Origin of the sequence: Blautia sp. Sow4_E7 (genome assembly GCF_052116245.1) — a bacterium.
GTDB lineage: Bacteria > Bacillota > Clostridia > Lachnospirales > Lachnospiraceae > Blautia_A.
On record NZ_JBQKLL010000011.1, the window covers coordinates 1 to 102930 of the forward strand.

Annotated in this window: 81 protein-coding genes, 6 tRNA genes and 1 other RNA gene; 72 read left to right on the forward strand and 16 right to left on the reverse strand. The window is 45.3% G+C overall.

The features are described 5' to 3' along the window. The first annotated feature begins 186 nt into the window (after positions 1–186). The 4 genes from ACTQ50_RS08390 to ACTQ50_RS08405 all read left to right on the forward strand — a co-directional run bounded on the left by ACTQ50_RS08390 (position 187) and on the right by ACTQ50_RS08405 (position 4575). Complete coding sequence (locus ACTQ50_RS08390) at positions 187–1506, forward strand: phage/plasmid primase, P4 family (protein ID WP_441483824.1); 1320 nt, start codon at positions 187–189, stop codon at positions 1504–1506. Between the two features lie 94 nt (positions 1507–1600). Then, positions 1601–2830, forward strand: a complete 1230-nt coding sequence (locus tag ACTQ50_RS08395) for a tyrosine-type recombinase/integrase (RefSeq protein WP_441483825.1) — start codon at positions 1601–1603, stop codon at positions 2828–2830. 494 nt (positions 2831–3324) lie between these two features. Continuing rightward, positions 3325–4164: a tRNA(His) guanylyltransferase Thg1 family protein gene (locus ACTQ50_RS08400; RefSeq protein WP_441483826.1), complete on the forward strand. Its 840-nt coding sequence runs from the start codon at positions 3325–3327 to the stop codon at positions 4162–4164. Positions 4165–4182: 18 nt separating this feature from the next. Next, complete coding sequence (locus ACTQ50_RS08405) at positions 4183–4575, forward strand: hypothetical protein (RefSeq protein WP_441483827.1); 393 nt, start codon at positions 4183–4185, stop codon at positions 4573–4575. 41 nt (positions 4576–4616) lie between these two features. Here ACTQ50_RS08405 and ACTQ50_RS08410 read toward each other — a convergent pair whose 3' ends face one another. The 3 genes from ACTQ50_RS08410 to ACTQ50_RS08420 are packed head-to-tail and all read right to left on the reverse strand — an operon-like array spanning position 4617 to position 7817. Continuing rightward, positions 4617–5765 (reverse strand): ABC transporter permease, encoded by a 1149-nt coding sequence (locus tag ACTQ50_RS08410; protein ID WP_441483828.1) that lies wholly within the window; start codon positions 5763–5765, stop codon positions 4617–4619. Then, entirely contained in the window at positions 5752–6876 is a 1125-nt protein-coding gene (locus tag ACTQ50_RS08415) for an ABC transporter permease (protein ID WP_441483829.1), read from the reverse strand. The genes ACTQ50_RS08410 and ACTQ50_RS08415 overlap by 14 nt, the downstream gene beginning before the upstream one ends. A gap of 11 nt (positions 6877–6887) precedes the next feature. Next, positions 6888–7817 (reverse strand): ATP-binding cassette domain-containing protein, encoded by a 930-nt coding sequence (locus ACTQ50_RS08420; protein ID WP_441483892.1) that lies wholly within the window; start codon positions 7815–7817, stop codon positions 6888–6890. A 259-nt stretch (positions 7818–8076) separates the two neighbouring features. On the opposite strand from ACTQ50_RS08420, the gene ACTQ50_RS08425 reads away from it, so the two are divergent. From ACTQ50_RS08425 to ACTQ50_RS08440, 4 genes are all read left to right on the forward strand, one after another. After that, positions 8077–9147, forward strand: coding sequence for a sensor histidine kinase (locus ACTQ50_RS08425; RefSeq protein WP_441483830.1), 1071 nt, complete (start codon positions 8077–8079; stop codon positions 9145–9147). A 97-nt stretch (positions 9148–9244) separates the two neighbouring features. Further along, on the forward strand, positions 9245–9865 hold the full coding sequence (locus tag ACTQ50_RS08430; RefSeq protein WP_441483831.1) for a response regulator: 621 nt from the start codon (positions 9245–9247) through the stop codon (positions 9863–9865). 131 nt (positions 9866–9996) lie between these two features. Beyond that, positions 9997–10785, forward strand: coding sequence for a LytR/AlgR family response regulator transcription factor (locus ACTQ50_RS08435; RefSeq protein ID WP_441483832.1), 789 nt, complete (start codon positions 9997–9999; stop codon positions 10783–10785). Positions 10786–10918: 133 nt separating this feature from the next. Further along, on the forward strand, positions 10919–11788 hold the full coding sequence (locus ACTQ50_RS08440; RefSeq protein WP_441483833.1) for a DegV family protein: 870 nt from the start codon (positions 10919–10921) through the stop codon (positions 11786–11788). Positions 11789–11849: 61 nt separating this feature from the next. On the opposite strand, the gene ACTQ50_RS08445 is transcribed toward ACTQ50_RS08440, so the two are convergent. Further along, complete coding sequence (locus ACTQ50_RS08445) at positions 11850–12740, reverse strand: delta-lactam-biosynthetic de-N-acetylase (protein ID WP_441483834.1); 891 nt, start codon at positions 12738–12740, stop codon at positions 11850–11852. 585 nt (positions 12741–13325) lie between these two features. Between ACTQ50_RS08445 and ACTQ50_RS08450 the strand changes: the two genes are divergently transcribed. The 22 genes from ACTQ50_RS08450 to ACTQ50_RS08555 all read left to right on the forward strand — a co-directional run bounded on the left by ACTQ50_RS08450 (position 13326) and on the right by ACTQ50_RS08555 (position 38604). Continuing rightward, positions 13326–14399, forward strand: coding sequence for a M24 family metallopeptidase (locus tag ACTQ50_RS08450; protein WP_441483835.1), 1074 nt, complete (start codon positions 13326–13328; stop codon positions 14397–14399). 110 nt (positions 14400–14509) lie between these two features. Next, positions 14510–14926, forward strand: a complete 417-nt coding sequence (locus ACTQ50_RS08455; RefSeq protein WP_441483836.1) for an amino acid-binding protein — start codon at positions 14510–14512, stop codon at positions 14924–14926. Between the two features lie 170 nt (positions 14927–15096). Next, positions 15097–16428 (forward strand): phosphopyruvate hydratase, encoded by a 1332-nt coding sequence (gene eno, locus ACTQ50_RS08460; protein ID WP_441483837.1) that lies wholly within the window; start codon positions 15097–15099, stop codon positions 16426–16428. Between the two features lie 226 nt (positions 16429–16654). Beyond that, positions 16655–16891 (forward strand): preprotein translocase subunit SecG, encoded by a 237-nt coding sequence (gene secG / locus ACTQ50_RS08465; RefSeq protein WP_118578738.1) that lies wholly within the window; start codon positions 16655–16657, stop codon positions 16889–16891. Positions 16892–17032: 141 nt separating this feature from the next. Continuing rightward, the gene (gene rnr, locus ACTQ50_RS08470; RefSeq protein ID WP_441483893.1) at positions 17033–19390 is read left to right on the forward strand and encodes a ribonuclease R; all 2358 of its coding nucleotides are present in this window, start codon (positions 17033–17035) and stop codon (positions 19388–19390) included. A 127-nt stretch (positions 19391–19517) separates the two neighbouring features. Next, complete coding sequence (gene smpB / locus ACTQ50_RS08475) at positions 19518–19988, forward strand: SsrA-binding protein SmpB (protein WP_021926591.1); 471 nt, start codon at positions 19518–19520, stop codon at positions 19986–19988. A 27-nt stretch (positions 19989–20015) separates the two neighbouring features. Further along, complete coding sequence (locus ACTQ50_RS08480) at positions 20016–20510, forward strand: acyl-CoA thioesterase (RefSeq protein WP_441483838.1); 495 nt, start codon at positions 20016–20018, stop codon at positions 20508–20510. A 220-nt stretch (positions 20511–20730) separates the two neighbouring features. After that, entirely contained in the window at positions 20731–23172 is a 2442-nt protein-coding gene (locus ACTQ50_RS08485) for a GH36-type glycosyl hydrolase domain-containing protein (RefSeq protein WP_441483839.1), read from the forward strand. 13 nt (positions 23173–23185) lie between these two features. Continuing rightward, a complete protein-coding gene (locus tag ACTQ50_RS08490; protein WP_441483840.1) occupies positions 23186–24616 on the forward strand; it encodes a phosphoglucomutase/phosphomannomutase family protein in 1431 nt (476 codons plus the stop codon). Continuing rightward, on the forward strand, positions 24616–26376 hold the full coding sequence (locus tag ACTQ50_RS08495; protein ID WP_441483841.1) for a sensor histidine kinase: 1761 nt from the start codon (positions 24616–24618) through the stop codon (positions 26374–26376). Before ACTQ50_RS08490 ends, ACTQ50_RS08495 begins: the two co-directional genes overlap by 1 nt. Positions 26377–26521: 145 nt before the next feature. Beyond that, positions 26522–27805 (forward strand): ABC transporter substrate-binding protein, encoded by a 1284-nt coding sequence (locus tag ACTQ50_RS08500; protein ID WP_441483842.1) that lies wholly within the window; start codon positions 26522–26524, stop codon positions 27803–27805. 164 nt (positions 27806–27969) lie between these two features. Beyond that, positions 27970–28773 (forward strand): carbohydrate ABC transporter permease, encoded by an 804-nt coding sequence (locus ACTQ50_RS08505; RefSeq protein ID WP_441483894.1) that lies wholly within the window; start codon positions 27970–27972, stop codon positions 28771–28773. A gap of 19 nt (positions 28774–28792) precedes the next feature. Next, a complete protein-coding gene (locus ACTQ50_RS08510; RefSeq protein ID WP_441483843.1) occupies positions 28793–29653 on the forward strand; it encodes a carbohydrate ABC transporter permease in 861 nt (286 codons plus the stop codon). A gap of 194 nt (positions 29654–29847) precedes the next feature. Beyond that, positions 29848–30588: a response regulator transcription factor gene (locus ACTQ50_RS08515; RefSeq protein ID WP_441483844.1), complete on the forward strand. Its 741-nt coding sequence runs from the start codon at positions 29848–29850 to the stop codon at positions 30586–30588. A 150-nt stretch (positions 30589–30738) separates the two neighbouring features. Continuing rightward, entirely contained in the window at positions 30739–31704 is a 966-nt protein-coding gene (locus ACTQ50_RS08520) for a hypothetical protein (RefSeq protein WP_441483845.1), read from the forward strand. 81 nt (positions 31705–31785) lie between these two features. Beyond that, positions 31786–32481: a UMP kinase gene (gene pyrH / locus ACTQ50_RS08525; protein ID WP_441483895.1), complete on the forward strand. Its 696-nt coding sequence runs from the start codon at positions 31786–31788 to the stop codon at positions 32479–32481. 55 nt (positions 32482–32536) lie between these two features. Continuing rightward, positions 32537–33091, forward strand: a complete 555-nt coding sequence (gene frr, locus ACTQ50_RS08530; RefSeq protein WP_226822760.1) for a ribosome recycling factor — start codon at positions 32537–32539, stop codon at positions 33089–33091. A gap of 93 nt (positions 33092–33184) precedes the next feature. Further along, on the forward strand, positions 33185–33892 hold the full coding sequence (locus ACTQ50_RS08535; RefSeq protein WP_441483846.1) for an isoprenyl transferase: 708 nt from the start codon (positions 33185–33187) through the stop codon (positions 33890–33892). Position 33893: 1 nt separating this feature from the next. Continuing rightward, positions 33894–34688 (forward strand): phosphatidate cytidylyltransferase, encoded by a 795-nt coding sequence (locus ACTQ50_RS08540; RefSeq protein ID WP_441483847.1) that lies wholly within the window; start codon positions 33894–33896, stop codon positions 34686–34688. A gap of 87 nt (positions 34689–34775) precedes the next feature. Further along, entirely contained in the window at positions 34776–35918 is a 1143-nt protein-coding gene (gene dxr / locus ACTQ50_RS08545) for a 1-deoxy-D-xylulose-5-phosphate reductoisomerase (protein ID WP_441483848.1), read from the forward strand. Position 35919: 1 nt separating this feature from the next. After that, complete coding sequence (gene rseP, locus ACTQ50_RS08550; protein ID WP_441483849.1) at positions 35920–37206, forward strand: RIP metalloprotease RseP; 1287 nt, start codon at positions 35920–35922, stop codon at positions 37204–37206. A gap of 315 nt (positions 37207–37521) precedes the next feature. Further along, positions 37522–38604, forward strand: coding sequence for an NAD(P)H-dependent flavin oxidoreductase (locus ACTQ50_RS08555; RefSeq protein WP_441483850.1), 1083 nt, complete (start codon positions 37522–37524; stop codon positions 38602–38604). A gap of 208 nt (positions 38605–38812) precedes the next feature. Here the strand turns inward: ACTQ50_RS08555 and ACTQ50_RS08560 are convergent, their stop codons facing one another. Then, on the reverse strand, positions 38813–40087 hold the full coding sequence (locus tag ACTQ50_RS08560; protein ID WP_441483851.1) for a peptidoglycan-binding protein: 1275 nt from the start codon (positions 40085–40087) through the stop codon (positions 38813–38815). Positions 40088–40285: 198 nt separating this feature from the next. On the opposite strand from ACTQ50_RS08560, the gene ACTQ50_RS08565 reads away from it, so the two are divergent. After that, positions 40286–41416: a ComEC/Rec2 family competence protein gene (locus ACTQ50_RS08565; RefSeq protein WP_441483852.1), complete on the forward strand. Its 1131-nt coding sequence runs from the start codon at positions 40286–40288 to the stop codon at positions 41414–41416. Between the two features lie 189 nt (positions 41417–41605). Continuing rightward, positions 41606–43537, forward strand: coding sequence for a hypothetical protein (locus tag ACTQ50_RS08570; RefSeq protein WP_441483853.1), 1932 nt, complete (start codon positions 41606–41608; stop codon positions 43535–43537). A gap of 283 nt (positions 43538–43820) precedes the next feature. Here ACTQ50_RS08570 and ACTQ50_RS08575 read toward each other — a convergent pair. The 3 genes from ACTQ50_RS08575 to ACTQ50_RS08585 all read right to left on the reverse strand — a co-directional run bounded on the left by ACTQ50_RS08575 (position 43821) and on the right by ACTQ50_RS08585 (position 44212). After that, a tRNA-Leu gene (locus ACTQ50_RS08575) sits at positions 43821–43905 on the reverse strand. A gap of 70 nt (positions 43906–43975) precedes the next feature. Continuing rightward, positions 43976–44060: transfer RNA gene (locus ACTQ50_RS08580), tRNA-Leu, on the reverse strand. Between the two features lie 67 nt (positions 44061–44127). Then, positions 44128–44212, reverse strand: a tRNA-Leu gene (locus tag ACTQ50_RS08585). 213 nt (positions 44213–44425) lie between these two features. Here ACTQ50_RS08585 and ACTQ50_RS08590 point away from each other — a divergent pair. The 10 genes from ACTQ50_RS08590 to rnpB all read left to right on the forward strand — a co-directional run bounded on the left by ACTQ50_RS08590 (position 44426) and on the right by rnpB (position 53461). Beyond that, positions 44426–45436: a deoxyguanosinetriphosphate triphosphohydrolase gene (locus tag ACTQ50_RS08590; RefSeq protein WP_441483854.1), complete on the forward strand. Its 1011-nt coding sequence runs from the start codon at positions 44426–44428 to the stop codon at positions 45434–45436. 256 nt (positions 45437–45692) lie between these two features. Beyond that, entirely contained in the window at positions 45693–47486 is a 1794-nt protein-coding gene (gene dnaG, locus ACTQ50_RS08595; protein ID WP_441483855.1) for a DNA primase, read from the forward strand. Between the two features lie 38 nt (positions 47487–47524). Next, the gene (gene rpoD, locus ACTQ50_RS08600) at positions 47525–48652 is read left to right on the forward strand and encodes an RNA polymerase sigma factor RpoD (RefSeq protein WP_118578714.1); all 1128 of its coding nucleotides are present in this window, start codon (positions 47525–47527) and stop codon (positions 48650–48652) included. Positions 48653–48662: 10 nt separating this feature from the next. Beyond that, on the forward strand, positions 48663–49472 hold the full coding sequence (locus ACTQ50_RS08605) for a tRNA (adenine(22)-N(1))-methyltransferase (protein ID WP_441483856.1): 810 nt from the start codon (positions 48663–48665) through the stop codon (positions 49470–49472). Beyond that, entirely contained in the window at positions 49462–50244 is a 783-nt protein-coding gene (locus ACTQ50_RS08610) for a Nif3-like dinuclear metal center hexameric protein (protein WP_441483857.1), read from the forward strand. The genes ACTQ50_RS08605 and ACTQ50_RS08610 overlap by 11 nt, the downstream gene beginning before the upstream one ends. Before the next feature lie 137 nt (positions 50245–50381). Continuing rightward, positions 50382–52046, forward strand: a complete 1665-nt coding sequence (locus tag ACTQ50_RS08615; RefSeq protein ID WP_441483858.1) for a nucleoside kinase — start codon at positions 50382–50384, stop codon at positions 52044–52046. 38 nt (positions 52047–52084) lie between these two features. Continuing rightward, complete coding sequence (locus ACTQ50_RS08620) at positions 52085–52249, forward strand: type IV pilin protein (protein WP_441483859.1); 165 nt, start codon at positions 52085–52087, stop codon at positions 52247–52249. Between the two features lie 11 nt (positions 52250–52260). Beyond that, the gene (locus ACTQ50_RS08625) at positions 52261–52773 is read left to right on the forward strand and encodes a hypothetical protein (RefSeq protein WP_441483860.1); all 513 of its coding nucleotides are present in this window, start codon (positions 52261–52263) and stop codon (positions 52771–52773) included. 69 nt (positions 52774–52842) lie between these two features. Beyond that, positions 52843–52992 carry a hypothetical protein gene (locus tag ACTQ50_RS08630; protein WP_441483861.1) on the forward strand — a complete coding sequence of 50 codons (150 nt, stop codon included), beginning with the start codon at positions 52843–52845 and terminating at the stop codon, positions 52990–52992. Between the two features lie 117 nt (positions 52993–53109). Further along, positions 53110–53461: RNase P RNA component class A (rnpB, locus tag ACTQ50_RS08635), an RNA gene on the forward strand. A 194-nt stretch (positions 53462–53655) separates the two neighbouring features. Here the strand turns inward: rnpB and ACTQ50_RS08640 are convergent. From ACTQ50_RS08640 to ACTQ50_RS08650, 3 genes are all read right to left on the reverse strand, one after another. Then, a complete protein-coding gene (locus tag ACTQ50_RS08640; protein ID WP_118578704.1) occupies positions 53656–54093 on the reverse strand; it encodes an aspartate carbamoyltransferase regulatory subunit in 438 nt (145 codons plus the stop codon). Beyond that, positions 54087–55010 carry an aspartate carbamoyltransferase gene (gene pyrB / locus ACTQ50_RS08645; RefSeq protein ID WP_441483862.1) on the reverse strand — a complete coding sequence of 308 codons (924 nt, stop codon included), beginning with the start codon at positions 55008–55010 and terminating at the stop codon, positions 54087–54089. The genes ACTQ50_RS08640 and pyrB overlap by 7 nt, the downstream gene beginning before the upstream one ends. A 133-nt stretch (positions 55011–55143) precedes the next feature. Then, a complete protein-coding gene (locus ACTQ50_RS08650; RefSeq protein ID WP_441483863.1) occupies positions 55144–55533 on the reverse strand; it encodes a putative ABC transporter permease in 390 nt (129 codons plus the stop codon). A gap of 201 nt (positions 55534–55734) precedes the next feature. Between ACTQ50_RS08650 and ACTQ50_RS08655 the strand changes: the two genes are divergently transcribed. The 9 genes from ACTQ50_RS08655 to ACTQ50_RS08695 all read left to right on the forward strand — a co-directional run bounded on the left by ACTQ50_RS08655 (position 55735) and on the right by ACTQ50_RS08695 (position 69829). After that, complete coding sequence (locus tag ACTQ50_RS08655; protein ID WP_441483864.1) at positions 55735–57039, forward strand: bifunctional folylpolyglutamate synthase/dihydrofolate synthase; 1305 nt, start codon at positions 55735–55737, stop codon at positions 57037–57039. 1 nt (position 57040) lies between these two features. After that, entirely contained in the window at positions 57041–58171 is a 1131-nt protein-coding gene (pheA, locus tag ACTQ50_RS08660) for a prephenate dehydratase (protein WP_441483865.1), read from the forward strand. A 223-nt stretch (positions 58172–58394) separates the two neighbouring features. Continuing rightward, positions 58395–59702 (forward strand): ATP-binding protein, encoded by a 1308-nt coding sequence (locus ACTQ50_RS08665; RefSeq protein WP_441483866.1) that lies wholly within the window; start codon positions 58395–58397, stop codon positions 59700–59702. Positions 59703–59793: 91 nt separating this feature from the next. Then, the gene (locus tag ACTQ50_RS08670) at positions 59794–61329 is read left to right on the forward strand and encodes a Ppx/GppA phosphatase family protein (protein ID WP_441483867.1); all 1536 of its coding nucleotides are present in this window, start codon (positions 59794–59796) and stop codon (positions 61327–61329) included. An 11-nt stretch (positions 61330–61340) separates the two neighbouring features. Beyond that, on the forward strand, positions 61341–63500 hold the full coding sequence (locus tag ACTQ50_RS08675; RefSeq protein ID WP_441483868.1) for an RNA degradosome polyphosphate kinase: 2160 nt from the start codon (positions 61341–61343) through the stop codon (positions 63498–63500). A gap of 206 nt (positions 63501–63706) precedes the next feature. Then, positions 63707–64096 (forward strand): type IV pilin protein, encoded by a 390-nt coding sequence (locus tag ACTQ50_RS08680; RefSeq protein ID WP_441483869.1) that lies wholly within the window; start codon positions 63707–63709, stop codon positions 64094–64096. Positions 64097–64147: 51 nt separating this feature from the next. Beyond that, positions 64148–64480, forward strand: coding sequence for a hypothetical protein (locus tag ACTQ50_RS08685; protein ID WP_441483870.1), 333 nt, complete (start codon positions 64148–64150; stop codon positions 64478–64480). A gap of 116 nt (positions 64481–64596) precedes the next feature. Further along, positions 64597–64989 (forward strand): hypothetical protein, encoded by a 393-nt coding sequence (locus tag ACTQ50_RS08690; protein ID WP_441483871.1) that lies wholly within the window; start codon positions 64597–64599, stop codon positions 64987–64989. Between the two features lie 280 nt (positions 64990–65269). Further along, a complete protein-coding gene (locus ACTQ50_RS08695; RefSeq protein ID WP_441483872.1) occupies positions 65270–69829 on the forward strand; it encodes an Ig-like domain-containing protein in 4560 nt (1519 codons plus the stop codon). Between the two features lie 291 nt (positions 69830–70120). Here ACTQ50_RS08695 and ACTQ50_RS08700 read toward each other — a convergent pair. The 3 genes from ACTQ50_RS08700 to ACTQ50_RS08710 form a co-directional block, all read right to left on the reverse strand. Next, positions 70121–70192 (reverse strand) — tRNA-Glu (locus tag ACTQ50_RS08700). Between the two features lie 48 nt (positions 70193–70240). Beyond that, a tRNA-Glu gene (locus tag ACTQ50_RS08705) sits at positions 70241–70312 on the reverse strand. Between the two features lie 49 nt (positions 70313–70361). Next, positions 70362–70433: transfer RNA gene (locus tag ACTQ50_RS08710), tRNA-Glu, on the reverse strand. A 397-nt stretch (positions 70434–70830) separates the two neighbouring features. On the opposite strand from ACTQ50_RS08710, the gene ACTQ50_RS08715 reads away from it, so the two are divergent. The 14 genes from ACTQ50_RS08715 (at position 70831) to ACTQ50_RS08780 (ending at position 88019) form a co-directional block, all read left to right on the forward strand. Then, positions 70831–72756, forward strand: a complete 1926-nt coding sequence (locus ACTQ50_RS08715; protein ID WP_441483873.1) for a DNA gyrase/topoisomerase IV subunit B — start codon at positions 70831–70833, stop codon at positions 72754–72756. Positions 72757–72847: 91 nt separating this feature from the next. Continuing rightward, entirely contained in the window at positions 72848–75094 is a 2247-nt protein-coding gene (locus ACTQ50_RS08720; RefSeq protein WP_441483874.1) for a DNA gyrase/topoisomerase IV subunit A, read from the forward strand. 260 nt (positions 75095–75354) lie between these two features. Beyond that, positions 75355–75819: a ribosome maturation factor RimP gene (rimP, locus tag ACTQ50_RS08725; protein WP_441483875.1), complete on the forward strand. Its 465-nt coding sequence runs from the start codon at positions 75355–75357 to the stop codon at positions 75817–75819. A 65-nt stretch (positions 75820–75884) separates the two neighbouring features. Then, positions 75885–77084, forward strand: a complete 1200-nt coding sequence (gene nusA, locus ACTQ50_RS08730; protein WP_441483876.1) for a transcription termination factor NusA — start codon at positions 75885–75887, stop codon at positions 77082–77084. Then, positions 77068–77346 (forward strand): RNase P modulator RnpM, encoded by a 279-nt coding sequence (gene rnpM, locus ACTQ50_RS08735; protein ID WP_295310361.1) that lies wholly within the window; start codon positions 77068–77070, stop codon positions 77344–77346. The genes nusA and rnpM overlap by 17 nt, the downstream gene beginning before the upstream one ends. Further along, positions 77333–77653 (forward strand): L7Ae/L30e/S12e/Gadd45 family ribosomal protein, encoded by a 321-nt coding sequence (locus ACTQ50_RS08740; RefSeq protein WP_441483877.1) that lies wholly within the window; start codon positions 77333–77335, stop codon positions 77651–77653. The genes rnpM and ACTQ50_RS08740 overlap by 14 nt, the downstream gene beginning before the upstream one ends. A 204-nt stretch (positions 77654–77857) precedes the next feature. Further along, positions 77858–80755 (forward strand): translation initiation factor IF-2, encoded by a 2898-nt coding sequence (gene infB / locus ACTQ50_RS08745; protein WP_441483878.1) that lies wholly within the window; start codon positions 77858–77860, stop codon positions 80753–80755. Between the two features lie 207 nt (positions 80756–80962). Further along, positions 80963–81379 (forward strand): 30S ribosome-binding factor RbfA, encoded by a 417-nt coding sequence (gene rbfA, locus ACTQ50_RS08750; RefSeq protein ID WP_441483879.1) that lies wholly within the window; start codon positions 80963–80965, stop codon positions 81377–81379. A 76-nt stretch (positions 81380–81455) separates the two neighbouring features. Further along, the gene (locus tag ACTQ50_RS08755; RefSeq protein ID WP_441483896.1) at positions 81456–82418 is read left to right on the forward strand and encodes a DHH family phosphoesterase; all 963 of its coding nucleotides are present in this window, start codon (positions 81456–81458) and stop codon (positions 82416–82418) included. After that, on the forward strand, positions 82418–83308 hold the full coding sequence (gene truB / locus ACTQ50_RS08760) for a tRNA pseudouridine(55) synthase TruB (RefSeq protein WP_441483880.1): 891 nt from the start codon (positions 82418–82420) through the stop codon (positions 83306–83308). Before ACTQ50_RS08755 ends, truB begins: the two co-directional genes overlap by 1 nt. A gap of 55 nt (positions 83309–83363) precedes the next feature. After that, positions 83364–84302 carry a bifunctional riboflavin kinase/FAD synthetase gene (locus ACTQ50_RS08765; RefSeq protein WP_441483881.1) on the forward strand — a complete coding sequence of 313 codons (939 nt, stop codon included), beginning with the start codon at positions 83364–83366 and terminating at the stop codon, positions 84300–84302. A 285-nt stretch (positions 84303–84587) separates the two neighbouring features. Further along, on the forward strand, positions 84588–84854 hold the full coding sequence (gene rpsO / locus ACTQ50_RS08770; protein WP_117853474.1) for a 30S ribosomal protein S15: 267 nt from the start codon (positions 84588–84590) through the stop codon (positions 84852–84854). Between the two features lie 369 nt (positions 84855–85223). After that, positions 85224–87320: a polyribonucleotide nucleotidyltransferase gene (locus ACTQ50_RS08775; RefSeq protein ID WP_441483882.1), complete on the forward strand. Its 2097-nt coding sequence runs from the start codon at positions 85224–85226 to the stop codon at positions 87318–87320. Positions 87321–87506: 186 nt separating this feature from the next. Beyond that, positions 87507–88019, forward strand: a complete 513-nt coding sequence (locus tag ACTQ50_RS08780; RefSeq protein WP_441483883.1) for a deoxyuridine 5'-triphosphate nucleotidohydrolase — start codon at positions 87507–87509, stop codon at positions 88017–88019. Positions 88020–88227: 208 nt separating this feature from the next. Here the strand turns inward: ACTQ50_RS08780 and ACTQ50_RS08785 are convergent, their stop codons facing one another. Beyond that, the gene (locus ACTQ50_RS08785; RefSeq protein ID WP_441483884.1) at positions 88228–88623 is read right to left on the reverse strand and encodes a DUF1292 domain-containing protein; all 396 of its coding nucleotides are present in this window, start codon (positions 88621–88623) and stop codon (positions 88228–88230) included. A gap of 220 nt (positions 88624–88843) precedes the next feature. On the opposite strand from ACTQ50_RS08785, the gene ACTQ50_RS08790 reads away from it, so the two are divergent. From ACTQ50_RS08790 to ACTQ50_RS08815, 6 genes are all read left to right on the forward strand, one after another. Further along, positions 88844–89599 (forward strand): exodeoxyribonuclease III, encoded by a 756-nt coding sequence (locus tag ACTQ50_RS08790; RefSeq protein WP_441483885.1) that lies wholly within the window; start codon positions 88844–88846, stop codon positions 89597–89599. A gap of 72 nt (positions 89600–89671) precedes the next feature. Further along, a complete protein-coding gene (locus ACTQ50_RS08795) occupies positions 89672–91771 on the forward strand; it encodes a Type II secretory pathway, pullulanase PulA and related glycosidase (protein ID WP_441483886.1) in 2100 nt (699 codons plus the stop codon). Beyond that, entirely contained in the window at positions 91749–92309 is a 561-nt protein-coding gene (locus ACTQ50_RS08800; protein WP_441483887.1) for a DUF5662 family protein, read from the forward strand. Before ACTQ50_RS08795 ends, ACTQ50_RS08800 begins: the two co-directional genes overlap by 23 nt. Positions 92310–92472: 163 nt before the next feature. Beyond that, positions 92473–94008: a sodium/proline symporter PutP gene (gene putP / locus ACTQ50_RS08805; protein WP_441483888.1), complete on the forward strand. Its 1536-nt coding sequence runs from the start codon at positions 92473–92475 to the stop codon at positions 94006–94008. A 237-nt stretch (positions 94009–94245) separates the two neighbouring features. Further along, positions 94246–95361 carry a UDP-galactopyranose mutase gene (gene glf / locus ACTQ50_RS08810; RefSeq protein ID WP_226821982.1) on the forward strand — a complete coding sequence of 372 codons (1116 nt, stop codon included), beginning with the start codon at positions 94246–94248 and terminating at the stop codon, positions 95359–95361. 11 nt (positions 95362–95372) lie between these two features. Continuing rightward, a complete protein-coding gene (locus tag ACTQ50_RS08815; RefSeq protein ID WP_441483889.1) occupies positions 95373–95966 on the forward strand; it encodes a DUF6553 family protein in 594 nt (197 codons plus the stop codon). 90 nt (positions 95967–96056) lie between these two features. On the opposite strand, the gene ACTQ50_RS08820 is transcribed toward ACTQ50_RS08815, so the two are convergent. Continuing rightward, entirely contained in the window at positions 96057–97568 is a 1512-nt protein-coding gene (locus ACTQ50_RS08820; RefSeq protein WP_441483890.1) for a hypothetical protein, read from the reverse strand. A 538-nt stretch (positions 97569–98106) separates the two neighbouring features. On the opposite strand from ACTQ50_RS08820, the gene ACTQ50_RS08825 reads away from it, so the two are divergent. Next, positions 98107–102930, forward strand: a 4824-nt coding sequence (locus tag ACTQ50_RS08825) for a SpaA isopeptide-forming pilin-related protein (protein WP_441483891.1), incomplete at its 3' end; no start/stop codon positions are given.

Genomic DNA, 102930 nt, shown 5'->3' on the forward strand with positions numbered 1-102930 from the left:
GGTGGGCTTCCTCCGATGATCAAGCGCCAGAGATACTACGAATCTCTGGGACTGGCTGCATAGGCAGTGATATCTTTGAGATAAATGTGTCAACCAATATTGACAATATCAGAACGTGCAAAACTTCCACTTGCTTTTTATCAGAAATATGGAAAAAACACAGGTGTATGGGAAATCGAAAATACTATGGAGGGAAATTTCAGTCTCTTAGTAGAAAGCTATAAACCAACGGTAACGTTACGTGAAAAAAAGGAAATTTACAACTATGTTAGAAACCGTGTTCAAGTAGTTGAAAAATGTATGATTCCTCATTATGTTGCGGTGGGAAATGGCATTGTAGATGTATTGAATAAAAAACTTCTTCCTTTTTCACCAGACCTTGTGTTCACAAGTAAGATTCAGACAAATTTGAACCTTGCCGCTACGAATCCTTTTATCACGATTCCTGAGGATGGCTCTGTATGGGATTTTGACAGCTGGATTGCTTCATTAGGTTCAGCAGATTTTGTACATAGCATTAAAGAAGTCATTCAGGCGGCTTGTCTGCCACTTGCTCCAAGAAATAAGATGGTACTTTTTTACAATACAAGCGGAAACGGTGGCAAGGGAACTATCTGTCAGCTTATCCGCAATCTGCTTGGTGCAGATGTGACAGCCAGTATTAAGCTGAACGATTTTTCCAATCCATTTGGACTTGCAAATCTTCCAAAATCCGTAGCGGTTATCGTTGATGAAAATGACGTAGGATTGTTTATTAAGAATTTATCAGTTGTAAAAGCGGTTATCACAGGTGATGTGGTTACAATCAATCAGAAATATGAAAAGGCTTATGATTACAGCTTTCATGGTCTTGTACTGGAATGTATCAACGAATATATGCGTGTTCAGGACAAAAGCGGTTCTTTCAAAAGACGTTTATTTATTATTCCTTTCCCTTGCTGTTTTAATGGTATTGAAAAGAAATACATCAAAGAACGCTTAATTTACCGCAAAGATGTTTTGGAATATGTCCTGAAAACTGTACTGATCACTATGGACTATCGAGATACGTTCACAGAGACAGCAGAAAGTAAAGCCGCCCTGTACGAATATGAATCTTATACAAACACTGTTGTAGCATTTTTGGATGAATTTCTTCCAACGGCACGTTGGAATCTGCTCCCAGCCACTGAACTTCTGTATGAAGCATATAAAGTCTGGTATCGCAATGTAAGCCCAAGTGGAAACCTCATTGGTCGTAATGATTTTATTGACAGCCTTAAAAATTATGTACTTATGGAAACAAAAGAAAATCCTCAGTTTCCGTGGGAATGGACGGATAGTACACGCAGTAAGAATTATATTGATTTAAAAGTTTCCGAACCTATCGCAATAGAATTTGGGATTGACCCTTTTCTTAGAGCTGGGGGATGTGGAAATTATTACAGTCATCTTATCAAAGAGAAATACAGTGGTTTGAAACGGCGTAATTTCGTAGTTCCGAATGACAATGACAAAGAAGATTGAAGTCTCTCAGATAAAGGAGAGGGAAAACCCTCTCCTGACGGGAGCAATTAAGGGGTACCTTGAAAATTAAATAATGCAGGAGAATTTTGCCATTATGAGAAACTATAATAATGGCAGTCTCTCCAAAGAAGAAATCTTGCAGGAAGCATTACAGGCAGGTATCATTGATTTTGATATGTTGTGTCAGAGTGTAGAAAATATGAAGCGAAAAGAAATTCTTTCCAATCATCCATATAAAATCTGGCAAAACAAAGACGGTTTATGGCTGACCTATCTTCCAGATGAAAAGAAAGGACGTGTGTTCCGAAAGAGAAAGACACAGGAAGAAATCGAAGATGTTGTAGTAGAGTTTTACGAAAAGCAGAAAGAGGAAGTTTATATCAGGGATGTTTTCAATGAATGGTCTGAAAGCAAATTGAAGTATGGAGAAATCAAGAAACAGTCTTACGACAGATATTGTACGGATTTTGAAAGATTCTTTCCACAAAATTTATCTATTTGTCGTAAAAAGATGAAGAACATTTCCGAAGCCGATTTGACAGATTTTATAAAGTCAACAATCCATGAAAAGAAGCTTACCCGAAAGTCTTATTCAGGATTAAGGACTTTGCTGAACGGTATTTTTAAATATGGCAAGTTAAAAGGTTATACAGATATCAGTATCACTCAATTCTTTGGAGACCTTGAACTGCCAAAAAACATTTATACCGAAAAAATCAAGTCAAAAGAAGAACAGATTTTCATGGAAAATGAAATCGACCTTGTTACAAATTATCTCAAAAATCATGTAGATATCTGGAACATGGGGCTGTTGCTTCAATTTCAGACAGGTATGCGTATTGGAGAAATCTCTGCCTTGAAGCCAGAGGATATCCACGCAGACCATATCAGTGTACAGAGAACACAGATAAAGTATAAAGATAATGATGGAAAAGTCATATTTGCAATTCAGGAAGTTGCGAAAACAAAGGCTGGAAATCGAGATGTATATTTTTCGGATTCTGTAAAATGGACTTTAAAACAGATTGAAAATCTGAATCCTCACGGAGAGTTCCTTTTTATGAATAAAGGAAAACGAATCCTTGAAAATACATTTAATAAGCGTCTTAATTCTGTCTGTGAAGAATTACATATCACTCCCAAGTCAACACATAAAATCCGCAGGACTTATGGAACAACATTAATAGACAATTCCGTTAATGAAAGCACCATCGCTGAGCAAATGGGACACTCCGATATATCGGTCACGAAAAACTATTATTATTACAGCAATAAGAGCAAATCAACAAAACTCGAACAGCTGAATAAAGCGATTAGTTTTTAGGATTTGATACCCTAGGGTATCAAAAGGTATCAAAGGTATCAAGTTTCTAAAAGCCGGAAAGCCTTGTAAATCAAGGCTTTTCCCCATTTTAAGGGGATAAAAATACAGAGTTCGATTCTCTCATCCCCTGCTTTACGAAAGCTGAAATGTCTTATAAATTAAGATATTTCAGCTTTTTTGTTTTAATTAAAAGTACACGGTAAATAGCTAGTACCGTGCTTTTTACCTAAAACTATGAGATAATCTCCTTATAAAACTAAAAGTTTTTTAAAGGAGCAATCTTAAGAAGAATGCCAAATGGACAAATCTTTATTGCGAAAACAGCAAGTAAAATAGTAAAAAGAGCGTTCCCTTTGAAGGAAAAAGGGAACGCGCTAGTTCAAAATTTTTAACCTGTGTGTTAAATGACAGTTTGAAATCCACTTGTTATAATAAAATGGAATTAGAGAATTCCACAATGCAATGGTGATGCAAAGCAATTCAGGCAAAGCGAAATGAGGCTAAGTAAGACAAAGCTAAGCGAGGTTAATCTAAGTAAAGTAAAGCGACGCCAGGTAAAGAATGGCAATGCAGCTTATTGTAATGTGAAGAAAAAATTAAGGAGGAAGGCTAATGGGAGAGCCTTTCATACCCTGACCAGAGGATTTCACAAGCCCTTCGATAAGGTGTTGAATCTGTCTATGATAGATACAATGAGATTCCTGTGTGAGAATATTCAGGGCTGTGTACTGGGCTATACGCAATCTGATGAGATCACGCTGGTTCTTGTCGATTACAAGAAACTTACATCAGATCCATGGTTTGGATATGAAGTACAGAAGCTATGCAGCATCGGAGCAAGTATGGCTACTGTTGGTTTTAACAATGCCTTTTCCAGACGTGTGGAAGATTATGGACTGTACAACCGTGGAAGTGTATTCTATCACAGATATCTGAACGTTCTGGAAGCAGGAGCGATGTTTGACTGTCGTGCATTTAACGTTCCACGGGAAGAGGTGACCAATAATATTTACTGGCGGCAGTTGGATGCAAGCCGAAATTCCATTCAGATGCTGGGACAGGCCCACTTCACCCATAAGGAACTGCAGAATAAAAACTGCAGTGAGATCCAGGACATGTTGATGACACAGAAAGGAATTAATTGGAACGATCTTCCGGTATATCAGAAACGAGGCACCTGCTGCGTGAAATGTAAAGGGCTTGTGGAACTGGAAACAGATGACCCAATGGATGATGTGGAAAGAAACAGCTGGAAAGTAGATCTGAACATTCCCATTTTCAGAGGGGATGACAGGAACTATATAGAAAGTCTGCTGGAACCAGAAGAGAAATGAATGTAGGAGGAGATAACTATGGGACTGACAATTAAGAGAGTAACAGATGAGTTTTCATCACACATGACAGCAATTCAGAACCTGTACAATGAGGCAAAAAGAGATAACAGCATAAAGCGTGCAAGCTGTGAGGCTGAATTGGAGAGAACAAAGATAAAACTGAGAGAAACGGAGAAAAAACTGCAGGAAACCGAGAAGAAATATGATGATTTGCTGCAGGAAATAAGAAGTGTGTTTTCCCTTGTGAAAGAGAAAGAGAATTTAAGTAAAGATGTGGATACGACAGATGAATCCTCTGTTGATAGTGAGGATCAAGACGATTTCCCGGCTTTTGATGATGAAGATGACGAAGACGAGGATGATGATTTCCCGGCTGACGATGATGACATTGACGAGGCAGAATGGGGGTAGGAAACCTGAAATTACATAACAAAATGACGAAAAGAGGGGCATCACCCCTCTTTTCTATACCTGGAAACCACCAGGATCAGACACACAAACACGATGGCGAACAGCACCTGAATCCCCATACTGACCCGGATTTTTCCAAGCAGGTTAGGGGTAAGGGTATGGTGCCGGCTCAGGATCTCATTTACCTGTTCATACCAGTAAACGGGCAGAAACTGTGAGACCTTTAGAACCGATTTATCCATAACATCCATAGGGACGAAAACGCCGCAGAGGAAGCACATGGAAAGAGATACAATATTGGCGACACCGCTTAAGATATTACTGTTAGGAATAAACATTCCGATCAGATAGGAGAGCGACAAGGCTACGATCAGCATAAGCAGTGTATTTATGATGTAATAGCCACGAAGCGTGGAGGCCCAAAATGTGTTTCCATACATCACTGCTACGCCAAGGATTCCAAGAAGCCACAGGAAAGCACCAATTACTCCCATTGCCAGCAATCCCTCCAGGGACTGGCGTCTCACGGAAATGGCAGAAGCCTCCATCCTTTTCTGAATATCTCCCTTCTTAAAAGCCATAAGAATATACCCCATGGTATAGCAAAGAGCCCCAAGAAAAAGATAAGGAATATAACGGAAATAATAGGTGTAAGGTACCAGATCACTGCTGGCTGAGTCAGAGGAAAGTTTGGTAACCTGCTCATGCGCCTCATTTTTTATCCCTTGAATAGCCTCCTCCTGGGAAAAGCCAGCAGCCAGATAAGTACGGAGCGTACTGATATAACTGCTGATCTGCTGATCCACATAATAGGAACTGTAGGAGCCAGGAACCTTGGTAACCTTCAAAGGCGTATCACCTAAAATGCATGTCTCATAAAAATCAGCTGGAATCTGCACAATATATTCAACATTGCGGTAAAAAAGATTTTCCTGAAGGACTTCCGGATCATTTTCCATAGGAATCACATTATGGATGCTGTCCAGGTAATTAATGAATCCCTGTGCCAGAACACCCTGATCTTCATCTACCACTCCAATATCAATGCTGGCGTTTGCATAAAGGCTGTTTTCACTTTTCCCGGCAGCCATCTGCATGACCAGAGCTACGGAAAAGAAAATGCCAAGATATATAATGATCAGCCCCACATTCTGTCTTAAAATTTTCATATAGCATTTAAATACTGTCATAACTTTCCCTCCGAATCAGTAAAAAGGAAGCTGTCACCAGAACCACACTCATCACGGCAAGGGTGATCAGATTGCGGTAGTAGCGCCCCATATCGTCATATACGTTGATACAGTAAAAAGCGTCCGAAATAAGGGCCGCCGGGTTGATCCGGTTGATAAAAGGAGCATTTTTTTCTACAATGTCTTTCATGGTATTGTTCATAAGCCCGGAAAGAAAACTGCAGACCATGGAGAATCCAAGAATAATACCAATCTTTACTCCCTCCTTCATTTTTCCAATGCTTCCCACAAAAATTCCAATGGAAACGCCGATCAGGGATCCGAAAAAGGAAATCAGCAGCATTGGCCCGATTTTTCCCTGAAAATCCAGCTTCAAAATATAGCGCAGATAGATCAGAAGTACGATCACGTCCAAATATCCAAGCAAAAAAGATGCAATCTGTTCGGAGAGGATCAGCTTCAGTTTATGGGTTGGCGTAATGCAGCGCCTTGCGGCCAAGGATGTGATATTTGCCTGAAGGGTGATGGCAGAGCCAAATCCGATAAAGCAGCCGTAGAGACAGGTCATTGCGATCAACGCATAGAAAAACTGTACATTTCCGTTGATGGTATGACCGCCAAGGGAAACCTGGGTAATGGTTTCCTGCTGGTTTAACATCTGCCGGATTCCTTTCCACAGACCAGATGGATGGGTGCGGACAATCTGCCGGATGGTGCTTTTCCCTGTTTCGTAGCTGGACAAAACGGATTGGAGAATACTCTGTGGAATTCCATTTGCAGCTACTGTAAGAGAAGGAGATTTCCCTACATAATAAATACCGGAAATTTCCTCATTTTCCAGCTTGGCAAGAGCTGCGGATCCAGATAATTCCTGGGTGGTGATCAGATGATTCCTATTATTTTCCACCTGATCCAGAAACATGAGGAATAAAGCATCCGGTTCCTCTTCTTTTACAATCCCAACCTGTACCGTTTCAAAATCGGCGTCATCAATATTTCCGAAGGCAAAATAGAACATGGTTCCAAGAAGGATTGGAAAAATAAGGGGCCAGAAGGTTGTGGCAAAATTTTTTACCTTCACCAGAAGGTTGTATTTGATCAAATGCAGCATATTGGACCTCCTTAATCTCGCAGCTGTTTTCCGGTGATTTCCAGAAAGACGTCGTTTAAGGTAGGAAGCTCAGAGGAAACCTGACCAAAAGGAATGTCCTGGCTCTGGAGATAATTCAGAAGCCGGATCAGATTATGGCGGGCACCAGTGCAGCGGACCGTGAGGACCTGTTCTTCGTAATGAAGGTCAAATACGTGGGGAAGTGTCCGGATGTCTGCAAGGCTTTCAGGGGAAAGGGGAACTGCCTCGACGGTAATAGTTTCACCGGTTTTGATCATTTTTTTCAGCTCCTCCTTGGTTCCGGATGCGATTACATGACCGTGGTCCATAATGGCGATCCTGGTACAGATCTGTTCCACCTCTTCCATATAATGGGAAGTGTAAATAATGGTGGAGCCCTGTTCGTTCAGTTTTTGGATTCCTTCCAGAATCTTATTGCGGCTCTGGGGATCAACGGCTACTGTGGGCTCGTCCATAATGATCAGCCGTGGCTTATGGGCGATTCCGCAGGCAATGTTCAGTCTACGGAGAAGACCGCCGGAAAGCTTCTTCGGCCGCATTTTCCGATAGTCGTTAAGATCAGCGAAAGTGATCGCTTCCTCCACCAGCTCTTTTCGTTTCTTTCTATCCGGGACATAAAGCCCGCAGAAGTAGTCAATGTTTTCATAAACTGTCAGTTCATCAAAAACAGCAACGTTTTGCAGTACAATTCCAATCTGCTGTTTCACCTGGTAATTGTCCGGCCGCATTTCTTCTCCGAAAATACGAATGACGCCTTTGTCGTATTGCAAAAGGGAAAGCATACAATTGATAGCGGTAGTTTTTCCAGAACCGTTTGGTCCCAGAAGCCCAAAAACTTCCCCTTCCGAAATATTCAGATTCAGGTGATCCAGCGCCACCAGGCTGCCATATCTTTTTACCAGATTTTCTATTTGTACAATATTGGTTGACATGATTTTCCTCCCTGAAAAAATTTCTAATGGTGTATCCTGATTTTAGTATAAAAGAGAAGGGGAAAAATACCTAGTGCGAAATGTCATTGTTTTCCTGTGACAAATGTCATAAAGTGAGGAAAGTTTCTTTACAGTGTGCGGCTGGGTATACTATAATGAAAAAAGTGTTTCGGGAACTGCTGGATTTGGAAAAAGAAGATTGCCTGTAAACCGTAAATATTTCATGAGAAGGAAAGAAGGTGACAGTATGGGATATTTTTTTGATTGTGGACTGCTGGTATTCTATGGGTTTCTGTCACTTTTTTTCATGCCGCCGGAAGCTGGATTTCTGATTGCTTTCTTGTGCTGTATTTGTCTGATCTGCCTTGGATATGCGGTGAAACGTAAATGGCTGAGGCTGTTTTTTGACATTGTGTTCGGGCTTCTGGGGCTGGTATTTCCAGAGGTTTTTCTTTTTTATCCCTGCCTTTTTTACCTGCTTTTCCATGAAAAAATGCCTGGCCTGGCAGTGGCGGGAATGGTGCTTTTCCTGTGCCAGATGCCAGAAGCCTGGCAAAACAGAGGGATGTTTGCCGCCGCTGGTGTGTTTGGCTTTTTACTGGCATTTCTGATGGAGAGAAATACCAGAAAGGGACAGAACCTGGAAGAAGAACTTCGAAGAACCCAGGATGATTCCAAGGAGCGGAATCTTCTTCTTTCCCAGAAGAACAAGGCTCTGCAGGAAAAACAGGATTATCAGATCTACAATGCTACCCTAAAAGAACGAAACCGCATTGCCAGGGAAATCCATGACAATGTGGGACATGTGCTTTCCAGATCCATTCTGATGGTAGGAGCGGCGAAGACCATTAACAAGGAGCCTGGAATGGACGCCATGTTGGAAAATCTGGAAGATTCCCTGAATCATGCCATGAACAGCATTCGAAGTAGCGTCCATGACCTTCATGATGAAGCTGTGAACCTGGAAGAAGTGGAAAAAGGGCTTGTGAAGGAGTTTACTTTTTGTCCGGTGGAAATGACCTTTGATATGACCCGCCAGGTTCCAAGGAATGTGAAATATTGTTTTATCAGTATTACCAAGGAGGCCTTTGCAAATATTATGAAGCACAGCAATGCCACCAGAGTGCGGCTGATCCTTCGGGAGCATCCCGCCCTTTATCAGCTGTGTGTGGAGGATAACGGAACCGGAGCCTCTTATGATCCGGGAAAATCCGGGATTGGAATTGTGAACATGAAAGAACGGGTGAATGCCCTTGGAGGAACCATGCAGATCTCTGTGGATAAGGGCTTCCGTATCTTTATTACGATTCCCAAGTAACCGGTCTGTCTGGAATAAGGCAAAAAGTTTATGGTTTACGAAACAACCATTTGGATGGGAGCAGTAAACAGCAGCTAAAAAAGAGCAGGAGCAGAAAATGAAAATCATAATTGTAGATGATGACTGCCTGGTAGCAGGCGCCTTGAAAACCATTTTGGAAGTAAATGAGGATGTGGAAGTGCTGGACACAGGCTCTGATGGAAAACAAGCCTGCCAGCTTTACGAAAAATATAAGCCGGATGTGCTTCTTATGGATATCCGGATGAAGGAAATGGACGGCCTGGAGGCTTCGGAGCATATTCTGAGAAAGGATCCAAAGGCCAATATTTTGCTTCTGACTACTTTTTCAGATGACGAATACATTGTAAAAGCCCTGCGCCTTGGGGCAAAGGGCTACCTTTTGAAGCAGGATTATGGAAGCATTCTGCCGGCATTGCGGGCGGTTTATTCTGGACAGACGGTCTTTGGAACGGAGATCATTTCCAAAATTCCGGATCTGCTGCAGGGAGAAAAAAAGTTTGACTACAGCAGCTACGACATTAATGAGAGAGAATTTGAGATCATCGAGCTGATCGCTAACGGATACAGCAATAAGGAGATTGCGGCGGAGCTTTTTCTAAGCGAGGGTACGGTGCGGAACTATCTGAGCACTATTCTGGAAAAGCTGCAGCTTCGGGACCGCACCCAGGTGGCTGTATTTTATTACCAACATAAGTAAGTAGCATAGACAGCGGGGAAAATATTGGATATAATCAAGACAGTATCTTACTGTGTAGGAAAAGAACAGCAGTAGGATAGAGGCTGCCAGACTTTGCAGCAATAGAAATAGAAACACAGGAGAAATCTGAGATGAACATACAGAAAGTCGCAGACAGAACAGCAGAAATCCTGAATTTATATTATAACAATGAGATAGAACCCTTCTTAAGCTCCTGCCATGATGATGTATTGTGGATTGGGCCTGCGGAAAAGCAGGTGATCAGAGGGCGGAAGAATCTTGTGGATGCATTTCATGCAGAAAAGCATGAGCTGAAATTTTCCCTGAATAACCTGACACTGGTGCCCCTTGCAACTACAAGCAGTACGGTGCTGGAGGTTATGACGTTTATGCTTGTAGATACCATCTGGCCGGACAACAGTGTGAGCCGGGTAAACCAGCGTATGCAGTTTACCTGGGTGGAGCAAAAGGGCGTGGCGAAGATCCGTTCGGTCCTTATTTCAAATGCCATTGAATACGATGAGCGAGATGGCATTTATCCGGTGCATTATGATGAGAATTACCGGAAATTTGTGCTCACAGGAGAGACCAGATCGGAGCGGATTTATGTGAAGGGGGTAGATAAGACCATCCTTTACATGAACTGGTCCAGAGTGATTTATGCGGAGAGCCTTGGAAACCATGCCCTGATTCATACGCTGGACCAGGAATTTGAAACAACCGAAAGCCTGAAAACACTGGAAAAAAGATATGAAAAGATGTTTTTGAAGTGCCATGAAAGTTATATGGTAAATCCGGCTCATGTTCATTCCATCCGCAGATTTAAGATGACAGTGACGGGAGGCAGGGAGCTTCCAATTCCGGAGAAAAAATATACGGCGCTGAAAAAGGTATTGCAGGAATTGATCGCAGCCCGTTAATCGTTACAAAAAACGTTACAAAAACGTGAAAAATGTAAAAAAACTCACACGTAGGAATAGAAGTATGCTATAATGGGAGTACTTAACCGGTTACTGGATACAGTAACTGCCAAACAGACAAGGAGAACTGATTATGAGCGATTATGTGATTCTAACAGATACTTCTGCGGATATTCCGGCAGACATTTTAGATAAAGGACAGATCAGTCTGATCCCTATGGTATATCAGTTAAATGGCCAGGAGTGTCCACACAGGGATCCGGGAAGCTGGGACAGCAAGGCTTTTTATGATAAGCTTCGCGCAGGCGGAACTGGAAGCACTTCCCAGATTTCTCCGGCTACTTATACCGATTACTTTGAGCCATTTCTGAAGGAAGGCAAGGATATTCTTTATATTTCCCTGTCCGGCGGACTGACTTCCACCTGGCAGAGCTCTCACATTGCAGCTTCCGACCTGATGGAAGAGTACCCGGAGCGTAAGATTTCCTGTGTAGATTCCCTTGCAGCTACAGGAGGACAGGGAATCCTGGTGATCCTGGCTGCCGAGAACCAGGAGAAGGGAATGTCCCTGGAAGAGAATACTGCATGGCTGGAGGAGAACCGTCTTCATATCTGCCATTGGTTTACGGTAGATGATCTTGATTTCCTGAAGCGCGGCGGTCGTATTTCTCCGACTATCGCCTGGATCGGCGGCAAGCTGAAGATCAAACCGATCCTTCGTATTGCGGAGGATGGTACCCTGGCAATCCCGGAGAAGGTACGTGGTTCCAAGGTGGCCGCGAATACCATTGTCTCCAAATATATCAGCTCCGGGCTGAATGCAGAGCACCCCTATGTATTTATCTGTCATGGTGATGCTGCAGAGCAGGCAGAAAATGAGAAAGCAGCAATCCTGGAGGCAGTACCCCAGGCACAGGTGATCGTCATGCCAATGAGTCCTATCATTGGAATCCATACTGGCCCTGGCGTGCAAGCTGTGATCTATTTTGGAAACAACCGATAAAAAGTACATATACAATAGAGATTTATTTTCTGTAAAATAAAGAAGATAAAATATACGTGCTTTAAAACTCACTAAGAGTTCCAAAGGTATACCCCATCTCTTCCCATTTGGTCAGCAGCTCATCCAGGATCTGCCCGTTGGTGGAAGAGGTGTTGTGAAGCAGGACAATGGCACCTGGGTGGATGCGGGAGAGCAGTTTATCGAAGGCTTCTTCCCGGGTAGGCTGTTTATCCTGATACCAGTCCACGTAGGCAAGGCTCCAGAAGAAGGTTTTGTAGCCCAGTTCTTTTGCCATGGACAGGTTGGCTGTACTGTAAATTCCCTGAGGCGGCCGGTAGAATTTCGTCATGGATTCTCCGGTCGTTTCTTTATACAGATTTTCTACTCCCTCCAGCTGCTTTTTGAAGTCCTCCATGGAAGAGATTCCAGACATGTCGGGGTGGGTGAGGGTATGATTTCCCACAATGTGTCCTTCTTTTACCATTTCTTTTATCAGATCCGGATTGTCTTTTATGAAATTTCCCACAACGAAAAAGGCTGCTTTTACGTTATGCTTCTCTAATGCGTCAAGGATTAGCGGAGTATTTCCATTTTCGTAACCGCAGTCAAAGGTGAGATAAATTTTTTTCTCCTGGGTGTCCTTTGCAAAATAGGCATTGTAGGGGGCAAGCTCTTCTATGGAAGCGTTTCCAACCGGGCGTTTTCCTTCTTCCTGAAAACTAAGTCCCCAGCTGGAGCTGCCGGATGCGGTTTCGACCACATCTGGAGGAGAAAAATGGTGGACCACCACTCTGGCAGCAGCACCGGCAAGAAAACACAGGGCGAAGAGTAGAGGAACTCCGGCGTAGTGGAGGAAATCTTTGATCAGGGGAAGCTTTTCTGAGGAAAAAGAAGAATTATGGGAGGAAAGGGCTTCCTTTAATTTGGAAAAGGATTGTTTTGGAAATTTCATGGAGCGAAAACCTCAGGAATGGCTTTTTACAGATATATGAAAAAGGAAAATGTTTATGCTTAAGAAGTGTAAGAAAATGCAGGACGTAAACTAAGCCACCAGCATCGACGTTTACTGGTGGCTTAACTCTGTTCCATATCCAATGGAAGATACCTCACTTTCTTAAAATTATGCGTTTAAAACAATTGGAATTAAAGGCTTACGTTCTTGGTGGACTGTACCTCGCTTTGCTTAAATTATAAAAAATTAAGATGTTACTTTACGCTTCTGGTGGTCCGTACCTCTCTTTCTTAGATTATAAGTAAGTTGCTTATGTTTTCGGTGGTCTCACTCCTTTTTGTTTTTATTTTTAAGTCCCTTTTGTTTTATGAGCTTACTATAACAGATTACTTTGTATTTGTCAACAAATAATTTGAAAAAATATTATTTTATATAAAATAAAAAGTTTATATGTATGAAAAGAATTAAAAATTCAGACAATATTTCGGGGGATAATGTGGTATGATGGGACTATAAAGAATATGGCTTTTCAACGTGATAAAGCATCAGAAAAGCGGTATGACAGAAGATGAGGAGGAAACAAAAATGTTAAATGCAATTCTTGACGAATTAAAACTGAATGCCCTTGTGATCACAGATCCGTATAACATGCGTCATGTAAGCGGTTTTCGTGGAGGCGAAGGAGCTTTATATATTTCAGCAGCACAGAAGGTGCTGATCACAGATTCCCGTTATACCGAGCAGGCTGGGAAAGAGAGTGATTTCACAGTGATCGAAGAGTGCCGCGCACATAACCGCCAGACCATTCTGAAAGAGTGCATGGAGATGGAGAATGTAAGCGGTGATTTCCATATGGGCTATGAAGACCAGTCCATGCTTTGCTGTGATTTTGACAAGCTGAAAGCAGAGCTGCCAGTTCAGACCTGGACACCGCTTGGCAGCAGAATTGATGATCTGCGCCAGATCAAGACTGAAGAAGAGCTGGAGTGCCTTGCAAGAGCTGAGGAGATTGGAGACAAAGCATTTGCAGGACTTCTAAAGATCGTAAAACCGGGCATGACAGAGCTTGAGGTTGCAGCAGAACTGGAATATCTGATGAAAAAAGAGGGAGCAGAGGACTTAAGCTTTAATACCATTATCGCTTCCGGCCTGAATTCTTCCATGCCTCACGCAATCCCAGGATATAAGAAACTGGAAGAGGGAGATTTCGTTACCTGTGATTTCGGCTGCAAATACAAAGGATACTGCTCTGACATGACACGTACCTTTGTCCTTGGAAAAGCAAGTGACAAGCAGAAAGAAATCTACAACGTGGTATTAAAGGCACAGCTCGCAGGCCTTGCAGCAGTAAAAGCTGGCGTCAGCGGAGCAAGCGTGGATAAGGTGGCAAGAGATATTATCACAGAGGCAGGATACGGCGAGTATTTCGGTCACGGACTTGGTCACAGCGTAGGTCTTTTCATCCATGAGAGCCCGCGTCTGTCTCCATCTGACGACACCATTCTGAAAGCCAACATGATCGAGACCGTAGAGCCTGGTATCTATGTACCTGGTTTTGGCGGTGTGCGTATTGAGGACATGGTAGTGGTAACAGAGGATGGCTGCCGTAACCTGGCACATTCTCCTAAGGAGCTGATCGAGGTCCCGGTTGAAAAATAGGAAGCGGATTGCTTAATGGGAAAGAAGGCGGGCTGCCAGAGCAGGCGGTGGAATCCCTTTTGTAATTAAAATGTTAATATTGTTATTGAAATATAGAAAGGAATAAGAAAATGCTGAAACAATTATCAATTTTTGCAGAAAACATCAAGGGAAAAATGCAGCAGGTAACTGGAATCCTTCTGGAAGAGGATATCAACATTCTGGGTTCTGTTACCAATGACAGTGCAGAATATGGAATTGTACGTATGGTTGTTTCCAAACCGGAGCAGGCACTGGAAGCCCTGATAAAAGCAGGCTTTATCTGCAAGCTCAGTGATGTACTTGGAATCGAAGTAAAGGATGAGGTTGGTAATCTGAACAACCTTCTTCTCAGCCTTCAGGAGAGCAACATCAACATTGACTATCTGTACCTGTCCTTTAACCGTGCTACCGGCCTTCCTATCATGGTGCTCCATGTGCCGGATATCAGCGAGGTTGAGGCATGCCTGACCAACAAGGGATTTAATTCTATTTCTGAGGTTCACTAAAGAATTGAAGAACTAAAATAAGAATTATAAAAAAGTATGAGCCAGAAGGAATTCGATACAGGATCAATCCTTCTGGCTCATTTGCGTTGTTTCCAAATCCGCAGTAGTCTTTGCATAGAACTCCGAAGAACTGGAAAAACTACCGTTATCAATCTTTAGGAGGTTAAGAGATGTTACGGTATTTGCCTATTCGGAAGATTCACGCGAGACAAATTCTGGATTCCAGAGGCAATCCCACTGTGGAAGTAGAAGTGACAGTGGGAGAAGGCGTTATTGGAATCAATGGATATACAGGCCGCGCAGCAGTTCCATCTGGCGCGTCTACAGGAAAATTCGAAGCACTGGAATTAAGAGATGGAGATAAGGGGAATTATAAAGGACTTAGTGTACAAAAGGCTGTGGATAATGTAAATACGAAAATTGCGGAAGCAATCCTTGGAGAAAATGCATTGGATCAGACTTATATTGATTCTCTTCTGATCCAGACAGACGGCACTGATAATAAGAGCAATCTGGGTGCAAATGCTACTCTTGGAGCTTCTATGGCAGTGGCAAAGGCAGCAGCTATGGCGCTTCGGATTCCGCTTTATCAGTATATAGGCGGCTGTCATGCCAACCGGATGCCGGTGCCCATGATGAATATTTTAAACGGCGGACGGCATGCGGATAACACAGTGGATCTTCAGGAGTTTATGATCATGCCTGTGGGAGCTTCCTGTTTCGCAGAGGGAATCCGCATGTGTGTGGAGATTTACCAGTCCCTGAAGATCCTTTTAAAGAAAAAAGATTTATCTACTGCAGTTGGGGATGAGGGCGGTTTTGCCCCGGACCTGAAGGATGCAAGGGAAGTTCTGGAGCTGATCCTGGAAGCTGTGAAAAATGCTGGCTATGAGCCTGGAAAAGACATTGGTATCGCCATTGATGCTGCGGCAAGCGAGCTTTACGACGGGGAAAAAGATGGTTACTATTTTCCAGGGGAAAGCCAGATGACTGGAAAAGAAGTGATCCGAGATTCCAATGAAATGATCAGCTATTATGAAGATCTGCTGGATGCCTTTCCCATCGTTTCCATTGAGGATGGCCTTCAGGAGGATGACTGGGAAGGTTGGAAGGCGCTGACAGAGCGGTTGGGAAGCAGGGTACAGCTGGTGGGAGATGACCTGTTTGTAACGAACATTAAAAGGCTCTCCTGTGGAATTAAGCTGGGAACTGCCAATGCCATTTTGATCAAGGTAAACCAGATCGGAACCCTGACAGAGTCTCTGGAGGCGGTAGAACTGGCTGCCAGAGCAGGATACCGTTCCGTTATTTCCCACCGCTCAGGCGAGACGGAGGATTCCTTTATTGCAGATCTGGCGGTAGCAACTGGGGCAGGGCAGATCAAGACTGGTGCGCCATGCCGTTCGGACCGAAATGCCAAGTATAATCAGCTGCTGCGGATCCACGAACAGCTGGGAGGGCTGTCGGTATATGAAAATCCGTTTGTTAATGTTCACAGGTAATATTTTGCCAGGTGTTTTTTGAGGGTAAAGCTCACAGCCCCCAGAATAGCGGCGCAAAGTGTGTTGATGTGAATGGAATGAACGGTAACATCCGTTCCCTAATTAGGAAAATGGGAGAACCACACGGGAAAATGCCGTGATTTGCCTAAATTCAAGAGAAAAAAGAGTTGAAATCAAAAGCTGGCTATGGTACAATATCCTCTAGTTGATTAGGAGGTGTAACCACGTGCAGATTTTAAGAACGATTTTAACAATTCTTTTTGTTATAGATTGTATTGCCCTTACCGTAGTCGTCCTTATGCAGGAAGGTAAGTCACAGGGTCTTGGCGCTATCGCCGGAGCAGCTGACACATACTGGGGTAAGAACAAAGGACGTTCCATGGAGGGCGGTCTTGTTAAGGCAACTACAGTTATGGGAGTTTTGTTCTTTGTACTGGCAGTTGTATTAAACCTGAATTTCTAAGAATGAACTGGGAAACACTCTTGTTGATCTGATCGCAAGGGTGTTTTTTATTATAAAGGAGAAAAGTTGAGTAAAGACAGAGAATTTGACAAACGAAAAAAATTTATGATGGAGCTTCTTGGTGATCCGGTGTACCAGCCTATGCGTTTCCGGGAGATTGCAGGTCTTCTGCGTCTTTCCAAGGATGAGAAGAAGGACCTGTACTGTGTTCTGGATGACCTGGTAGCAGAGGGAAAGGCTGACCTGGATTCCAAGGGACGCTATTCCAAGGTAACTGGAAGAAAGCGCGGGAAAGAGAAGCTTCGCGGAAGAAGAGAAGAACGCGAGGAGAAGTTTTCCGGGAAAAATGGGGAAGAAGGTTCCGATAGACGTACCAGGAAAAAAGATGAGAAGCGTTCCGATAAGAAATACGAGAGTAAACGGGACGGAAAATACTCTGATCGAAAGTCAGAAGACCGTTACGGCAAAGGTAAGGAGAAATATAATGACCGGAAACACGGCAGACGTTACGAGGAAGAAGATGCAGAATTCCGCCTGGCACGTCTGGAAAACGAATACCCGGACAGCCCGTCTGTGGAGGGCACCTTTATCGGCCATCCCAAGGGCTTTGGCTTCGTAGAAATCGAAGGAGAAGAAAACGACGTATTTATTCCGGAAGATTGTACCGGAACGGCTATGCACCAGGATAAGGTTCGTGTTATAATCACAAAAGAGCCACAGGAAGGCAAACGCCGGGAAGGAATCGTGGTAAAGATCCTGGAAAGGGGCATGGCAGAGATCGTAGGAACTTACGAGAACAGCCGGGATTTCGGTTTCGTAGTAAGCGATAATCCCAAGTTTTCCAAGGATGTGTTTATTCCAAGAAAAGATTCCCAGGGAATCAAGGACGGGGATAAAGTGGTGGTGGAGATCACCAGCTACGGAAGCAAGAACCGCAATCCGGAAGGAAAGATTAAAGAGAATCTGGGAAGCTGCCGGGCTCCAGGAACAGACATTCTTGCCATTGTAAAAAGCTTCGGCATCCCAAGTGAATTTCCAGACAAAGTGCTTCGCCAGGCAGAGCGTGTGTCGGATCATGTGCTGGATGCAGACCGGTATGGCAGACTGGACCTTCGCCATCTTCAGACCGTCACCATTGACGGAGAGGATGCCAAGGACCTGGATGATGCAGTTACCCTGACTAAGGAGAACGGCATTTATCATCTTGGGGTACACATTGCAGATGTAAGCAATTACGTGCAGGGCGGCAGTGCCCTTGACCGGGAAGCCCTGAAGAGGGGAACCAGTGTGTATCTGGCAGACCGTGTGATTCCTATGCTTCCGGTACGGCTTTCAAATGGAATCTGCTCTTTGAACCAGGGACAGGACCGTCTTACCCTGAGCTGCCTTATGGACATTGATGAGAAGGGAAATATGGTTTCCCACAAGATCGCAGAGACCGTGATCTGTGTGGACGAACGAATGAATTATACAGATGTGAAGAACATTCTGGAGGATACCGACGAGGAGGCAAAGAAACGTTATGAAAAACTTGTGCCCATGTTTTTCCTGATGAAGGAGCTGTCTGAGATCCTTCGGGGAAACCGTCACCACAGAGGTTCCATTGATTTTGATTTCCCGGAGAGCAAGATCATCTTAAATGCTGCGGGAAGAGCCATTGATATCAAGCCATACGAGGCGAATGTGGCCACCAGGATCATTGAGGATTTTATGCTGATGGCAAATGAGACTGTGGCAGAAGAGTGCTGCAGAGACGATATGCCTTTTGTTTACCGTACCCATGAGACTCCGGATCCGGAGAAGGTAGAGAGTCTTCTCACCCTTCTTCACAATCAGGGCGTGCCGGTGCAGAAGCATGGCCAGGAGATTACCCCTAAGGAGATCCAGACCATTCTGGAGAGCATTGAGGGACTTCCAAATGAGCCGCAGATCAGCCGCCTTACCCTTCGGACCATGAAGCAGGCCAAGTATACCACAGAATGCAGCGGCCATTTTGGACTGGCAGCGAAATACTACTGTCACTTTACTTCTCCTATCCGCCGCTATCCGGATCTTCAGATCCACAGGATCATTAAGGATAAGCTCCGGGGACGTCTGGAAAGAGAGGGCAAGACAGAGCACTATAAAGAGATTCTGGAAGACGTGGCACGTCAGTCCAGCGTATGTGAGCGCCGGGCAGATGAGGCGGAGAGAGAATCGGATAAACTGAAAAAAGCAGAATACATGTCTTACCATATTGGGGAAGAATTTGAGGGAATTATTTCCGGTGTGACTGGCTGGGGCTTCTATGTGGAGCTTCCCAATACCGTAGAAGGACTGGTTCATGTCAATACACTTCGGGATGATTATTATACGTTTGACCAGGATGCTTACGAGCTGATCGGCGATGTGACCCACAAGGTTTTTGCACTGGGACAGAAGGTGCGGGTGAAAGTCGCAGACGCAGATACTATGCTGAAGACAGTGGATTTCGTTTTGTCTGAGGATCACGACTGGTAAAAGCGTTATTGTTCACGAGCTTCACCCAGACAGCTCGTGATGTGTTGCCAGTGCGTGGTAACGTAAATATAACTTTGGTTTATAACAAGTGCCGTCCCCAGGCGGCAATCCATACAGGGAGGAACTTATGGCAAAGAAACCAGGAATCAAACTGATTGCAAATAATAAAAAAGCGTTTCACGATTATTTTATTGAGGATACTTATGAGGCTGGAATTGCCCTGGCAGGAACGGAAGTGAAATCCCTGCGTATGGGAAAATGCAGTGTGAAGGAGTCCTTTGTTAGAATCCAGAATGGGGAAGTTTATATCTACGGAATGAATATCAGCCCATACGAGAAAGGGAATATTTTCAACAAAGATCCCCTTCGTATCCGGAAGCTGCTGCTTCACAGAAGCGAGATCAACAAGATGGAAGCAAAGCTGAAGGAAAAAGGCCTTACCCTTGTGCCGATTAAGGTTTATTTTAAGGACAGCCTTGTGAAAGTAGAGATTGGCATGGCAAGAGGTAAGAAACTGTACGATAAACGTCAGGATATTGCCAAGAAGGATCAGAGAAGAGAAGCAGAGCGCGATTTCAAAGTGAAAAATTTATATTAAAAGTAATGAAAGCTGGGGATTTTTAGGATGAGAACAACAAAAGAAACCCGTATAATGAAAACGGTGGAGGAGTCCAAAACCGAGCAGGTGCACCTGATCATGCACCAGCATTTAAACGCCGGAGGCAGGCTTTTCGGCGGAATGCTGATGCAGTGGGTGGATGAGGTGTCTGGCGTGGTTGCCATGCGCCACTGCGGGACTTACCGGGTAACAACTGCAGCAGTCGACAATCTGCAGTTCAAAGAGCCGGTTTATGAGGGCGAGATCCTTGTCATGATCGGCTATGTGACTTATGTGGGAAATACCTCCATGGAAGTGGAAATTGACTCTTACGTAGAGCGTGGGGATGGCATGCGCTATCTGGTGAACCGTGCCTTTTCCGTAATGGTAGCGGTAGATGAAAATGAGCACCCCACACAGATCCCGGGGCTTATTATCCGCACAGAAGCTGAAAAGGGCCGCCATGAAGCAGCTGTGCTCCGCAGGGATATGCGTAAGGAACGAAGAAACGCCGGTTTTTAAACATTGAGGTCGCTATTGTTCACAAGTAGATATTCATTTGAGTCAGAGGCAGAAAAAACTGTCCCTGACTCTTTTTTTGTTTACGGAAACAGCACACGAACTAGCAACCATTCTTGCACAAGTTTAGACAATTTTTCCCATAAGCAACCATTCCGAAGCACAGGAAAACATCCTATAATGAAGATAAGAATTGGGGAAGAAAAACTAGGAGGGTTTTCTTATGCGATATGGATATTTTGACAATGAAAAAAGGGAGTACGTAATTGACCGGGTAGATCTTCCGACTTCGTGGACCAACTACATTGGCGTGAAGGACATGTGCGCAGTATTGAACCACACTGCGGGAGGCTATATTTTTTACAAATCACCGGAGTATCACAGGATTACCAAATTTCGTCCTAACGGGGTGCCTATGGACAGACCTGGACATTATGTGTATCTGAGAGATGACGAAAGCGGAGATTACTGGAGCGTATCCTGGCAGCCGGTAGGAAAGCCGCTGGATCAGGCGAAATACATCTGTCGCCACGGCATGTCGTATTCTGTTTATGAATGTGATTACAACGGTATCTGCGCAACCCAGAAAATGTCTGTTGCAATGGATGATCCTGTGGAAATCTGGGACGTTAAGATCCGGAACACTAGTGACAGACCACGAAAGATCAGTGTTTTTTCCTATCTGGAATTTTCATTTCATCAGATTGCCATGGACAACCAGAACTTCCAGATGAGCATGTATGCTTCCGGCTCCTCCTACGAGGACGGGATCATTGAATGCGACCTTTTTTATGAAGAATTCGGGTATCAGTTTTTCACGGCTGATTTTACCCCGGACAGCTACGATTGCCTGAGAGACAAATTTATAGGAAATTACCGCACAGAGGACAATCCCATGGGAGTGGAAAAGGGCTGGTTAAGCGGCAGCAGTGAACTGGGAAATAACCACTGCGGAGCGCTCCACAAGCAGCTTAAGCTGGCACCTGGCGAGGAAGTCCGGGTGATCTTTCTTCTGGGCGAAGGCAACAGAGAAAACGGAAGGAAGATTCGCGCGAAATATGCAAATGGTCCGGCTGTGGACCATGTATACGACCAGCTGCGGGAATACTGGGAGAAAAAGAGAAATAAATTACAGATCCACACTCCGGATGAGGGAATGAACACCCTGATCAATACCTGGACCTTATATCAGGCGGAGGTGAACATTATGTTCTCCAGATTTGCCTCCTTTATTGAGGTAGGCGGACGCACCGGTCTTGGCTACCGGGATACCTCTCAGGATTCCATGACAGTACCGCACTCTAATCCGGAAAAATGCCGCCAGAGGATCGTGGAGTTGCTCCGCGGCCTGGTAAAAGAGGGATATGGGCTTCACCTGTTCCAGCCGGAATGGTTTGATCCGGCCCAGAAAGACAAAAAGCCTTTTAAATCCCCCACTGTTGTCCCAACACCCAAGCTTGCGGATATGATCCACGGAATTGAAGATACCTGCTCAGATGATGCGCTGTGGCTGGTTGCTTCCATCAATGAGTATGTGAAGGAAAGCGGTGAATTTTCTTTCCTGGATGAAATCTATACGTACGCAGATGGCGGTGAAGGCAGCGTCTACGAGCATATGAAACGGATCCTGGATTTTTCCTGCAGACAGGTGGGAGCGGACGGAATCTGCAAAGGACTCAGGGCAGACTGGAACGACTGTCTGAACCTGGGCGGCGGCGAGAGCGCCATGGTTTCTTTTCTCCACTACTGGGCAATCTGTAAATTTGTAGAACTGGCCGAATATAAAGGTGAGAAAGCTGATGTACAGAAATATACTGAAATGGGAGAACGGGTAAAAGCAGTCTGCGATAAGGTTCTCTGGGATGGAGACTGGTACATTCGGGGAATTACTGCAAAGGGACGTAAAATTGGAACCAGGAAGGACACAGAAGGAAAAATCCATCTGGAATCCAATGCCTGGGCAGTGCTTTCAGGCGCAGCGCCTTATGACAAGGGAATCAAAGCCATGGACAGCGTTTACGACCAGCTTTTTACCCCATATGGAATTATGCTTAACGGTCCTGCCTATACCAGACCAGATGATGACATTGGTTTTGTGACCAGAGTCTATCCGGGACTGAAGGAGAATGCTTCGATTTTCAGCCATCCAAACCCATGGGCCTGGGCTGCAGAGTGTATGCTTGGTAGAGGCGACCGGGCCATGGAATTTTATCACGCGCTTTGCCCGTATTACCAGAATGACAAGATTGAGATCCGGGAGGCAGAGCCTTATTCCTACTGTCAGTTTGTTGTGGGAAAGGACCATACGGCTTTTGGACGGGCAAGACATCCGTTTATGACGGGAACCGGCGGATGGGCATATTATTCTGCCACTCATTATATGCTGGGCATCCGCCCAGGCTTGGATCACCTGGAGATCGACCCCTGTATCCCGAAAGACTGGGATGGATTTACCCTGACAAGACAGTGGCGCGGGGCGCAGTATGAGATCACAGTAGAAAATCCAGAACATATATCCAAAGGTGTAAGCCGCATTTTCCTGGATGACAAAGAGGTTGAGGCACTTCCGGTTTTGGAAAAAGGCAGCATTCATAAGGTTCGTGTGATCCTGGGACACAGGGATGTGGAAGGAAGCACAGCAGCTTTGGATGGAGCGGACTGCTAGAAGGAGGAGAAAAATGATAAAATTTGGTACAGGAGGCTGGAGAGCTGTTATCGGAGATGAATTTACCAAGGCAAATATTCAGATCCTGGCAGAAGCCATTGCCAGGAAAATGCAGGATGAGGGAGTGGCAGACCAGGGGCTTTGCATTGGTTATGACCGCCGTTTCCTTTCCAAAGAATCTGTGATGTGGGCATGCGAGACGCTGGCAGCAAATGGGATCCGCAGCTGGTTTGTAAATAAGTCTTCCCCTACTCCATTGATCATGTATTATGTGATGGCCCATAATCTGTCCTATGGAATGATGGTCACAGCAAGCCATAACCCTGCAATCTATAATGGAATCAAAGTCTTTACAAAAGGCGGAAGAGATGCCAACCAGGAGCAGACACAGGAAATCGAAAATTATATCCGCATGGTGGAAGCGGATATAAAAGCTGGAAAACCTGTTCCGGCTATGGAATATGAAAATGCAAAAAATGCAGGCCTGGTAGTGGAGTTCAATCCACTGAACGAATACATCGACAATATTATCTCCAGGGTAAATATGCAGGCAATCCGGGAGAGAGGCCTGAGGGTGGCTTTGGACCCTCTTTATGGGGTGAGCCAGACCTCCCTGAAGACGATCTTATCCATAGCAAGATGTGAGGTGGAGACCATCCACGAACGCCATGATACCTTGTTTGGCGGTAAGCTTCCGGCACCAAATGCAGCTACTTTACGTCCCCTGCAGAATTATGTGCTGGACCGTTACTGTGATATCGGAATTGCTACAGATGGAGATGCGGACCGGATCGGCGTGATCGATGATACAGGAAGGTTCCTTCATCCAAACGATATTCTTGTACTTTTATATTATTATCTGGTAAAATATAAGGGATGGTCAGGCCCGGTTGTCCGCAATGTGGCAACTACCCATATGCTTGACCGTGTGGCCGAAAGCTTTGGACAGAAATGTTATGAGGTGCCTGTTGGATTTAAGTACATTTCTGCAAAAATGCAGGAAACAGATGCGATCATTGGCGGAGAATCCTCAGGTGGTCTTACGGTAAAAGGTCATATCAACGGAAAAGACGGAATTTATGCAGCTTCCCTTCTGGTTGAGATGATCGCGGTCACAGGCAAAAAGCTTTCTGAAATCGCAAAAGAAATCGAGCAGGAGTATGGAGAAATCCATATGGTAGAGCGGGATTACCGTTTTACGGCACAGCGCAAGGAACAGATCCATAAGACACTGATGCTTGATAAGCTGCTGCCGAAGCTGCCTTATGCCATCAGCAAGGTATCCTACCTGGATGGCTGCAAGGTATATTTCCAGAACGGCGGCTGGATCATTGCACGTTTTTCCGGAACAGAACCTTTATTGCGCATATTCTGTGAGATGGACAGTGAGCTTTGTGCCATGGAGCTGGTAGATATTTTTGAGGAGTTTCTGGAATTAAAATAATGAATAAAGAAAAGAAGATACGCTCTCTGAAGTGGAAATTTGCAAAAATCATGTTGTTGTGCTGGGTTCTCCCTTTTCTGGTGATCATTGGGCTCATTGGTTCCTATATGCTGATCACCCAGAGGGAGAATCAGATGGAACGTCTTAGTGCACAGGCCGGGCTAAATACCCGCACCTGTGCGGAAAGGCTGAACGGAGCCATTGCGGACTCCCGTCAGGCGACCTATGACGGAACTTTATTTGAACAGTACCGGCAGTACAGAAGGCAAGGCGCTGACGGAGAGCGTATTTTTTCCAACGGAGTACAGAATTATCTGGATGCGCAGTACTCCCACAGAAAAAATAATATTTTTACAGTATTAATGCTAAAAGAAGATCCGCTGAATAAACATTATACAAGCTATAACTTTGGAACCGGTGGAAGTTATGGCATGATCCAGCACTTTTTTGACCAGGACCGGGATAAAGTACTAAAGCTGGCAGAGGATCTGGATACGGCAGTTGGATTTTTAAAGACGGACAATGGAATTTATATTGTCCGGAACATGATGGACCGAAGTTTTACCTCCTGGGGCATTCTGGTAAGCAGGGTAAATGTGGATTACTGCTTTGAACCTGTTACGACTGCCTGGGAGGATTTTGGCGTTCTTCTTACCATATCCGGGATCCAGGTAGTAACGGACGAAAAAAATACAAACGAAGATCCCCTGGCAGCCAGGAAGGCAGAAGAGATGGACTTGAAAAACGAAGCCTCTTATGAGCTGGAGAAGGGCGAGGTCTACGTTTTTGGCAGCCAGAAAGAGAATGATTACCAGATGAATCTGGTGCTCTATGCAAAGGAAATGTCCCTGTTTAAGTTCCTCTATGGCTATTTCTATGTGATCTTTGCCATGGGGCTTGTGCTGATCCCCCTGATGATCATGTTTATGAAGCTTTCGGGAAAAGAGCTTTCCAGGCCGGTGAAAAAGCTGATGACAAGCGCAGAAGAAATAGAAAAGGGAAATCTGGGCTACCAGGTAGAAACACCTATGGAAAATCTGGAATTTGAATATCTCCGGAAATCCATCAACCAGATGTCCGGGCAGTTGAAATACCAGTTTGACCATATTTATGAGGAAGAACTGGCTCTTCGGGATGCCAGGATCATGGCGCTACAGTCCCATATTAACCCGCATTTTATGAACAATACCCTGGAGATCATCAACTGGGAAGCAAGACTGGAAGGAAATGAGAAGGTTTCCAAGATGATCGAGGCCTTGTCCACGTTAATGGATGCGGCTATGGATCGAAAGGGATTGCCGGAAGTAAAGCTTTCCCAGGAAATGATCTATGTGAATGCCTATTTCTACATTATTGCCGAGCGGCTTGGAAAAAGGCTGACGGTAAAGAAAGAGATCCCGGAGGAACTGATGGGAATGATGGTTCCCCGTCTGATCATGCAGCCGATCATTGAAAACGCCATTGAGCATGGCATTATTCCAAGAGGCGGCGGCACTGTCCTTCTGCGGGCACGCCGGGATGAAAGGTATCTTTATATTGAGATCATCAATGATGGTACATTTGGAAAAGAAAACGAGGAAAAGGTAAAGCGTCTGCTGGCACCGGATTATGATGCACGAAAGGAATCCTCCGGAAACCTTGGAATTGCCAATGTGAATCAGAGACTGCGGATTTTATATGGGGAAACCTGCGGACTTACCATTGAACCCTGTAATGAAGAACAGACAATCTCTACATTGACGATTCTTGTTACGGATTGATAAAAATTGTTGTACATAAATGACAATAAAAAACAAGAAATGGCAGAACCAGTTATTCAAAATACCGAACCCAGGATGTAAGATATAGCTACAAGATGAGACACGGACCAAAACAAAAAATAAATAAAACAGGAGGGTTTTTGGTATGAAGAAAAAAGTGTTAAGCGCAGTATTATGTGGAGTTATGGCAGCATCTATGTTTCCGGTAACAGCAATGGCTGACGGCGGCGTTACCTTAAATGTAACTACAACATTTGCAGGAAATGAGAGCAACGTAGAACTTTATCAGGACACCATCAAAGCATGGGAGGATGAGACTGGAAATACGGTAGAAGATGCTTCTGCAACATCTGATGAGACCTTTAAGGCAAGAATTATTTCAGACTTTGAAACCGGTGCAGAACCAGACGTGCTGTTCTTCTTCAACGGCAACGATTCCAATCCATTCGTTGAGGCTGGCAAGGTTGTTTCCATCGAAGATATCCGCGCAGAGTATCCGGAATATGCTTCCAACATGAAAGATGACATGATCCCGGCTTCTCCGGCTGACGGTGTACAGTATGCAGTTCCATTCTATGGTTACTGGGAAGGCCTTTACGTAAACAAAGCTGTTATGGAAGCAGCAGAGGCCGAGATCCCTACAGCAGATACCACATGGGATCAGTTCCTGGAGACCTGTCAGATCATTAAGAACGCAGGCTATACTCCGATCGCTACCTCCCTTGCAAAAGAGCCTCACTACTGGTTTGAGTTTGCAATTTACAATCACGACAGTGCGAAGACACACACCACAGTTCCGGCAGCTCTTGATGATGCAGCAGGAGAAGCATGGCAGGCAGGTCTTGCAGACATCAAGGATCTTTATGAGAAAGGCTTCTTATCCGAGAATACCAATACCGCAACAGGTGACGAAGTGTTCCAGAGCTTCCTGGAAGGCAAATCCGCTTTCTATCTGGATGGTTCCTGGAAAATGGGCGGAATCAAAGAAGGAACGGATGACATTGACAACTTTACTGTAACTTATGTACCTGGAAATGGTGACAGAAAGAGCACAGACATTATCGGAGGTCTTTCCTCTGGATGGTATATTTCCACAAAATGCTGGGAAGATGAAGAAAAACGTGACGCAGCTGTTTCCCTGGTAGAGAAATTCATCAGCGACGAAACCGTATCCGCTTTTGCAGGAACTGCTACAACCGCTCTGAAAAATGGAGCAGAGATCGATGAGAGCAGCCTTACCAACCTGGAAAAAGATGCCCTTGCAATGCTGAAAGACACAACTGGTATCACAGGTGCAGTTCAGGACCTTGTTACACAGGATGAGAGAGCTCCGATCTTTGACAACATGCCTCAGATCGTAGAGGGACAGACTGAAATCGCAGACGCGATCAGCGAAATGCTGGAAATCATTGAGGAAAATGCAGAATAAGCACCCCTTAAGCAGCTTTCCAGAATCACTCTGGAAAGAAGGAAAGGACTGGGCCGGAGGAGAAACTTCTCCGGCTCTTTTATAAGAAAGAGGGGTGTTTCTTTGTGAACGTATATAAAAATAAAAAACCTGCATGGGTATTTCTGGTCCCGGCGTTCCTTTTCATGGCAGTATTTCTGTACTATCCATTTCTTCAGAATATCGTAAACAGCTTCATGAAGATCAGAAACTTAGGCGGAGGAGCCAAGGGCGTCAATGATCCATTTTATAAGAACTATGCAGAGCTGCTCACAGATCCAAACATGAGAGTGGCACTGAAAAATACAGTGATCATGATTTTTGTTACCTTGTTTGGTGAGGTTGGGCTGGCAGTGATCCTGGCCATGCTGGTGGACAATATAAAACGAGGGGCAAAGTTTTTCCGTATTGTGTACTTTTTCCCAATCGTGGTATCTGCTACTGCACTTGGTGTTCTTTTTAACCTGATCTTCCAGTATGACGGCGGCATGCTAAGCCAGCTGGTGGGACAGAAGACAAACTGGAAGGAACTTTATCCACTGACGGTTATGATGACTCCGGTGGTATGGCAGTATGTGGGATTCTATTTCATCATTCTGGTGACAGGACTGAACAACATACCGGAAGAGCTTTATGAATCAGCCGCTATTGACGGGGCAACCAGATGGCAGAAGGTAAGATATATTTCCTGGCCCATGCTTCACAATGTAGTCTGCACCTGCGCAGTTCTTGCGGTAACGGGAGCACTTAAGGTATTCGATCTTCCATGGGTAATGTTTCCAAACGGAGCACCTCTTGGAAAAACCTGGCTGACAGGAACCTATATGTACTATAAGACCATGCAGGCACCGGATATTGATTACAGCTCGGCAATCGCCTTCTTTATCGTAATTCTTGGTGTGATCTTATCGAAGGTGGTCAATAAGATTTTTAAAGAGCGGGATTATTAACCCAGAAGGAGGAATTTAAATGAAGAAAAATCATATTAAGAATGTGAATACATTTATCATTTATATCGTTCTGATTTTCTGGGCGGTTACAACGATCTACCCAATCTTCTGGGTAATTTCAAATTCTTTTAAGGACAAGAAACAGATCATGTCTGATGCTTTTTCCATGCCGGTTGGGAAGCTGTTTACCACAGCCAACTATACAGACGCATTTTCGAAAATGAACATCATAAATGCCTACAAAAACAGCATCATTATTTCCGGATGTGTGGCAGCAGTGGTGATCCTGCTGGCCGGAATGGCGTCCTTTGCACTGGTTAGATACAGCTTCAAGGGCAATAAGCTTCTGTATAACATTGTAATTGCGGCAATGATGTTCCCTGTTTTTTCCACGATTATCCCAGTGTTCCGGATGGAGTTTGGATGGGGGATCGCAGGCTCCGGAAAAACATGGATGTCACTTTTGTCCGTGATCCTTCCGCAGATCGCTGGAAACATGGCATTTGCCATTGTGGTACTCACCGGTTACATACGGAGTCTTCCGATCGATCTGGAGGAAGCGGCATTTATGGAAGGCTGCAATGCCTATCAGATTTTCTTTAAGGTGATCATGCCGCTGACAAAACCATCCTTTGCAACCGTTGGGATCTTCAGTTTCTTATGGAGCTACAACGATCTGTTTACCCAGCAGTTTTTCCTGCGGAATAAGGATGAATGGGCGATCACAAGACTTCTTCTGGAAATTTCTTCCAAGGAGGAAACCAACTATGGTCTTATGGCAGCGGTTGTAACACTGGTTGTGGTTCCGCTTCTGATCGTGTATGTATGCTTGCAGAAATATATTGTAAAGGGTATGACAGCGGGAGCTGTAAAGGGATAATGCAAAGGCAGGGGAATTGCTTGGATGGCAATTTCCTGTTTTTTGCTGTGTGAAAACAAAGGGTCCTCTTTGACCGGACTCTTATTTTAAGGTATAATGAGAAAAGCAGAAGCTGTATTGGAAGGACCTGATTGGCAAAGAAAAATCTGGACGGTAATTGGAAAATACAGTGGAGTTATGATGGGGGTATATAAATGTATCATGTGGTGATTATAGACGATGAACCGATTATTGTGGAAGGGATTTCCAAGCTGGTTCCCTGGGAAAAGTACGGGTGCATGGTGACAGCCTGTGCTTATGATGGGAAAGAAGGACTGACCACCATCCGGGAGAAGAAGCCGGATATTATTTTTTCCGATATTTCCATGCCGGGGCTGGATGGGCTGAAAATGATCGCAGCCTTGAAATCTGAGTTTCCGGATATGCAGATCAGTATCCTTACAGGATACCGTGATTTTGATTACTGCCAGGAAGCCATCCGGCTAGGCGTGTGCAGATTCCTTCTGAAGCCATCCAAACTGGAAGAGATAGAGGAAGCCCTGGCAGCAATGGTGGAGATCCTGAAGAAAAAGGGAGTGGCTTCTCATGAGGATGACCAGGAAGAGAGTACCGCCGGCAGCTTTATTGTGAAGAACGCCCTTGCCTATATGGAGGAGCATTACAACGAAAAGCTGACACTGGGCCTGGTGGCAGAGAAGACTTACGTTAGTCAGTGGCATTTAAGTAAGCTTCTGAACAAGCATGAGAAACGGAATTTTTCTGAAATACTGAATCAGATCCGCGTGGAGCATGCCAAAGAACTTCTGAAAGAAATGCAGCTTCGGATCGTGGATATTTCAGAAATGGTGGGCTTTACAGATGTGGCTCATTTTTCCAGGGTATTTAAGAAGCTGGAAGGAATTTCAGCCAATGAATACCGGAATACAAAGCTTTAGTGGCTTTTGGAAAGTGTTTCAAAAACAACGAAAAGTCTAAAAATTGTATGAAATCATTCCGCCTTCGGTTGACAAGTCTGCCATACTCTGTAATAATAATGGAGAACAAAAAGTGGATGTTTAATTCTTTTTGTGGGAGGATTATAGATTATGAAGAAACGTTATGTGATTCTTGCAGCGTTGCTGGTAACTGCCATGGCAGCCGCCGGATGCGGTAAGAAAAAGACTGATGATACAACCCAGGATGCGCAGGTGACTGTAGCTCCTGCCGAGAATACAGATACAGCCCAGGCGGATGATGGAACCCTTGTAGATATGCAGAAATCCGATGATGCAGATATTAAGAATGTGATCGGAGACAAGACTGCAACTGCTTCCAAGGTAATTATTGTAAATGGAACCGGCTCTGCCATCAAGGGACTTTATGTACGCCCGACCAGCGATGACGATGATGACTGGGGAACAGAGTTGATCAATGGTTTATTTACATTGAATGATAATGATAAGGCACTTTATTACTATGATGCCAGTGTGAAGGATGCAGATGGAAATGCAGTTACCAGTTATGATATCCGGATCGTATATGAGGACGAAGATCTTACAGACTGTTATTTCCGTAAGCTTCCGCTGACTGTGATCACACAGATCACCCTTAAGATGGATGGAACAGGCGATGATGCCATTCCATACGCTACTTATCTGACTGGCAGCAGTAAGAAAGAGACTTCTACACTGAGTGAGGTAAAGGCAAGACTTGGCCTGGATGACAGTGAGGACGATTCCGAGGATCAGGAGGAAACAGATGTGACACCGACTCCGGAAGAAGAGCCAGATCCAACACAGGCTCCATCTGATGATGGAGAAGATCCGGATCCAACACAGGCTCCGGATAATAATGGAGGCAATACAGATCCATCTGATGCAAGTGCAGATGCTGCGAAACAGTACATCGGACAGCCCCTCAGCAGTCTGATCGCAGCAATTGGCGATGCAAACGGAAGCGATTATGAGAATGAGCCGGAAACCGGAGAGACAGGATATCATTATTATGATACCTTTACTGTTTCCACTACAGTAGATGAAAGCGGCAATGAAGTGGTTGCCGGGGTATGGTAAATCGATAATAATGGATGCCAGAGGCAAAGACGCTGCTCTGGATATTATTAATATAAAATAAGGCAGGACAAAAGAATGGAAATGAAAAGAGTATTATTAAAATTAAGCGGGGAGGCTCTTGCAGGCCCGAAGAAAACAGGCTTTGACGAAGCCACTGTACTTGCAGTAGCGAAGCAGATCAAGGCAATTTCTGACGAAGGCGTACAGATCGGGATCGTGATCGGAGGAGGAAACTTCTGGAGAGGACGTACCAGCGAGACCATCGACCGCAATAAGGCAGATCAGATCGGTATGCTTGCCACTATTATGAACTGCATCTATGTATCTGACCTTTGCAGATATACAGGAATGCAGACTGAGATCTACACTCCATTTGCATGCGGCGCATTTACAAAGCTGTATTCCAAGGACAGCGTAGAGGAGAGCTTTGCACAGGGCAAACTGGTATTCTTCGCAGGCGGTACCGGACATCCGTATTTCTCTACCGATACAGCTACTGTTCTTCGTGCAGTTGAGATCGAGGCAGATGCCATCCTTCTTGCAAAGGCTGTAGATGGTATTTACGACAGCGATCCGAAGACCAACCCGAACGCTGTGAAGTACGACGAGATTTCCATTCAGGAGGTTGTAGATAAGAAGCTTGCAGCTATGGATCTTACCGCTTCCATCATGTGTCTGGAGCAGAAGATGCCGATGCTTGTATTTGCTCTTGACGAGGAGAACAGCATTATCAATACCGTTCACGGAAAATTCTCCGGAACGAAAGTGACTGTATAAGAAACCGGATAATACTGCTTACCAGCAGAAAATCATAGAGAGGGAGATTAATTTTATGGATGAGAGAATTCAGAAGTATGAAGAGAAAATGAAAAAAACACTGGGAAGCTTAGAGGCAGAGTTGGCTACCATCCGCGCAGGACGTGCCAATCCCCATATCCTTGACAAGCTGACTGTAGATTATTATGGAAGCCCTACACCACTTCAGCAGGTGGCAAATATCACCGTTCCGGAAGCCCGTATGATCCAGATCCAGCCATGGGAATCCAGCCTGATCAAAGGAATTGAGAAAGCAATCCTTACTTCTGATCTTGGCCTGAACCCGAACAACGATGGTAAAGTGATCCGTCTTGTTTTCCCGGAGCTTACGGAGGAGCGCCGTAAAGATCTGGTTAAGGACGTTAAGAAGAAAGGTGAGGCTGCCAAGGTTGCAGTCCGCAACATCCGCCGTGATGCCAATGATGCATACAAGAAACTGAAAAAAGAAGAGGATGTATCTGAGGACGAGATCAAAGAGCTGGAAGACAAGATCCAGAAGCTTACTGACAAATACATCAAAGATGTAGATGCAGCAGTAGATGCAAAGGGTAAGGAGATCATGACTGTATAATAGGGACAGTCTATTATAAAGAAATGCAGAGAGAGCTCTTAACAGGAGCTCTTTTCTGGCTTTTATAGAAATCAATAAAATAAGGAGAAAATTATGAATGTACCCAATCATATTGCCATAATTCTGGATGGAAACGGGCGCTGGGCAAAGGCAAAAGGAATGCCAAGAGGCTATGGACACATAAAGGGCTGCGCCAATCTGGAGCAGGTCTGCTACGACATCAAGGATCTGGGCGTGAAATATCTGACTGTCTACGCTTTTTCCACAGAGAACTGGAAGCGTTCCAGGGAGGAAGTTGACGGTCTTATGAAACTGTTCCGCAGCTATCTGAAGAAATGTATCAAGATTTCCAGAGATAATAAAATGAAGATCAAGATCATTGGCGATATTTCCGCTTTCGCACCGGATATCCAGGAGAGCATCCGGGAACTGGAGGAGTTTTCCAAGGATTATGATGAGCTGTATTTCCAGATCGCCATGAACTACGGAAGCCGTGATGAGATCACAAGAGGAATGAAAAAAATGGCTCAGGATGTAGCTGATGGAAAGCTTTCCCCTGAGGATGTGACCGAAGCGCGGGTGGAGAGCTATCTGGATACTGCAGGAGTGCCGGATCCGGACCTTTTGATCCGTACCAGCGGAGAGCAGAGACTTTCCAATTTCCTTATGTGGCAGCTGGCTTACACAGAATTTTATTTTACAGATGTGGCATGGCCGGACTTCCATAAAGCTGAATTAATACAGGCTATTGAGAAATATAATCAAAGAGACAGAAGATATGGCGGTGTGAAGGAGGAGTAAGATGTTTAAGACACGTCTTTTAAGCGGTATTGTGCTGGTTGCAGTAGCGCTTCTGACAATCATCAGCGGAGGTTATGTGCTGTTTTTCACATTGCTTGGAATCTCCCTGATCGGAATGCAGGAACTGTACAAGGTGATGAAGGTAAGAGAGGATCAGTTTAATGCACTGGAAATCGCCGGGTATGTGGGAGCAGTGATCTATTATGTGCTGATGGCACTGGATTTTGAAAAATACGGAATGATGGGCGTGATCATCTCGTTTATGATCTTTATGTTTGTCTATGTATTTACGTATCCCAAGTTTAAGGCAGATCAGGTAATGCCTGCGTTTTTTGCAGTTGTGTATGTGGCTGTGATGCTGTCCTTCATTTATCTTACCAGAAACCTGCCGGATGGCAAATTCCTGGTGTGGCTGATCTTCCTGTGCTCATGGGGATGTGATACCTGTGCATATTGTGTGGGAATGCTGATTGGTAAGCACAAGATGGCACCGATCTTAAGCCCGAAGAAATCCGTGGAAGGCGGAATCGGCGGAGTGGCCGGAGCTGCCCTTTTAGGAGCAATCTATGCGGCTGCAACTGGCGGCAAGGTGGCAGAATATGCGCTGATCTGTGCAGTTGGGGCACTGATCTCCATGGTGGGAGACCTGGCTGCTTCTGCCATTAAGAGAAACCAGGGAATCAAGGATTATGGAAAGCTGATCCCGGGACATGGAGGAATCCTGGACAGATTTGACAGTGTGATCTTTACCGCTCCGGCTATTTATTTCCTTGCGAAGCTGGTGCTGGGAATCTGATGCAGGATTGGTAACGAAATATTTGCATGAATGAGCGGAAATGATAAGGCATGATTTGCCCGTGTGATGGAATGAAAGGAATTTTACATGAAGAAAATTGCAATTTTAGGTTCAACCGGCTCCATCGGTACACAGACACTGGATGTGGTAAGAGCCAACGGTGACATAGAGGTACTGGGGATCAGTGCCGGAAAAAATGTAAAAATGCTGGAAGAGCAGGCGAGAGAGTTTCATCCCCAGCTGATCGCAGTCTGGGATGAGAATGCGGCTAAGGACCTGGCTGTCCGCCTTGCAGACCTGGATGTAAAGATCGTATCCGGTATGGATGGACTGCTGGAACTTGCACGTATGCCCCAGACGGACATTCTGGTGACTGCTGTGGTTGGAATGATCGGAATCCGTCCGACTATGGAGGGCATCAGGGCTGGCAAGGATATTGCACTTGCCAACAAAGAGACACTGGTAACGGCTGGCCATCTGATCATTCCTATGGCGAAAGAGTATGGGGTGCAGATCCTTCCGGTAGACAGTGAGCACAGTGCTATTTTCCAGGCTCTTCACGGGGAAAAACGTGCTCAGGTGGAGAAGCTTCTTATCACAGCTTCCGGCGGTCCTTTCCGCGGAAGAAAGAAAGAGGAGCTGAAACATGTGACTCTTGCAGATACCCTGAAGCATCCGAACTGGGTAATGGGACAGAAGATCACAGTGGATTCCGCTACACTGGTAAATAAAGGCCTTGAGGTTATGGAGGCCAGATGGCTGTTTGATGTGGATCTGGATCATATCCAGGTGGTTGTCCAGCCGAAGAGCATTATCCATTCCATGGTGGAGTTTAAGGATGGCGCGGTTATGGCACAGCTTGGAACTCCGGATATGCGGCTTCCCATCCAGTATGCACTTTATTATCCAGAGCGCAGATATCTGAATGGAAAAAGGCTGGATTTCCATAAATTAAAAGAGATTACCTTCGAAGATCCGGATATGGAGACATTCCTGGGACTTCCAATGGCTATGGATGCTGCAAGAAAAGGCGGCAGTATGCCGACTGTGTTTAATGCAGCAAATGAGCTGGCTGTGAAGAAGTTTTTACAGGAAAAGATCGGTTTCCTGGATATTTACGATATTATTGCACAGTCTATGGAGAGACACCATGTGATCGCGGATCCGGATCTGGAGGAGATACTGGCAGTAGAAGACGAGACTTATAAATGGATTGAAAGCAGGTGGTAGTTTGAAGATCATTCTGGCATTGTTGATTTTTAGTGCGATTATTCTTTTTCATGAGCTGGGACATTTTCTGCTGGCAAAAAAAAACAAGATCGTGGTAACAGAATTTTCCCTTGGAATGGGACCAAGACTGCTTAGCACAGAGAAGAATGGAACCAGATATTCTCTGAAGCTTCTGCCTCTTGGAGGCTCCTGTGCCATGTTGGGAGAGGACATGGAGGATGAGGCGCAGGGGACTTTTAATGGAGCACCGGTATGGGGAAGGATTGCTACAGTTGCGGCAGGACCTATCTTTAACTTTATTCTGGCTTTCGTGTTTGCAGTGATCATTGTGGCCCTGGTTGGCTATGATCCGGCAAAGGTTACCCAGGTGGAAAGCGGCTCTACCGTGGCTGAAGCTGGTCTTCAGGAAGGGGATATCATCAAGGAATACCAGGGCTATCACATTGACCTGGCAAGAGATCTCTATCTGTATATGTATCTGAACAGTCCACAGGAGGATGAGACCATCCATATGACGGTGGAGAGAGATGGAAAAGATGTGGAGCTTTCTTTCAAACCGGATGTGCAGGTGAGATATCTTCTTGGATTTAACAGAAAGAGTCCTGATTCTCTGGAAGTGGAATCTCTGATCCCGGGAATGGGTCTGTCTGAGACTGGAGTGGAACCTGGGGATGTGATCACATCTATTAACGGAACCAGACTGGAAAATGCAGATGATTATACTGCATATCTTGCTGAGCATCCGCTTACAAGTGAGGCTGTGACCATTACCTATGAGCGTGATGGATTGGAGTATACCGCAGAGGTAACACCCTCAGAATCCCGCTCTGCAGTGCTTCGTTTTTCCTATAATCTGGCGTATACCAGGACACAGGGCTTTGAAGTGCTGAAATATGGAACACTGGAAGTAAAATATATGATCCGGTCTACGCTGCTTAGTCTGAAGGAGCTTCTTACCGGCGGACTTGGGGTGAAGGATTTAAGCGGTCCGGTTGGCGTGGTAGATGCAATCGGCAGTACCTATGAAGCAAGCAAGAGTGAAGGCATGCTGACCATCTGGGTAAATATGCTGTATATGGCAGCACTTTTGTCTGCAAACCTTGGTGTGATGAACTTGCTTCCGCTTCCGGCACTGGACGGCGGACGTCTGGTCTTCCTGGTGGTTGAGGCAGTTCGCAGGAAGCCTGTGAACCGGCAGGTGGAAGGCATGATCCACTTCGCAGGATTGATGGTGCTGATGCTGTTGATGGTTGTGGTTATGTATAATGATATTTTGAAGATTTTCTGAGAGTTTTTCAGAGGGGTTCGCAGATGAAAATGTAGAAGGAAAGTGAAGGCTATGTGTATCAAGTTGGTACGCATGGCCTTTTTCTGTAGGCAGGGCGTCCCCCAATATGTGTGTGTATGGAACTTTGGTGATCACCGCGATAACAGGAATGTGAGTTCGTGCTTTGTCACGGTTGTTTGGCAACAGACTTGCATGTGGTAATAAAAACTATGTAATAAAGTATGCGATAAAAGAAAAACTTGACATAAAAACAATTATACTTTATACTAAAATAGTTTTAAAATCAAACTATTTTGAAATATGGAGGAGATTGTTTTGGATAGAGGATATAACAGCAGTTTGAAGAGCTTGAAAATTGGAGATAAGGTGGCAGAACTTCCCATCATCCAGGGAGGAATGGGAGTTGGAGTGAGCCGAAGTTCTCTTGCGGGTGCGGTGGCAGCAGAAGGGGGAGTGGGAGTTATTTCCACAGCCCAGATCGGGTATGACGAGGAGGGCTTTGAGAAAGACCAGGCAGGGTGCAATCTGAAGGCGATTAGAAAGCATATATTGAAGGCAAGGGAGATCGCCAGGGGAAAAGGGCTGATCGGTGTGAACATTATGGTGGCACTGAAGCATTATAAAGAACATGTACGGGAGGCTGTAGCCTGTGGCGCAGATTTGATCATCAGCGGTGCAGGGCTTCCTATGGAGCTGCCTGAGCTGGTACCGGAGTTTTGCAGAACCAGGATCGCGCCTATTGTTTCTTCTAAGAGGGCGCTCAATTTAATCCTGAAAATGTGGGCACACCGGTATAACCGGACGGCAGACCTGATCGTAGTGGAAGGACCGGAGGCTGGCGGGCATCTGGGCTTTTCCAGGGAGCAGCTGGCTTACAGAGGGGAATTGGATTTTGACCAGGAAATCCGTGATATTATTACCTGTAAGAAGGAATATGAGGAAAAGTTTGGCCGGGAGATTCCGGTGGTAGTCGCTGGCGGGATTTTTGACCGGAAGGACATTGACCATGCCATGTTCCTTGGGGCGGACGGGGTGCAGATCGCAAGCCGGTTTGTGGCAACCAGGGAGTGTGATGCGGATGAAAGATATAAACAGGCATACGTAAATGCGAAGGAAGAGGATGTGCAGATCATCCAGAGTCCTGTTGGAATGCCTGGAAGAGCCCTTCGCAATTCTTTTATAAAAGCGGTAGAGACGGGACGGATCCCAGTACAGAAATGCTATAACTGCCTGGAAAAATGCAATCCCAGCCAGGTGCCCTACTGCATTACGAAGGTGCTGATCGATGCTGTGAAGGGGGATGTGGAGAATGGATTGATGTTCTGCGGGGCAAATGTGGGCAGGATTGACAAAATTACTACGGTGCATGAACTGCTGAGGGAATTAGCAGAAGGCTGATGGCTGGTCAGCAGAGGAAAAGCCCTGCTGGGCAGGAGCATACTGCGGCGGAAAGCGGATGCCGATGGAGACAAGCCGCTGCATTTCTCTGGTTTTCTGTAAACTACGTGCACAAAAAATGCCTTGCAGAATAACATCTATTAGGGGATTATAATAAAATAAGTATTATAATACATGGCGGGAGAAGGGAAATCCCGCCATATTGTGTTTACTGTAATTCCGCGATCCGGGTGACACCCACGTAAATTTCCTGTATTTTGTACCAGGTGGGATAGTCTACGATCCCGGTTTCGGGCAGACCGAAGATGTTCTGGAATTTGCGGACAGAAGCCTGAGTCTGGGAGCCGTAGATTCCATCTGGATTCACTTTTGGGAGTGCCGGGTAAGCCTGGCTGATGGCGTTCAGCTGTTCCTGAAGCTGGAGCACCTTGTTTCCGGAAGCACCCATATCCAGATCATAGCCTGGCCAGGAGGATGGGATGCCGGAGACCTCTTCGGCTACGTTGATATACATGTCGTTTCCGTAGAAATGACGCAGGATCTCAATAGCAGAGTATCCCTGGTCTCCTAACCGCTTGCTTCCCCACTGTGTCATCCATCCCAGGTCACGGCACTGTACCCGTTCTCCGTCACAATATTGGGTAAGAATGGGCTGACGGACGTTGGGACGGGAAAGGTAGTTCTCAAAAAGTTCATCTACAATACGGTCGATGGAGTCAAAAATATTGCGGCCTCGGATCCATTTGTGATCGTAGGCGGTGGATGAGGTTATGGTGTAGTCCTTTCCTTTATTTCTATAGAACTCAGTGTAAACCCTATTTAGTGTAAACGACATAATTGCAAGAACGTTAGCGCGAATTGTATCGTCAGGCCAGGTAGCATAGATCTCGCTGCTGGCTACATTTTTGATGTAATCCCGGTAGCGTACATAGTAATTGGAGGCGGAGTTATCCCCGACGGGACCGTCGTGAACAACAATGTACTCTGGGATGACCACTTTGCTGAGAACGATTTCTCCGGTTTCATTTACTGGCTTTATTTCAGATTCTGGTATTTTGGGCGGATATTCATAGAAGAGGGTGTGAGGCGGAATGACCACTCTGTTGTCTGGAACAGAAGTCTGTCTGGGATTTAAAAGGACTGGCTGCTTGGCGAGAACAGCGGGCAATACTTCTGTGCCTGCGATCTCTTCCTGGTGGAAATACTCGGCTTCGATCTGCATGGAATATTCTGCATAAGGCTGTGCCTCCTCAGAAGCGTTCAGGCTGTATTCCAGAGGCGGCGTTTTCAGCTGGAGGATTGGCGTGTTTCCAGAAGAATCTGTCCGTACTTCCTCGATAACGCTGTTTGGATCGCCGGTATAAGAAATGCGGACCAGTGCATTTTCCACAGGCCGGTTGTCTGTCTCCGAACGGACCGTTATCTGCAGGGTTCCCTGGTCTACATTTTCCTGTTGTGCACGTAAGGTTTTACTGTAATACATGGACGACCTCATAAAATGCTCTTCTGGGTATTATATGCGGGGGAAAGAAAGAGTGTCAAAACAGAAAAAGTGATGTTTGTAGGGACGAAAATATATTATAATGAAAAGGCAGATGAAAAATGCAGATACGCCCAAGGAAGGGAACACGCCGAAGCAGAAAGACGCAGGGGTGTAAAAAAGTACGAAAGAAGGAATAGAATGAAACACTTAAGAAAACGAATTGCAGGCTATCTTTTAACATTTATTTTGATCCTGGCAGGAGTTGTTGTTCCGGGAAATGAAAGCACGGTTTGGGCAGCTGGCGGCAGCATGACGGTACACTTTCTGGATGTAGGGCAGGGGCTGTCTATTCTGGTACAGTCAGAGGGGCAGACGCTTTTGTATGATGGAGGGCCGAGAAGCGCTTCCAGTTATGTGGTTTCCTATTTGCAGGAGCAGAATGTATCGGAAATCGATTATCTGATTTCTTCCCATTATGATGAGGACCATGTGAGCGGACTGATCGGCTGTCTGAATGCTTTTCAGGTGGATAACGTGATCGGGGCAGATTATGTCCACGATTCTTCCCTGTATGATTCCTTTATGGACGGGGTGGCAGCACAGGGGCTTGAAGTGCAACATCCGGCTGTTGGAACAGAGTATGAATTTGGATCTGGTGAATTTACCGTTCTTTCCCCAAAGGAAATCAGCAAGGAAAGCAATGCCAATTCGGTAGCCATCAAGCTGACAAATGGGGACAACAGTTTTATTTTTACCGGAGATGCGGACCACAACAGTGAGAGCGATATGGTTGCATCCGGTCTGGATCTGGACTGCGACGTGTTAAGTGTGGGACACCACGGATCTGCCACAGCTACAAGCTGGGATTTCCTTCAGGCTACTGTCCCGGAATTTGCGGTGATCAGCTGTGGAGCTGGGAATATGTATGGCCATCCGGATGCAGATACCATGGAAAAACTGTCGGACATGGGGATTTCGGTATACCGTACAGATGAACAGGGCACCATCGTGGCATCCTCAGATGGCAGTACCATTTCCTGGAATATGGAGCCCTGCAATGATTATACTTCCGGGGATGGAGAAGCGGCTGCACAAAGCGGGGAAACGGCTGGATTTGCATCAGAAGGAAGCAGTAGGGCTGTTTCAGAAGAGTCGGAACAGACGGCAGCAGCGGATGACAGCCAGGAGGAAATGGTGTGGATCTCCGCTACAGGAAGCAAATACCACAGTATTCCGGACTGTGGAAATATGAACCCGGACAAAGCATACCAGGAGCCAGTTTCCCAGGCACAGGCCCAGGGGTATGAGGCATGTAAAAAATGCTTTTGATTTAACCAAAATTTTTCGATTATATTTCGGAAATTCCCTTTTTTATTTGGGCAAATTCTGTTATACTAAAGTGTATGCTTAGTAGAACGTAAGTAACGTAAAATATGGTAATGGTTCAGCTGGGAGATGCCCTGATGTGTCAGGCGTGTAAATGCTGAACTGTTACAAATAAATGGTGGTGTAAAATTAGTGAGTGAACAGAAACGAGTAATTTTCACAAAGGAGGAATTGGCTGCCAAGGTAAAGGTTCCGGCTGTTGTGGAGCAGGATTTGAAGCGCATTATCAGTGACCGGCTGGAGCAGTGCGGATTATACTACAGGGTTTTTTCCAGAATTAAGACAGCCTCCTCTATGGCTCATAAATTTGCCCTGAAGGATTACGGGGCAGAGAATAAGAAGCTGCAGGATCTGGTAGGTGTCCGCATCAACCTGTATTTTGATGATGACGTGGAAATCTGCCAGAACATTGTGGAAAATACTTTCGACGTAATTGGCTGGTCTACCTCAGAACGAAGTGAGGAAGAGTTTAAGCCTACCAAGCTGAACGGTGTGTGCCGGCTTCCGGAATATTTGAGAACGGAGATTTCCCCGGAGACCTGGGATATGTATATTGATGACACCTTCGAGATCCAGATCAAGACCATGTTTTTCGAAGGCTGGCATGAGATTGAGCACGATATGCGCTATAAAGGAGAAGAACTCTGGAAGAATTACAAGGGATTTTCCAGATACTTTAACAGTATTCTGGCCACATTGGAGCTCTGTGATAAATCTATGGTTACCCTGTTTGAAGACCTGGGGCATTCCCTTTATAAATCAGGCAGATGGAGTGATATGATCAAGAGTCATTTCCGCCTGAAGCTGGGAGAGGGACAGCTCTACCCGGAGGTGGCACAGCTGCTGGATGAGGACTGTGACCTACAGGTGGAGAATCTGGCGAAGCGTATTTATAAGACCAGCAAGCAGACTTTGGTGGACCAGCTGCTTCACCGCAGCCGTAAGGTGCCTATCAATGTAAATACGATCATTGCCCTGTTAAACGACAGCCAGTTCCATGACAGCCGTCTGACAGCAATCTTTAAGGAACGTGATGTCTATAACGATGGCCGTGAAGAGAGCTTGGGAGAGTCCTGGCATTATGAGATGAAGCCTCTGATCCGTCACAATGTATTCCAGATGTGTACAGAGGTGGACGGAAGCAGGATGAGAGAGGGACAGCCGGCTTCTACTACGGAGATTTTCCAGCAGGCAGCAGACAGTATATATGGCTGGATCGTGGGAAAATATGGCGGATTGTTTAAACAGATGCCACAGAAGACCAGCACCTATCATGCGGATATCCTGGCTTACCATGTGGCTGTGAATTATGATCCGGGCAACCGCCGCCTGAATATGCATGTAAGACATATGGATATGGAAGTGGGCGGCAGGATCTGGTATTCTGAGGCAGGGCTTGAGGTATCCCGGCAGGAGAAGGTAATCCTGAAGGTTTGCAACGGATATGCCCAGCCGGCCAGAGAGCATACCATCCAGGATCCGGGAGTAACCTTCTTCAGCTATCCGGGCTATTATAAGACAATCGTGGATAATATCGGAATTGTAAATGGAATTGAGTGTTCCAACCGAAGAAGGATCCTGCGGGAGGAGATGTTTGGAAATCTGATCACAGCGCTGAAGGATTCCGAGCGGTTATTCCCGATCGTGGTGATCGTTTCCAGAGAGACTTCAGATGGAATGATGGATGAAGACTGGCTTGGCCAGTTCCGTGTATCTGATTTTACAAGAACGGTATGGCGTTATTCCCATGTGTTTACTGCCCATGAGTCTACTGGAAAGAAATTCCTGAAGCTTGCAGGAATCGATCTGCGCCAGATTGATGATATTCCCAGACTTTATATTTTCTGGCCAGGTGGAGATGTAGATGATTACGGTCCGGAGGATGTGACAAACTGCAGCTTTGGCCGTCACCTGGAAGCAAGAGGCGACGCCCGCACCTACGACATTGTCCGCGGCGGACAGGCGTTTTATCATAAAATCGTTACGGATCTGCGCGAGTGGAATATTTCTGCAGATATGTGGGAAGGATTTAAGCTGGAGACAGTGACGGAATTGCCGAAGTAAAAGGTACCATCAGTATGAATGAGAAAATAATGAAAATTATGAAGAGCCTTTACAATCCTGTATTGCCCCTTAGGAGAGTAAAGGCTTTTTTTATTTTATAAATGTTGCGTTATATTGCTTATAATTTTTGGGGCAAGAATCTTGCTACTTGGGGGGGCAGAATGGGGGCAGAATGGGGGCAAACTCTTGACACCCTTTGATAGTTTATGAACATTTGAAGTCCAAAAAAGCCCGCAAAATCAATGTTTTGCAGGCTCTTGACACTTCTTGAAGCAATAAAAAATGCGGAAGATGGGACTTGAACCCACACGAGCGCAATGCTCACAAGATCCTTAGTCTTGCTCGTCTGCCAGTTCCGACACTTCCGCATATCGCATTTCACAGAGATAAAAATCTCTACGCGATCAGATATTAAATTGTAACTACTTATGTAGTACATGCGGAAGATGGGACTTGAACCCACACAAGCGCAATGCTTACAAGATCCTTAGTCTTGCTCGTCTGCCAGTTCCGACACTTCCGCATACCGCATTTCACAGAGGTAAACCTCTTCGCGATAAAATATGAAATTGTGACTATTTAAATAGTCATGCGGAAGATGGGACTTGAACCCACACGAGCGCAATGCTCACAAGATCCTTAGTCTTGCTCGTCTGCCAGTTCCGACACTTCCGCATATCGCGTTTCTCTCGGAGAAATGTTTCTTTCTCGCTGCGACGGATATTAGTATAACAAAGGGGTATATGATTGTCAACACATTTTTTGAAAAAAATTAAAAATTTTCAAGTTTTTTTTGAAAAAAAGAGGAATTTGAAATTTTGTGTAGAATATAATTAATAGGAGGAAGATTATCAGCGCACCTGTCAGTCTTTGGAGGATAGAAGATATATGAATATCAGAGAGAGCATGGAAGAAAGAGAACTGGAACTTTTAAGTCCCTATGCGGCATACAGCGGACGTTCCAGAGGAAGAGACCGGGAGGAAGAAGAGTGTGATGTCCGGACCGTTTACCAGAGAGACAGGGACAGAATCCTGCACAGCAAGGCATTTCGCAGGATGAAGGATAAGACACAGGTCTTTCTGGCACCAGAGGGAGACCACTACCGGAACCGGCTGACCCACACCCTGGAGGTTTCCCAGATCGCCAGGACTATTGCCAAGGCACTTCGGCTGAATGAAGATCTGGTGGAAGCCATTGCCCTTGGACATGATCTAGGGCATACGCCTTTTGGCCATTCCGGAGAGAACGCTCTTAATACGGTTCATCCAGAAGGCTTTGCCCACTATCGGCAGAGCGTCCGTGTGGTGGAAGTCCTGGAGAAAAATGGCGATGGCCTGAACCTTACCTGGGAGACAAGAGACGGAATCCTGAACCACCGCACCAGCGGTCATCCTTCCACTCTGGAAGGCCAGGTAGTCCGTTTTTCCGATAAGATCGCCTATGTGCATCACGATATGGATGATGCACAGCGGGCAGGGATCATTACAGAGAAGGATATTTCAGCAAGTCTCCGGGATTTTCTTGGACAGACCACAAGAGAGCGGTTGAACACATTTGTGCACGATATCATTGAGCACAGCATTGATCAGCTTGCTATCCAGATGTCCGCTCCTGTAGAACAGGCTCTTATGGATCTTCGGGCAGAGATGTTCCAGAAAGTATATCTGAACACCATTGCGAAGAAGGAAGAATCCAAAGCGATCAAGATGCTGACAGAATTATATGCGTATTACATAGATCACCCGGAAGCAATGTCAAAGGAGTATATCGCTCTTATTGAGAAAAAGGGTGTTCCAAAGGATCGGGCGGTATGCGACTGGCTGTCAGGAATGACCGACCAGTACTCCATGAAGAAATTCAAGGAGATTTTTATACCAAGAGCCTGGGAGGTATATTAGTTACTATTCATTGCCAATATTCCGCGAGGTGTTTTTTGTGAACAAAGTTCACAGAAAACCCGAGAATCTCGGCGTGAAATCATGCGAATGCATGATTTCTGTGCATCGCGAAGCGGTTACTGTTCGCGGAGCGAGCAGTAACGTATATTAAAAAGCATAGACAAAATACTTATAATAAGTTATAATATTTGTTTACGGCTGAAACTGTACGGCACATTTTGGGACGTGCAGCACACTATGTGTAAGGAGGATAAGCATGCGTTATTCCGACGATATCATTGAAGAAGTGCGAATGAAAAATGATATTGTAGACGTGATATCCCAGTATGTAAGACTGACCAGAAGAGGAAGCTCCTATTTTGGTCTGTGTCCTTTTCATAATGAGAAGACCCCTTCCTTTTCCGTAACGCCGTCCAAGCAGATGTATTACTGCTTCGGTTGCGGAGCTGGAGGAAATGTATACAATTTTGTAATGGAATATGAGAACTACTCTTTTGGAGAAGCCCTTTCCCATCTGGCAGAGCGCGCCGGGGTGGAGCTTCCCAAGATCGAATATTCCAAAGAAGCAAGGGCGAAGGCTGAGAAGCGTGCCACCCTGCTTGAAATCAATAAAAAAGCAGCCCAGTATTTTTACTACCAGCTGCGCCGCGACAATGGAAAAATCGCCCACGATTATCTCACTGGCAGAGGATTAAGCGAAGAGACCATCAAAAAATTCGGACTGGGCTATTCGGACAAGTACAGCGATGACCTGTACAAATATCTGAAATCCCAGAATTACAGTGATGAGCTTCTTCGGGAATCCGGACTGTTCAATGTGGATGAGCGCCAGGGCATGTATGACAAGTTCTGGAACCGTGTTATTTTTCCCATTATGGATGTGAATAACAGGGTGATCGGATTCGGAGGACGAGTCATGGGAGACGGGAAACCAAAGTACCTGAACTCGCCGGAGACTCAGATCTTTGATAAGAGCCGCAATCTTTACGGCCTGAATATTGCCAGAACGACCAGAAAGAATTACCTGATCCTTTGCGAAGGCTATATGGATGTGATCTCCATGCATCAGGCAGGATTTACCAATGCGGTGGCTTCCCTGGGAACAGCACTTACATCCGGACATGCCAGCCTGGTAAAGCGGTATACCCAGGAAGTGCTTCTTCTTTATGACAGTGATGAAGCTGGTGTAAAGGCAGCGCTAAGGGCAATCCCCATTTTAAGGGAGGCTGGGGTAAATTCCAGGGTCGTGAATCTGCGGCCCCACAAGGACCCGGATGAATTTATCAAGGCAGAGGGCGCCGAGGCATTTGAGAAAAGGCTGGAGGCAGCCACAGACAGCTTTATGTTCCGTGTGAGCATCGCCTCAGGGGAATTTCCCATGGACGAGCCACAGGGACAGAACCGGTTCTTCGAGCGGTGCGCCCAGTATCTGTTGGAGCTTTCCGATGAACTGGAGCGGAACCTTTACATTGAGGCAATCGTGAAGGAATACCGCAAATATGGAATCAGTGTAGAAGACCTTCGGAAAAGGGTGAACACCCTGGCAATGAAGGGGACACCCGCAGAGAAGCGGATCCAGCCGAAATCCGGCGATTCTCCTATGAAAAAAAGGGAGAGTGCTTCCGACAAATCCCAGAAGCTGATGCTTACCTGGCTTGTCACCTATCCGGGAATCTTTGACACAGTGGAGAAATATCTTTCCCCTTCTGATTTCGTCGTTCCCCTCTATAAAGAGGTGGCGGAAATGCTTTGGAAGCAACACGAAGAGGGAGATGTGAACCCGGCCAGACTTATGAATGCTTTTACAGACAGCGAGGAGCAGCGGGAAGTGGCGTCCCTGTTTAATGCCACCATCCACCTTGAGACAAAGGAGGAACAGCAGCGGGCATTTTCCGATGCGCTGATCCGGATCAAGCAGGAAAGCCTGGAAGAAAAAAATAAAAACTGGGATCCGACCGATATGGGTGCCTTACAGGAGCTTGTAAAGGCCAAGAAGGATCTGGAGGAGCTTGGAAGAAAAAGGCAGCAATTGCATATTTCTTTTGAATAAGGATAAAATATTAACACTATATGGAGGTTAGAGTACCTATGGAAATGAATATGGGCAAATTCAGTGAGAAACTGGTGGGACTTCTGGAGCTTGCAAAAAAGAAGAAAAACGTACTGGAATATCAGGAAATCAGTGATTATTTCAAAGACCAGCCACTGGATGCGGAACAGATGGACAAGATCTTCGATTTCCTTGAGGCAAGTGGGGTAGATGTGCTGCGTATCACAGAGAACAGTGCAGATGACCTTATGCTGGACGATGACATGGATATTGATGGTCTGGACGATGAGGAAGAAGTAGAACTGGATAAGATCGATCTTTCTGTTCCGGAAGGTGTGAGCATTGAGGATCCGGTTCGTATGTATCTGAAAGAAATCGGTAAAGTTCCGCTTCTTTCAGCAGAAGAAGAAATCGAGCTTGCAAAGAAAATGGAACAGGGCGACGAAAATGCCAAGAAGCGTCTGGCAGAAGCCAACCTTCGTCTTGTTGTCAGCATTGCAAAGCGTTATGTAGGACGTGGAATGCTTTTTCTGGATCTGATTCAGGAAGGCAACCTTGGTCTTATCAAGGCTGTTGAAAAATTTGATTACCGAAAAGGTTACAAGTTCAGTACCTATGCTACCTGGTGGATCCGTCAGGCTATCACAAGAGCCATTGCAGACCAGGCGCGTACCATCCGTATTCCGGTGCATATGGTTGAGACCATCAACAAGCTGATCCGCGTTTCCAGACAGTTACTCCAGGAGCTTGGGCGTGAACCTACCCCGGAGGAAATTGCAGAGGAGATGGACATGCCGGTTGACCGTGTACGTGAGATCCTGAAGATTTCCCAGGAGCCGGTTTCCCTGGAAACCCCGATCGGTGAGGAGGAGGACAGCCACCTTGGAGACTTTATCCAGGATGACAATGTTCCGGTTCCAGCTGATGCAGCAGCATTTACCCTTCTGAAAGAGCAACTGGTGGAGGTTCTGGGAACTCTTACTGAGAGAGAGCAGAAGGTTCTCCGTCTTCGTTTCGGACTTGACGACGGACGTGCAAGAACACTTGAGGAAGTTGGTAAGGAGTTTAACGTTACCAGAGAGCGTATCCGTCAGATCGAGGCAAAGGCGCTTCGTAAGCTTCGTCATCCAAGCCGCAGCCGCAAGCTGAAGGATTATCTGGATTAAGGAGAGGACTATGCAGTTATCCTTACGACTGTCTGCAATTGCAGATATGGTAACAGAAGGAAACCGGCTGGTAGATGTGGGATGTGATCATGGATATCTGCCGGTGTATCTGATACAGCAGAAAAAAATTCCATCCGCCATTGCGATGGATGTGCGGAAAGGTCCCCTTTCCAGGGCCCAGGAACATATCCGGCAGTATGGACTGGAGGAATACATACAGACCCGGCTCTCAGACGGACTTGAAGGCTTGAAAGCCGGAGAGGGTGACACCCTTGTGATCGCAGGTATGGGCGGTCCCCTTATGGAAAGGATTCTCACAGATGGCAGGTCTGTGAGAAATTCTTTCTCTGAGCTGATTTTACAGCCACAGTCCGACATTCCCCATTTTCGCAGATTTATCCAGTCTGAAGGCTGGGAGATCACAGAAGAGAAAATGGTGGAAGAGGATGGGAAATTTTATCCCATGATGCGGGTGGTGCCTGGGGAAAATGTTCACAGCAGTTTGCAACTTAACGCGGATTCTTTCAAAAAAAATATGTCTGTGAAAGCCGCTTTTTCTGAGAACCTGCATGCTGATGAAGGGGCAGAAATGCCGGAAAATCCAGCTGCTTACACCTTGGAGGAAGCCTTTGGCAAATATCTTCTTCAGGAAAAGAACCAGGTGCTTTTTCGTTATCTTCAGCGGGAATCCCGGATCCGCTCCCAGATTCTGGAACAATTGGAAGCGGCACCGAAGGCAGAGGCAGTTACTGCCCGCATTTTGGAAGTAAAGGAGGAGACGCAGCTGATCGCTGCTGCGCTGGCAGAATATGAAGGTTAAAGAACTGACAGACTGGCTGGGAGGAAATTTTCCTGCAGCAGTTGCAGAGGACTGGGATAATGTGGGACTTCTTACTGGAGATGACGAGAGTGAGGTAAAACATGTTTTTCTTGCCCTTGATCTTACCGAAGCGGTGTTAGACGAGGCTATCCAGGCTGGAGCAGACATGATCGTTACCCACCATCCTATGATCTTTTCCGGTATTAAGAAGATCAACAATCATAGCTTTACAGGACGGAAGATTATCAGTCTGGTGCGCCATGGAATATCTTATTATGCGATGCACACCAACTATGATATTCTGGGAATGGCAGATTTAAGTGCCGGATATCTGGAACTGTCAGATACGAAGGTACTTTGTGCTACCGGGGAAAAAGACGGGGAGCCCATTGGCTTTGGACGTGTGGGAAATCTGCCTTGTGAGATGACTTTAAAGGAGTACGCCCTTCTTGTAAAAAAAAACCTGAAGCTTTCAGATGTGAAAGTATACGGAAATCTGGAAAAGACTGTGAAAACGGCTGCCGTATGTACCGGCTCTGGTAAAAGCATGATCCAGGATGTGCTTGCAGCCGGGGCTGATGTATATGTGACAGGTGATATTGACCACCATACCGGAATTGACACCGTTGCCCAGGGGCTTGCGATCATTGACGCAGGTCATTACGGTACGGAATATATTTTTATGGAAGATATGAAGGAAAGACTGGCAAAAGCGTTTCCGGAGCTTACAGTCAGCTGCGCAAAGGTGAGAAGCCCGTATACTATACTATAAGGTGGAGACCTGGTGTGGATGGGCGAGATGACGTCCGTCCGGAGATAAAATGAGTTGTCAGACTAATATTGTCTGGTTTTGGAAAATGTGATTTATGTTTAGCCTAATTGATCTTTCGGATCAGAAAAGGAGATTTTATGGATCATGCAGTGAAACTTACAATCAATGGGGAAACCAGAGAGTTTCCCATGGGAATTACCTACAAAGAAGTTGTAAAAGAGTACGAAAAGACCAGCCCGGCTCCTGTTATTCTTGTAATTGCAGGAGGCAAGATCTGTGAGCTTCATAAAAAAGCAGAACGGGACGGTGAAGTCCGGCTGGTCACCACAAAAGACAGCATTGGAAATAAAACCTATAAGCGAACTGCATGTCTGGTGCTTTTAAAGGCAATTTACGATCTTGCAGGCAAAGAAAAAGTAGATAAAGTGGTGCTTCATTATTCTGTAGGAAGCGGTTTTTACTTTACCATGGCGGGAGAACAGAAGCTGGATCAGGCATTTCTTGACCAGGTAAAGAAGCGGATGACAGAGCTGGTGGAGCAGAAAATCCCGGTGAAGAAACGAAGTGTAGGAACGGATGAAGCAATTACACTTTTTCATCATCACAGAATGTATGATAAAGAGAAGCTGTTCCGCTATCGCAGGGTTTCCAAGGTGAATATTTACAGCATAGAGAATTTCGAGGACTATTTTTACGGGGCAATGGCTTACGATACCAGCTATGTGCCATATTTTGACCTGAAGCTGTATGATGAAGGCTTTGTGCTGATTCTGCCGGAGGCTAAGGCTCCGGATGTGCTTCCGGAATTCCAGCCCCAGGATAAGATTTTCCAGGTGCAGAAGGATTCTGAAGAGTGGGGCAGAAAGCTGGAAATCTCCACAGTAGGTGAACTGAATGACCAGATCGTTTCCCAGGGGATACAGAAGATACTTCTTATGCAGGAGGCAATCCAGGAGTCTGGAATTGCCAGAATTGCAGAGCAGATTGTGGAGGCCGGAAACAAGAAGTTTGTCATGATCGCTGGTCCGTCCTCCTCCGGCAAGACTACCTTTTCCCACAGGCTGTCCATTCAGCTGGCGGCACACGGAATGAAGCCACATCCCATTGCTGTTGACAATTATTTTGTAAACAGAGAGCATACCCCGCTGGATGAATTCGGGGAAAAGGATTACGAGTGTCTGGAAGCCATTGATGTGGAGCAGTTCAATAAAGATATGCTGGCACTTCTTAATGGAGAGAGAATAGAACTTCCGGTGTTCAACTTCAAGACCGGGCAGAGAGAATATAAAGGCGATTTTCTCCAGCTTGGAAAGGAAGACATCCTTGTTATTGAGGGAATCCACGGTCTGAATGACAAATTAAGCTATGCGCTTCCGAAGGAAAGCAAGTTCAAAATCTATATCAGTGCCCTCACCCAGCTGAACATTGATGAACACAACCGGATTCCTACCACAGACGGCAGGCTGATCCGCAGAATCGTCCGGGATGCAAGAACCAGAGGAACCTCAGCCAGCGAGACCATTGCAAGGTGGCCCTCTGTAAGACGTGGTGAGGAGAAAAATATTTTTCCATACCAGGAAGAAGCGGATGTTATGTTTAACTCGGCACTGATCTATGAACTGGCATGTCTGAAGGTATACGCAGAGCCTCTTCTCTTTGGAATTTCAAAAGAGGAGCCGGAATATCTGGAGGCAAACAGGCTGCTGAAATTTTTTGATTATTTTGTAGCTGTGCCAAGCGAGGAAGTGCCTAATAATTCCCTGTTAAGAGAATTTATAGGGGGAAGCTGTTTTAACACCTGATGATGCAGATGTGCTTGTAAGAAATTGAGGAGTATTTTATGAAAAAAAGTCGCAAAGGCTTTACATTGGCTGAGCTTTTGATCGTGGTTGCAATTATTGCGGTACTGGTGGCTGTTGCAATACCTGTTTTCGGAAGTCAGTTGGAAAAAGCAGGGAAGCAGCAGACCTTGCAAATGTACGCGCTGCTTATGCAGAAGTGCTGACTGAGGCAAACATGGGAATCTATGATAAAGAGGTTACTGTCGATCTGAAACAGAAACAGTATGACTGGCAGTCGGCGGATGTAATTACAATTGGGGGAATCAGCCATTCGGTAAAGGAAGGCAATACGGAGAACTGGATTGGAAAACCTGGAGCAGGTGGACAATGTAAGATTTCGTTTGACCAGGAAAAGGGAACCAAATTTGTGTGGAGCGGGGATGGGACTTCTGCGTCAAATAGCTATGACATGAGTGAGAATTTCTTTAAAACTATAGAAAACAGTGGCTGTCTGAGTGATGCGAAGATAAGTTCAAACAGTAATTTTGAAATTGATTCGAAAGCGAGTTTTTCAACTTTTGTCCCGAAAATTGAAAAAGTATTGGGCGAACAAAGTCTGCTGAAGAATGGTACATGGGCGTTTCTTGGAAATGGAAATTCAGACAAAGCATCTGAAAGATATTTGTTTTGGACTTCATTTGATACTAATAAGGTGGGAGCTGGTAAGACAATACCAATATTGATTTAAAGAGGAGATGGAAATTATTACGTCTCGAAATCTCAAACGGCCGAGAGAAAGAAAGGAGATGTAACATATGTGGCAATTTCCAATCACCTTTATAATAAATGGGGGTATGAAGGGGTTATTAAAGCCGGGGACGGTAAAGTGTATAGCTCTCTGTCAGAAGCCTATGCTGCATATGAGAAGGAACTTGAAAAGAAAGAGTATAAAGATTTACTCAAGTGATTATTTACAGGGTTACTGTTTACTCCGTTTACCGTAACCTTAACAGGTTCTATGACAGGGAGAAATGAGAAATAGTACTTTACATCTTAAAGCAATAATGTTAAAATAGCACTTGCGCAAGCAGGCCAGGTGATCGCGGCTGGACAGACGAAAGGGTTCAGACGAGGAAAGTCCGGGCTTCACAGGGCAGGATGCCGGATAACGTCCGGTGGAGGCGACTCCCAGACCAGTGCAACAGAAATAAACCGCCATGGCTTGCCATGGTAAGGGTGGAAAGGCAGTGTAAGAGACTACCGCCGTCCTGGTAACAGGCCGGGCACATGTAAACTCCATTCGAAGCAAGACCGAGCAGAAAGCGATACGGCGGCCCGTCGTGCTTTCAGGTAGGTCGCTTGAGCCTTTCGGCAACGGAAGGCCTAGACAGATGATCACTCAACGACATAACCCGGCTTATCGGTCTGCTTGCGTATTTAAGAATCGGATTGTATGATGCAATGTGATATTTAACCTGAGAAGGTTCAGTTCTGCTGGATTTTCCCAGGTTTTTTATGTGACAGGAAACTCCGCCGGAATTCTCTGTTACACAAAAAAGTGGAAGCTGTATTCAGCTTCCACAATAAAATATCAATATTGTTATAAAAAACAATGATTTAGAGAGATAACTTATTTGTTTCTGTGACCAGAGTATTTCTCCTCACAATATTTACATCTGTAAACCTCATTCTCCTCATCAGCCAGAACAAACACCTGATCCAGTCCCTGCTCGATAGAAGTGATACAGCGGGGATTCTTACATCTGATCACGTTTACAACCTGCTTCGGAAGACGAAGGTCTTTTTTCTCAACAATCTTCTCATCCTTAATGATATTTACGGTGATATTGTGATCAATGAAACCAAGGATATCCAGATCCAGATCTTCAATCGGGCACTCAACCTTGATGATGTCCTTTTTGCCCATCTTATTACTCTTTGCGTTCTTGATGATCGCAACGGTACAATCAAGCTTATCAAGCTTCAGGTCATGATAAATAGTCATAGCCTTGCCGGCTTTGATATGGTCTAATACGAAACCTTCACGAAGTGCTCCAACATTTAACATGGCAGTTCCACCTCCAATAATGTAAGAATCAGGGCCATACGCACATATACACCGTACTGGGCCTGTTTAAAGTATGCAGCTCTCGGATCGCTGTCCACTTCAACAGAAATTTCGTTAACACGAGGAAGCGGATGAAGAATGTACATGTCATCCTTTGCAAGGGAAAGCTTCTGCTTGTCCAGTATGTAGAAATCCTTCATACGAACATAATCTTCCTCATTGAAGAAACGCTCTTTCTGAACACGTGTCATGTAAAGAATGTCAAGCTCCGGAATTGCATCCTCCAGACGTTCTACTTCCATGAACTCGATGTTGTTCTTCTTCAGCACGTCCTCACGGATATAGCTTGGGATACGAAGCTCTTCCGGAGAGATCAGTACGAATTTTACATTGTTGTAGCGAACCAGCGCCTCGATCAGAGAGTGAACGGTACGTCCGAATTTCAGATCTCCGCACAGTCCGATGGTAATGTTGTCAAGACGTCCCTTTAAGGAACGGATGGTAAGTAAGTCTGTAAGAGTCTGGGTTGGATGCTGATGACCACCGTCACCGGCATTGATAACAGGAATATTAGAAACCATAGAAGCTACCAGCGGAGCACCTTCTTTGGGATGACGCATAGCACAGATATCTGCATAGCAGGAAACAACACGAATGGTATCGGCAACAGTTTCCCCTTTCGCTGCGGAACTGGAATCTGCAGATGAGAAACCAAGAACCTTACCGCCAAGGTTCATCATAGCAGCTTCAAAACTGAGACGGGTACGGGTACTTGGCTCATAGAAAAGTGTGGCAAGCCGTTTGTCGTCACAGGTATGTGCGTATTTTTTGGGGTTTTTCTCAATATCGCTGGCAAGATCCAGAAGCTTCTCGAGCTCCGGAACACTAAGGTCCAGCGGACTCATTAAGTGTCTCATGATATACCTCCGTTATGAGTGTGTGGTTTTGGGTTAGAGTGTTACGTTTCACGAAAACTCTTTCAAAAAGGTTCTTCTGTGAGTGGTAACGCAAAATCTCTTCGACCTATCATATACTACTTGGAATGATTTTTCAAGAAGATTTTGTGAGTATTTTTTCGAAAAACAATCCTGTGAGAAACCAGACCGGGAGATAGTCCAGACGGATGATTCCTTTGTACTGATGGGGCACTCCGGAATAGTCCCAGGGGCACATGTGAAAAGCCTGTAAAATAGAGCCACTGGTAAATTCTCCCAGGTAAAATCCGGCGGTGTAGAGGGAGCCGCGCAGGAGTGTGGGGAGATTTTTCAGCTTTTTGTATGCAGGCAGGATCAGGGCTGCGCAGCCGTAAATGGGGAACATAAGAAGGGAGGTGGTGCCTTTCATGGCTGGGTCTCCCCGAAGCAGGGAATGGAGCCCAGTCCAAAGAATTTCCAGGCACCAGCCTGTAAAACCGCAGAATAGAAATGGGTGTTTTTTCATATGCTCGGCCTCCTTTTGTAAAAAATATTTTTTATTCCGTCCATGTTAATTCTATAGTTAAAAATAACATTCCCATTCTTGCTTATTTTATTCTACAAGGGTATAATGGAGGAAATATGCAAGGCGTAGCATTGCATATTTCCGATAGGCAAAAAAACAATATTACCTTTTACAGATATTCGATAAACGAGGAGCACTATTATGAACTATCAGGAGTGTCGAGCCTACATCGACGATTCAGCCAAATATGGTTCCGTATTGGGACTGGATAATATGCGTGAAATGCTGGCGCGCCTTGGAAATCCACAGGATGCGCTTCCCTATGTGCACGTTGCCGGAACCAATGGAAAAGGCTCGGTAATCGCGTATTTATATACGACTCTTACAAGAGCTGGCTATAAAGTTGGCAGATACATATCTCCAACTCTCTATTCTTACAGAGAACGTCTGGAGATCGCCGGGGAGAAGATCTCCAGGGAAAAATTTGCCAGGCATGTGACGACAATTTCCCAGGCAATTGCCAGGATGACAGAAGCCGGGTTGAATCATCCCACCCCTTTTGAAATCGAAACTGCTGCAGCATTTTTATATTTTAAGGAAGAAAACTGTGATCTGGTCCTTCTGGAGACTGGAATGGGCGGCAATCTGGATGCCACCAACATTGTAAAAACTACCAAACTGGCCGTACTGGTTTCCATCAGTATGGATCATATGTCATTTCTTGGAAATACCCTTGGAGAAATTGCAGAGAAAAAAGCCGGGATCATCAAGCCAGGCTGTCATGTAGTGACCACAAAGCAGAAAGCGGAAGCAGCGCAGGTGATCCGAGATACCTGCAGCCAGCTTGAAGTGCCCTGTGTGGTATCCAATCCTGACGAGGCAGTTCTGGAAGCGGAGAGCGTATTTGGACAGAGATTTTCCTATAAAGGAGAAGAGTTTGAGATTTCCCTTGCAGGCGTTTACCAGAAGGAAAATGCAGTGCTGGCATTAAATGCATTGGAAGAGTTAGATGGGCTTGGCTGGCATACCACCATGGAACAGCGAAAGGACGGGCTTCTTCACACAAGCTGGCAGGGAAGATTTACGGTTATCTGTAAAGAACCTCTTTTTATTGTGGATGGAGCACACAACGCAGGTGCAGCGGACAAGATGGCAGAGTCCATCCAGCACTATTTTAAAGGGAAAAAACTGATCTACATTATGGGCGTTTTTGCGGATAAAGAGTACAACATTGTCCTTGAAAAAACGGCGCATTTTGCAGAGAAGATTTATACCATAGAGACGCCGGATAATCCACGGGCATTGCCGGCAGAGGAACTGGCGAAGGCTGCGCAGGTGTATAATTCCAGTGCAGAGAGTACTAAGAGTATTAAAGACGCTGTGGAGAAGGCTTTCGCATATGCAAAAGATGATGGAAACAGCGTGATCCTGGCGTTTGGCTCTCTTTCATTTATTGGAGAACTTACAAGCGCCGTGGAGAAAATACAGGAAACAGAGAGGAAATAATATGACAGATTTGCAGGAATGCAGGCGGAAGATAGACGAAATTGACAACCAGATGGTAGAGCTTTTCGAGAAACGAATGAAGGTCTGCGAGGAAGTAGCAGAGTATAAGATCCGCACTGGAAAGAAGGTGCTGGATCCGGAAAGGGAACATGCCAAGCTGGAAGAAATCCGGAAAAAAGCCCATGGAGAGTTCAATGAACTGGGAGCACAGGAGCTTTTTCAGCAGATCATGGCAATCAGCAGGAAACGCCAGTACCAGCTTCTTACCCAGCATGGTCCTAAGGAAGAAGAGGATTTCCAGATGGTAGACCAGCTTCCAAGAAACAATGTGACCGTTGTTTTTCAGGGAGTAGAGGGCGCTTACAGTTACGGAGCCATGCGCGCTTATTTCCAGGAGGATATTAAGAGCTACCATGTGAAGCTGTTCCGGGATGCCATGGAAGAAGTAGCAGCCGGAAGAGCCGATTATGCAGTTCTTCCTATTGAAAATTCCACAGCCGGAATTGTGGCAGACATTTATGACCTTCTTACCGAATATAATCTGTTTATTGTGGGAGAGCAGGTGCTGAAGGTGGAGCATGTACTGCTGGGTATGCCTGAGGCAGAGCTTTCCAACATATCCTGTGTCTATTCCCATCCACAGGGACTTGCCCAGTGCAAGGAATATCTGGAAGAGCATAGAAACTGGAAACAGGCAGCAGTAAGCAATACTGCAGCTGCAGCTAAGAAGGTCAGCGAGGAGCAGGATAAGACACACGCAGCTATCGCAAGCCGGGAAGCTGGAGAATTTTATAATCTGAAGGTTCTGGCAGAGAATATCTGCAAAAATGACAGCAACGTGACCCGGTTTATTATTCTGGCGAAAAAGCCGGTTTATGAGAATAACAGCTCCAAGATCAGCGTGTGCTTTGAGGCGCGCCATGAGAGTGGAACACTTTATAACGTGCTCTCCCATATGATCTACAATGGTCTGAACATGACCAAGATCGAGTCCCGCCCCATTGTTGGCAAGACCTGGGAATACCGTTTCTTTGTGGATTTTGAAGGAAATCTGCGGGACAGTGCGGTGAAAAATGCGCTTCGCGGCATGGAAGCGGAGACCAGTTATTTGAAAATTCTGGGCAATTATTAATTGCAGAAGATAATTCAAAGATACGGTTTCACTATGATTGTTAAAAAATAACCAAAGAATTTAAGAAGATTTTATCTGTTTTTAATATAAGAAAAGTAGAATGGAAAAACGGTTGCAAATACAGGAACTTATGAATCTGGACGCGTACCGGCAGGAAGGTTGCAAATAGTAGTCTGGAAAGTAGAAACATGTAAATGCACCATGGAATTGAGAGGAAACAAAAATGGCAAGAACAGAAGAATGTATCCTTTACCGTGATTTTGAAAACGGTGAGATACTGCATACAATGACATCACTGATGAACAGCTACGAGGCAGAAGAAGATCTGGGAAACCGTAAGGAAGAATTTTTCCATATGGTGGGCAGTCTGGTGGAAATGGCAGGCATGTACGGATTTTCCGGAAATTTGTGGCACACATATCTGACACAGCTTCTGGTTAATCACGAGAACGCATTCAGCACCGCTTCCGAGATCCGGGGAGCAGTGGAGGGCAGCATTAACCACCTGGCACTTCATGATTTCCAGATTTTCAAGGAACTCTATGACTTTGATCTTGCTGTTTTTGACCAGGCTTTCGGAACAGACTGTGCAGATTTTCTCTGCAGCTATGTGAATACAGGATGCAACAGCAAGGTATACAACCAGCGTATCTGTGACAGGATCTGCGATATGAGCAAAACACTGGCAGAGGCTGCTACTGTGGAAGAATTTATGGCAGACATGGTACAGTTCTATAAGGATTTCGGTGTAGGAAAGCTGGGACTGAACAAGGCATTCCGTATTGAGCATGGCAGGGATGGAAAGCCGGTGATCGCACCAATTACCAGAATTGCCCATGTAAATCTGGACGATCTGGTTGGATATGAGATCCCGAAGCAGAAGCTGATCGAGAATACAGAAGCCTTTGTAAGAGGAAGAAAAGCCAACAACTGTCTCCTTTTTGGTGATGCAGGAACTGGTAAATCCTCCAGTATCAAGGGGATCCTGAACCGCTACTATGATGAGGGACTTCGTATTATCGAGGTGTATAAGCATCAGTTCCAGGATCTGAATGATGTGATCGCACAGATCAAGAATCGGAACTACAAATTTATTCTTTATATGGATGATCTTTCCTTTGAGGAATTTGAAATCGAATATAAGTATCTGAAAGCAGTGATCGAAGGCGGTCTGGAGAAAAAGCCGGACAACATTCTGATCTACGCAACCAGCAACCGACGTCATCTTGTGCGGGAGAAATCCGGGGATAAGCTGGAGGTGGCAGACGACGAAGATCTGCATTCCTCCGATACCGTACAGGAGAAGCTTTCCCTGGTTTACCGTTTTGGTGTGCGCATCTATTTCGGTGCACCGAACAAGAAAGAATTCCAGAATATTGTAACTACGCTGGCTCAGCGCTATGGTGTTACAATGCCAACAGAAGAGCTTCTTATGAAGGCAAATGCCTGGGAGCTTTCCCACGGCGGCCTGACAGGAAGAACAGCGCAGCAGTTTATTGACCATATTCTGGGTACAAGTGAAGAGCAGTAAAAGCAAACATAAGAAAAGTTTTTGCCGGCAGAAAACAGAGACAGGTTCTGCAAAGCAAAGACGAAAAATCCTTGGCAGGAGGGAGAAACGTATGGCAGTGACCACATTTGCGGCGATTGATATCAGTTCCTATGAGATCACCATGAAAATTTTCGAATTTTCCAAAAAAGGCGGCTTTCGGACGGTAGACGATATCCGGTATCGGCTGAATCTTGGAGTTGGGGTATATTCCGGTGGAACCATGGAGGTAGACAAGGTGGATACCATCTGTGAGGTCCTGAATGATTTTAAGCGGATCATGGCAGAGTACGGGGTGAAGGAGTACCGCGCCTGCACTACCAGTGTGTTCCGTGAGATGAAGAATCCGATCATTATCATTGATCAGATTTACAGAAGAACCGGAGTTCATGTAGAAGTGTTAAGCAATGCAGAACAGCATTTCCTTGGCTATAAGTCCATTGCAGCCATTGAGAACGGCTTCAAGAAAATGATCCAGAAGGGAACAGCCATTCTGGACGTAGGAGGCGGAAACCTGCAGATCTCCCTGTTTGACAAGGATACGCTTGTTACTACCCAGAGCCTGAAAATGGGAAGCGTGCGTATCCGCCAGCGTTTGAAAGAGCTGGAGAAATCCAACACCAACTATGCACAGCTGGTAGAGGAATTTATCCGCAATGACCTGACAGGCTTTAAGCGCCTTTACCTGAAGGACCGGGACATTAAGAATGTGATTCTTATGGGAGATTTCCTTACAGAGACCATTTTCCGGGAAGAGAGACAGGATAATATTCTCACAAAAGCAGAGTTTGAGAAGCGCTATGAGAACACAGTCTATAAGACAGAGGAGTCTCTGGCAGAAGAGATGGACATTGATCCGGAGTATGCCACTCTCATTGTGCCGACTATGGTCATCTGTAAGGACTTTATGGATCTTTTCAATGCAGAGTCTTTGTGGATGCCGGGTGTATCTCTTCTTGACGGTATTGCCTATGACTTCGGGGAAAAGAAGAATTTTATCAAGAGTGCACACAATTTCGAAAATGATATTCTGGTGGCATCCAGGAACATTGCCAAACGTTATTCCACTGGAAAAGACCATATCAAGGGCACTACCGACCTGGCGCTGGCCATTTTTGACAGCATGAAGAAGGTTCACGGAATGGGAGACAGGGAGCGTCTGCTGCTCCAGATTGCTGTCCAGCTTCATGACTGTGGAAAATACATCAGCATGGGAGATGTGGCAGAGTGTTCTTACCAGATCATTATGGCCACGGAGATCATCGGACTTTCCACAGAAGAGCGCCAGATCATTGCAAATGCAGTGCGCTACAATACCACAGAATTTGTTTATTACAGCGAGATCGCAGGAGAGATCGGAATGGACCGTTCCGTATATCTGCTGATCGCCAAGCTGACCGCGATCCTTCGTATTGCAAACGCCATGGACCGCAGCCATTATCAGAAGGTAAAGAATATGAAGGCTGTGCTTAAGGACAGAACCCTGCTTCTCACCGTAGATTCTGAGCAGGATATTTCCCTGGAGCTTGGACTTCTTATGGATAAAGTTGAGTTTTTTGAAGAGGTATTTGGCATCCGTCTGGTATTCAGACGTAAGAGAAAAGTGTGAGGAGGGGCACAATGGATCTGAAAAATTTTGAAAAACCGGAGTATTTCGTGAACAGGGAGTTAAGCTGGCTGAAGTTTGACGACCGTGTTCTCTCAGAAGCAAGAGATAAAAGCCTGCCATTATTTGAAAGGCTGAAATTTACCAGCATTGTATCTTCCAACCTGGATGAGTTCTATATGGTCCGTGTGGCTTCTTTGAAGGATCAGGTGCACGCTGGCTATGAGAAAACAGATATTGCCGGAATGAGTCCTAAGGAGCAGCTAAAAGAGATCAGCGCCCAGACTCATGAGCTTGTCCGTTCCCAGTACAGCACCCTGAACCGCTCCCTTCTTCCGGCATTGGAGAAGGTTGGGCTGCATCTGGTGATGGAACATGAGAAATTAAACCAGGAGCAGCAGGAGTATGTGGACCGTTATTTTGAGGACAATGTTTATCCGGTGCTTACACCTATGGCAATGGATTCTTCCAGACCGTTCCCGCTGATCCGCAACAAGACCCTGAATATCGGTGCCCTGATTTCCAAGAAGGATAAGAAAAAGGGCAAAGATGTGCTGGTATTTGCCACTGTGCAGGTGCCGTCTGTACTGCCACGCGTCATTGTGATCCCATCTGAGAAAAAAGAGGACACCACAGTGATCCTTCTGGAGGAGATCATCGAGCGCAATATTGACAAGCTTTTCCTCGGCTACGATGTGGTTTGTGCCCATCCTTACCGTATTATGAGAAATGCGGACCTTTCTATTGATGAGGACGGTGCAGAGGATCTTCTGGTGGAGATCCAGAAGCAGCTGAAGAAGCGTCAGTGGGGCGAGGTGATTCGTCTGGAAGTGGAGGATAAGACCGATTCCAGACTACTTGGTATTCTGAAAAAAGAATTTGACATTAAGGAAGAGGATATTTTCTATATTAACGGACCGCTGGATTTGACCATGCTGATGAAGGTTTACGGACAGGATGGCTTTGACCAGTACAAAGAGCCGAAATATACACCTGCTGTGGTACCTGCATTTGCAGATACCAGCAAGGATATTTTCCAGGTGATCCGTGAGGGAGATGTGTTCCTTCATCATCCATATATGAGCTTTGACCCGGTTGTAAATTTTGTCCGCCAGGCGGCTAAGGATCCGGATGTACTGGCGATCAAGCAGACGCTGTACCGTGTCAGCGGAAACTCCCCGATCATTGCGGCGCTGGCCCAGGCTGCAGAGAACGGCAAACAGGTTTCTGTTCTGGTAGAGCTGAAGGCACGTTTTGATGAGGAACACAACATTGTATGGGCGAAAATGCTGGAAAAAGCAGGCTGCCATGTTATCTACGGCCTGGTTGGACTGAAGACACACAGTAAGATTACTCTGGTGGTCCGCCGGGAGGATACCGGAATCCGTCGTTATGTCCATCTGGCAACTGGTAACTATAATGATTCTACAGCCAAGCTGTATACAGACTGCGGTATTTTTACCTGCGACGAGCGTTTCGGAGAGGATGCCACAGCGGTATTTAATATGCTTTCCGGATATTCCGAACCGAAGAGCTGGAACCGTCTGATCGTGGCACCGATCTGGATGAAGGACCGCTTCCTGAAGCTGATCGAGAGAGAGGCAGAGCATGCCAAAAAGGGAATGCCGGCGCTGATCGTGGCGAAGATGAACTCCCTTTGCGATCCGAAGATCATTGCAGCCCTTTATCATGCATCCTCCTGCGGTGTGCAGATTTACCTGCTGATCCGTGGTATCTGCTGTCTGAGAGTGGGAATCCCGGGTGTGAGCGAGAATATCCATGTGCGTTCCATCGTAGGAAACTTCCTGGAGCACAGCCGTATCTTCTATTTTCATAATAACGGAAGCGATGAGATCTATATGGGCAGTGCGGACTGGATGCCTCGTAACCTGGACCGCCGTGTGGAGATCGTTTTCCCGGTTGAGGACGAGCAGATCAAGAATGAGATCAAGCATGTACTGGACCTGGAATTCCGCGACAATGTGAAGGCCCACCTTCTCCAGCCAGACGGAACCTACGAGAAGCAGGACAAGAGAGGCAAGCTTCTGATCAATTCCCAGATGGAATTCTGCAAGGAAGCCACTGAGAGGGCCAATGCTTTGAAACAAAAAGAAAAACACGAAAACTCCCGCGTTTTTATCCCCGCAGAACCGGCGGAGGATACGGAAGAATAAAGACTTGAACTGAATTAAGAAATAGTAGGAAAGCTGTTGCTTTACAGGCTACGCCTAGTGCGAAGTGCTGGTAAAACGACAGCTTTTTTGTGTAGATTTTAGGAAGTGCTTATGGTATTATTTACTATAGAAAACCCAGACGGCAGCTTGGATTTCGAAGCTGTTTTTGGGGGAAATCTCTTGAGATAAACGGGAAGTGAACAGCTATGAGAAAGAAATATAAAGGGAAAAATGGATTTACTTTAGCAGAATTGTTGATTGTTGTGGCAATTATTGCAGTTTTGGTTGCAATTTCTATTCCAATATTTACAACTCAGTTAGAAAAGGCCCGGGAAGCAACAGATCTTTCGGACGTAAGATCTGCTTACGCGGAAGTTATGACGGCGGCTATAACTGGAGATGGCAGCATTACATATAGTAAAGATTCTTCACAGGTTATACGTAAGGCTGATGGAAGATATTCTGTTATTGTTTCTCCGTTGCATCAGGAGATAGATGATTGGCAGAGTTCGGCAGAATTAAGCATTGGGGGGTGTCTTCTACGGATACCGCTCATTGGATTGGAAAACCAAAGGCAAAGGGCTCTTGTGAGGTAAGTTATAATCCGCAGACAGATTCTGTTACGTTAAACTGGAATGGAACCGGAAGTGGCAGTACCGGAGGAAGCAGCGGAGGTACCGGAACTGGAGGAAGCGGTACTGGCGGAGCAGGAACCGGAGGAAGCAATACTGGCGGAATCGGAACCGGAGGCGGCAGTACTGGCGGAGCGGGAACTGGCGGAAGCAGTACTGGAGGAACCGGAACTGGAGGAAGCAGCAACGGAGGAACCGAAACCGGAGGCGGTAGTACTGGAGGAACCGGAACTGGCGGAAGTAGTACCGGAGGAACCGAAACTGGAGGAGGTAGTACTGGAGGAACTGGAACTGGCGGAAGCAGCAGCGGAGGAACAGGAACCGGAGGCGGCAGTACTGATGAAATAGGGACTGGAGGAACCGATACAGGTGTATCGGGGGATGGCAGTTCATCTGATGGATTTGAATCAGGCGATAGTGATGGGGGAACAACGTTAACACCGGGTGAAATCTATGAGAAATTCGTGGAAGATGTTGTGGATATGCCGACGAGTGATGGTTGGTATAAACGAGGTCAATTATATAGATATAAAGGTCAGATATATATCTGCGAAGATCCTGGTCAGCATGATATTAAGGATAGTTTTAATCCTGAAAACAATGCAACTATGCAATTTCCTCCATTTCGAGAGGATATGATTAAGAATGCCTGGGATGACTCTAATTTAAAACCCGAATATAATAAGTTTACAAATATAAGGTATGGTCAGGTTTATCGGGATATAAAGGGAAATTATTTTATGTTTGTTGCAGGTGGTAAAGATTGGGATACTTGGTCAGATATTCCTGATAAGAGTGCATATGATGATGGAAATAAATGGCTTCCCATTCTTCCTGATAAACATAATCGAGATTGAGTACGTTCATGCCTTTGTCAGAAGAGCGAGGAATAATTTATAATTTGCAGAAAAATGCGGGCAGTGTAAACTGCTCGTATTTTTTTACGACGATAATAATTGTTATCATCAATTGCACTTCCGAAAGAATAAATTAGTGAAAATTTACAAAAACAACCTATTAAAATTGGATGAAAAGTGCACAGAATTTAATTGAAAATATAGATAAAATCCGTTAAAATTAGTTTATAATTGATTGCTGCACAGCAGTAGATCGAAAAAATAAACGGGAGGAATACACATGAAGAGAAAACGAATAGCACTGTTTATGGCGCTGGCTATGACCGTGACTTCACTTCCTGCAAACAGCCTGATGGTCAGTGCTGCGGAAGAAACAGACGGATTTATAGCTGGAGATGAAATCAGCGCGGAAGTGGAAAGCAGTGGGGACGCAGCTGACGGATTTGCAGTAGAAGAGGCTGCATCGGACGCGGGCGGGGCTGGAGCGGATGCTTTTGAAAGCGCAGATGCGGAAGATGGATTTACATCTGACGAGGGTGCTGCCGGAGCAGAGTCAGATTTCCAGGCAACGGAAGAACCGCAGGAAACAGAGAATCTGGTTTCACCAGAGAGCATAGATGTTAATTATAATACAGACCACTGGCCGAATGTAAAACTTTATGACCGTGTAGAACTTACGTCAGAGGCTTATTCTACAGATGGCTCGGCATTGACCTATCAGTGGTATGAAAGTGACTGGAACACGGGAAGTGAGGACATGGTTCCCATAGAAGGAGCAACCAGTTCTGTACTTGTAATCGAAAGTGCTGTGCAGTCTAGGAATTATTATTGTGTTACAACTGATACAGATGGGTTCTCACAATATGAGAATTATGGCGTTAGAGTAAAAACGATTGCCCTGGAAAACAGTGAAGATGAGGACTATCGTTATGAAGACGTATCTGTTAAGGCACATGGACAGGCAGTCCTGAACTCTGCGGCATATTCACTGCTTGGAAAAGATCTTAAGTATCAGTGGAAAAAGTGGAATGAAGAAAAATATGACTATGAAGAGATTGAGGGTGCTGACCAGTCTACATTTGTCTTGGATGATGTTACTGAGAGGGAAACTTATTGCTGCTTGACTTCTGATGACGGTTACGAATGTGGTGAGTATTTTTCCATAAGTGTAGATTCCGGGCTTAAGTATGAAGACGAGGATTATTCAAGTCATTTGGATGAAATAGAGGCTGGCGAAAGCAAAAACTTGAAAACTACTATAAGCGCCGATGAAGGAGTGGCTCTTAGTTATCAATGGTATCAATGGAAACCAAATGGCGAGACTGAGGAATGGGTTGAAATTTCCGGGGCAACAGGAGCCGAATTTACAACGGGAGCATTAAATAGCAGTGTTCGCTATAAATGTATTGTAGCAGATCCATATGGAAATGGTTTGGATGAGTATTTCGATATAAATGTGAAGAGCCTGCAAATTGAAGGAGAGACTGAGCAGAATATAAAAGTTGATTTAAATGCTACTGTGGAATTAAAGGTTTCTGCTTCTTCCAAATTGACAGATAAACTGACTTATCAGTGGTTCCGTAGAAATGAGGAAGGCGATGGGGAAGAAATCGAAGGGAACAAAGATAAAGCCAGCCTGAAGGTTGAAAATATAACGAAAAATGCAGAATATTATTGCCGTGTTTCTGATGGAAACGAAGAGCAGTATGTTATTTTTAATCTCAAGATAGATTCTGGGTTAAAAATTGATTATAGTGCTACCCAGACAGAATTTGATGTAGATTATGACGGATCTGTTACAATGGAAGTCATAGCTAAAGCAAAGCCAGGAGTTGAACTGACATATCAATGGTATGTATGTGATGATGAAGAGGATGAACAAATAATTCCAGGTGTGAATCAGAACAATTATACAATTGAGAATATAAAAGAAAATCAATCATATGCTTGCCGGGTAACAGATGGTTATGGAAATCGTTTCATTATTAGCTTTGAAATTCATGTACGCCGTATTTTTGTAGGCGCTACAGGAAGAAGACTAACAATTGATCCAGGTGAGGCATTGGAACTGTCAGTTTCCGCTACATCTGTAACAGGTGAAGCACTTAGTTATCAGTGGTATAAAGCAAATGAAGAAGGATCCTACAAACCGCTGGAAGGTGAAAATGCTGAAAAACTGGCAACGGGTAGTTTGTGGGGCGATGCAAACTATTATTGTCGCATTAAAGACAGCAAAAGTACTGAAGAAGTATGGTTCCATGTGGAAATTGATTCCTGTATTGTATTTAAGGAGACAGAAACTTATAAAGAAGGCAAAGTTGGCAGCAAGGTAGTGCTTGATGCGGAAGCTGTTTCGGAAACCGGAGTAAATCTGACCTATCAGTGGTATGTGGAAACCTGGAAATATGATGAGTTTGAGAATGAGTATTTTGAACTTGAGCCTATTCAAGGTGCTGCTTCTCCAACTTGTGAAGTTGAGGTACAGAATTCTGAAAAAACCTATCGGTGTAAGGTAACCGGTTCCAATGGAGCGACAGCGGAACAGCAGTTCACAGTAAGAAGGTCTTCTAGCCTTTCTGGAGGACAAACGAAGACGATGACTGTGAAATTAGGAGAAAACGTTAATTTAACGACTGACATTACTGGCGCACAAGGCGAAGAACTTACATATCAATGGTTCCGCGTTGTTGATGAAGATGAAAATGAATATGTATCTGTAAATGGCGCAAATACTGCATCTTATAAGGTCGAAAATGTAACAAAAGAGACGAGTTATTATTGTGAAGTATCTAATGGAAAGGACTGGAGGCAACAATATTTTTATATTAATCCAGAGAGCGGTTTCGTTATAGATACAGATGAGATCCAGCCTATTGTCGTAAAAACTGGTACTGAGAATGTTCAGCTGAAAGTATCCGCAAAGTCTAATTACGACTTAAGCTATGAATGGTATTTTAGGAATAATAACGATGAGGATGTATGGACTAGGATTACGGACGCAAATGGAAGTATTTATACAGTGAAACGCGTAGAAAAGCAGTCTGTATCTTATAGGTGCAAAGTATCGGATGGATATAATTCTGCTTATGTATGGTTCGATGTATATGGACAACCGGATATTAGTTTTAGCAGCATTAAAAATGTATGGGTACCAAAAGGCACAGCTGCAACTCTGTCTGCAAATGCAGTAGCAGGGGCAAATTGTAAGAAGATGACTTATAAGTGGTATCAGTTTACACCAAATGGAGATTCAATGTGGACAGAATTGGCAAATGGTGACAAGTCTTCTTATACCACAGACGCTATTAATGAGCTTCGAAGATATTGCTGTGATGTTGCAGATGATTATGGAAGTGTCTCAACAATTGAAATTGTGGTAGGTCCACAGGAATTAAAAGAAAAGACTGCTGCAGAGCCAGAGACAGCTATTACACTTACAGCAGGAAAAAGAACGAGAGTTTCCACTCAATTAGCAGGTATGTACAAATATTATAAATTTGTACCAGATCGTTCCGGTATCTGGCAGTTCCAGGCTATGAGCAGCATGTCAACCTATGCAAGCCTGTATGATGCCCAGATGAATGAACTGACCAGCAGTAATGTAGATGGCTATTATTACAGATCCTTTAATGTGCAGTATAGTCTGGAAAAAGGAAAAACCTACTATCTGAAATGTGGCCGTAATGACTCTTACAGCACAAAGTCCTTCCTGATGGAAGCAAGTTTTGTAAAAGAAGATGTCCACAAACATGTATGGAATGCAGGTACCGTGAAGACCGCAGCTACCTGTGCAAAAGCAGGTACAAAGGTCTACACCTGTACTGGATGCGGACAGACCAAGGAAGAAACAATTCCAGCAACTGGAAAACACAACATGGTAACCAAGATTGACAAAGCAGCAACCTGCGGAGCAGCAGGAAGCCAGCATAAAGAATGCAGTGTTTGCGGTAAGAAAGACGCAGCGACTGCAATCCCGGCAACTGGAAAGCACAGCTTTGGCGAGTACACCGTAACCAAGGCTCCGACCGTTCTGGCAGCAGGTGTGAAGACCAGAACCTGTAAGGTTTGTGGTAAGACAGAGACAGCAGTGGTAGCGAAACTGAATGGAACCATAAAAGTGGTATCTGCGAAAGTGCCGCTTCAGCTGAAGAAGAAAGTGGCCCTTGGCAAACTGGTAACCGGATTCACAACAGGTGATTCCATTAATGCAGCAGCCTGCACCAGCAGCAAGCCATCTATCGCAGTAATCAGCGGCGGAAATGTAGTAGCTAAGAAAGCTGGTACTACCGTGATCACTGTGAAGCTTGCCAGCGGTGCATCCGCACAGGTGACGGTAGTGGTTCAGAAGAAAGCAGTTGCAACCTCTTCTATCACTGTTCCATCTACTGTAAACCTGACAACAGGAGAGAAGCTGAAACTGACACCAGTAGTAAGCCCAGTCACCAGCTTAAACAAGGTAAGCTACACTTCAACCAATAAAAAGGTTGCCACAGTCACAAAAAATGGCGTGATCACAGCCAAGAAATCCGGAACAGCTACCATCAAGGTAAAATCTGGCAAGAAAACCAAGAATGTCAAGGTAAAAGTAGCCAAGAAAGCCCCAACCGGCATGACCGGCGTACCAGCCACCAAGACATTAAAGAAGGGCAAATCCTTCACCATCAAGGCGAAGCTTACCCCGTCCGGAGCAGAAGCAACCATCAAGTATAGCAGCTCCAATAAGAAGATTGCCACTGTAAACAGCAAAGGCAAAGTAACTGCAAAGAAAGCTGGAACCGTAACCATTACCGTGAAGGCTGGGAATATTACAAAGAAGTGCGTTGTAACAGTAAAGAAATAAAGCACATCTGCCGGAACAGTAAAATAATCAATTCTGGTAACGATGAAAATACTGAACAGCTGCCTCTTCTGGTGAAAAAGAACAGCAGAGCAGTAATAAAGCCAAAATAGCGCAGAATTAAGAAAAGAAGTCATAGACATATGAGCAGACGCGGAAATATGTTTATGGCTTCTTGTGCTTATACGAGCTATGAGCTAAATTCCCAAAGTATGTTTGGCTCATTATAAAATATTTTTGGATAGAGTTTATTTATATACAAAAAAACTTCCGAATCACTTCGGAAGTTTCTAGCAGCCAGTACGAGAATCGAACTCGTGTTTTCGCCGTGAGAGGGCGACGTCTTAACCCCTTGACCAACTGGCCATGTAAGCGGTATGCTTAACATACATATTCAATTTATAGAAAATAGAGCAGCCAGTACGAGAATCGAACTCGTGTTTTCGCCGTGAGAGGGCGACGTCTTAACCCCTTGACCAACTGGCCATGTAAGCGGTTCGCTTAACATATATATTCAATTTGCCGGAAAATAAAGCAGCCAGTACGAGAATCGAACTCGTGTTTTCGCCGTGAGAGGGCGACGTCTTAACCCCTTGACCAACTGGCCTTGTCAACCGACTTGCTTAGTATATCTTACTTTCCGGGAGAATGCAAGCACTTTTTTTATTTTTTTGCAAAAAATTTGAAAAACTTCGAAAAAAGCCAGGAAATATGTGGGTTTCCCATATTGAAAAATTTTGTACAAAATACAAAAGGGAAATTTTACTTGCAAAAATACCATAAACTGGGGTATGATATAGAACGAATGTTTGAACATAAGAAAGTGGAGAAAGCGGACGAGTATGTCCGCTTTTCATAACCATTGAAATAAATGCTGGAATTTGGACATGTATCAAAAACGAGCTGCTGCGAACGGAATGAGCAGCAATTTGATACAGGAGAATGATGGCTGAAATGAGACAGCAGAGCTTGAAAGAAATGATATTAAGAAAGGAATTAACACCATGGCAAAGAAAGACACTTACGACGCCGGTAGTATTTCAGTCCTGGAAGGACTGGAGGCTGTCCGGAAGCGTCCGGGAATGTACATCGGAAGTGTATCCAGAAAAGGTCTGAACCACCTGATCTATGAGATCGTGGACAATGCAGTAGATGAGCACCTGGCTGGTTACTGCTCAAATATAGAGGTAATTTTGGAGAAAGATGGCTCCTGTACCGTTACCGATAATGGACGAGGAATTCCGGTAGATATGCATGCCAAAGGCGTATCTGCGGAGCGTCTTGTATTTACCACCCTTCATGCTGGCGGTAAATTTGACAATTCCGCCTACAAGACAAGCGGCGGTCTGCATGGCGTTGGTTCTTCTGTTGTAAACGCCCTGTCCACTTATCTGGATATTAAGATCAGCCGTGACGGATTTGTACACCACGATCATTATGAGAGAGGTGTGCCCACCATTGAGCTGGAAGAGGGACTTCTTCCAAAGCTTGGCAAGACCAGACAGACCGGAACCTGTGTCAACTTCCTTCCAGACCCGGAGATTTTTGAGAAAACAAGGTTTTCTTCCACAGAGGTAAAGAGCCGTCTTCATGAGACTGCTTATCTGAACCCCAACCTGACAATCCATTTTATGGATCTTCGCGGGGATACCCCGGAGGACATTACCTACCATGAGCCAGACGGAATCGTAGGCTACATCAAAGACCTGAACCATAATTCCGAAGCTCTTCATGAGCCAGTTTATCTGAAAGGTGAGGCAGATGGGATACAGGTGGAAGTGGCATTCCAGTACACCAACGAGTTCCGCGAGAACGTACTTGGCTTCTGCAACAACATTTATAATGCAGAAGGCGGAACCCATCTCACCGGATTTAAAACCACTTTTACTACGGTAATGAATACTTACGCCCGTGAGATTGGTGTCCTGAAGGAAAAAGATGCCAACTTCACCGGCGCAGATATCCGTAACGGAATGACAGCAGTAGTTTCCATCAAGCACCCGGAGCCCCGTTTCGAGGGCCAGACCAAGACCAAGCTGGACAACCAGGATGCAGCCCGCGCCACTGGTAAAGTAATGTCTGAACAGCTGGTGCTCTATTTTGACCGTAATCTGGAAACCCTGAAGACCGTTTTATCCTGCGCTGAGAAGGCTGCCAAAATCCGTAAAACAGAGGAGCGTGCCAAAACCAACCTTCTCACCAAGCAGAAATATTCCTTCGATTCCAACGGCAAGCTTGCGAACTGTGAGAAAAAGGATCCTTCTCTTTGTGAAATCTTTATCGTAGAGGGAGATTCCGCCGGTGGTTCTGCAAAGACTGCCAGGGACCGTAACTACCAGGCTATTCTGCCAATCCGCGGTAAGATCCTGAACGTGGAGAAAGCTACTATTGACAAGGTTCTGGCAAACGCAGAAATCAAGACCATGATCAATGCCTTTGGCTGCGGATTTTCCGAAGGGTATGGAAATGACTTTGACATCACCAAGCTTCGCTATGACAAGATCGTGATCATGGCGGATGCGGACGTGGATGGTGCCCATATTTCCACACTTTTGCTTACTTTATTCTATCGTTTTATGCCGGAGCTGATCTATGAGGGACATGTGTATATTGCAATGCCGCCTCTTTATAAAGTAATGCCGAAGAAGGGAGCGGAAGAGTACCTGTATGATGACAAAGCACTGGAGAAATACCGCCGCAGCCACAAGCCAGGCAGCTTTACCCTCCAGAGATACAAAGGTCTTGGAGAAATGGACGCCCAGCAGCTTTGGGAGACTACCTTAAATCCTGAGACCAGAAGAATGAAGCGTGTGGAGATCGAGGATGCCCGTATGGCTTCCAGCGTGACCGAGATCCTTATGGGAAGCGACGTGCCGCCAAGAAAGGCGTTTATTTACGAGCACGCCACAGACGCAGAACTGGATGTTTAAGAAGAAAATTGGAATCTGGATGAAATCTCTGAGTGCAGAAGGCGTGAAAGAACAGAGAACCAGACTCCGGTTTTAGAAAGGAAAATAGATTATGGAAACAAAACAGGAGAATGTAATTGCCACGGACTATGCGGACGTGATGCAAAAATCCTATATCGATTATGCCATGAGCGTTATCATTTCCAGGGCACTTCCCGATGTCCGTGACGGTCTGAAGCCGGTACAGCGAAGAACCCTGTACGATATGTATGAGCTGGGAATCCGTTATGACCGCCCATACCGTAAATGTGCCCGTATTGTGGGCGATACCATGGGTAAATATCATCCTCACGGGGACAGCTCCATTTACGAAGCACTGGTTGTAATGGCACAGGACTTCAAGAAAGGCAAGATCCTGGTAGACGGCCACGGAAACTTCGGATCTATTGAAGGCGACGGCGCAGCTGCCATGCGATATACAGAGGCAAGGCTGGAGAAGCTGACCCAGGAGGTTTTTCTGGCTGACCTTGACAAAAATGTAGTAGACTTTATGCCAAACTTCGACGAGACAGAGAAGGAACCACAGGTGCTTCCTGTAAAAATCCCCAACCTTCTGGTAAACGGTGCGGATGGTATCGCCGTAGGTATGGCAACCAGCATTCCGCCTCACAATCTTGGAGAGGTTGTGGATGCGGTGAAAGCATATATTAAGAACAATGACATCAGTGTAAAAGGTCTGATGCGTTACCTGAAAGGCCCGGATTTCCCTACCGGCGGCCTTGTGGTAAATAAAGATGACCTTCTGAATATTTATGAGACCGGAAGCGGCAAGCTCCGTCTTCGCGGCAAGGTGGAAGTGGAGAAATTAAAAGGCGGCCGCCAGCAGCTGGTGATCACCGAGATCCCATACACCATGATCGGTGCCAACATTGGAAAATTCCTTAATGACGTGGCTTCCCTTGTGGAAACCAAGAAGACCACGGACATTGTGGACATTTCCAACCAGTCCTCCAAGGAGGGAATCCGTATTGTACTGGAATTAAAGAGAGATGCAGATGTAGAGAATCTGACCAACATGCTCTATAAGAAAACCAGACTGGAGGACACCTTCGGTGTAAACATGCTGGCTGTTGCAGATGGACGTCCGGAGACCTTAAGCCTGAAGCAGATCATTGAGCATCACGTGGATTTCGTCTTTGAGATCACCACCCGCAAGTACAAAACCCTTCTTGGCAAGGAGCTTGAGAAGAAAGAAATCCAGGAAGGTCTTATCAAAGCCTGTGATGTGATCGACCTGATCATTGAGATCCTCCGGGGCAGCAAGAGCCGTGACCAGGTAAAGAAATGTCTGGTAGAGGGTGTGACAGAGGGCATCAAATTCAAGTCCAAAGCCAGCGAGAAAGCCGCTAAGAATCTGAAATTTACAGAGAATCAGGCTACAGCCATCCTGGAAATGCGTCTGTACCGTCTGATCGGACTGGAAATCGAGGCACTTCAGGCAGAATATGACCAGACCATGAAGAATATTGCTTCTTATGAAGATATTTTAAATAATTATGATTCCATGTGCGAAGTGATCATTGCAGAGCTGGATGGAATCAAGAGAGAGTACAGCACCAAGAGAAGAACGGTGATCGAGAACGCAGAAGAGGCCGTTTATGAAGAGAAGAAGATGGAGGAGACAGAGGTCTGCTTCCTTATGGACCGCTTCGGTTATATGCGTCTTATTGACAAGAATGCCTATGAGCGGAACAAAGAGGCTGCCCATGCAGAGAATAAATTTATCTTTACCTGTATGAATACGGATAAGATCTGCATTTTTACAGATATGGGACGGATGCACTCCATTAAAGTGGCGGATATTCCGCTGGTGCGTTTCCGCGATAAGGGAACTCCGGCAGATAACTTAAGTAATTACGACAGCAGCCAGGAGCAGATCCTTTACGTGGCACCTGTAGGACAGGTGAAATTATCTACCCTTCTGTTTGTCACAAAGACTTCCATGTGTAAGCTGGTGGCTGGTGCGGAGTTTGATGTGGCAAAGAGGACCATTGCTTCTACCAAGTTAGGAGATGAGGATCAGTTGATCTTCGTAGGTCCGGCAGATGAGATGGAGCAGGTGGTATTCCAGAGTCAGAACGGTTATTTCCTTCGTATTCTGAAAACAGACGTTTCCACCATGAAGAAAACCTCTGTAGGTGTAAGGGGCATGAAGCTTGGGGACGGAGATGTGCTGGAGCATGCATATCTGGTGGAACCCCGCCAGGAATACACCATCCAGTATCACGATAAGCCATATGTTTTAAATAAAGTAAAACTTGCAAAGCGTGATACCAAGGGTACGAAACCGAGAATTTAAGGGGTGAAAAGGGTTAAAAGCCCGTAAAATGGGCACTTTCTGATAAAAAGCCCTTGCAATTTAGATTTAAAGGTGTTAGAATGTAGGAAATCAGAACTTGTTGACTTAAGGAGTGGGCGTGAGCCCACTCTTTTTGCTGATAAGGGCGAGACTGGAATTTGCAGCTGGAAATTCTGGGAAGATATGCTGCTTTTTCGCGCGTCACTACGCGGAGTAATGCAGCTGGCGGCAGTTCCAGATTAGAAAGGCAGGTGGGAAAAATGAGCAGAAAAGAAGAGTATGAACAGAAAGCAGAAGCAATGCTGGCTCCGATCGTAGAGAGCAACGGATTCGAACTGGTAGACGTAGAGTATGTGAAGGAAGCAGGAACCTGGTACCTTCGTGGCTACATTGACAAACCAGGCGGAATCACAGTGAATGACTGTGAGACAGTAAGCCGCGCTTTCAGCGACAAGCTGGATGAAGATGATTTTATCGAGGACAGCTACATTATGGAGATCAGCTCTCCAGGACTTGACAGACCGCTGAAGAAGGAAAAAGATTTTGCCAGAAGCATTGGGAAACTGGTAGAGATCAGAACCTACCGGCCAATCGAGAAACAGAAAGAATTTTGTGGTGAATTGACAGCATATGATAATAACAGTGTGACCATAGACGAAGAAGGTACTACACGTACTTTTGACAAAAAGGACATCGCACTGGTACGTCTGGCGATTGAGTTCTAAGGTTACTGACACTGGTAACAAAAATGAGCGATTAAACTGGAAGGCAAAAAGGAGGAAATAAGAAAATGAACAAGGAGTTAATGGGTGCTCTGGATGAACTGGAACGCGATAAAAATATCAGCAAGGAAACTCTGCTGGATGCCATTGAGCAGTCTCTGATCCAGGCATACAAGAACCATTTCGGAAAAGCAGATAACGTACACGTTACCATCAACAGAGAAACAGGTGATTTCAGTGTATTTGCAGACCGCAAGGTTGTAGAGTTCGTAGAGGATCCGGCAGAAGAGATTTCCCTTGTAGAAGCACAGAAGCAGAATACAAATGCAGAAGTGGGCGATATCCTGAAGGTGCCGATACACTCTGACAAGTTTGGCCGTATTGCAACACAGAATGCCAAGAACATCATCCTTCAGAAGATCCGCGAGGAAGAGCGCAAGGTTCTGTACGATCAGTACCATGGCAATGAGAAGGAAGTTGTAACTGGTATTGTACAGCGTGCTGTAGGACATAATGTGAGCGTAAATCTTGGAAAAGCAGATGCTGTTCTTGCTGAGAACGAGCAGGTGAAGGGCGAGACCTTCCAGCCGACTGAGAGAATCAAGGTATACATTCTCGAAGTTAAGGATACCCCGAAAGGACCTCGTATCCTGGTTTCCAGAACACATCCTGGCCTTGTAAAACGTCTTTTTGAATCCGAAGTTGCAGAGGTGAAGGACGGAACTGTTGAGATCAAGAGCATTGCCCGTGAGGCAGGTTCCCGTACCAAGCTGGCTGTATGGAGCAACGATCCTGACGTAGATCCGGTTGGCGCATGTGTAGGTGTGAACGGTGCCCGTGTCAGCGCCATCGTAAACGAGCTTCGCGGTGAGAAGATCGATATCATCAACTGGGATGAGAACCCGGCAATCCTGATCGAGAATGCATTAAGCCCGGCGAAGGTAATCGCAGTTATGGCAGATCCGGACGAGAAGACAGCACTTGTTGTAGTTCCTGATTACCAGCTTTCTCTTGCAATCGGTAAAGAAGGACAGAATGCTCGTCTTGCAGCCCGTCTGACTGGCTTTAAGATCGATATCAAGAGCGAAACCCAGGCAAGAGAGTCCGGCGACTTCTATGATTATGACGAGGATGACGACGAGTACTACGAGGATGAGGAGTACGAGGAGTCTTCTGAGGAAGAAGCTTCCCAGGATAGCGAAGAGGCAGCTGCCGGCGAAGAGTCCGAAGAGACTGAGGATGCGGTAGAGAATGAAGACGAAGAATAAGATCCCTATGCGCCAGTGTACTGGCTGCAGAGAAATGAAAAATAAAAAAGAAATGATCAGGGTATTGAAAACCGCAGAGGATGAGATCATTCTGGATGCCACAGGCAAGAAGAACGGCCGCGGAGCCTACATCTGCAAAAGCCGCGAATGCCTGGAGAAAGCCAGAAAGAATCACGGACTGGAGCGTTCTTTGAAGGCAGCGATCCCGGATGAGGTTTATGAGAGCCTTGAGAAGGAGTTTGATCATATTGAAGAACAATAAAGCGTTGTCCCTGATCGGACTTGCAACAAAAGCAGGCAAGACAGTCAGCGGAGAATTTTCCACTGAAAAGTCCATTAAGACAGGCAAAGGATATCTGGCCATTGTAGCCGGAGATTCTTCGGAGAATACCAAGAAGAAATTCCGGAACATGTGTGAATTCTATGAAGTTCCCCTGTATATCCTTTCCGATAAAGAAACCTTAGGCCATGCCATGGGCAAGGAATTCCGCGCCAGTCTGGCTGTACAGGACTGGAATTTTGCAGAAGCCATTATGAAGGTGCTGCAGGAGGAAGGAAAAGAGTGCTAAATACCTGAACCAAAGAGGAAAAAGCGTTCCAGGGAATGCTTTGAAATGTTCCCCGGAAATGAGCTTTTAAGTGATACGGACCGTGAACCGGCAAAAGCGGCGTCAGGGCCTGGTTTGGTGAAGGGAGAATGGCGTATGGTGATAAATTCACATGAGCCTGCTAAAGATAGAAATAAGCAAAACAGAGAGAATAGAAGAAATAGAGTGAAAAAAGTTATAGATACGGGAAAGGAGAAAGGAATAACATTGGAGACTCCTAAGACAGAAGAGCAGAAAGTGTCAGTAAAGAAAGAAGGCGACGGTGCAGAGGCACCGAAGAAAAAAAAGAATATTATCCGCGTATATCATGCACAGAATGCAAGTGACGGCGGTAAGAACAGAAAGAAACCGGCAGGAGAGAGAAAGCCTCGTCCACAGGGTACCACTGCACAGCGTCCGCCAGCCCAGGCACAGCCAGCAGCTAAGACAGAGGCAGCAAAGCCAGCCCAGAGTGCACCGAAGGCAGAAGCTCCTAAGACAGAGCCGGTAAAGACGCAGAGCGCACCGAAAGCAGAAGCGCCGAAAACAGAGGCACCAAAGGCTGAGCCAGTAGCAAAGCCAGCTGCAAGCGCACCAAAGACAGAGGCAGCAAAGCCAGCGCAGGCAGCAACGAAGACAGAAGCTGCAAGACCGGCAGCACAGTCTGGAAGAAATGAAAACCAGCAGCGTCAGGGAAATTACCAGAACGGTGATGGCAGAAATAACCGTAACTTCCGTCAGGGTGAAGGCCGTGACAATCGCGGTGACAGAAATGGCAACGGCGGCAGATTTGGACAGGGAAGACCACAGGGCAATGGCGGCCAGGGCGGATTCCGCGGCAACAGAAATAACGACGGCCAGGGAAGACCTGCAAGACAGGGCGACTCCCAGAACAGAGGACCGCGCCAGGGTGACGGAAACGGACGTGGCTTCCGTCAGGGCGACGGCAACAGAAATGGAAACGGAAATGGCGGCAGATTTGGCCAGGGAAGACCACAGGGTAACGGCGGCCAGGGACGTTTCGGAGGAAAAGACGGTGACAACCGCAGCGAGGGACGTTTCGGCGGACAGAAGTCACAGGGCGGACAGCGTTCCGGCGGCGCAAGAAGAAGCGGCGGATCTGATGCAATCTTCACACCAGAGCTGACCAAGACATCCAAGGACAGCAAGCGCGAGCGTGACAGAGAGAACAAGAATAAGAAGAAAGATTTCGATAAGACCTCCGGTGGCGGACACAGACCAAACCAGGGCGGCAGAAATCAGATGTCCAGAATCCCGAAGGCGCTTCAGAAACCAGCTCCACAGCAGAAGCAGGAAGAGAAGAAACCGGAGATCAAGGAGATCACAATTCCGGAGAAGCTTACTATCCGCGAGCTTGCTGAGGCTATGAAGATGCAGCCTTCTGCAATTGTGAAGAAGCTGTTTATGGAAGGCCAGATGGTAACCGTAAACCATGAGATCGATTTTGATCAGGCAGAGGAGATCGCTCTTGGATTTGACATTATTGCAGAAAAAGAAGAAAAAGTAGATGTAATTGAGGAACTTCTGAAAGAGGAAGAGGAAGACGAGTCCACAATGGTTCCAAGACCACCGGTTGTCTGCGTTATGGGACACGTTGACCATGGTAAAACTTCCCTTTTGGATGCCATCCGTAAGACAAACGTAACAAGAGGCGAGGCTGGCGGAATCACACAGCACATCGGTGCTTATGTGGTTGATATTAACGGACAGAAGATCACCTTCCTTGATACACCAGGACATGAGGCATTTACTGCCATGCGTATGCGTGGAGCAAACTCCACAGATATCGCTGTACTTGTAGTTGCAGCTGACGATGGTGTTATGCCGCAGACCGTGGAAGCAATCAGCCATGCAAAAGCAGCTGGCGTTGAGATCATTGTTGCCATCAACAAGATTGATAAGCCAAGTGCAAACATTGAGCGTGTAAAACAGGAGCTTTCCGAGTATGAACTGATCCCAGAGGATTGGGGCGGAACAACTCCATTCGTACCAGTTTCTGCGAAGACTGGAGAAGGTATTGATGACCTTCTGGAGATGATCCTTTTAACAGCAGAGGTTTCCGAGCTGAAAGCCAACCCGAACAGAGCCGCAAGAGGTCTTGTTATCGAGGCTCAGCTGGATAAAGGTAAAGGACCGGTTGCTACCATTCTGGTACAGAAGGGTACTCTTCATGTGGGAGACTTCATCGCAGCCGGAGCATGCAATGGTAAAGTACGTGCCATGATGGATGATAAGGGACGCCGTGTAAAACAGGCTGGTCCGTCTACTCCTGTAGAGATCCTTGGTCTTGGTGACGTGCCAAACGCAGGTGAGGTTCTCATGTCCTTTGAGAACGACAAAGAGGCTAAGAACTTTGCAGCAGCATTTGTTTCCGAGAATAAGAACCGTCTTCTTGAGGAGACTAAGGGTAAACTTTCCCTGGATAATCTGTTTGACCAGATCCAGGCCAGTGACCTTAAGGAACTCCCGATCATCGTCAAAGCCGATGTACAGGGTTCTGTAGAGGCTGTAAAACAGAGCCTTGTAAAACTTTCCAATGAGGAAGTTGTGGTAAGAGTGATCCACGGTGGTGTTGGTGCCATCAATGAGTCTGATGTCAGCCTGGCTGCTACATCAAACGCTATCATCATCGGATTTAACGTTCGTCCGGATACCACAGCGAAACAGCTGGCAGAGCAGGAGGGCGTAGACCTTCGTCTGTACAGAGTTATCTACCAGGCAATCGAGGACGTGGAAGCTGCTATGAAGGGTATGCTGGATCCGGTATTCGAGGAGAAGGTAATCGGTCATGCAGAGGTTCGTCAGCTGTTCAAGGCTTCCGGTGTTGGTACGATCGCAGGAAGCTATGTGCTTGACGGTACTTTCCAGAGAGGCTGCAAGGTACGTATTTCCAGAGGTGAGGACCAGATTTACGAAGGTGAGCTGGCTTCCCTTAAGAGATTTAAAGATGATGTCAAAGAGGTTCGTGCAGGCTATGAGTGTGGTCTTGTATTCCAGGATTTCAATGACGTTAAGGAAGAAGATAAAGTAGAAGCATATATTATGGTTGAGGTGCCACGCTAGGATAACTTTGTTAGTTTGCGGTATCGTAAATTAATGAAAGCTGATGTCTGAGATTGCAAAAGCAATAGAGCGTAGTGATCGCAGATGTCGGTTGGGGGCAAGTTCATTGCCCCCAATTTTCCGTTGGCGATACTCTGGGAAGAGAACACTTTTGACAGGCGTTTTCGGCTTTTCAGAGTGCGTGCACTCATATAGGAGACCAAGAAAATGAGAAAAAACAGCATTAAAAATACAAGGATCAATGCAGAAGTTCAGAAAGAACTGAGCAACATTATCCGCGGTGAGATCAAGGATCCACGTATCCACCCAATGACTTCTGTAATGGCAGTGGAAGTAGCACCGGATCTGAAGACCTGCAAGGCTTTTATCAGTGTCCTTGGCAGGGAGGAATCCAAGCAGTCCACCATCAAAGGACTGAAAAGCGCAGAGGGCTATATCCGCCGTCAGCTTGCGAAGAACCTGAATCTTCGCAACACTCCGGAAATCCGCTTTATACTGGACGAATCCATTGAGTATGGTGTCAATATGTCCAAACTGATCGATGATGTGATCGAGCATGATCATTCCAAAGAGACTGGAGACCAGACTGAGGAAAAAACAGAAGAAACAGTAGATGAAGAGTAATGGCTGTGTGCCTGCCGGGCAGCAGAATATGCAGCTGGCAGAAAGGACAGCTCCTAAGAAGAATGAGGTGAAGGGAATGGAGAGAATTGAAGAAATTCTGGATGGCGTTAAGACCATGGGAATCGGAGGCCATGTGCGTCCGGATGGTGACTGTGTAGGTTCCTGCATGGCGCTTTATCTGTATATGAAGACCTGGTACCCACAGATCAAGACAGATGTCTATCTGGAGAAACCAAAGCCGGTATTCGGGCATATTGCGTGCATGGATGAGGTGCACTATGAGGCAGGAGAGCCGAAGGAATATGATCTTTTTGTAACCTGTGATGTAAGTGCACTGGACCGTCTGGCTGTAGCAGGAGACCATTTTGCAAATGCGAAGAAGACCGTGTGCATTGACCATCATATCAGCAACCCGGGCTTTGCAGATGTGAACCATGTGTGCGGCGAGATCAGCTCTGCCAGCGAGGTTCTGTACAGCCTTCTGGAAAAAGAGAAGATCGATCTGGATATTGCCACAGCAATCTATACCGGAATGATCCATGACACAGGCGTTTTCCAGTATTCCTCCACATCCCCGGACACCATGCGTATTGCCGGTGACCTGATGGAAAAGGGCGTTGATTTTTCCAATATTATTGACGAATCCTTCTATCAGAAAAGCTACATCCAGAACCAGGTAATGGGCCGTGTTCTGGCGGAGAGCATTATGCTTCTGGATGGTAAATGTATCGTCGGCTATATGAAGATGAGAGATATGGATTTCTACGGTGTGCAGCCGGCAGACCTGGATGGAATCGTAAGCCAGCTTCGCCTTACCAAGGGCGTTGAGGTGGCCATGTTCATTTACGAGCATGAAAGTCAGGTGTTCAAGGTTTCCCTGCGTTCCAATGGCGCAGTGGATGTAAGCAAGATCGCTGCATATTTTGGCGGCGGCGGACATGTAAAGGCAGCAGGCTGTGACCTGGCAGGCTCCATGTACGACGTGATCAACAATATCTCAGAACAGATTGAAAAACAGCTTTTAGGACAGGAAGAGTAATGGCAGAATTTCAGGGAATCATTGTAATTCAGAAAGAAAAAGGCTTCACATCCCATGATGTGGTTGCCAAGCTTCGGGGAATCCTTCACATGAAAAAAATCGGGCATACGGGGACATTAGATCCGGATGCTGTGGGAGTTCTTCCTGTAGCTCTTGGAAAGGGTACCAAGCTGGTAGACCTTCTTACAGATAAGGAGAAAACCTATGAGGCGGTGCTTCACCTTGGAATCACCACAGATACCCAGGATATGTCCGGAACGGTTCTGGAGGAAAAGCCGGTATCTGTAACAGAAGAGCAGGTAAGAGAAGTGCTGAAAAGCTTTGTGGGGGAGCAGATGCAGGTTCCGCCTATGTACTCCGCTTTGAAGGTGAACGGAAAGAAGCTTTATGAGCTGGCAAGAGAGGGCAAGACTGTAGAGAGAAAGGCCCGGCCGGTGTGCTTTTATGAGATCGAGCCTCTGGAAATGAACCTTCCTCTGGTGAAAATAAGGGTGACCTGCAGCAAGGGAACCTATATCCGTACTTTATGTAATGACATCGGGGAAAAGCTTGGCTGCGGCGGCTGCATGGAGGAACTGCTCCGGTCAAAGGTAGGCCGCTATACTCTGGAAGAGAGCCACACACTTGCCCAGGTGGAAGCAGCTGTGGCAGATGGGACCATTCAGGAGCTGATCTACCCGGTTGAAGAGGTGCTGGCTGATTACCCCGCCCTTTCTGCGGATTCCTACGGGGACCGGCTTCTTGCAAATGGAAATCCGCTGTCCGACAATCTGGTAAGTCCCCAGCACAAAGAGGGCTGGGTGCGCATGTACGCCAGTGACGGAACTTTTACAGGTATTTTTCAGTGGGACAAGGGGAAAAAGAAATATTATCCAGTGAAGATGTTTTGATATTGCTGAACACGGAGTGAACAGTAATATTGATGATTTTTCATGGCGGTAGACTGTGAAGAAAATAACAAGAACTGGTTTTACAGGAGAGATTATGGAATACCTGAAGATAGATGGCGAGTTTCCAAAGCTTGCCAACTGTGCAGTGACAATGGGAAAATTTGACGGGATCCACCGCGGGCACCAGAAGCTGGTTGAGAAGATCCGGGAGCGCAAGGAGCTTGGAGAGCAGGCTGTTCTCTTTGCCATCGATGCTTCTTCCAATATGATCCTCACCAGCCAGGAGCGGGCTTCCCTTCTGGAAAAGCTTGGCGTGGATGTGCTGGTAGAGTGCCAGTTAAATGACCGGATCCGGCATATGAAGGCTGAGAATTTTATAAAAGAGATTCTTATGGGAGATCTTGGGGCATCCTACGTGGTAGTGGGAGAGGACAACCGGTTCGGCTTTGAGCGGAAAGGCACGCCCCAGCTTCTTAGGGAATTTGGAGAAAAGTATGGCTTTGATGTGGAGATCCTTTCCAAAGAAATGGATGGGCACAGAAAGATCAGCAGTACCTATATCAGAGAAGAACTGAAAAAAGGCAATATGGAGAAAGTCACATCCCTTATGGGGCGTGATTATTTTGTGGAAGGCCAGGTGGTACATGGCAGGGGAATGGGACATAAGGTTCTGCTTCCCACCACCAACATCGTGCCGCCAAAGACCAAGATTCTGCCGCCAAATGGCGTGTATGTGACAAGCTCTTATTTCGGGGATAAAGTGTATCACGGGATCACAAACATCGGTTACAAGCCTACAGTTGGGGAGAGCTTTGTCGGCGTGGAAACGTATCTTTTTGATTGTGAGGAAGACCTTTATGGCGAGGAATGCCGGGTGGACTTTAAGAAGTTCCTGCGCTCGGAACGGAAATTTCCGTCCCTTGAGGCATTGAAGAACAGACTTCTGGCAGATGCAGAGGATGGACGGAGATATTTTGAGGCAGTTGAAAAATAATATTTTATGGAAACTATTTGTGCCGCGATTTTTGAACTTATTACTAAATTAGTGAAAAAAATATCGGGAAGAAATGTGAAAAAATAGTTTACAGAATCTGGCGGGTATGCTATACTAGGCAAGGTGTGAACAGGCTTCGTCCTGTTTCATATATAAGAAAGCAGCCCATATTCAGGGGTTGGACACTCCGGCCGTCTCTTAATATGCGGCGATTACGTCCCCACAGGATTGTTATTTAGGACACCTGCATGGGAGACCATTAAGAATAATAAGGAGGAAATCAAGATGATTTCAAAAGAAAAGAAAGCAGCAATTATGAAAGAGTATGCAAGATGTGAGGGAGACACTGGTTCACCAGAGGTACAGGTAGCTGTCCTTACTGCAAGAATCCAGGAGCTTACTGAGCATTTACAGAACAACCACAAGGATCATCATTCCAGACGTGGTCTGCTGAAAATGGTAGGTCAGAGACGTGGACTGTTAGCTTACTTAAAGAAAACAGACATCGAAAGATACCGTGCACTGATTGAGAAATTAGGTTTAAGAAAATAATTAGTATGCGGAAGGGCGGATATCCATCCGCCCTATTTTAAGATGTGAAGAAAGTTATGATTACTCACAGAATGGATCCGCATTGGAGCCTTTGTGAACAGTGATAAATGTCACAATAGAGGCACTATTGTCTGTAAGGGAGACCTGGCAGATAAAGATTTCCGAGACTTCTGAAAAGGACATTTGAAGAAGCTGGAGTATTTTTCTTTACGGAAGCAATGCTCAAATGTATTTTTCAGTCGTTTCGGACTTCTGTTGTGGCAGAGGCAAAAGAGCCGCATTATACTTCGGAAGAATAGCTATTTGTGGTTTCAGAAGAAGTGCAGGGTGGCTTCAGATCAAGATTTTATATAAAAAAGGAGAGAAGACATGTACAAAAGTTATTCCATGGAATTAGCTGGAAGAACACTTACCGTAGATATCGGACGTGTTGCGAAACAGGCCAACGGCGCAGCACTTATGCATTATGGTGACACCACCGTACTTGCTACAGCAACTGCATCCAAAGAGCCAAGAGAGGGAATTGACTTTTTCCCGTTAAGCGTTGAGTATGAAGAGAAAATGTACGCCGTAGGAAAGATCCCAGGCGGTTTCAATAAGAGAGAAGGAAAGGCAAGCGAGCATGCCATCCTGACTTCCCGTGTAATCGACAGACCTATGCGTCCTCTGTTCCCGAAGGATTACAGAAATGACGTTACACTGGTAGATATGGTTATGTCCGTAGATCCAGAGTGCAACCCGGAGATCCCGGCTATGCTTGGTTCTTCCCTTGCAACCTGCATTTCCGATATTCCATTTGATGGTCCATGTGCAACAACTCAGATTGGTTTGATCGATGGAGAGTTCATTGTGAACCCTACACTTGCTCAGAAGGATGTTTCTGACCTTCAGCTGACAGTTGCTTCCACAAGAGACAAGGTTATCATGATCGAGGCTGGTGCCAACGAGGTTCCGGAGGATCAGATGATCGAAGCCATCTACAAGGCACACGAAGTAAACCAGGAGATCATCAAATTCTTTGACCAGATCATTGCTGAGTGCGGCAAAGAGAAACACAGCTATGAGTCCTGTGCAGTTCCACAGGAGCTGTTTGATGCCATCAAAGAGATCGTTCCTCCAGAAGAAATGGAAGTTGCCGTATTCTCTGATGACAAGCAGACAAGAGAGAACAATATCGCAGCGATCACAGACAAGCTGAAAGAAGCTTTCGCAGAGAAAGAAGAATGGCTTGCAGTTCTTGGTGAGGCTGTTTACCAGTATCAGAAGAAGACCGTTCGTAAGATGATCCTGAAGGATCACAAACGTCCAGACGGTCGTGCGATCACACAGATCCGTCCTCTGGCAGCAGAGGTTGATATCATCCCGAGAGTACATGGCTCCGCTATGTTCACCCGTGGACAGACACAGATCTGTACCATCACTACTCTGGCACCTCTTGCAGAGGCTCAGAGAATTGACGGACTTGACGAGTTTGAGACAAGCAAGAGATATATGCACCACTACAACTTCCCGTCCTACTCTGTAGGTGAGACAAAGCCATCCAGAGGACCGGGACGTCGTGAGATCGGTCATGGAGCACTTGCTGAGAGAGCTCTTGTACCGGTACTTCCAAGCGTAGAAGAGTTCCCATATGCAATCCGTACTGTATCCGAGACTTTTGAGTCCAATGGATCTACTTCCCAGGCTAGTATCTGTGCATCCACCATGTCCCTTGAGGCTGCTGGTGTACCGATCAAGAAACCAGTTGCTGGTATTTCCTGTGGTCTGGTTACAGGCGACACAGATGACGATTATATCGTTCTGACTGATATCCAGGGTCTTGAGGACTTCTTCGGCGACATGGACTTCAAGGTAGCCGGAACTCATGACGGTATCACAGCAATCCAGATGGATATTAAGATCCACGGTCTTACACGACAGATCGTAGAGGAAGCAATCAGACGTACTAAGGAAGCAAGAGAGTACATCCTCAACGAAGTTATTGAGAAATGTATCCCGGCACCTCGTACAACTGTTGGAAAATATGCTCCGAAGATCATCCAGATCCAGATCGATCCTCAGAAGATCGGTGATGTTGTTGGTCAGAGAGGAAAGACGATCAACACCATTATCGAGCGTACAGGCGTTAAGATCGACATCACAGATGAAGGTGCTGTATCTATCTGCGGCGTAGATGACAAGAACATGCAGGAAGCAAAGCGTATGGTTGAGATTATCGCTTCTGACTTCGAGCAGGGACAGATCCTTACCGGACAGGTTGTAAGCATCAAAGAGTTCGGCGCATTCGTTGAGTTCGCACCGGGCAAAGAGGGAATGGTTCACATTTCCAAGATCTGCAAGGAGAGAATCAACCGTGTAGAGGATGTTCTTACACTTGGTGATAAAGTAACTGTTATCTGCCTTGGAAAAGACAAGATGGGAAGAATGAGCTTCAGCATCAAGGACGTTCCGGCAGAGGCAAAATAAGAATAAAATGCAAGGCTGTTGTGTATGAAATGCACAGCAGCAGATTGGGGATGCCGGACAGATCTGCCCGGCATTCTTTATATCTTGCAGATAGATTCCATGTAAAAATAGTTTTGGATTTCAGAAATCAAATGAATCTGCATAATGGTTTAACAGGCGTGCAGAATCTGATTTACAGGAGGAAATATGAAGAGAATTGCGAAATTTCATAAGGTAAGTAAAGAGCGCTTTGTTGCAGACTGGATAGATGCTTTTTCCGGCGTGTCTGCAGATGAGGCTGAGAAAGTATATGAGGGAATCCGTCTTCCAAGACGTGCTACAGCCGGAAGCGCGGGCTACGATTTCTTTTCACCGGCTGATTTTACCATCAAGCCAGGAGAGACCATCAAGATCCCTACCGGAATCCGTGTGGAAATGGACCAGGAGTGGGTGCTGAAATGTTATCCAAGAAGCGGCCTTGGATTCAAATTCCGTCTGCAGCTGAATAATACAGTGGGAATCATTGACAGCGATTATTTCTATTCCGACAACGAAGGACACATTTTTGCCAAGCTGACCAATGATACCAATGAGGGAAAAGTGGTGGAATTAAAGGCAGATACAGGCTTTATGCAGGGAATTTTCGTGGAATATGGAATTACCGTGGATGATGATGTGACAGATGTGAGAAATGGCGGGTTTGGAAGTACCACGAAGTAGTGTGAGGTGTCCTGCTGGATGGCAGATATAGAATGCACCAGCGTAAGTAGTAAGCCAGGCGTAAGAGTCAAATATAAGAGATCAATATAAAAGCAGGTGAATGTGATAAAACGACCAATCACAGACACCTGCCTTTTATATGCTTAGAATTTTGGCTGAAAACCCTGTTAAGACTTTCAGAGCTTTTCAAACATGCTCTAGGACGGTCTTATTCTAACGGTTTCCCAGCAGCCTCTGCCTCGCGTGCATTCTGTAAAACAGTATCAAATGCAATCGCTGCCTTATTGTACTCCTCGTCGCTCTCGATATTGGAAAGCATTGGAGCACCTGTTTCGGTGCGGGCGAAGGAATACAGATAAACTTCGCCATCATGGTTCTGTCCCTCTTCGTCAAGTGGAAGAAGTGCGATATATTCCTTAGCGTCTACCGGGAAAATGGTAAGGATCGCGCATTCTACCTCGGTATCATCCTCCATGGTAAGGGTAATGGTGCTGTGCTGGTTCGCATCTGTGCTGCATCCGCCGCAGGTAGAGCAGTCGGAACCACCGCAGGAAGAGCTGCTTCCACAGCTGCTGCAAGAGTTAGTCATATCTAAATTGCTCATTGAAAGTACCTCACTTTTTTTATTAAAAATTGTGTCTATATGTTACCCGTGGGTAGTATTTAGATTGTACCAGAAAAATAAGGTTTTGTGAATAGGGAAATCTGTGTTATAATGAAGAAAGTGTAAGACTATAATGACTGTTCACAGATAATACGCCGCTTCATAAAGTATTGTGAAATATGTGAGCAGTAACCATAATTTTTACAGATTGGAGAATAACATGAAGCTTGTATCATGGAACGTAAATGGAATCCGCGCGTGCATCACCAAAGGCTTTGAAGAGAGCTTTTCCAAGCTGGATGCGGACATTTTCTGTCTACAGGAGACGAAATGCCAGGAGAATCAGGTGAAACTGGAGCTTCCAGGCTATTATCAATATTGGAACTATGCCAACCGCAAAGGCTATTCCGGAACTGCCGTATTTACGAAGAAAGAGCCACTGTCCGTGACCTACGGACTTGGAATAGAAGAGCATGACAAAGAGGGCAGGGTAATCACAGTCGAGATGGATGATTTTTACCTGGTTACGGTGTACACCCCCAATTCCCAGTCCGAGCTTCGCAGACTGGAATACCGCATGGAATGGGAAAGGGATTTCCTGGCTTATCTTTTGAAGCTTCAGGAGAAAAAGCCTGTGATCTGCTGTGGTGACATGAATGTGGCACATCAGGAGATCGATTTGAAGAATCCTAAGACAAACCGGATGAATGCCGGCTTCACCGACGAGGAGCGCGCCTGCTTTACCAAGGTGCTGGAAGCTGGATTTATTGATACGTTCCGCTATTTTTACCCGGATCTGGAAGGCGCCTATTCCTGGTGGTCTTACCGGTTCAAGGCAAGAGAGAAGAACGCCGGATGGAGAATTGACTATTTTATCACCTCTCCGTCGTTGAAAGAGAATCTGGAAGATGCGAAGATCCACAGTGAGATCATGGGATCGGATCATTGTCCTGTAGAACTGGATCTGAAGTTTTAAAACGCCCGCGTGAAGAAATGTACAGCTGCCGGGCAGGGAATGACATCAGACAAAGACAGGAGGGCTTATAAAGTGGCAATACCGGGAAATAAGAGCGTGGTTGTGACATCTGGTTATCCCCTTTTACTTGGGGCAACCCAGATGGCAGATGGATATAATTTTGCAGTGGAAGCGGAAGAGGACTCCCAAGTTTTTCTGCTTCTTTATAGAAAAAAGGGAAAGGAGCCTTTCTATGAGCTCCTTCTGGATGAGAAATACCGGACTGGACGGATTTTTTCTGTCTTTATGAAGAAATTAAACGTAACTAACCTGGAATACAATTTCAAAATTAACGGAGAAATTTATCTGGATCCCTGTGCCAGCCGGATCAGCGGAAGAGAGCGGTTCGGGGAAGCGTGGACGGAGGATCCCCATAAGGTACGCTGTGGTTTCTGGTCAGGAGACGGCTATGACTGGGAAGAGGAAAAGGCACCGGACACAGATTTTGGCGATATGATCCTTTACAAAGTCCATGTGAGAGGATACACCAGGCAGTCCAAGATGCCAGCTGGACTCCGGGGGACTTTTTCGGGACTGATCCAGATGATCCCCTATTGGCAGGAGCTTGGGATCAATACGGTAGAACTGATGCCAGCCTATGAGTTTATGGAAGTAACCCGGCAGAAAGAGCCGGATGGCCTGGTTTCCCAGAAGGGGAAAAAGGATGAGATCAATTACTGGGGCTATGGAAATGGCTATTATTTTGCCCCGAAAAGCGCTTATTGTGCCACCAGAGATCCCCATAAGGAATTCTGCGATATGATCAAGGCGTTTCATAAGGCTGGGATCGGATGCATTATGGAGATGTATTTTCCGGCAGAAGCCAATCCTTTGATGGCACTTCGGGCTCTGCAATTCTGGAAACAGAATTATCATGTGGACGGTTTTCACGTTCTGGGAGAGGGGGCACCTCTTGATCTGATCATGAAGGACGGGCTGCTTGCAGGGACGAAGGTAATGGCAGACGGAATGGATACGGCTGCTCTTTATAAGAATCATAAGCAGGGCAGGCGCAATTTTGCAGAGTACAATCTGGGATTTCTTCAGGATATGCGCAGATTCCTGAAAAGTGATGAGGACATGGTTCCGGCGGTACAGTACCGTATCCGTCACAATCCGGACGATCATGGCGTGATCAATTATATCACCTGCCAGGATGGTTTTACCCTGAATGACCTTGTTTCCTATAATTACAAGCACAATGAGGCAAATGGGGAAGGGAATAACGATGGCTTCAGCTACAATTATTCCTGGAACTGCGGCATTGAGGGACCGAGCCGGAAGCAGTGGATCCGCCAGATGAGGGAGCGGCAGATGCGGGCTGCTTTTGCCATGCTGTTGTTTTCCCAGGGAGTGCCTATGATCTACGGTGGCGATGAGATCGGCAATTCCCAGGGCGGCAATAACAATGCGTATTGCCAGGATAATCCCATTGGCTGGATCGACTGGCGGGGACTTCGGAAAAATGCCAGCATGCTTGCTTTTGTAAAAAAGGCTGTGGCCCTTCGAAAAGCCCATCCGGTCCTTCATATGAATGAGAGCATGAAAGAGGCAGATTATCTTGGAAAAGGTTTTCCAGATATGTCTTTCCATGGAGAGCGTGCCTGGTTCTGCAATATGGAAAACACCAGCCGCATGATCGGCGTGATGCTGTGCGGCAAATATGCACAGCTTCCAGATGGAAAAGAGGACGATTTCCTTTATGTAGGCTTTAACTTCCACTGGGAAATCCGGAATATGGCGCTTCCAACACTTCCAGAGGGCATGGAATGGAAGAAAGTGATGGATACCGGAGATCTGACCTGTGATGGATTTTACGGGGAAAATGGGCTGGTTTATGAGCGCGCTGTGGAGGTGGGACCGCGTACTGTGGTTGTGCTTAAGGGCGTGAAGAAGCCAGAACCGGAGAAGAAGCATAAGCCGAAGGGGAAAAAGAATGTTAATATGCCTTTAGAAGGGAACAAAAAGACTGGTGAAAATTCAGGAGCAAAGGCGGCAGATTTGCCGAAAGCTGAGAAATTGGTTGCCAGAGACGCGGAGGCTGTTAAGGCAGAAGCACCAGGCAATATAGTGCCAGAAACTGCAGACAGGGAAAGGAGGTCCGGTGAAAATGCATCCGTGGCTTCACTTTAAAACAATTACCAAACATAAGCTGATGGTCATGCGTTATTGTTTTAAGATCGGACTTTACAAACAGGGACTTCTCCATGACCTTTCCAAGTATTCCCCGGCGGAATTTCTGGTGGGGTGCAAATATTATCAGGGAAACAGAAGCCCTAATAACGCAGAGCGTGAGGACATTGGCGTATCTACTGCCTGGCTGCACCATAAGGGGCGTAATAAGCACCATTACGAGCATTGGGTGGATTATTCCATAAATGATCCGGAGCATGTGATCATGGGCGCGAAAATGCCCAGGAAATACGTTGCAGAGATGGTGATGGACCGGATCAGTGCGTCACGGACCTATCTTGGAGATGCCTATGACAATCACCAGCCTTTGAAATATTTTCTGAAAAGCAAGCCCAAGCTGTGGTTTGTGCATCCACAGACCAAGAAGGAACTGGAGGGACTGCTTCGGATCCTGAACGATAAGGGCGAAGAGAAGGCCTTGTGGTATATTAAACATGTTTATTTGAAAGGAACGGAGAAATCCAGAAAACATGGTTAGAGGCCAGCCTGCTGTGTGTTGGCAGCAGTTTGACTGAGAATTTTGAAAAAATGTGTAATATCACTTGCACTTTCATACTCTTCTGTGGTAAAGTATGAAATATGTTATTTTGCTGTCCTGATAATCGGGGACAGCAAATTTTATAACAGAGGAGGAGAAAAAATTGAGTGGTACAACAGTCGTAATTTTGATTGCTTTTGTGTTCTACCTTGCCATGATGATCGTCATCGGCGCGGTTTACATGAAAAAGACCTCCAGCTCAGAGGATTACTTCCTTGGAGGGCGAGGACTGAACGGATGGGTGGCAGCACTTTCCGCGCAGGCTTCGGATATGAGCGGATGGCTTCTGATGGGATTGCCTGGAGCGATTTATTCTTTCGGTTCCGGACAGATCTGGATCGCAGTAGGACTTTTTATCGGAACTGTTCTGAACTGGGTATGTATTTCCGGAAGACTTCGTAAATATACCATCATGGCAAACAATTCCATGACGATTCCGGCGTTCTTTGAGAACCGTTACCGTGATAAGAAAAAGATCCTGCTTCTGATCTCATCCATTGTGATCGTCATCTTTTTCCTGGTATATACAGCATCTGCACTGGCAGCAGGCGGTAAGCTGTTCAATACTGTATTCGGACTTGATTATCATGTGGCTCTGGCTATTGGAGCTGCGGTTATTCTCTGCTACACCTTTATGGGCGGCTTTATGGCGGTCTGTGTAACAGACTTTGTGCAGGGAACCCTGATGCTCATTGGACTTCTTGTCGTGCCGCTGGTAGCGTATTTCCTGCTTCCGGGTAATCTTACAGACCTGATCTCCCAGAGTGGTGTGACTGGCGGCGCAGGAGCATATCTGAACCCGTTTATGAATGGGGACAGACCATATACTTTTGTTGAGATCTTTTCCCAGCTGGCATGGGGCTTTGGATATTGTGGAATGCCTCACGTACTGGTAAGATTTATGGCAGTTAAGAATGAGAAAGAACTGAAGAAATCCTGGGCAATCGCCATTGTATGGGATCTTCTTTCCCTGACAGCTGCATTTGCAATCGCTGTGATCGGAAGAGCTTATCTGCTTCCAACCATTCTTGGAGAGAACGGTGCCGCTTCTTCTGAGAGTGTTTTTATTGAGATGATCCGTAAGGTATTTACTTCAGAGCTTGCCCTTCCGTTTATCGGCGGGCTGTTTCTCTGCGGGATTCTTGCTGCAATCATGTCCACAGCGGATTCCCAGCTTCTTGTAACAGCTTCTGCAGTGTCTGAGGACCTGTATCACAACTTTATCAAGAAAGATGCGGACTCTAAGGAAATCCTGAAAGTAAGCCGTATTACCGTTATTGTGATCGCTGTGATCGCATTTGTCATTGCATGGAACCCGGACAGCAGTATTATGGGACTGGTTTCCAATGCATGGGCAGGTCTTGGTTCCGCGTTTGGGCCGATCGTGGTAATGTCCCTGTTCTGGAGAAGAACCAACCTTCCAGGTGCCATTGCTGGTATGGTGACCGGTGGACTTACCGTTATTATCTGGGACTACATCCCGTTAGTTGGCGGACAGACACTTGGAACCTACACCGGACTTTACTCCCTGGCTGTTGGCTTTCTGCTCAGCCTGGTGATGATCGTGATCGTCAGCCTTGCGACTAAGGCTCCATCTAAAGAGATTACAGACGAATTCGATAAGGTGGCTGCAAAGTAATTATTCGCAAAAAATAAAAGTTTTATAAAAAAGGTAGTCCTTAGATGGAAAGGGCTACCTTTTTTTCTGAAAATTTGTTATAATAATAACATCTTTAGCCGGGAATGGAAGACGTTTTAATAGAAGCGTCTGGCAGAAAAGGACGAGAATCTGCGGCTGTGAATTTTAAATAATGGTGTTGGACCATACACAGGCAGATGAATTCTGCAATTCCCACACAGAAAGGGGCAACACAAGATGAAGAAATATGATTATTTGATCGTAGGAGCCGGACTTTTTGGAGCTGTATTTGCCCATGAAGCCACCAAGAAAGGCAAGACCTGCCTGGTGATCGACAAGCGTGATCATATCGGCGGTAATATTTACACAGAGGAAGTGGAAGGAATCCAGGTGCACAAGTACGGTGCCCATATTTTCCACACCTCCAAGAGGGAAATCTGGGACTATGTGAACCAGTTTACAGAGTTTAACCATTTCGTTAATTCACCGATCGCAGTGTATAAGGACGAGCTCTATAACCTTCCATTTAATATGAATACCTTCCACCAGCTGTGGGGCGTAAAGACACCAGCAGAAGCCAAGGCGAAGATCCAGGAGCAGATCAGCCGTATGCACATTACCCATCCGAAGAACCTGGAAGAGCAGGCTCTGGCGCTGGTTGGACAGGATGTGTATGAGAAGCTGGTAGAGGGCTACACCCGCAAGCAGTGGGGAAGAGAGTGCAAGGATCTTCCTGCATTTATCATTAAGAGACTTCCCCTTCGTTATACTTACGATAATAACTATTTCAAGGATCCATACCAGGGTATTCCCAAGGGCGGCTATACCCGCATTGTGAAGAAGCTTCTGGAGGGCGTACAGGTTTGCCTGAAGACCGACTTCTTTACAAACAGAGAGGAGCTTACCTCACAGGCAGATAAGATCCTGTTTACCGGTATGATCGATGAATTTTACGATTATTGCTACGGTGAGCTGGAATACCGTTCCCTGCGTTTCGAGACAGAGACTCTGGATATGGGCAACTATCAGGGAAATGCAGTTGTGAACTACACCGACTACGAGGTGCCGTATACCCGTATCATCGAGCACAAGCACTTTGAATTTGGCACACAGCCGAAGACGGTTATCACAAGAGAATATCCGGCAGCATGGGAGAAGGGCAAGGAGCCTTATTATCCGATTAATAATCCGAAGAATGATGAGCTTTTTGACAAATACGAGCGCAGGGCATTAGAAGAGAAGAACGTGCTATTTGGCGGACGTCTTGGAATGTACCGCTATATGGACATGGATAAAGTAATTGAGGAAGCTCTTTCCATGGCTGAGACAGAGCTGACCTACGAAGAAGCATAAAGGAGAAAACTATGGATACCCCAACTATTACACAATACTACAGAGAAGCGGACCCGGCTAAACGTCTGGCGCTTTTGAACATGTCCATTGAGGCAGGAGAGGAGCCAGAGCTGAACAAGATCCGCAAGGAGCTTTGGGACATCCGTTATCAGGATAAGTCTGAGCTGGGCGGAGATACCCGCGCAGATGGTTTTATTGCACTTTGGATGCTGATGGAGTTTAACAGAGACAGCGGCAAACGCTTCCTGGGCGTTCGCGGCGGCCGCAAGGAGATCCTGAAGCAGCTGGATAAGATGAAATTCCAGGAGCTGAGAGCCAAAGGCAAGGATTACGAGGACCTTCTTTACAGAGAATGCTGCCACATGGTAAAGACCTATATGGAGCTCAGTGAGTCCGATAAGGCTTATAACAGTACCCTGTTTGGCATCCTGAAGATGAGCAGCGAGCAGGCGAAGGATAAGCTGAAAGCCGACATTTACCACACCGCAGTAGAGCTTCCACAGACACTGAAGCTGGAAGAAGAGCTTGGAATCGTCACCCGCGCCGCCCGGGAAATGTACGAATTGCATTTTCCAGGAGAGGGAAGCCTGGGTGCAGACCGTTAAAATGATACCTGATTTAAATTAGACGGTATCATAAAAATGCCAGGCTTAAAATAAGCCTGACATAAATTAGAATTTTATATTGTAGATTTCTTAATACCGCAGCAGTCTCCGGATCTGGAGCTGGCTGCGGTATTTATTATGCAGTTCCAGTTTCAGAGCCTTTTCACAGGCATCCAGGATCTCATCATAATAAGTAAACTGATAAATATTTCCTGCAATCTGCACGCAATTATACCTCTGCAAAGAAGTACTGATCTGCTCCATGGAAAACTGGAAATCAAGCTTCGCCTGCAGCATTCGCATTAAGGTAAAGGAAACAAACCCGATCACGAAATGGGCGTTGATCTTATCGGGCGTCCAGGTGAAAGTAGCAGTAGAGTCGTACTGGCTTTTGGAATCCCGGAAAATCCTCTCCATGTGGCGAAGTCCGCTGAAAAGGCGGTAAGGAGTAAGATTATCCGCCTCCAGGTTATTCGTAGCGATAGCGGTATATCCGTCCAGCTTCAACCCGGTACGTCGTCCGGAAGACTCCCTGGCAAGGCGCTGCTGTCTGGCCTGAAGCTCATGATAGTAAACGAATTGTTTTTCCCTTTCTTCAAAAATCCTCTCTTTATAAAGAAGTGGGATGGTCTGATATTTTTCGTTCAAAACCTTCATTTCCTGATACCCATCCTTCAGAACCCAATCCTTGAATTCTGCATTGGAAGTGTGTACAGGCAGACCATAAATATATCCATCTGCTGGAATCCCATTACAAATGAAAGGTTCCTCCTCCGGACGTGCAGGCGCAGTATTGTAAAAATGAGTCTTAGGATTATCCCTCTTTAGTCGCTTCACAGCATTGAAAACAGATTGGTTCAACATAATACCACTGGTAGACAAGTCATACGCAATGGGGATTCCGTTCCTGTCCGTGAGAAGATCCAGGTGAAGGGTGGAATCTGTACGTCTGGCATTAGGCTGTGAATCAGAAGGCATGCTTCCTGGAATGGAAAAATTATAGTCTGTGTGGTCCAAAAAGGTAGAAGCGGCATCTCTGGAAAGGATGCTGCTGGAATGCTCATAAATCCACTTCTGCAGATCTTTTTGAAATTTTACCATAATATTCAAAGCAGAATCCAGGTCTTCTTCGGAAATGCTATCTGGCTCTTCGAAATAGAGCCCTTTTTCAATCGCTTCATTCCAGGTACAGCTTGGGTAAAGAATACGGGAAATAACAATATATCGAAAAATCTCTTCTATATTATAGGTAAGAGAAAGATTCCAGGTCTTGGTACGCCAGAAAATATCCAGCTGCAGTTCCTTGTAAAGATACTTCAGAACACCATAACCCACATTTTTTAGAGAGTGCTCTCCTGGTGAGAGAGTAGCAGTAAGGTCAACATATACCACAGAGTTCTTCTTATCTTCACGCTCCTGGTTCATATCCGAGACCACCTTCTCAAAATGGCTGATAGGATCCGGATAATCTTTCTTCAAATCTTCCAGATACCCCAGCCCCATAATAGTCTTCTGACGGGTGGCTTTCTTCTCTTTGTCATAGTAGGATTCGGTGATGGCAAGGTAAGTTCCCTTTGCCTTAGGAGTCTTTTTCAGAAACATAGGGTGTCCTCCTGTATGGTTTTATCATTTGAAAATGAAGATGCTGCTTATTCTTTGTTTGTCAATTGCATAAGCACATTGGTTTTCTGGCACTCATTATACCACGAGAAAAACCGTACATCAAGATACACCATGAGAAAATACGAAAAACAGAGCGAATATAGTTTAGAAAATAGGAACTGAAATTGTGCAAAACGCTGAAAATTGGATGGAGAGAAATGAAGTAAAAATGTGGTTTTTTGTATGGTGAAAGGAGAAAAAATGAGAAAATGTGTGCTTTTTTCAATAAAAAATCGAAAAAATAGCAAGTACACTAAAATACACACTATAAAAACACGAAAATAAGGGACGGTTAGTGCCCGATTCCTTAGTAAAACAGCAGAAAACAGGGATTTTTTTAAGCAACCTCAAATATTGCCCCTTTAAAAACTGTGTGATATGATGATGAAAACGGGTTTTTGGGCACTTCTGCCTGTAAAGCCACACTCAAAGCTTAATGAAAAAGGAAAACTCGATCATTAAAAAGGAGGACGTAACCATGAAAAAGAAATCGAGGCTGAAATCATTTTTTGCCATACTTCTGGCGGTATCTATGGTATTCCAGCAGTCCAGTCTGACTGTTCTGGCAACAGACGATACCTACGCTGAGGACGTGACTGCAACACCAACCCCGTCTGAAAGCGAAGCAGAAGAATATACAGAGGAGGAAGCAGAACCGGAAGCCGAAGAGCCGGTTGCTGAGGAACCAGAAGAACCTCAGGAAGAACCGGAAACTCCTGCTGAAGAGCCTGCCCAGGAGCCGACAGAAGCTCCAGCTGAGCAGCCTACAGAAGCACCTGCAGCAGAGCCGACAGAGGCACCAGCAACAGAAGTAACCGAAGCTCCCGCAGCACCGGAAGTAACCGATACACCGGCTGCAGAGGCAACTGCAACTCCTGTTCCGGAAGTAAGCGCAGTGCCAAGCGAGACACCGACACCTACTCCCACAGAAGCACCGAAGACTTCTTTCAGATACGAAGACAGTCGTGTAGTGATCACAGCAATTGCTCCGGAAGATGCAAACCTTCCACAGAATGCAGAAATCAAAGCTGACTACATTGCACCTGGCACCGACCGTTACAATGCAGCTGTAGCCGCATTCAACAGCCAGCTGAGCAGCCAGTTAGGACTGAACGCTAAAAACACTACAGCAGAGTATGTACTCTATGATGTATATTTCCTGACCGCCGACGGAAAACGGATTGAGCCAGAAAGCGGAAACGTAAAAGTAGATATGAGCTTCAAACAGATTCAGGAAAGCACTGTTGATGGTGACGTCGTAAATAAAGACGTTGTCCATCTCGACAACGAAGGTCAGGCAGAAGTCGTAACCGAGTACATAAACACAAACGCAGACGGCGAGATCACTTCTATGGGATTTACTCAGGATAGTTTTTCGATTGTGGGTGGTGTGACGACTTATGGGGCTCCATCAACAGGAGAAGAAAATAATTCGGGTAAAGAAGCTAATTTGACAGAGCTGGTGAAAGCTGGAGGTCTTACAGTATCAGCAACATCAAGTGTTGAAAACGTGAATCGAAAAGGTACATTAGAGTTTGCTTTCTCATATGTAATTGATGATGATAAGCTGGATACTGCAAAAAATAATCCTACATGGGTTTACGATATAAGCAGCCTCTTAAGCTCTGCTGAAGGTGGAGTGTTTAGTTCTATTGTTGAGGATAGTGTAGGCATAATTTATGACGGAAACACAAATGCAGGAACTTATAAAGTTAAGAATGGAAAAGTATATTTATACATAGATTCAAACTATATACAAAATCACACCTCTGATGTTAAAGGAACATTTTTGCTTAATTGCAGTTTCGATTCTTCTGTAATTAAGACTGATTCAGAAAAAGAAATAGAATTTCCGGGTATAACCGATAAAACAGTTGTCAAATTTGAAGAAGTAAAAACAGAAACTTCTAAGAAGGTACAAGGACAACAAGCTGATGATGGAAGAGTTGTATGGTCTGCTGATGGAAAACTTAATTATGAAATAACATTTAAAGCAAATGCCGATCTTGACAAGCTTGTACTTACAGATACTTTAGGAGCAGGACAAGAAATTATTGGCGGCAAGATTAAAATTAATGATAATATTGAGGTGCCAGTAACTGTAGAAAATGGAGTCTTTACAGTAGATGTGAAAGCAGCTTTAGGAAAAGAAATAAAAGCTGGAGATTATTATAAAGTTACTTATCAGACTACAGTAGAGAACACTGGTTGGAACAGTGAGATTACCAATAAAGCTTCTTGGAACTGGGAGGGCACAAAAAATACTCCAGAAGATGAAACAAAAATTACTGTAAAAAGAGATGTGACTCAAAAAAAAGTAACGAAATCTGAAACAACCAAAGAGGATGGGACAAAAGATACTGTATTTACGTATACAATTACAGTTGGCGATGGTGTAACAGATTTAAATGGTTACAGACTTATAGATAAAATGTCAAAAAATCAGAAATATGTAGAAGGGTCATTTAGTGTGACACCTGAATTACTTGGTTTGACACCCATACCGCCAACTGATTTTTCAAGTGATGATAATCAGCAGCATACTTTTTTGGATTATACGTTTAGTGAATCAACAACAAGTAAATATACGATTACGTATAAAACAACAACGGAGGGAACAGATCTATCGGGTTGGCATAATGTAAAAAATGATATTGAAACATTGCCACCAGGAGAAAATGATGGAAATAAAGACTCAACATATGAATCAGTTGATTATGGAAGTAAATCTAAGGCAGAAATAGAGAAAAAGTTTGAAAAGTTTGATCCCACAAACGATGGAAGCTATGTCTGGTGGACTATTACAGTAAAAGTTCCAACAGGAACAACGTTAAATAATGTCAGAGTACAAGAAAACGATATGGGCTATAGTGATAAAGATGGGGGGCCTAAAAGTACAGATGGATATGCTATTGATGCATCAAAAGTAACAGTTGTAAAAGAAAAGGATGGTTCTTCAGTAGAAGATTATACTTATGATGCAAGTAGCCGTAGCTTTATATTTGGAAGTTTATCTGATAATATTATTATAAAAATACCATTTATTTATGAAGCAGGGTTTGCTACAATTACTGGTGCTGGAAAATGGTTTTATAATAAAGGTACTCTTTATGTAGATAATTGGACTTACATTGGAGAGGATAGCGCTAAAGCTAGATATTTATCTACATACGATGTCACGAAATCACATGGAAATTATAACAAAAAAACACGTGAGGTAACTTGGTTTGTCGTTATCAATGACCTGGCTAAAACATATACACCTGATAAAAATGTTACATTCAAAGATACGATTCCAGATGGAATGTCCTACAAGGAAGGTAGCTTTAACGTTAAAGTCAATGATGGAGCAGAAACTGCAATAGTACCTACGGTGGAGAATAACACTATTAGTGCAAGGTTAGGTGGATTAAGCGGAAACAAATATATAGTTACCTATACAACTGTAGTTGATTCTAAATTTTTAAATGATTCTCATACATATACAAACTGTGTAAAAGTATATGATGAGGGAGAGAAAGAACTGACTGGCACTGAAGATTCTATCACCATTAATCATACTTATATTGCAAAGAGTTCAGATGGCATAAAAGCGAATGATAAATTAGACTATACAATTACGGTAAATGAGGAAGGGTTAAAGCTATCTGATGAGGCTACACTTACACTTATAGATGAATTACCAGAAGGCGTCGAGCTTATGCCTAATGGAATTGAAGGAAAAACAATATTTGCAGCAGATGGAGAAAACCAGCCTGTAAATATATCTTATGAACTTGTAGGGAGAAAATTAACAATTACTATTCCTGATGAAAAGCATGTTGTAATAAAATACAGAGTAAGAGTATCTGAACTTGGAGATCAGGAACTAATAAATAGAGTTACCTTGTCAGGAAAAGTAACTAAGTCAACGGAAGATAAGAAGAATGTTACTGTTAAATCTCATGGTGCAACTATCAGTGGCAGTAACGATGAATTTATGTTTGAAAAATCAAACAGTGATCTTTCTGAAAAACTTTCAGGAGCTACATTTAAAGTTTATAGTGTGACATATGATAAAGACACTAAGAAAATTACTGGCGATCCGACTTTGCATTGTGAAGTGATAACTGATCAGAATGGACAGGCAAAAGTAACTGATATAAAGGCTGGAGTTATTTACTATTGGGTAGAGACAAATCCGCCAGCAGGATATGAAATATCTGATCCATCAAAACATTATTTTATACGTTATGATGATACAACCATTTCAAAAAATACAGCAACCGCGTTAGTAAGTGAAATAGTTGCAGCAAATGAAGATATTTCAGAGATAATGATCACGAAAGGCGGCATTACCAAAACAGTCACAGACCGTAAGGTAAATTTAACTATTAGTAAAATAGTAACAGGAGGAGATGCTTCAGAGTATGCTGAATCCTTTAAAATAAAGGTTACAAATACAGAGAGAATTAATCTTGAGAATGCGATTGTTTCAAATGTAGTTGAAAATAGTGTTTCTATAAGTGGTAGTACAATAGAATTTTCTATTGCTGGCAATAGTACAGTATCTATTAAAGATTTACCAGCAGGAACTTATACGGTAGAGGAAATGAATGGTGCAAATGTGGTATATCAAACATCGTATAAGTTAGATGGCAAGGATGTTGCTAATGCTAAATTTAAGTTAGCGTCAGCTAGTGATGGACATTCTGTGGAAATTACAAATACTTATCCAGAAAAAGGAATTCTGATTCTTATTAAAAAAGGCGTCGGTGAAATGGCGCTTGCAGGAGCAGAATTCGAACTGTATAAAACAGGAAATCCGGAAACCCTGATTGGAACCTATACAACCGGAGAGGATGGAAAGATCACAGTTGACGGCGTAGAACCGGGAAGCTATTATTTCAAAGAAACAAAAGCGCCGGCAGGTTATGTAACTCCAAGCGGAGATGCAGCAAAGACAGGGGTTAAGGAAGTTGCAGCAGGCCAGACAGAAGTAAAGACTTATACTTTCGAAATGAGCAATACGGAAGAAAGTAAAGGAAAACTGGAACTGCTGAAGACAGGAGCAGAAGGAGCAGCCCTTGAGGGAGCAAAATTCGACCTGTATAAGGTTGGAAATCCGGATGAAAAGCGTGGCTCTTATGTGACTGGCAAGGATGGAAAGATAACAGTTGATGACGTAGAACCGGGAAGCTATTACTTTGTAGAAACAGAAGCCCCGGCAGGCTATGTAACCCCGGCTGGAACAGCTGCCAAGACAGAGACAGTAGTTGTAGAAGCAGGCCAGGCATCCGTTGTATTGTATACGATCAATGTA

What these genes read in the sequence shown, in the direction of transcription:
- ACTQ50_RS08425 (WP_441483830.1), top strand. Translation starts at nt 8,077, where the DNA reads ATGGGATATTTTTTTGATTGTGGACTGCTGGTATTCTATGGGTTTCTG.
- ACTQ50_RS08800 (WP_441483887.1), top strand. Translation starts at nt 91,749, where the DNA reads ATGCATCCGTGGCTTCACTTTAAAACAATTACCAAACATAAGCTGATG.
- ACTQ50_RS08720 (WP_441483874.1), top strand. Translation starts at nt 72,848, where the DNA reads ATGGAAACAAAACAGGAGAATGTAATTGCCACGGACTATGCGGACGTG.
- glf (WP_226821982.1), top strand. Translation starts at nt 94,246, where the DNA reads ATGAAGAAATATGATTATTTGATCGTAGGAGCCGGACTTTTTGGAGCT.
- dnaG (WP_441483855.1), top strand. Translation starts at nt 45,693, where the DNA reads ATGCGTTATTCCGACGATATCATTGAAGAAGTGCGAATGAAAAATGAT.
- ACTQ50_RS08455 (WP_441483836.1), top strand. Translation starts at nt 14,510, where the DNA reads ATGCTGAAACAATTATCAATTTTTGCAGAAAACATCAAGGGAAAAATG.
- ACTQ50_RS08820 (WP_441483890.1), bottom strand. Translation starts at nt 97,568, where the DNA reads ATGTTTCTGAAAAAGACTCCTAAGGCAAAGGGAACTTACCTTGCCATC.
- rpoD (WP_118578714.1), top strand. Translation starts at nt 47,525, where the DNA reads ATGGAAATGAATATGGGCAAATTCAGTGAGAAACTGGTGGGACTTCTG.
- ACTQ50_RS08540 (WP_441483847.1), top strand. Translation starts at nt 33,894, where the DNA reads ATGTTTAAGACACGTCTTTTAAGCGGTATTGTGCTGGTTGCAGTAGCG.
- ACTQ50_RS08440 (WP_441483833.1), top strand. Translation starts at nt 10,919, where the DNA reads ATGAGCGATTATGTGATTCTAACAGATACTTCTGCGGATATTCCGGCA.
- ACTQ50_RS08515 (WP_441483844.1), top strand. Translation starts at nt 29,848, where the DNA reads ATGTATCATGTGGTGATTATAGACGATGAACCGATTATTGTGGAAGGG.
- ACTQ50_RS08815 (WP_441483889.1), top strand. Translation starts at nt 95,373, where the DNA reads ATGGATACCCCAACTATTACACAATACTACAGAGAAGCGGACCCGGCT.
- ACTQ50_RS08505 (WP_441483894.1), top strand. Translation starts at nt 27,970, where the DNA reads ATGGCAGTATTTCTGTACTATCCATTTCTTCAGAATATCGTAAACAGC.
- ACTQ50_RS08680 (WP_441483869.1), top strand. Translation starts at nt 63,707, where the DNA reads ATGAGAAAGAAATATAAAGGGAAAAATGGATTTACTTTAGCAGAATTG.
- ACTQ50_RS08535 (WP_441483846.1), top strand. Translation starts at nt 33,185, where the DNA reads ATGAATGTACCCAATCATATTGCCATAATTCTGGATGGAAACGGGCGC.
- ACTQ50_RS08790 (WP_441483885.1), top strand. Translation starts at nt 88,844, where the DNA reads ATGAAGCTTGTATCATGGAACGTAAATGGAATCCGCGCGTGCATCACC.
- ACTQ50_RS08670 (WP_441483867.1), top strand. Translation starts at nt 59,794, where the DNA reads ATGGCAGTGACCACATTTGCGGCGATTGATATCAGTTCCTATGAGATC.
- ACTQ50_RS08655 (WP_441483864.1), top strand. Translation starts at nt 55,735, where the DNA reads ATGAACTATCAGGAGTGTCGAGCCTACATCGACGATTCAGCCAAATAT.
- frr (WP_226822760.1), top strand. Translation starts at nt 32,537, where the DNA reads ATGGATGAGAGAATTCAGAAGTATGAAGAGAAAATGAAAAAAACACTG.
- eno (WP_441483837.1), top strand. Translation starts at nt 15,097, where the DNA reads ATGTTACGGTATTTGCCTATTCGGAAGATTCACGCGAGACAAATTCTG.
- ACTQ50_RS08565 (WP_441483852.1), top strand. Translation starts at nt 40,286, where the DNA reads ATGAAACACTTAAGAAAACGAATTGCAGGCTATCTTTTAACATTTATT.
- ACTQ50_RS08755 (WP_441483896.1), top strand. Translation starts at nt 81,456, where the DNA reads ATGGAGAGAATTGAAGAAATTCTGGATGGCGTTAAGACCATGGGAATC.
- ACTQ50_RS08405 (WP_441483827.1), top strand. Translation starts at nt 4,183, where the DNA reads ATGGGACTGACAATTAAGAGAGTAACAGATGAGTTTTCATCACACATG.
- ACTQ50_RS08590 (WP_441483854.1), top strand. Translation starts at nt 44,426, where the DNA reads ATGAATATCAGAGAGAGCATGGAAGAAAGAGAACTGGAACTTTTAAGT.
- ACTQ50_RS08485 (WP_441483839.1), top strand. Translation starts at nt 20,731, where the DNA reads ATGCGATATGGATATTTTGACAATGAAAAAAGGGAGTACGTAATTGAC.
- ACTQ50_RS08620 (WP_441483859.1), top strand. Translation starts at nt 52,085, where the DNA reads ATGAAAAAAAGTCGCAAAGGCTTTACATTGGCTGAGCTTTTGATCGTG.
- rbfA (WP_441483879.1), top strand. Translation starts at nt 80,963, where the DNA reads ATGAGAAAAAACAGCATTAAAAATACAAGGATCAATGCAGAAGTTCAG.
- ACTQ50_RS08445 (WP_441483834.1), bottom strand. Translation starts at nt 12,740, where the DNA reads ATGAAATTTCCAAAACAATCCTTTTCCAAATTAAAGGAAGCCCTTTCC.
- truB (WP_441483880.1), top strand. Translation starts at nt 82,418, where the DNA reads ATGGCAGAATTTCAGGGAATCATTGTAATTCAGAAAGAAAAAGGCTTC.
- ACTQ50_RS08395 (WP_441483825.1), top strand. Translation starts at nt 1,601, where the DNA reads ATGAGAAACTATAATAATGGCAGTCTCTCCAAAGAAGAAATCTTGCAG.
- ACTQ50_RS08560 (WP_441483851.1), bottom strand. Translation starts at nt 40,087, where the DNA reads ATGTATTACAGTAAAACCTTACGTGCACAACAGGAAAATGTAGACCAG.
- pyrB (WP_441483862.1), bottom strand. Translation starts at nt 55,010, where the DNA reads ATGAGACACTTAATGAGTCCGCTGGACCTTAGTGTTCCGGAGCTCGAG.
- ACTQ50_RS08715 (WP_441483873.1), top strand. Translation starts at nt 70,831, where the DNA reads ATGGCAAAGAAAGACACTTACGACGCCGGTAGTATTTCAGTCCTGGAA.
- ACTQ50_RS08675 (WP_441483868.1), top strand. Translation starts at nt 61,341, where the DNA reads ATGGATCTGAAAAATTTTGAAAAACCGGAGTATTTCGTGAACAGGGAG.
- ACTQ50_RS08775 (WP_441483882.1), top strand. Translation starts at nt 85,224, where the DNA reads ATGTACAAAAGTTATTCCATGGAATTAGCTGGAAGAACACTTACCGTA.
- rnpM (WP_295310361.1), top strand. Translation starts at nt 77,068, where the DNA reads ATGAAGACGAAGAATAAGATCCCTATGCGCCAGTGTACTGGCTGCAGA.
- ACTQ50_RS08430 (WP_441483831.1), top strand. Translation starts at nt 9,245, where the DNA reads ATGAAAATCATAATTGTAGATGATGACTGCCTGGTAGCAGGCGCCTTG.
- nusA (WP_441483876.1), top strand. Translation starts at nt 75,885, where the DNA reads ATGAACAAGGAGTTAATGGGTGCTCTGGATGAACTGGAACGCGATAAA.
- smpB (WP_021926591.1), top strand. Translation starts at nt 19,518, where the DNA reads ATGGCAAAGAAACCAGGAATCAAACTGATTGCAAATAATAAAAAAGCG.
- ACTQ50_RS08500 (WP_441483842.1), top strand. Translation starts at nt 26,522, where the DNA reads ATGAAGAAAAAAGTGTTAAGCGCAGTATTATGTGGAGTTATGGCAGCA.
- rimP (WP_441483875.1), top strand. Translation starts at nt 75,355, where the DNA reads ATGAGCAGAAAAGAAGAGTATGAACAGAAAGCAGAAGCAATGCTGGCT.
- ACTQ50_RS08605 (WP_441483856.1), top strand. Translation starts at nt 48,663, where the DNA reads ATGCAGTTATCCTTACGACTGTCTGCAATTGCAGATATGGTAACAGAA.
- ACTQ50_RS08480 (WP_441483838.1), top strand. Translation starts at nt 20,016, where the DNA reads ATGAGAACAACAAAAGAAACCCGTATAATGAAAACGGTGGAGGAGTCC.
- ACTQ50_RS08415 (WP_441483829.1), bottom strand. Translation starts at nt 6,876, where the DNA reads ATGCTGCATTTGATCAAATACAACCTTCTGGTGAAGGTAAAAAATTTT.
- ACTQ50_RS08640 (WP_118578704.1), bottom strand. Translation starts at nt 54,093, where the DNA reads ATGTTAAATGTTGGAGCACTTCGTGAAGGTTTCGTATTAGACCATATC.
- ACTQ50_RS08400 (WP_441483826.1), top strand. Translation starts at nt 3,325, where the DNA reads ATGAGGCTAAGTAAGACAAAGCTAAGCGAGGTTAATCTAAGTAAAGTA.
- ACTQ50_RS08490 (WP_441483840.1), top strand. Translation starts at nt 23,186, where the DNA reads ATGATAAAATTTGGTACAGGAGGCTGGAGAGCTGTTATCGGAGATGAA.
- ACTQ50_RS08780 (WP_441483883.1), top strand. Translation starts at nt 87,507, where the DNA reads ATGAAGAGAATTGCGAAATTTCATAAGGTAAGTAAAGAGCGCTTTGTT.
- rnr (WP_441483893.1), top strand. Translation starts at nt 17,033, where the DNA reads ATGCGTTTCCGGGAGATTGCAGGTCTTCTGCGTCTTTCCAAGGATGAG.
- ACTQ50_RS08510 (WP_441483843.1), top strand. Translation starts at nt 28,793, where the DNA reads ATGAAGAAAAATCATATTAAGAATGTGAATACATTTATCATTTATATC.
- ACTQ50_RS08435 (WP_441483832.1), top strand. Translation starts at nt 9,997, where the DNA reads ATGAACATACAGAAAGTCGCAGACAGAACAGCAGAAATCCTGAATTTA.
- dxr (WP_441483848.1), top strand. Translation starts at nt 34,776, where the DNA reads ATGAAGAAAATTGCAATTTTAGGTTCAACCGGCTCCATCGGTACACAG.
- ACTQ50_RS08495 (WP_441483841.1), top strand. Translation starts at nt 24,616, where the DNA reads ATGAATAAAGAAAAGAAGATACGCTCTCTGAAGTGGAAATTTGCAAAA.
- ACTQ50_RS08615 (WP_441483858.1), top strand. Translation starts at nt 50,382, where the DNA reads ATGGATCATGCAGTGAAACTTACAATCAATGGGGAAACCAGAGAGTTT.
- ACTQ50_RS08410 (WP_441483828.1), bottom strand. Translation starts at nt 5,765, where the DNA reads ATGACAGTATTTAAATGCTATATGAAAATTTTAAGACAGAATGTGGGG.
- pyrH (WP_441483895.1), top strand. Translation starts at nt 31,786, where the DNA reads ATGAAAAGAGTATTATTAAAATTAAGCGGGGAGGCTCTTGCAGGCCCG.
- ACTQ50_RS08665 (WP_441483866.1), top strand. Translation starts at nt 58,395, where the DNA reads ATGGCAAGAACAGAAGAATGTATCCTTTACCGTGATTTTGAAAACGGT.
- rpsO (WP_117853474.1), top strand. Translation starts at nt 84,588, where the DNA reads ATGATTTCAAAAGAAAAGAAAGCAGCAATTATGAAAGAGTATGCAAGA.
- pheA (WP_441483865.1), top strand. Translation starts at nt 57,041, where the DNA reads ATGACAGATTTGCAGGAATGCAGGCGGAAGATAGACGAAATTGACAAC.
- ACTQ50_RS08610 (WP_441483857.1), top strand. Translation starts at nt 49,462, where the DNA reads ATGAAGGTTAAAGAACTGACAGACTGGCTGGGAGGAAATTTTCCTGCA.
- ACTQ50_RS08650 (WP_441483863.1), bottom strand. Translation starts at nt 55,533, where the DNA reads ATGAAAAAACACCCATTTCTATTCTGCGGTTTTACAGGCTGGTGCCTG.
- ACTQ50_RS08390 (WP_441483824.1), top strand. Translation starts at nt 187, where the DNA reads ATGGAGGGAAATTTCAGTCTCTTAGTAGAAAGCTATAAACCAACGGTA.
- ACTQ50_RS08625 (WP_441483860.1), top strand. Translation starts at nt 52,261, where the DNA reads ATGGGAATCTATGATAAAGAGGTTACTGTCGATCTGAAACAGAAACAG.
- ACTQ50_RS08785 (WP_441483884.1), bottom strand. Translation starts at nt 88,623, where the DNA reads ATGAGCAATTTAGATATGACTAACTCTTGCAGCAGCTGTGGAAGCAGC.
- ACTQ50_RS08695 (WP_441483872.1), top strand. Translation starts at nt 65,270, where the DNA reads ATGAAGAGAAAACGAATAGCACTGTTTATGGCGCTGGCTATGACCGTG.
- ACTQ50_RS08450 (WP_441483835.1), top strand. Translation starts at nt 13,326, where the DNA reads ATGTTAAATGCAATTCTTGACGAATTAAAACTGAATGCCCTTGTGATC.
- ACTQ50_RS08520 (WP_441483845.1), top strand. Translation starts at nt 30,739, where the DNA reads ATGAAGAAACGTTATGTGATTCTTGCAGCGTTGCTGGTAACTGCCATG.